83 protein-coding genes, 2 tRNA genes and 1 pseudogene are annotated in these 115343 nt (G+C 72.8%); 46 read left to right on the top strand and 40 right to left on the bottom strand.

Features of this window, described 5'->3' with window-relative positions; translation table 11 throughout:
* The first annotated feature begins 547 nt into the window (after positions 1-547).
* Positions 548-700: a hypothetical protein gene (locus ACIQU6_RS17885; protein ID WP_403482572.1), complete on the top strand. Its 153-nt coding sequence runs from the start codon at positions 548-550 to the stop codon at positions 698-700.
* 109 nt (positions 701-809) lie between these two features.
* Here the strand turns inward: ACIQU6_RS17885 and ACIQU6_RS17890 are convergent, their stop codons facing one another.
* Complete coding sequence (locus ACIQU6_RS17890) at positions 810-2177, bottom strand: FAD-dependent monooxygenase (RefSeq protein WP_403482651.1); 1368 nt, start codon at positions 2175-2177, stop codon at positions 810-812.
* A gap of 236 nt (positions 2178-2413) precedes the next feature.
* On the opposite strand from ACIQU6_RS17890, the gene ACIQU6_RS17895 reads away from it, so the two are divergent.
* Positions 2414-3184 (top strand): TetR/AcrR family transcriptional regulator, encoded by a 771-nt coding sequence (locus ACIQU6_RS17895; protein WP_403482573.1) that lies wholly within the window; start codon positions 2414-2416, stop codon positions 3182-3184.
* Positions 3185-3309: 125 nt separating this feature from the next.
* On the opposite strand, the gene ACIQU6_RS17900 is transcribed toward ACIQU6_RS17895, so the two are convergent.
* Positions 3310-4482, bottom strand: coding sequence for a rod shape-determining protein (locus ACIQU6_RS17900; RefSeq protein ID WP_403482574.1), 1173 nt, complete (start codon positions 4480-4482; stop codon positions 3310-3312).
* Between the two features lie 165 nt (positions 4483-4647).
* The gene (locus ACIQU6_RS17905) at positions 4648-6714 is read right to left on the bottom strand and encodes an FUSC family protein (RefSeq protein WP_403482575.1); all 2067 of its coding nucleotides are present in this window, start codon (positions 6712-6714) and stop codon (positions 4648-4650) included.
* A gap of 369 nt (positions 6715-7083) precedes the next feature.
* Here ACIQU6_RS17905 and ACIQU6_RS17910 point away from each other — a divergent pair, with 369 nt between their 5' ends.
* Positions 7084-8103: an alpha/beta hydrolase gene (locus tag ACIQU6_RS17910; RefSeq protein ID WP_403482576.1), complete on the top strand. Its 1020-nt coding sequence runs from the start codon at positions 7084-7086 to the stop codon at positions 8101-8103.
* Between the two features lie 109 nt (positions 8104-8212).
* Here ACIQU6_RS17910 and ACIQU6_RS17915 read toward each other — a convergent pair whose 3' ends face one another.
* From ACIQU6_RS17915 to iolC, 8 genes are all read right to left on the bottom strand, one after another.
* Positions 8213-9073: an ABC transporter permease gene (locus tag ACIQU6_RS17915; protein WP_403482577.1), complete on the bottom strand. Its 861-nt coding sequence runs from the start codon at positions 9071-9073 to the stop codon at positions 8213-8215.
* Positions 9070-11793 carry an alpha/beta fold hydrolase gene (locus ACIQU6_RS17920; RefSeq protein ID WP_403482578.1) on the bottom strand — a complete coding sequence of 908 codons (2724 nt, stop codon included), beginning with the start codon at positions 11791-11793 and terminating at the stop codon, positions 9070-9072. Before ACIQU6_RS17920 ends, ACIQU6_RS17915 begins: the two co-directional genes overlap by 4 nt.
* 148 nt (positions 11794-11941) lie before the next feature.
* Positions 11942-13075, bottom strand: coding sequence for a hypothetical protein (locus ACIQU6_RS17925; RefSeq protein ID WP_403482579.1), 1134 nt, complete (start codon positions 13073-13075; stop codon positions 11942-11944).
* A 220-nt stretch (positions 13076-13295) separates the two neighbouring features.
* On the bottom strand, positions 13296-14789 hold the full coding sequence (locus ACIQU6_RS17930; RefSeq protein ID WP_403482580.1) for a CoA-acylating methylmalonate-semialdehyde dehydrogenase: 1494 nt from the start codon (positions 14787-14789) through the stop codon (positions 13296-13298).
* A 37-nt stretch (positions 14790-14826) separates the two neighbouring features.
* On the bottom strand, positions 14827-16842 hold the full coding sequence (gene iolD, locus ACIQU6_RS17935) for a 3D-(3,5/4)-trihydroxycyclohexane-1,2-dione acylhydrolase (decyclizing) (RefSeq protein WP_403482581.1): 2016 nt from the start codon (positions 16840-16842) through the stop codon (positions 14827-14829).
* Entirely contained in the window at positions 16839-17849 is a 1011-nt protein-coding gene (gene iolB / locus ACIQU6_RS17940; RefSeq protein ID WP_403482582.1) for a 5-deoxy-glucuronate isomerase, read from the bottom strand. Before iolB ends, iolD begins: the two co-directional genes overlap by 4 nt.
* A gap of 81 nt (positions 17850-17930) precedes the next feature.
* A complete protein-coding gene (locus ACIQU6_RS17945; RefSeq protein ID WP_403482583.1) occupies positions 17931-18818 on the bottom strand; it encodes a deoxyribose-phosphate aldolase in 888 nt (295 codons plus the stop codon).
* 322 nt (positions 18819-19140) lie between these two features.
* On the bottom strand, positions 19141-20139 hold the full coding sequence (gene iolC / locus ACIQU6_RS17950; protein ID WP_403482584.1) for a 5-dehydro-2-deoxygluconokinase: 999 nt from the start codon (positions 20137-20139) through the stop codon (positions 19141-19143).
* A gap of 636 nt (positions 20140-20775) precedes the next feature.
* Here iolC and ACIQU6_RS17955 point away from each other — a divergent pair.
* The 5 genes from ACIQU6_RS17955 (at position 20776) to ACIQU6_RS17975 (ending at position 26547) form a co-directional block, all read left to right on the top strand.
* Complete coding sequence (locus ACIQU6_RS17955) at positions 20776-21696, top strand: sugar phosphate isomerase/epimerase family protein (RefSeq protein ID WP_403482585.1); 921 nt, start codon at positions 20776-20778, stop codon at positions 21694-21696.
* A gap of 460 nt (positions 21697-22156) precedes the next feature.
* On the top strand, positions 22157-23185 hold the full coding sequence (locus ACIQU6_RS17960) for a Gfo/Idh/MocA family protein (RefSeq protein ID WP_403482652.1): 1029 nt from the start codon (positions 22157-22159) through the stop codon (positions 23183-23185).
* A gap of 770 nt (positions 23186-23955) precedes the next feature.
* On the top strand, positions 23956-25485 hold the full coding sequence (locus ACIQU6_RS17965) for a sugar porter family MFS transporter (protein WP_403482586.1): 1530 nt from the start codon (positions 23956-23958) through the stop codon (positions 25483-25485).
* A 148-nt stretch (positions 25486-25633) separates the two neighbouring features.
* The gene (locus ACIQU6_RS17970; RefSeq protein WP_403482587.1) at positions 25634-26023 is read left to right on the top strand and encodes a peptidoglycan-binding protein; all 390 of its coding nucleotides are present in this window, start codon (positions 25634-25636) and stop codon (positions 26021-26023) included.
* Positions 26024-26355: 332 nt separating this feature from the next.
* Positions 26356-26547 (top strand): helix-turn-helix transcriptional regulator, encoded by a 192-nt coding sequence (locus ACIQU6_RS17975; RefSeq protein ID WP_403482588.1) that lies wholly within the window; start codon positions 26356-26358, stop codon positions 26545-26547.
* Between the two features lie 95 nt (positions 26548-26642).
* On the opposite strand, the gene ACIQU6_RS17980 is transcribed toward ACIQU6_RS17975, so the two are convergent.
* The gene (locus tag ACIQU6_RS17980) at positions 26643-27722 is read right to left on the bottom strand and encodes a LacI family DNA-binding transcriptional regulator (protein WP_403482589.1); all 1080 of its coding nucleotides are present in this window, start codon (positions 27720-27722) and stop codon (positions 26643-26645) included.
* 396 nt (positions 27723-28118) lie between these two features.
* Here ACIQU6_RS17980 and ACIQU6_RS17985 point away from each other — a divergent pair, with 396 nt between their 5' ends.
* Both ACIQU6_RS17985 and ACIQU6_RS17990 read left to right on the top strand, forming a co-directional pair.
* A complete protein-coding gene (locus ACIQU6_RS17985; protein ID WP_403482590.1) occupies positions 28119-29153 on the top strand; it encodes a Gfo/Idh/MocA family oxidoreductase in 1035 nt (344 codons plus the stop codon).
* A 53-nt stretch (positions 29154-29206) separates the two neighbouring features.
* Positions 29207-29983 carry a sulfite exporter TauE/SafE family protein gene (locus ACIQU6_RS17990; protein WP_403482653.1) on the top strand — a complete coding sequence of 259 codons (777 nt, stop codon included), beginning with the start codon at positions 29207-29209 and terminating at the stop codon, positions 29981-29983.
* Between the two features lie 96 nt (positions 29984-30079).
* On the opposite strand, the gene ACIQU6_RS17995 is transcribed toward ACIQU6_RS17990, so the two are convergent.
* On the bottom strand, positions 30080-30730 hold the full coding sequence (locus ACIQU6_RS17995; RefSeq protein ID WP_403482591.1) for a GNAT family N-acetyltransferase: 651 nt from the start codon (positions 30728-30730) through the stop codon (positions 30080-30082).
* A gap of 52 nt (positions 30731-30782) precedes the next feature.
* Positions 30783-31451, bottom strand: coding sequence for a DedA family protein (locus tag ACIQU6_RS18000; protein ID WP_403482592.1), 669 nt, complete (start codon positions 31449-31451; stop codon positions 30783-30785).
* A 255-nt stretch (positions 31452-31706) separates the two neighbouring features.
* Here ACIQU6_RS18000 and ACIQU6_RS18005 point away from each other — a divergent pair, with 255 nt between their 5' ends.
* Positions 31707-31994 carry a heavy-metal-associated domain-containing protein gene (locus ACIQU6_RS18005; protein WP_403482593.1) on the top strand — a complete coding sequence of 96 codons (288 nt, stop codon included), beginning with the start codon at positions 31707-31709 and terminating at the stop codon, positions 31992-31994.
* Between the two features lie 700 nt (positions 31995-32694).
* Here ACIQU6_RS18005 and ACIQU6_RS18010 read toward each other — a convergent pair.
* The 5 genes from ACIQU6_RS18010 to ACIQU6_RS18030 all read right to left on the bottom strand — a co-directional run bounded on the left by ACIQU6_RS18010 (position 32695) and on the right by ACIQU6_RS18030 (position 39661).
* Complete coding sequence (locus tag ACIQU6_RS18010; protein WP_376566471.1) at positions 32695-33984, bottom strand: citrate synthase; 1290 nt, start codon at positions 33982-33984, stop codon at positions 32695-32697.
* A 176-nt stretch (positions 33985-34160) separates the two neighbouring features.
* A complete protein-coding gene (locus tag ACIQU6_RS18015; RefSeq protein ID WP_403482594.1) occupies positions 34161-36371 on the bottom strand; it encodes an ATP-dependent RecD-like DNA helicase in 2211 nt (736 codons plus the stop codon).
* Positions 36372-36492: 121 nt separating this feature from the next.
* Positions 36493-37392 carry a sugar phosphate isomerase/epimerase family protein gene (locus ACIQU6_RS18020; protein WP_403482595.1) on the bottom strand — a complete coding sequence of 300 codons (900 nt, stop codon included), beginning with the start codon at positions 37390-37392 and terminating at the stop codon, positions 36493-36495.
* Positions 37389-38516: a dihydrodipicolinate synthase family protein gene (locus ACIQU6_RS18025; protein ID WP_403482596.1), complete on the bottom strand. Its 1128-nt coding sequence runs from the start codon at positions 38514-38516 to the stop codon at positions 37389-37391. Before ACIQU6_RS18025 ends, ACIQU6_RS18020 begins: the two co-directional genes overlap by 4 nt.
* Positions 38513-39661, bottom strand: coding sequence for a Gfo/Idh/MocA family protein (locus ACIQU6_RS18030; RefSeq protein WP_403482597.1), 1149 nt, complete (start codon positions 39659-39661; stop codon positions 38513-38515). The genes ACIQU6_RS18025 and ACIQU6_RS18030 overlap by 4 nt, the downstream gene beginning before the upstream one ends.
* A gap of 239 nt (positions 39662-39900) precedes the next feature.
* Between ACIQU6_RS18030 and ACIQU6_RS18035 the strand changes: the two genes are divergently transcribed.
* Together ACIQU6_RS18035 and ACIQU6_RS18040 are read left to right on the top strand one after the other, a co-directional pair.
* A complete protein-coding gene (locus ACIQU6_RS18035; RefSeq protein ID WP_403482654.1) occupies positions 39901-40746 on the top strand; it encodes a sugar phosphate isomerase/epimerase family protein in 846 nt (281 codons plus the stop codon).
* Positions 40747-40942: 196 nt separating this feature from the next.
* A complete protein-coding gene (locus ACIQU6_RS18040) occupies positions 40943-42763 on the top strand; it encodes a glycoside hydrolase family 3 protein (protein WP_403482598.1) in 1821 nt (606 codons plus the stop codon).
* Positions 42764-42870: 107 nt separating this feature from the next.
* Here the strand turns inward: ACIQU6_RS18040 and ACIQU6_RS18045 are convergent, their stop codons facing one another.
* The 3 genes from ACIQU6_RS18045 to ACIQU6_RS18055 form a co-directional block, all read right to left on the bottom strand.
* On the bottom strand, positions 42871-44289 hold the full coding sequence (locus ACIQU6_RS18045) for a S28 family serine protease (protein WP_403482599.1): 1419 nt from the start codon (positions 44287-44289) through the stop codon (positions 42871-42873).
* Positions 44290-44372: 83 nt separating this feature from the next.
* Entirely contained in the window at positions 44373-48347 is a 3975-nt protein-coding gene (locus tag ACIQU6_RS18050; RefSeq protein WP_403482600.1) for an ABC transporter ATP-binding protein, read from the bottom strand.
* Positions 48348-48468: 121 nt separating this feature from the next.
* Positions 48469-51333: a discoidin domain-containing protein gene (locus ACIQU6_RS18055; RefSeq protein WP_403482601.1), complete on the bottom strand. Its 2865-nt coding sequence runs from the start codon at positions 51331-51333 to the stop codon at positions 48469-48471.
* Positions 51334-51568: 235 nt separating this feature from the next.
* On the opposite strand from ACIQU6_RS18055, the gene ACIQU6_RS18060 reads away from it, so the two are divergent.
* Genes ACIQU6_RS18060 through ACIQU6_RS18070 form a run of 3 tightly spaced genes read left to right on the top strand, consistent with a single transcriptional unit; the run spans position 51569 to position 55150 of the window.
* The gene (locus ACIQU6_RS18060) at positions 51569-52327 is read left to right on the top strand and encodes an ATP-binding cassette domain-containing protein (protein WP_403482602.1); all 759 of its coding nucleotides are present in this window, start codon (positions 51569-51571) and stop codon (positions 52325-52327) included.
* On the top strand, positions 52299-54506 hold the full coding sequence (locus tag ACIQU6_RS18065; protein WP_403482603.1) for a YhgE/Pip family protein: 2208 nt from the start codon (positions 52299-52301) through the stop codon (positions 54504-54506). The genes ACIQU6_RS18060 and ACIQU6_RS18065 overlap by 29 nt, the downstream gene beginning before the upstream one ends.
* On the top strand, positions 54503-55150 hold the full coding sequence (locus ACIQU6_RS18070; protein WP_403482604.1) for a TetR/AcrR family transcriptional regulator: 648 nt from the start codon (positions 54503-54505) through the stop codon (positions 55148-55150). The genes ACIQU6_RS18065 and ACIQU6_RS18070 overlap by 4 nt, the downstream gene beginning before the upstream one ends.
* A gap of 100 nt (positions 55151-55250) precedes the next feature.
* On the opposite strand, the gene ACIQU6_RS18075 is transcribed toward ACIQU6_RS18070, so the two are convergent.
* Positions 55251-56990 (bottom strand): thiamine pyrophosphate-binding protein, encoded by a 1740-nt coding sequence (locus tag ACIQU6_RS18075; protein WP_403482605.1) that lies wholly within the window; start codon positions 56988-56990, stop codon positions 55251-55253.
* Between the two features lie 26 nt (positions 56991-57016).
* Complete coding sequence (locus tag ACIQU6_RS18080) at positions 57017-58555, bottom strand: sodium:solute symporter (RefSeq protein ID WP_403482606.1); 1539 nt, start codon at positions 58553-58555, stop codon at positions 57017-57019.
* Positions 58556-58759: 204 nt separating this feature from the next.
* Between ACIQU6_RS18080 and ACIQU6_RS18085 the strand changes: the two genes are divergently transcribed.
* The 5 genes from ACIQU6_RS18085 (at position 58760) to ACIQU6_RS18105 (ending at position 71198) form a co-directional block, all read left to right on the top strand.
* Entirely contained in the window at positions 58760-60613 is a 1854-nt protein-coding gene (locus tag ACIQU6_RS18085) for a PucR family transcriptional regulator (RefSeq protein WP_403482607.1), read from the top strand.
* Between the two features lie 255 nt (positions 60614-60868).
* Positions 60869-61330, top strand: coding sequence for a hypothetical protein (locus ACIQU6_RS18090; protein ID WP_403482608.1), 462 nt, complete (start codon positions 60869-60871; stop codon positions 61328-61330).
* Positions 61331-61582: 252 nt separating this feature from the next.
* Positions 61583-61972 carry a hypothetical protein gene (locus tag ACIQU6_RS18095; protein ID WP_403482609.1) on the top strand — a complete coding sequence of 130 codons (390 nt, stop codon included), beginning with the start codon at positions 61583-61585 and terminating at the stop codon, positions 61970-61972.
* Between the two features lie 257 nt (positions 61973-62229).
* Positions 62230-68967, top strand: coding sequence for a toxin glutamine deamidase domain-containing protein (locus ACIQU6_RS18100; RefSeq protein WP_403482610.1), 6738 nt, complete (start codon positions 62230-62232; stop codon positions 68965-68967).
* Positions 68964-71198, top strand: a complete 2235-nt coding sequence (locus ACIQU6_RS18105) for an SUKH-4 family immunity protein (RefSeq protein WP_403482611.1) — start codon at positions 68964-68966, stop codon at positions 71196-71198. The genes ACIQU6_RS18100 and ACIQU6_RS18105 overlap by 4 nt, the downstream gene beginning before the upstream one ends.
* An 84-nt stretch (positions 71199-71282) precedes the next feature.
* Here the strand turns inward: ACIQU6_RS18105 and speB are convergent, their stop codons facing one another.
* Positions 71283-72254 carry an agmatinase gene (gene speB / locus ACIQU6_RS18110; RefSeq protein ID WP_403482612.1) on the bottom strand — a complete coding sequence of 324 codons (972 nt, stop codon included), beginning with the start codon at positions 72252-72254 and terminating at the stop codon, positions 71283-71285.
* A gap of 145 nt (positions 72255-72399) precedes the next feature.
* Between speB and ACIQU6_RS18115 the strand changes: the two genes are divergently transcribed.
* Positions 72400-73185 carry a phosphatase gene (locus ACIQU6_RS18115; RefSeq protein ID WP_403482613.1) on the top strand — a complete coding sequence of 262 codons (786 nt, stop codon included), beginning with the start codon at positions 72400-72402 and terminating at the stop codon, positions 73183-73185.
* Positions 73186-73643: 458 nt separating this feature from the next.
* On the opposite strand, the gene ACIQU6_RS18120 is transcribed toward ACIQU6_RS18115, so the two are convergent.
* The 3 genes from ACIQU6_RS18120 to ACIQU6_RS18130 form a co-directional block, all read right to left on the bottom strand.
* Positions 73644-74534, bottom strand: a complete 891-nt coding sequence (locus ACIQU6_RS18120; protein ID WP_403482614.1) for an acyl-CoA thioesterase — start codon at positions 74532-74534, stop codon at positions 73644-73646.
* 16 nt (positions 74535-74550) lie between these two features.
* Entirely contained in the window at positions 74551-75708 is a 1158-nt protein-coding gene (locus ACIQU6_RS18125; protein ID WP_403482615.1) for an acyl-CoA dehydrogenase family protein, read from the bottom strand.
* Between the two features lie 201 nt (positions 75709-75909).
* The gene (locus ACIQU6_RS18130; RefSeq protein WP_403482616.1) at positions 75910-76563 is read right to left on the bottom strand and encodes a TetR/AcrR family transcriptional regulator; all 654 of its coding nucleotides are present in this window, start codon (positions 76561-76563) and stop codon (positions 75910-75912) included.
* Positions 76564-76709: 146 nt separating this feature from the next.
* Between ACIQU6_RS18130 and ACIQU6_RS18135 the strand changes: the two genes are divergently transcribed.
* The 4 genes from ACIQU6_RS18135 to ACIQU6_RS18150 are packed head-to-tail and all read left to right on the top strand — an operon-like array spanning position 76710 to position 82497.
* Positions 76710-78326 carry a carboxyl transferase domain-containing protein gene (locus tag ACIQU6_RS18135; RefSeq protein ID WP_403482655.1) on the top strand — a complete coding sequence of 539 codons (1617 nt, stop codon included), beginning with the start codon at positions 76710-76712 and terminating at the stop codon, positions 78324-78326.
* A gap of 8 nt (positions 78327-78334) precedes the next feature.
* Positions 78335-80380 (top strand): biotin carboxylase N-terminal domain-containing protein, encoded by a 2046-nt coding sequence (locus ACIQU6_RS18140; protein ID WP_403482617.1) that lies wholly within the window; start codon positions 78335-78337, stop codon positions 80378-80380.
* Entirely contained in the window at positions 80377-81336 is a 960-nt protein-coding gene (locus tag ACIQU6_RS18145; RefSeq protein WP_403482618.1) for a hydroxymethylglutaryl-CoA lyase, read from the top strand. Before ACIQU6_RS18140 ends, ACIQU6_RS18145 begins: the two co-directional genes overlap by 4 nt.
* Before the next feature lie 6 nt (positions 81337-81342).
* Positions 81343-82497 carry an acyl-CoA dehydrogenase family protein gene (locus tag ACIQU6_RS18150; RefSeq protein ID WP_403482619.1) on the top strand — a complete coding sequence of 385 codons (1155 nt, stop codon included), beginning with the start codon at positions 81343-81345 and terminating at the stop codon, positions 82495-82497.
* A gap of 108 nt (positions 82498-82605) precedes the next feature.
* On the opposite strand, the gene ACIQU6_RS18155 is transcribed toward ACIQU6_RS18150, so the two are convergent.
* Positions 82606-83946, bottom strand: coding sequence for a hypothetical protein (locus ACIQU6_RS18155; RefSeq protein WP_403482620.1), 1341 nt, complete (start codon positions 83944-83946; stop codon positions 82606-82608).
* Between the two features lie 238 nt (positions 83947-84184).
* On the opposite strand from ACIQU6_RS18155, the gene ACIQU6_RS18160 reads away from it, so the two are divergent.
* Together ACIQU6_RS18160 and ACIQU6_RS18165 are read left to right on the top strand one after the other, a co-directional pair.
* A complete protein-coding gene (locus tag ACIQU6_RS18160) occupies positions 84185-84448 on the top strand; it encodes a hypothetical protein (protein WP_403482621.1) in 264 nt (87 codons plus the stop codon).
* A complete protein-coding gene (locus tag ACIQU6_RS18165; protein ID WP_403482622.1) occupies positions 84445-84663 on the top strand; it encodes a hypothetical protein in 219 nt (72 codons plus the stop codon). Before ACIQU6_RS18160 ends, ACIQU6_RS18165 begins: the two co-directional genes overlap by 4 nt.
* 69 nt (positions 84664-84732) lie before the next feature.
* On the opposite strand, the gene ACIQU6_RS18170 is transcribed toward ACIQU6_RS18165, so the two are convergent.
* Complete coding sequence (locus tag ACIQU6_RS18170; protein ID WP_403482623.1) at positions 84733-86328, bottom strand: beta-N-acetylhexosaminidase; 1596 nt, start codon at positions 86326-86328, stop codon at positions 84733-84735.
* Between the two features lie 206 nt (positions 86329-86534).
* Between ACIQU6_RS18170 and ACIQU6_RS18175 the strand changes: the two genes are divergently transcribed.
* Positions 86535-86810, top strand: a complete 276-nt coding sequence (locus ACIQU6_RS18175; RefSeq protein ID WP_274915591.1) for a hypothetical protein — start codon at positions 86535-86537, stop codon at positions 86808-86810.
* Positions 86811-86894: 84 nt separating this feature from the next.
* Positions 86895-88721 carry a glutamine--fructose-6-phosphate transaminase (isomerizing) gene (gene glmS / locus ACIQU6_RS18180; RefSeq protein ID WP_403482624.1) on the top strand — a complete coding sequence of 609 codons (1827 nt, stop codon included), beginning with the start codon at positions 86895-86897 and terminating at the stop codon, positions 88719-88721.
* 349 nt (positions 88722-89070) lie between these two features.
* On the opposite strand, the gene ACIQU6_RS18185 is transcribed toward glmS, so the two are convergent.
* Positions 89071-89592, bottom strand: a complete 522-nt coding sequence (locus ACIQU6_RS18185; RefSeq protein WP_274915589.1) for a universal stress protein — start codon at positions 89590-89592, stop codon at positions 89071-89073.
* A 987-nt stretch (positions 89593-90579) separates the two neighbouring features.
* Here ACIQU6_RS18185 and ACIQU6_RS18190 point away from each other — a divergent pair.
* From ACIQU6_RS18190 to ACIQU6_RS18200, 3 genes are all read left to right on the top strand, one after another.
* Positions 90580-91851 carry a helix-turn-helix domain-containing protein gene (locus ACIQU6_RS18190; RefSeq protein ID WP_376569048.1) on the top strand — a complete coding sequence of 424 codons (1272 nt, stop codon included), beginning with the start codon at positions 90580-90582 and terminating at the stop codon, positions 91849-91851.
* A 5-nt stretch (positions 91852-91856) separates the two neighbouring features.
* On the top strand, positions 91857-92477 hold the full coding sequence (gene orn / locus ACIQU6_RS18195; RefSeq protein WP_403482625.1) for an oligoribonuclease: 621 nt from the start codon (positions 91857-91859) through the stop codon (positions 92475-92477).
* Positions 92478-92583: 106 nt separating this feature from the next.
* Positions 92584-92659: transfer RNA gene (locus ACIQU6_RS18200), tRNA-His, on the top strand.
* A 95-nt stretch (positions 92660-92754) separates the two neighbouring features.
* On the opposite strand, the gene ACIQU6_RS18205 is transcribed toward ACIQU6_RS18200, so the two are convergent.
* Complete coding sequence (locus tag ACIQU6_RS18205; RefSeq protein WP_403482626.1) at positions 92755-93405, bottom strand: NAD(P)-dependent oxidoreductase; 651 nt, start codon at positions 93403-93405, stop codon at positions 92755-92757.
* A 164-nt stretch (positions 93406-93569) separates the two neighbouring features.
* Here ACIQU6_RS18205 and ACIQU6_RS18210 point away from each other — a divergent pair, with 164 nt between their 5' ends.
* Complete coding sequence (locus tag ACIQU6_RS18210; protein WP_403482627.1) at positions 93570-94478, top strand: helix-turn-helix domain-containing protein; 909 nt, start codon at positions 93570-93572, stop codon at positions 94476-94478.
* Between the two features lie 114 nt (positions 94479-94592).
* Here the strand turns inward: ACIQU6_RS18210 and ACIQU6_RS18215 are convergent.
* The 3 genes and pseudogenes from ACIQU6_RS18215 to ACIQU6_RS18225 all read right to left on the bottom strand — a co-directional run.
* Positions 94593-95510 (bottom strand): annotated as a pseudogene (locus ACIQU6_RS18215) (chitinase); the annotation flags it as partial.
* 295 nt (positions 95511-95805) lie between these two features.
* Positions 95806-97230 (bottom strand): ATP-binding protein, encoded by a 1425-nt coding sequence (locus ACIQU6_RS18220; RefSeq protein WP_403482628.1) that lies wholly within the window; start codon positions 97228-97230, stop codon positions 95806-95808.
* Positions 97227-97937: a response regulator transcription factor gene (locus ACIQU6_RS18225; protein WP_403482629.1), complete on the bottom strand. Its 711-nt coding sequence runs from the start codon at positions 97935-97937 to the stop codon at positions 97227-97229. Before ACIQU6_RS18225 ends, ACIQU6_RS18220 begins: the two co-directional genes overlap by 4 nt.
* Positions 97938-98055: 118 nt before the next feature.
* Here ACIQU6_RS18225 and ACIQU6_RS18230 point away from each other — a divergent pair, with 118 nt between their 5' ends.
* A complete protein-coding gene (locus tag ACIQU6_RS18230; protein WP_403482630.1) occupies positions 98056-98607 on the top strand; it encodes a hypothetical protein in 552 nt (183 codons plus the stop codon).
* 30 nt (positions 98608-98637) lie between these two features.
* On the opposite strand, the gene ACIQU6_RS18235 is transcribed toward ACIQU6_RS18230, so the two are convergent.
* Complete coding sequence (locus ACIQU6_RS18235) at positions 98638-99498, bottom strand: spermidine synthase (RefSeq protein ID WP_403482631.1); 861 nt, start codon at positions 99496-99498, stop codon at positions 98638-98640.
* A gap of 159 nt (positions 99499-99657) precedes the next feature.
* Positions 99658-99957 carry a chaplin gene (locus ACIQU6_RS18240; protein WP_403482632.1) on the bottom strand — a complete coding sequence of 100 codons (300 nt, stop codon included), beginning with the start codon at positions 99955-99957 and terminating at the stop codon, positions 99658-99660.
* 229 nt (positions 99958-100186) lie between these two features.
* Between ACIQU6_RS18240 and ACIQU6_RS18245 the strand changes: the two genes are divergently transcribed.
* From ACIQU6_RS18245 to ACIQU6_RS18260, 4 genes are all read left to right on the top strand, one after another.
* Positions 100187-100771 (top strand): hypothetical protein, encoded by a 585-nt coding sequence (locus ACIQU6_RS18245; RefSeq protein ID WP_403482633.1) that lies wholly within the window; start codon positions 100187-100189, stop codon positions 100769-100771.
* A gap of 64 nt (positions 100772-100835) precedes the next feature.
* A complete protein-coding gene (locus ACIQU6_RS18250) occupies positions 100836-102014 on the top strand; it encodes a glycosyltransferase family 4 protein (RefSeq protein ID WP_403482634.1) in 1179 nt (392 codons plus the stop codon).
* The gene (locus ACIQU6_RS18255) at positions 102011-103456 is read left to right on the top strand and encodes a sugar transferase (RefSeq protein WP_403482635.1); all 1446 of its coding nucleotides are present in this window, start codon (positions 102011-102013) and stop codon (positions 103454-103456) included. The genes ACIQU6_RS18250 and ACIQU6_RS18255 overlap by 4 nt, the downstream gene beginning before the upstream one ends.
* A 133-nt stretch (positions 103457-103589) precedes the next feature.
* Positions 103590-104843 (top strand): glycosyltransferase, encoded by a 1254-nt coding sequence (locus ACIQU6_RS18260; protein WP_403482636.1) that lies wholly within the window; start codon positions 103590-103592, stop codon positions 104841-104843.
* Between the two features lie 72 nt (positions 104844-104915).
* Here ACIQU6_RS18260 and ACIQU6_RS18265 read toward each other — a convergent pair whose 3' ends face one another.
* Positions 104916-105401, bottom strand: a complete 486-nt coding sequence (locus ACIQU6_RS18265; RefSeq protein ID WP_403482637.1) for a hypothetical protein — start codon at positions 105399-105401, stop codon at positions 104916-104918.
* A gap of 213 nt (positions 105402-105614) precedes the next feature.
* Between ACIQU6_RS18265 and ACIQU6_RS18270 the strand changes: the two genes are divergently transcribed.
* Entirely contained in the window at positions 105615-107030 is a 1416-nt protein-coding gene (locus tag ACIQU6_RS18270; RefSeq protein ID WP_403482638.1) for a tetratricopeptide repeat protein, read from the top strand.
* Positions 107031-107044: 14 nt separating this feature from the next.
* Here the strand turns inward: ACIQU6_RS18270 and ACIQU6_RS18275 are convergent, their stop codons facing one another.
* Entirely contained in the window at positions 107045-107638 is a 594-nt protein-coding gene (locus ACIQU6_RS18275) for a histidine phosphatase family protein (RefSeq protein WP_274915572.1), read from the bottom strand.
* Between the two features lie 311 nt (positions 107639-107949).
* On the opposite strand from ACIQU6_RS18275, the gene ACIQU6_RS18280 reads away from it, so the two are divergent.
* The 6 genes from ACIQU6_RS18280 to ACIQU6_RS18305 all read left to right on the top strand — a co-directional run bounded on the left by ACIQU6_RS18280 (position 107950) and on the right by ACIQU6_RS18305 (position 113924).
* Complete coding sequence (locus ACIQU6_RS18280) at positions 107950-109152, top strand: hypothetical protein (RefSeq protein ID WP_403482639.1); 1203 nt, start codon at positions 107950-107952, stop codon at positions 109150-109152.
* Entirely contained in the window at positions 109143-110690 is a 1548-nt protein-coding gene (locus ACIQU6_RS18285; protein ID WP_403482640.1) for a hypothetical protein, read from the top strand. The genes ACIQU6_RS18280 and ACIQU6_RS18285 overlap by 10 nt, the downstream gene beginning before the upstream one ends.
* Before the next feature lie 52 nt (positions 110691-110742).
* Positions 110743-112101, top strand: coding sequence for an AAA domain-containing protein (locus ACIQU6_RS18290; protein ID WP_403482641.1), 1359 nt, complete (start codon positions 110743-110745; stop codon positions 112099-112101).
* Positions 112102-112596: 495 nt separating this feature from the next.
* Positions 112597-112980: a hypothetical protein gene (locus ACIQU6_RS18295; RefSeq protein WP_403482642.1), complete on the top strand. Its 384-nt coding sequence runs from the start codon at positions 112597-112599 to the stop codon at positions 112978-112980.
* A 172-nt stretch (positions 112981-113152) separates the two neighbouring features.
* Positions 113153-113794 (top strand): bifunctional DNA primase/polymerase, encoded by a 642-nt coding sequence (locus ACIQU6_RS18300; protein ID WP_403482643.1) that lies wholly within the window; start codon positions 113153-113155, stop codon positions 113792-113794.
* 56 nt (positions 113795-113850) lie between these two features.
* Positions 113851-113924: transfer RNA gene (locus tag ACIQU6_RS18305), tRNA-Lys, on the top strand.
* Between the two features lie 84 nt (positions 113925-114008).
* Here ACIQU6_RS18305 and ACIQU6_RS18310 read toward each other — a convergent pair.
* Complete coding sequence (locus tag ACIQU6_RS18310) at positions 114009-115214, bottom strand: M6 family metalloprotease domain-containing protein (RefSeq protein ID WP_403482644.1); 1206 nt, start codon at positions 115212-115214, stop codon at positions 114009-114011.
* Positions 115215-115343: the final 129 nt, after the last annotated feature.

The raw sequence follows: 115343 nt of genomic DNA on the forward strand, positions 1-115343 counted from the left end.
TTTCAAAGGAACCTCATCCCCCACGAATGCGGGAGACGGGGTATCAACATATCTGGCGTTGACTTTTGGCACGCTGTTGAGTTCTCAAGGAACGGACGCTTCCTTCGGCCTGCCCTCGCGGGCTTCCTCCGGGCGCTTCCCTTCGGTCTTGCGTCTCCGACTCTATCAGATCCTTTCGGCCCTGACTTTCGCCGGTGCGATTCGGCCTTTCGGCTTCTTCGCGGTTCCAACCTTACCAGATCCGTTTCCGTCTCCGGCCCCCTGTTGGAGCGGGGTTCGGCCGCTTCGCTTTCGCTTTTCGACCTTTCCGACTTTATCAGATCTTCTTTCGTTCCGGGCGGCTCCCGGAGGAGCTGCGGTCGGTTCGAATTTCGTTCCGATTCCCCGTCGGCGGGGTGATCACTACGTTAGCGGAATTCCCCGGTGACGCCTAATCAGACGCCCGGAACGAATTTCGACATGCGGAATTCAATCCCGTTGAGGAGCCGTGCAGTAGTGAGGTGCCGCTGAAGTGCGGCGTAGTGGCTGCGTGGAACCTGTCGGATCCGTGGCAACTCGAAGACTCTACATGACCCTGCGGGTGCGGAACGACTGGGGGACGCGTCCACGGTGGGTGGGGCTGGCTCGGATCGGTGGGTCGCCGGAGGGCCTGGACGTCGAGTTGCCGGTGAACGAGGGTGCCGTCTTCTCGGTCCGCTGATGGTTCGCTGCTGGCCGGGAGGTGCGCCGACCGTCGGCGACAGACGTTGCGGCAGGAGCGACCGGAGCGGTCCATGGTGCCTCCGTGCCCGTGCCTGGATGCCGGGCGTTCACGCGCCGTGGTGGGTTGCTTCGGGCGTCCGCCTGGCCGTGGAGGTGTGTCGCGCCACGGCTCGGGTGCGCTCGCCACGGGGATGTACTGCCAGGGCGTCTATGGCCGGCTGTGGGGAGGGTGGGGCCTTTCTTGGGTGGGGCTTTTGTTGTTGGGGGTGGGATGTGGGGGTGTTGAGGAGGGTGGGGTAGTTGAGGAGGGGGATGGCGGCGGAGGCTTGGTGGGCGGCTTGGAGCATGGTGGTGAGGGCAGTGGGGTTGTTGAGGGTGGCGTTGCGGGCGGTGAGGGCTTCTTCGGTGGGTGGGGCCAGGAAGGTGCCGGTGGTGCGGCCGCCTTCTTGGCAGCGGGTGACGTAGGGGCGGAGTTGCTGCTCGTAGCGGGCGAAGGCTTGGCGGTGGTCGCCGGCGGCCAGGGCCAGTTCGCCGGCGAGGACGTAGGCGCCGACGAGTGCCGAACCGGTGCCCATGCCGCCGACGGTGGCGCCGTAGGCGGCGTCGCCGAGCAGGGCTACGCGGCCCGTGGACCAGGTGGGTACGTCGACGCGGCTGAGGGAGTCGAAGTAGAGGTCGTCGGTGTTCCAGAGGGTTTCGATGAGTTCGGTGGTGCGCCAACCGGCGCCCTCGTATGCCTGGGCAATGGCCTTGCGTGAAGAGTGCGGGTCGCGGCGGTCGTAGGTCAGTGGATCGGAGGCGAAGACGCAGAAGGTCTCGCCGTTGTAGGACGCTTCGCTGGCGCGGCGGGGGACGCGGCCGACCGTTATCAGGCGGCCCGGCTCGTTGTAGCCGACGGCGCGGGCGGCGAGGTCCGGGGCCGCGCTCGTGGGGAGGTCCCAGCCGGCGACGTAGTAGCCGAGGTGGCTGACGAATGGGGATTCGGGGCCGAAGGCGAGGCGGCGGACGGTGGAGTGCAGGCCGTCGGCGCCGACGACCAGGTCGAAGGCGCGGGGCGCGGCGCGCTCGAAGGTGGCGTGGACGCCGTCGGTGGTTTCGGTGAGGGAGGTGAGGGAGTCGCCGAAGAGGTATTCGGTGGGGGTGGTCTGGGTGTGGGTGTGGGCGTAGAGGAGTTGGGAGAGGTCGGAGCGGAGGATTTCCATGTCGCCGGCGGCGAACTCGAGGGGTAGGGCGGCGACTTGACGGCCTTGGGCGTCTATGAAGGTCATCGGGGCGCCGTCGGTGCGGTGTTGCTTGAGCTTGTCCAGGAGGCCCATGCGGTGGAGCACCGTCAGGTGGGCCTCGCCGCGGAAGTCGACCGCGAAGCCGCCGCCCCGGAGGGCGGGGGCGAGCTCGACCACGGTGGGGCGGTAGCCGTAGCGGGCGAGCCAGTAGGCGAGCGCCGGGCCGGCGATGCTGGCGCCGGAGATCAACACGGTGCGGGCGGGCGGCCGAGTCGTCAGGGGTGTCGTTGAGGGCGTTGTGGCGTTGGCGTTGAAGTGGGAGTGGGAGTGGGAGTGGGAGTTCGAGCTGGAGTTGGACATAGGGGTCCCCCGTCTTGGTGCGCCGCGGAGTGGAGTTGGTGGTGCGGTGGTTCGGCGGCGCGGGCGAGTTAACTGTATCCACCGGACACAGATATGTATACCCCCGGACACAGTTTTAGGATGCGAGGGTGGCTGGAGATGGGAAGAGCAGTGTGTTCGGGGAGCAGGCGGGCAGCGTGGAGCTGTTGTGGGGCGGGCGCGGGCGGCCCAGTCGGGGGCCCAAGCCGGCACTGAGTCTGGAGCGCATCACGCGGACGGCCATCGGGCTCGCCGACGTCGGCGGGCTCGGCGCGGTCTCCATGCAGCGCGTGGCGGCGGAGTTGGACTTCACGAAGATGTCGCTCTACCGGTATGTGCCGGGCAAGTCGGAGCTGGTCGCGCTGATGATCGACGCGGCGATGGGGGAACCGCCTGAGCTGGCGGGCGCCGCGACCGGCGACTGGCGGGGCGCCTTGCAGCAGTGGGCGGAGCGGCTGGCGGAGGTCTACCGCCGACATCCGTGGCTGTTGACCGCCATGGTGGGCCCGCGGGTGATGGGCCCGCACGAACTGGGCTGGACGGAGCGGGCGTTGGCGGCGCTGTCCGGTACCGGGCTGGCGGGCGGCGAGCAGTTGGACGCCGTCGTGGTGGTGAGCGGGCACATCCGGGCGATCGCGCAGGTGTCGGCGTCGATGTCGACGTCGATGGGGGTGGGTAGCGCGCGGGCGAAGGGGCCGGAGGCGGTGATGAGCGCGGCGCTGAACGAGTTGCTCGTCGGGCGGTCCGAGCGGTTCCCGGCGCTGGCGGCGGCGGTCGCGGACGTGGCCGGGGGCGAATCCTCGGATCGGGCCGGGGAGTTCGGGTTGGAGCGAATTCTGGACGGGCTGGCGGCCTATATGGAGCGCGGGCGGCAGGGCTGAGGCCCGGGCCGGGGAGCGTAGCCGCGCGCCGGCTTCCCCACGTTCTTCGTCACGTCACGTCCTCGCGCCGTCGGCCTCCCGTGCCCGGTGGGCGGGAGGCCGACAGTGCGAGGACGGAGGCCGCGTTACAGCCGCACCGCCCTGCGGGGCTGTTCCTTCGCGCCCGTCAGCAGGCCGTGCAGGGTGGCGAATTCGTCGACGCACTTGGCGGTGCCGTTGACGACGCAGTCCAGGGGGGCGTCGGCGACCATGACGGGGACGCCCATCTCCTGGCGGAGGCGGCGGTCCAGGCCGTGGAGGAGGGCGCCGCCGCCGGTGAGGGCGATGCCGCGTTCGATGATGTCGCCGGAGAGCTCCGGCGGGCACTCGTCGAGGGTGCGGTGGACGGCGCGGACGATGGCCTCGACCGGTTCGGCGAGGGCAGTGCGGATCTCCTCGGCGGTGACCTCCAGGAGCCGGGGCAGGCCGCTGAGGTGGTCGCGGCCGCGGATGGTGTAGGAGGCGGGGAGGGGGGACCCGTGGGAGTGGGTGGCGGCGTCCGCCTCGGCGTCCCCGTCGGCGTCGGAGTCGGTGTCACCGACGGTCGTGGTGGCGCGGGTGAGGGAGCGCAGGAGGTCGGGGTCGATCGGGTCCGGTTCCCACGTGGCCGAGCCGATGGCGATCTTGATGTCCTCGGCGGTGCGCTCGCCGATGGCCAGGCCGTGTTCCTTCTTGATGTACGCGGCGATCGCGGTGTCCATGGCGTCGCCGGCGACCCGTACGGACTGGGCGGTGACCAGGCCGCCCATGGAGACGACGGCGACCTCCGTGGTGCCGCCGCCGATGTCGACGACCATGCAGCCGATCGGCTCGTCCACCGGGAGGCCGGCGCCGATCGCGGCGGCCATCGGCTCCTCGATCAGGTGCACCTCGCGGGCGCCGGCGCCACGGGCGGAGTCGATGACGGCGCGCCGCTCCACCCCCGTGATCCCGGAGGGGACGCAGATGACGACGCGGGGGCGGGAGAAGCGGCGGCTGGGCAGGGCCTTCTTCATCAGGGCGCGGAGCATCTGCTCGGCGGCGTCGAAGTCGGCGATGACGCCTTCCCGTAGGGGGCGCATCGCGGTGATCCCGGAGGGCGTGCGGCCGATGGTGCGTTTGGCTTCCAGGCCGACGGCGACCACGTCGCCGGTGGCGTTGACGGCGACCACGGACGGCTCGTTCAGCACCACGCCTTTGCCGCGGGCGTAGACGAGGGTGTTGGCCGTGCCGAGGTCGATGCCTATGTCGTACGTGCCGGACGAAGTGCTGGACGCCATGGGGAGTTCGCTTGCTCTCTCTCGGGAGGACATTGCGCCGCAGAGACCGTCATTGGCCGACCAATGACGGGAATTGCGGGCAATTATCTAGACTACTGGGGGTGCTGAATGGTTCCTGCGGGGGCCGATGCGCCGGCAAAATCCCGGGACGCGGGGCGGCGGGGGTCAGGGGTCGGGCGGCAGGGCCTCGGCGAGCTCGTCGAGGGCGTCGAGGAGGAGTTCGGCGACGTTGACGGGGAGCCCCTGCTGGGCCTCCTCGGCGCGCCAGCGCTCCCACGCGGCGCGCGGCGCGCTCCAGTCCAGGGGGTCGCCGTCGCGGACGGCCTGGGCCGCGCGGTCCAGGGCGGGGCGGAGCGCGGTGGTGAACGCGGCGGCGCCGGGCGAGGGTTGGGCGTCCTTGTCGGGCAGATGGGCCTCCAGGATCATCGTGACCCGGCCCATGGTGGCGAGCGCGGTGTTGGCGTTGCGGGCCGCGTGCAGGGAGAGGCCGTGGTGGCGGACCGGCTCCTTCTCGGCGCGGGCCTCGGTGACCTCCCAGGCGGCGCGGGCCGCGCGGCCGTCCAGCAGGGTCTCGCGGACCTGGCGGGGGCGACGCTCGGCGGGCCGGGCGTGGGCGTCGAAGACGGCCAGGGCGTAGCGGCCGTTGGCGGCGAGCCAGTCGGCGAGGCGGTCGCGGAGCCGGGGCGTCTCCCAGGCGGGGAAGAGCGCGTAGGAGAGCATCGCCAGCACCCCGCCGATGAGGGTGAGCACGAGGCGTTCCTCGACGGTCTGCTCCCAGCCGGCGCCGGCGATGCCGAGCAGGAAGACGACGTAGGCGGCGACGCAGGCCGAGGTGACCGAGAAGCCCGTGCGCATCAGCAGGTACATCAGGAACACGCAGAGCAGGGCGAGCGCGGCGCTGGTGTAGACGCCGGGGTGGGCCAGCGCCATCAGGGCACCGGCGACGGTGACGCCGACGAGGGTGCCGGCGAAGCGGGCGACGCCGCGGGAGTAGGTCTGCGCGAAGTCGGGGCGCATCACCATGACGGAGGCGAGCGGCGCCCAGTAGCCGTGGCCGAAGTGCAGGGCGGCGCCCAGGAGGTAGCCGACGGCGGCGACCGCGGCGACCCGCAGCGCGTGCCGCAGGATCCGCGAGGACCAGCAGGCCTCGCGGCGCAGGGCGCGCAGGGCGACCGGCACCAGCCTGGGGACACTGGGGCGCAGCAGGTGGCCGCGCTCGGCCGCGGTGGTGGGGCGGGTGGCCTCGACGGGCTCGTCGGTGAGCTCGACGGCGTCAGCGAGGAGGGAGATCAGCCGGTAGGCGGCGCGGCGGCCCGGGCCGGTGAGCATCGGCCCGGTGGGCGGGACTTCGAGGGTGGCCATGGCTTCCGGGGGCAGCCGCACCGGCCTGGCGTGCCGTACGGCGTGTGCGACGGCGTCCAGGACGGTGGCGGCGGCGCCCAGCAGGTCCCGGACGCGGTCGCGTTCGGGGCCTTCCAAGGGGGCGCCGACGACCGGGTCGGCCAGGGAGGCGAGGACCGGACGGACGCGTTCGGCGAGGCCGCGGGGGCCGTGCAGTTGGACGGGGCGGCGGCGGGCCTGGCGGGGCGTCACGGCGGAGGCGAGACGGGCGTCCATCAGGGGCGCGGGGTCGAAGGGGGCGACCGGATCGTGCCGCAGCCGCCGGGCGTAGTCGGCCTCGGCGGCCAACGCGTCGGCGAGGGCGTCGCGCTGGATGCCCCAGGGGCGCACCGGGAACAGGACGATCAAGGCGGCCTGGACGAGGCCGCCGAAGGCGATCAGCGCGGCGTGTTCCAGGGCGCCGACGACGGACGTCGGGAGGGTGACGGTGATCAGCATGATCGCCACGGTCTGGGTGCCGGCGAGCCCGGAGACCGGGCCGATCGCCCAGGCCATGCCCGCCAGGAACGTCCAGCCGACGAGCAGCGCGACGAACGCGACGTCATGGGCGGCGGCGAGGTAGCCGAGGAAGGTGGAGACCGCCAGCGCACCGGCGACGGCCAGCGCCAGGACCGGGCGGGGGCGCATGCTGCGTTGGAAGGTGACGATGCCGGAGGCGAAGGCGCCGAAGGCCGAGGAGACCGCGAGGGCCGGACTGCCGCGCCAGAGGCACAGGCCGATGACGACGGCCACGCCGACCGTCCCGCGGACCGCGATCACCGGGGTGAGCTTGGCCCGCTCGATGCTCAGCCCGGAGCGGGCGGCGTCCCTCAGCGCGCGCGACCAGGTCATAGCCAGAGGATACGGGCCGGGAGCTGGGGTGACGGGGTGTCGGACCCGGGGTGCCCCGGGGCGTGCGCCGGTGGTCCGGGCGGCGGGTCGGGGGCGCGCGAACGAGCCTGCGCGCGGCGGGATATCGGATGCGGCGGACGAGCGGCGCGGAGGGTCCGTCTGGCATCAGCGGCGCGCCCCCACCGGGAAAATCACGGTAAACCGGATCTCCGTTGAGCGTAAACACCACAGGTCAGAGCGGGGTGCGGACTTTGGGGAGCGGGCGGTGCGAGGAAGCAGACACGCCCGGAGGGAAACCTGTGCCCGCCCCGTCCCCTCTTGCTGGCCGGTCGGGACGTCTCCCGGCCCGTTCGCCAAGGAGAAGGTCCCGTGCGCAAAACCCTTTTCAAACCGGTGGTCGCGTTGATCGCCCTGACCGTCATCGGCACCGCGGCAGGCTGCGGCACGAGCGACTCCCAGAACACCCCCGTCCGCTTCAGCGGCCCCAAGACGGGCGCCGCCATGCAGACCGCGCCGACCAGCAAGAACTCGCTGGTGCAGATGCCCACCCACCCGATCAGCTTCCAGGAAACGAGCAAGGTCGGCGGGGCCGGCGGGAACACCCCCATAGCCGTGACCAACTACCACGGGAAGAAGTCCGGCTTCACGGGGAAGGTCTGGGTCTGGGCGCCGCCGGAGTACTACGAGAAGAAGAACGCGAACAAGGGCTTCCCGGTCATGGAGGCGCTGCCCGGCGCCTACGGTTACCCGGTCAACTACTGGATCGGCGCCGACCTCAAGCTGGAGGAGAGCCTCGCCTCCTGGTCGAAGGCCGGCAAGAGCCTGCCGTTCATCGTGGTGATGCCGGTGCTCAACCCCAACGACAAGCAGTACTACGACGGCAGCGACATCCCGGGCCAGCCGAAGATCGGCACCTGGTTGAGCAAGGACGTCCCGGATCTCGTCCGGGAGAACTTCCGCACCCTGAAGACCCGCAACGCCTGGTGCATCATGGGCTCCTCGTCGGGCGGCTTCTCGGCGCTGAAGAACGTGCTGCAGAACCCCAACGACTTCAAGGTCGCGATCCCCAACGGGCCGGACATCGTGCCGGACTCGCCGCTGTGGCGCGGGCACCTGTCGGCGATGCGGGAGAACAACCCCGAGGTGCTGGCGCACCGGCTGATCGCCCGCGGCGGACCGGACGTCTACCTGGCCTTCCAGGACGGCTCCCGGGAGAACACCGTGCTGCCGAAGGTACGGAAGTTCATCGCCCAGTACGGCCACGGGCCGGTGAAGACGCGACTGCAGATCGTGCCGAACGGCACGCACAGCGGCGCCACCTACGTCCAGGGCCTGGGCATGGGCACGATGCAGTGGGTCAGCGCCCAGATGCAGGGGCCGACCGGCTGAGCACGGACCGGTCTCAGGACGGTCGCGGCGGACAACAGCTCCGCCGCGGCCGTCTTTTGTGTGCCGGCCCGCTCCGGGGTCTGTCCGACGGGTCAGGGTCGGACAGGCCCTAGGACACCACGTCCTTGCGGGCGAAGCCGCGGAAGGCCAGGGCTATCAGCACCAGTGCGTAGGACACCGAGACCGAGGCGCCCTGGAGCATGCCGGACCACTCCAACTGGGGCTGGAGGGCGTCCACCCAGGAGAACTGCCAGTGCGCCGGCAGCACATCGCGCCAGCCGCCGAGCGCGGTGACCTGGTCGAGGACGTTGCCGACGATGGTCAGGCCGACGGCGCCGCCGACCGCGCCCAGCGGGGCGTCGGTCACCGTGGACAGCCAGAACGCCAGTGCTGCGGTGACCAGTTGGCCGACGAAGACATAGCCGGTCACGATCGCCAGCCGCACCACGGCCTCGCCCGCGGGAAGGGTGCCCCCGGTGGGCAACTGCAGCGGCCCCCAGCCGTACGCGGCGGTGCCGACCGCCAGCGCGACCACCGGCAGCAGCAGCATCGCGGCGGCGCTGAACGCCAGCCCCACCGTCAACTTGCTGAGCAGCAAGCGGGCGCGCGGCACCGGCGCGGCCAACAGATAGCGCAGCGAGGACCAGCTCGCCTCCGAGGCGACGGTGTCCCCGCAGAACAGCGCGACGGGCACCACCAGCAGGAAGCCGGCGGAGACGAACAGCGCGGTGGCGGTGAAGTTGGCGCCGGAGGCGGTGGCGGTGGCCATCAGGCTGATCCGGCCGCTGCCGCGGGCGCTGGGGTCGCCGCCGATCGCGAACGCCACGACGAGGACGAACGGCAGCAGCGTCAGGACCGCGGCGATCACCAGGGTGCGGCGGCGCAGCAGTTGGCGGCGGGCCTCGACGCGCAGCGGGAGGGTGCGCCGGGCGCGGTAGCCGGGCGCCGCCACCGGGGTCGTCGCGGTCATCGTCGGTCTCCTTGGATCAGGGTGAGGAAGGCGTCCTCCAGGCGGCCCTGCGGGCCGACACGGTGCACCGGGACCTCCAGCCGCACCAGCTCGGCCAACAGCCGTGGGACGCCGGCCGGTTCGGCGAGCCGGACCAGCAGGCCCTCGTCGGCGCGGACCGCCGAGACCACGCCGGGCAGTGCGCCGACCTTCTCCACCACCGCGTCCGGCAGCGGCGCGGCGGCGCCGACGCCGATCAGCACGGTGTCGCCGGCGCCCACGATGTCGGCGACCGGTCCGGCCTGCACCAGTTGGCCGCGGTCCATCACGACCAGGTGGGTGCAGCTCTGCTCGACCTCGGACAGCAGGTGGCTGGAGACGATGACGGTGCGCCCGGCCGCGGCGTAACGGATCATCACCTCGCGCATCTCGCGGATCTGCGGCGGGTCCAGGCCGTTGGTCGGCTCGTCGAGGATCAGCAGGTCCGGCAGGCCGAGCATGGCCTGGGCGAGGGCGAGGCGCTGCCGCATGCCCTGCGAGTAGGTGCGGACCGCGCGGTCCAGGGCGGCGCCCAACCCGGCGATCTCAAGGGCCTCCTCGGCGTGCGCGTCGGCCGCCGGCCGGCCCGTCGCCCGCCAGTACAGGTCGAGGTTGGCCCGGCCGGACAGGTGTGGCAGGAAGCCGGGGCCCTCGACGAACGCGCCGACCCGGGACAGCACCGGCGCGCCCGGCCGGATCGCCCGCCCGAACACCCGGACCTCGCCGCCGTCCGGGCGGATCAGGCCCATCAGCATCCGCAGGGTGGTGGTCTTGCCCGCACCGTTGGGCCCCAACAGGCCCAGCACCTGGCCGCGTTCGACGCGGAACGTCAGGTCGCGTACGGCGTACCGCTCCGCGGACTTGGCGTAGCGCTTGGTCAGGCCGGTGATCTGGAGCGGGACGTCGGCCAGGGCCGGGTCGGGGGCGGGCGCCGCGGTCCGCCGGCGGGCGGTGAGCAGCAGCGCGCCGGCGGCGGCCGCGGCCGCCGCGGGCAGTATCCACGTCCAGGTGGGCAGCGGGGCTGCGGCGCTGCGCAGCTCCGGCACGGTGGGCACGTCGAGCTCGCCGGAGGCCAGGGAGGCGGTGTAGGTGGCGGGCTCGGCCGGGGTGGCGTAGCCCAGGTCGGTGGCGGACAGGACCAGGCGCAGTCGGTGGCCGGCGGCGAAGTCGTGGTCGACGGCGGGAAGTTGGAGCCGCACCGTGCGGCCGTCCCGGGCGCCCTCGACGCGGTAGGGCGTGACCAGTTGGGACGGCAGCAGCTGGCGGCGGCCGTCGGGGGCGACGTCGTAGAGCTTGGCGAAGACCACCGCGTCCGGGGAGCTGGAGCGGATCCGCACGGTGGCGGTGGGGCTGCCGGTGAGGTGCACGGGGGCGCGCAGCGGGGCGGAATCGAAGTGGGCGTACTGGCCGGGGAAGTCCAGGGAGAGGCCGCCGGCGCCGAGGGCGGAGAGGTTGCCGAGGGCGCCGGCACCGGGGACGGCGGAGATCGCGGGCGGTGCGGCGCCGGCCGGGTTGGCGAAGCGCTGCTCCCGGCCGGTCAGGGCCAGGCGGCGGGGGTCGTGGTCCAGGCCCGGATAGCGGTCGGCGCTCGCGCCGCGCAGCCGGACGGTGCCGGCGGTGGTGTCCACCGCCCCGCCGCGGCTGACCCGGAACGCCGGCCCGGTGGCGGCGTGTTCGTCGCCCTTGAGGTAGCGGTCGAACCAGGCGGCGGTGCGCGCGGTGAGCCGGGCGGTCTCCCGGTCGCCGCCGTCGTGCCCGCCGGCGCTCCAGTCGACGGCTACGGGGGCGCCGTTGTGGCGGAGCGCCCGCGCCATGGCGTCGGCCTGGCCGAGCGGGAACAGTGAATCGGTCTGGCCCTGCATGAGCAGGGCGGGCACCTTGATGCGGTCGGCGACGGCGGACGGGCTGCGGGCCGCGAGGAGTGCGCGGGCCGCGGCGTCCGGCTTCCCGCTGACCGCGACCCGTTGGTACATCGCGCACAGGGCGGGCTGGAAGCGGCCGCAGCCCCCGGAGCCGGCGGGGCCGGGGGCGGACGGGGCGGGGGCGCCGCCCGGGGCGCCGGTGGGCGAGCCGGCCGACCCGGTGGTGAAGAAGATCCCGGCCCACAGCTTCTTGAACACCCCGTTGGGGAACAGGGCGTCGGCGAGGTTCCAGTAGGTGATCTGCGGGGCGATGGCGTCGACCCGCGGATCGTGGCCGGCGGCCAGCAGCGCGACCGCGCCGCCGTACGAGGCCCCGGCGATGCCCACGCGCGGGTCGCCGGGCTTGTCGAGCCGCACCTCGGGGCGCTTGGCGAGCCAGTCGATCAGCCGGCTGACGTCGGCGACCTCGGCGGCCGGGTCGTTCAGCCCGATCGCCCCGGTGGACCTGCCGAAGCCGCGCGCCGACCAGGTCAGCACCGCATAGCCCCTACGGGCCAACTGCTCGGCCTCGGGCCGGACATCGGCCTTGCTGCCGCCGAAGCCGTGGGCGAGCAGGACCGCGGGACGCCGCCCGGCACTGCCGCCCGCGGTGAAGAAGGAGGTGTCGATCCGCACCGACGCCCGACCGCCGGGCGACGCGGGCATCGCCAGGACACGGTCCTCGCGGTGCACGGCGGGCGGCACGTCGGAAGCGGCGGCGGCCCAGGTGCCGCCTCCTACGAGGAGCGCGAGCGCGCCCACGATGGCGTAGAGCCGGCGTCCGCGCAGTCGGAGATCCATGACTGAATCCTAGGTACCGGCACTGACAACCGCCCCGTCCCGCGGGCCGAACCGGGCGCCCTCCCACCGCAGTAGCCCGCCCCGGGCCCGTACCGCGTCCGTCGTACGGGCCCGACCAGGCGAGCGGGGCGGGCCTCCGCCCGTCGGCTCAGTACCGCGGCGGGCCGTAACCGCCCTGCGGGTGCTGCCCGTTGCCCGGCGGCATGGGCGGGCCGCCGACCGGGGGCATGGGCGGCGGGCCGGGCTGCTGCCAGCCGGCCGGCGGCGGCGCGACGGGGCCCGGGACGAAACCGGGGGCGGCGAACGCGGGCGCCGGGACGGGCTGTTGCCAGGCCGGCGCGACCGGCTCGCCACGGGCCATCAGCGCTACCAGGACCAGCGAGCCGAACAGGTCGAGCGCCAACTGGGCGTCGCCGATGATGTTCATGCCCGGCAGCACGTCGCTGATCTTGAACAGGGTGCCGGTGCCGATGCCCTCGACGACCGTCAGCACGGCGTTCGGCAGCAGCGCGAGGGCCAGGCCGAAGGAGAGCCCCCGGGCCGCGCAGCCGCGGGCCAGGCAGTTGATCCCGGCGATCGCGGTCAGCAGGAAGAACACCACCGCGTACCAACCGGGCGCCAGCGACAGCAGGGTGGACAGCACCCCCTTGCCCAGGTAGAGCATCTGGAACGACTCGCCGCCGACCTGGACCAGCAGGTAGACCTGCCAGACGACGTAGCCCAGCGCCATCGCGCCGAGGATCAGCCCGCCGAGCACACCGCCGGCCGTGGCCGGCCGGGCCGGCGGGCCGCTGGGCGCCGGGCGCGGCCAGGACCGCATCCCGGCCAGCAGCACCACGCCGGCGACCAGCGTCAGCAGGAACAGCGCCAGGCTGGAGAGGAAGACCCCGTCGAAGGTCGCGGTGCCGGCCTTGGCGCTGCGGAACCAGCGGTCGTCGTCGGTGTGGCTGCCGACGCTCACCAGGGCCTGGAGGGCGGTGGCGAACGTGGCGGTGGTGGCCACGGCCAGCAGCCCGCCGGCCGAGCGGCGACCCGCGAACGCCGCCACGGCGGCGGTCGCCTGGAGCAGGCAGAAGCCCAACTGGACGGGATTGGTGACCTCGTTGGGGCCCGGCCCGTGCGCGCTGGTCCAGCCCTCCCAGACGCCGACGATGCCGAACTCCCCTATGTCGACGACGAACCAGCACGCCGTCCACAGGAAGAACAGTAGGCAGAGAATTCCGCCGGTGATCCGCGCGCCCTTGGCCAGCGCCATGCCTCGTGCCATGTCGTCCCCCGTCATGTCGATACCGCACCGCCCGCGCACGCAGGCGACCCGTCACCGTAGCAACGGAGTTGGCCGCGGTCTCCCCCAGGGTCACGGTCCGCTGCCGCCCGGACGCCGGGGGTGACGGCCGGGCGGCAGCGCGGACCCGCGGGTGCCCCGCCGGCGGCGGCCGGCAGGGCACCGGGACGGGGCGCCCGCGAGGGGGCGCCCCGTCGGCCGGGAAGGCGGGCGGGCGTCAGTGGTTGCTCGGGAAGCCCAAGTTGATGCCGCCGTCGGACGGGTCGGGCCAGCGGGTGGTGACGACCTTGCCGCGGGTGTAGAAGTGCACGCCGTCGTTGCCGTAGATGTGGTGGTCGCCGAAGAGCGAGTCCTTCCAGCCGCCGAAGGAGTGGTAGCCCACCGGCACCGGGATCGGCACGTTCACCCCGACCATGCCGGCCTCGACCTCCAGTTGGAAGCGGCGGGCCGCGCCGCCGTCCCGGGTGAAGATCGCGGTGCCGTTGCCCCACGGGGAGCTGTTCATCAGCTCGATGGCCTGCTCGTACGTCTCGACGCGGACGACCGAGAGCACCGGGCCGAAGATCTCGTCACGGTAGGCGTCCATCTCCGGCGTGACGTTGTCCAGCAGCGAGACGCCGATCCAGTGGCCGTCCTCGTGGCCCTCGACGGTGTAGCCGGTGCCGTCGAGGACGACGTCGGCGCCCTGCGCGGCGGCGCCGTTGACGTACGAGGCGACCTTGTCGCGGTGCGCCTTGGTGATCAACGGGCCCATCTCGGAGGCCGGGTCGTCGCCGGGGCCGATGCGCAGCCGGTCGGCGCGCTCCTTGATCTTGCCGATCAGCGGGTCGGCGGTGTCGCCGACGGCGACGACCACGGAGATCGCCATGCAGCGCTCGCCGGCCGAACCGTACGCGGCGTTGATCGCGGCGTCGGCGGCCAGTTCGAGGTCGGCGTCCGGGAGGACCAGCATGTGGTTCTTGGCGCCGCCCAGGGCCTGGACGCGCTTGCCGTTGGCGGTGCCGGTGGTGTGGATGTAGCGCGCGATGGGGGTGGAGCCCACGAAGGACACCGCGGCCACGTCCGGGTGCTCCAGCAGGGCGTCGACGGCCACCTTGTCGCCGTTGACGACGTTCAGCACGCCGTCGGGCAGGCCCGCCTCTGCGGCCAGCTCGGCCAGCTTGAACGCGGCGCTGGGGACCTTCTCGCTCGGCTTCAGCACGAAGGTGTTGCCGCAGGCGACGGCGAGCGGGAACATCCACATCGGCACCATGGCCGGGAAGTTGAACGGCGTGATACCGGCGACCACGCCCAGCGACTGGCGGATCGCGGCCACGTCCACCCGCGTCGACACCTGGGTGGACAGCTCGCCCTTGAGCTTCTCCGGGATGCCACAGGCCAGTTCGATGATCTCCAGGCCGCGGGCGACCTCGCCCAGCGCGTCGGAGTGCACCTTGCCGTGCTCGGCCGTGATCAGCCGGGCCAGCTCCTCACGGTGCGCGTCGACCAGCTCGCGGTACTTGAAGAGCACCGAGGTGCGCTTGGCCAACGAGCTGTCGCGCCAGGTGCGGTACGCCTCCTTGGCGGTGCGGACGGCGGCGTCCACCTCCTCGACGGAGGCGAAGGCGACCTGCTTCTCCTGGGCGCCGGTGGCCGGGTTGTAGACCGGCCCGAAGTTGCCGGAGACGCCCTCCACGGGCTTCCCGCCGATCCAGTGGTTGATGGTCTTCATGCGAGGGGCCTTTCCGTACGGTGCGGCAGAGCGGATGTCAGAGGTGGCGGCGGCGCGCGGCGGCACGCTCGTCGTACGCCTTGCGGGCGGCGACGGCCGCCGGACGCGTCGCGGTCTCGGCAACGGGTACATCCCACCAGGCCGCGGCGGGTGGCGCGCCCGGCACTGTGTCAGATGTTTCCGTCTCCACATAGACACATGTGGGTGTTTTTGCGCCACGGGCCTCGGCGAGGGCGGTGCGCAGCTCGGCGACCGTCGAGGCGCGCAACACCCGCATCCCCAGGGAGGCGGCGTTGGCGGCGAGATCCACGGGCAGCGGCTCGCCGGTGTACGTGCCGTCCGCGGCGCGGAAGCGGTAGTCGGTACCGAAGCGCTCGCCGCCGGTCTCCTGGGAGAGACCGCCGATGGACGCGTAGCCGTGGTTCTGGATGAGGACGAGGGTGATGTTGATGCCCTCCTGGACCGCGGTGACGATTTCGGTGGGGTTCATCAGGTATGTACCGTCACCGACGAGCGCCCACACCGGGCGGTCCGGAGCGGCCATCTTCACCCCGATCGCGGCCGGGATCTCATAGCCCATGCAGGAGTAGCCGTATTCGAGGTGGTACTGCCTGCGGGACCGGGCACGCCAGAGTTTGTGCAGGTCACCGGGGAGGGAACCGGCCGCGTTGAGAACGATGTCGGTCCCGTCGACGAGCCCGTCCAGCGCCCCGAGGACCTGGGTCTGCGACGGCCGCGCGGCGGGGTCGTCGGCCGCGTAGGCGGCGTCCACCCGCCGCTCCCACTCCGCCTTGGCCGCGGCGTACCCGGCCTCGTAGGCGGCATCGACCCGGTGGCCGGCGAGGGCCTCCCCGAGCGCCGCCAGCCCGGCGCGGGCGTCGGCGACCAGGGCCAGGGCGCCCAGCTTGTGGGAGTCGAAGGAGGCGATGTTGAGGTTGACGAAGCGGACGCCCGGCTCGGCGAAGAGGGTGGCGGAGGCGGTGGTGAAGTCGGTGTAGCGGGTGCCGACCCCGATGACCAGATCGGCCCGCCGGGCCAGCCCGTCGGCGGTCGCCGTGCCGGTGTGGCCGATCCCGCCGACGTCCGCCGGGTGGTCGAAGGCCAACGAGCCCTTGCCCGCCTGGGTGGACGCCACCGGGATGCCCGTCGCCTCGACGAACTCCCGCAGCGCCTCCTCCGCCTCGCTGTGGTGCACCCCGCCGCCCGCGACGATCAGCGGCCGGCGGGCCGCCCGCACGGCCCGCACCGCCTCCGCCAGCGCCTCGGCGTCCGGCGCCGGGCGGGGAACCCGCCACACCCGGTCGGCGAAGAACTCCTCCGGCCAGTCGTACGCCTCGGCCTGCACGTCCTGCGGCAGGGCGAGGGTGACGGCACCGGTCTCCACCGGATCGGCGAGCACCCGCATCGCCTGGAGGGCGGCCGGGATCAGCGCCTCGGGACGGGTGACCCGGTCGAAGTACCGGGAGACCGGACGCAGCGCGTCGTTCACCGACACATCGCCCGCGGTGGGGACTTCGAGCTGCTGGAGCACCGGATCGGCGGGCCGGGTGGCGAACACGTCACCGGGCAGCAGCAGCACCGGGAGGCGGTTGACGGTGGCGAGCGCGGCACCGGTGACGAGGTTGGTGGCGCCGGGCCCGACGGACGTCGTCACCGCCTGCGCCGACAGCCGGTCGCACTGCCGCGCGTACCCCACCGCCGCGTGCACCATGGCCTGCTCGTTCCGCCCCTGGAGGTACGGCAGCCTCGGCGGCCCGCCGGCCGCCTCCCCCAGGGGCGCGGCACTGCCGGACTCCAACAGCGCCTGCCCGATCCCGGCGACGTTGCCATGGCCGAAGATGCCCCAACAGGCCGCGATCAGCCGGTGCCGGCGACCGTCCCGCTCGGTGTACTGGTGCGCCAGGAACTCGACCAGGGCCTGGGCCACGGTCAGCCGGCGGGTGCGCGGAGCAGTCGGGTGCGCGGGGGTGTCGGTGAGGGGCGCGGCGGCGTGGTTCGACTGCTCCGTCGGGGAGTTGGTCGGATTCGTCGGGGGGTTGGTCGGCGCGGTCATCGCGGGTCTCCTGCCGGGGCCGGTGCTGCGTACAGAGGGAGTCGGGGGTCGACCGGCTGCTCCGGCCATGTCGTGCGGATCCAGCCGTGGTCGGGGTGGTCGCAGATCAACCACTCGCGCTCCTCGCCCGGACCCGCCATGACGTTGAGGTAGTACATGTCGTGCCCGGGGGCGGCGATCGACGGGCCGTGCCACCCGTCCGGGATCAACACCGCATCGCCCGTACGGACCTCGGCGAGGATCTCCGTACCGCGCCCGTGCCCGGACGGCGTCACCCGCTGGTAGCCCAGGCCGGCCGTCCCGTGGGCGGCCGCGATCTCGAAGTAGTAGATCTCCTCCAGCTCGGACTCCTCCCCGGGACGGCACTCGTCGTGCTTGTGCGGCGGATACGACGACCAGTTGCCCCCCGGGGTGAGCACCTCCACCGCGATCAGCCGGTCGCACGCGAACACCCCGGCCGCGCCGAAGTTGTTGACCTGCCGGGAACAGGCCCCGGTCCCGCGCAACTCCACGGGCACGTCGGACGCGGCGCCGTACCGGGCCGGCAGCCGACGCTCGCAACGCGCCCCGGTGAGCGCGAACCGCCCACCGGCCCCGCTTCCGATGTGGACCTGGGCGTCCCGCGGTACGTAGGCGAAGTCCGTCACACCACTGAACACGCCCTCCCGTCCGGCCAGTTCGAAGCTCACCCCCTCGGGCCCGTCCGTCCGGACCGTGCAGCCACCGGAGAGCGGCAACACGATCCACTCGCTGTCTCCGGTGGCGAAGGAGTGCTCACCGCCCGGCGGCAGTTCGAGGATCCGCAGCGAGGAGTACCCCCAACCGGCCTTCTCGGGCGAGACGTCGAGGACGTAGGGTCCGGCGGCGCCACGGCCGGCCGCGACGTGGAACCCGGCGGAGGGAGCGGCGGGGTGGGCGGGGGTGTCGGCGTTTCCGCGGGTCGCGGGGGTTGCTGTGGACTTGGGGGTCTCGGGGGTCTCGGGGATATCCGCAAACTCAGCACTCATGACTACAAGTCTCCTACTCACCACTGACAGTGACACTGACGGCGACGCGGCGGTGCCGCAACGCGGCTGCGGGCCGCGGGCCTAGAGCAGCCCCACGGCCGTGTCGACCGCGGCCGCCACATCGCCGTCCGCCGGGTAGAGCAACGAACGGCCGACGACGAGCCCGTGCACGGTCGGCAACCGGAGCGCCTTGCGCCACTTCTCATAGGCGGCTTCCTGATCCCGCACGGTCCCACCGACGTTGCCGCCGAGGAGCACGGTGGGCAGGGTGGAGGTCTCGCAGACCCGGGCCATCGCCTCGGGATCGTCGGTCACCGGCAGCTTCAACCAGGTGTACGCGGACGTGCCGCCGAGGCCGGAGGCGATGGCGACGGAACGGGTGACGGCCTCCGGACTGAGGTCGTTGCGGACCGCACCGTCGACCCGACGGGAGAGGAACGGCTCGACGAACGTGGGCAGTTCGCGTTCCGCCATCGCGTCGATGGCGCGGGCCGTGGCCTCCAGGGTGGTCAGCGAGCCGGGGTCGTCGTAATCGATGCGCAGCAGGAGCTTGCCCGCGTCGAAGCGGAGCCGGGCGATGTCCTGGGGACGGTGGCCGGTGAACCGGTCGTCCATCTCGAAGGAGGCGCCCGCGATGCCGCCCCGGTTCATGGAGCCCATGACGACCTTGCCTTCGAGGGCGCCGAGCAGCAGCAGGTCCTCCAGGATGTCGGCGGTGGCCAGCACCCCGTCGACGCCGGGCCGGGACAGCGCGAGGACCAGCCGCTCCAGGAGGTCGAGGCGGTTGGCCATGGCCAGTTGGCGGTCACCGACGGCGAGCGCGCCCCGGGCCGGATGGTCGGCGGCCACGATCATCAGCCGGCCGTTGTCGCCGAGCAGCGGGCGACGGGTACGGCGGGCGGCGGCCTCCGCGACGGCTTCGGGATGCCGGGCGCGTAGCGCCGGGAGGTCACTGATCCGAGGAGTCAAGGCTCAACTCACCTTCTTGAGGGCGGGGGTGGGGGTGAAACAGGGACGGAGGGGGGAGGGAGGAAGGGGGAAGGTCCATTCAGGAGCGCGGGGCGAGTCGACCTCCCTCCGCTCCGGGGCGTCGTAGGCCACTCGGCTCGTCACGAGTCGCTCCGAGTCGTCATGAGTCGCCGTGAGTCGCTGCGGGTCGCTGCGGGTCGCTGCGGGTCGCCATGAACCGCCATGAGTCGCTGCGGGTCGCCATGCGCCACTTCGAATCGTCACGAGTCGCCGCGAACCGCTCTGCCGCGTCGCCAAGAGCCGGAGTGCCACGAGGTCGCGCTCACCTCCCCGCCAGGAACTCCTCGACCTCCGCGGCCGTCGGCATCGCGGACGAGCACGCCAACCGGGAGGCCACGATCGCCCCGGCGGCATTGGCGTAGCGCATCATCGGCTCCAACTCCCAGCCGGCCAACAGCCCGTGGCACAGCGCCCCGCCGAACGAGTCCCCGGCGCCGAGCCCGTTGACGACCTCGACGGGGGTGGGCGGCACCTCGGCACTCCGCCCGTCCCGGTGGACGGCGAGCACCCCCTTGGGGCCCTGCTTGATGACGGCCAGTTCCACGCCCTTGGCCAACAGCGCCTCGGCGCACGCCTTCGGGTCCCTGAGGCCGGTGGCGACCTCGGCCTCGTCGACGTTGCCGACGGCGACGGTGGCGTGCCGCAGTGCCGCCTCGTAGTACGGCCGGGCGGCGGCCATGGCCACGGCACCGGACTCCCCGCCGTCCCCGGAGGCGCCGCCCTCCCCGCCCCAGAACATCGGCCGCCAGTCCAGGTCGAAGACCGTGGTACCGCCGCCCCTCTGGGCACGCGCCTCCAGCGCGGCCAGTGTGGCGCCGCGGCTCGGCTCCTCGCACAGTCCGGTACCGGTGATCCAGAAGATCCGGGCCGCGGAGACCGCCTCCAGGTCCAACTCCTCGGGGTGGATGACCAGGTCGGGGGCCTTGGGGCGGCGGTAGAAGTAGAGCGGGAAGTCGTCCGGCGGGAAGATCTCGCAGAAGGTCACGGGGGTGGGGAGGCCCTCCACCGGCGTCACCCAACGGTCGTCGACGCCGAAGTCCCGCAGCGCCTGGTGGACGTACTCCCCGAACGGGTCGCGCCCGGTACGGCTGATGACGGCGCTACGGCGCCCCAACCGGGCGACGGCCACCGCCACGTTGGTGGCGGACCCGCCGAGGAACTTCCCGAACGTCTCCACCTGGGCGAGCGACACCCCGGTCTGCAACGGGTAGATGTCCACCCCGATGCGCCCCATGGTGATCAGGTCGTGCGGCTCGGTCATAGACACCCCTTCGGGTCGCCCGGTGCGACGACGGAGCCCCCTTGCCCAGGTGTCCAAGCCCTCAAGAGCACAACTCACGCCCTCAAGAGCGCGATCGAGGGCCCGGGGAGGCCGGCACAGCATCGGGTCGAGTCGGTCGATCGGAACCGACTCTCCCCGCCGGTTCCAGCTCCGACCAAAGGTCTAACCGCCACCCCCAAACCCTGTCAACACTTTGTCCTTACATTATGACGTCAACCACTCCCCTCCAGCCTCGACTCCACCCCACAACGCCCCAGCCCCCTCGCACCCCGAAAACCCCATCCCACGCCCCGCCACCTCACCCCCCATGCCTCCCTCCCCTTCACTCCTCCCCCTCGCCCCTCTCCTGTCGCACCACACCCCCACATCTCACGCCCCCACGCCCCGAACTCCGTTCGCCCAGACGGCTCCAGACACCTTGCACCGCAACACACCCGCACCACCACCAGGCGCGCACCCCATCACCCCCTCCCCTCCCACCCTCACTCTCAAAGTCCTTAAGTCCTTATGTCAGGACGAAGTCTTGACACTCCCCAGGCCGACAGAGAGGCTGTGCCCCACAACCCACCTCAGCGCCTCCCGGTCACCGCCGACCGGCGAGAGGAGAGCCGCAGCATGTCCGTACCCCCTGCCGCCTCGTCCGTTCTGGACCGCCTCCGCATCGGTTCCGCCCCCGACTCCTGGGGCGTCTGGTTCCCCGACGACGAGCAGCAAGTCCCCTGGCAGCGCTTCCTGGACGAGGTCGCCGAGGCCGGCTACGAGTGGATCGAGCTCGGCCCGTACGGCTACCTGCCCACCGACCCCGCCGTCCTGCGCGAGGAGACCGGCCGGCGCGCCCTCACCGTCTCGGCCGGCACCATCTTCACGTCGATGCACCACGGCCCGTCCACCTGGGACAAGACCTGGGCCCACGTCTCCGAAGTCGCCTCGCTCACCCAGGCGATGGGCGCGAAGCACCTCGTCGTCATCCCCTCCTTCTGGCGGGACGACAAGACCGCCGAGATGATCGAGCCCGCAGAGCTGACCGTCGAGCAGTGGAAGCACCTGACCACCGGCACGGAACGGCTGGCGAAGCGGGTGCGCGACGAGTTCGGCCTGGACATCGTGGTCCACCCGCACGCCGACACCCACATCGACACCGAGGAGCACGTCGAGCGCTTCCTCGACGCCACCGACTCCGACCTGGTCAACCTCTGCCTGGACACCGGCCACTACGCCTACTGCGGCGGCGACAGCGTCAAGTTGATCCGCACCTACGGCGAGCGGATCGGGTACCTCCACCTCAAGCAGGTGGACCCGGAAATCCTCAGCGACGTCGTCGCCAAGGGCACGCCGTTCGGCCCGGCCGTGCAGCAGGGCGTGATGTGCGAGCCGCCGCTCGGCATCCCGGCGCTGCCGCCCGTCCTGGAAGCCGCCCAGGAGTTGGGCGTCGACCTCTTCGCCATCGTCGAGCAGGACATGTACCCGTGCCCGCCCGACCAGCCGCTCCCGATCGCCCAGCGGACGCGCCGCTTCCTGCGGTCCTGCGGAGCCTGAGCACTGAGCTCGGCCTCATGCGCCCCGCCCTCTCAACTCCCCTGGATGCGCACCCCCTCCCGAGTGTGAGCGTGTTGCGTGCCACGCGCTGAGCCTGATGCCCGGTGCGTGCTTGCGCTTGCCTCGTGCCGCCTCCTCATACCCCGGCAACGATTACGGAGCGTGATTTGTTCCTGCGGTTTGCGTTACCGGCGCGGCGTTCTGCCCGTGCGTGCGCTGACGAGGCGTTCTGCCCATGCGGAGGCCGCTTGGAACGCGGAGTCGCTCGGAACATCGAGTCGGGGACGCGGCCCGAACACGGAGTCCGGGGCATGCCCCGGAGCCAGGAAGACGGATACGGACGGGCCGGATCGGCCGAATGGGCCGGAGCCAGAGATACGGCGCGATGGAGATGCGCGGGCGAGATCTAGCGGCGCGGTAGATGAAGGAGAACAACGAAGTGGAAGACGGGATGGGTGAGATGGGTTCGCAGGGTTCGCGTGGGTCGTTGGGCGTGGCGGTCATTGGGACCGGGCGGATGGGGGCCGACCACGTGCGTCGCATCAACGATGTGATCAGTGGGGCCAGGGTTGCGGCAGTGGCGGATATCGACGCCGATCGGGCCGCGCGGTTGGCCGAGGGCATCGACGGGGCCACCGCGTACAGCGATCCGGCCGCGGCCATGGACGACCCCGGCGTCGACGCCGTACTGATCGCCTCGCCGGGTCCGGCCCACGAGGCGACGCTGCTCGACGCCTTCGCCCGCGACCTCCCGGTGCTGTGCGAGAAGCCGCTGACCCCGGACGCCGCCTCCGCCCTGCGGGTCCTGGAAGCCGAGCAGAAGCTGGGCCACCGGCGCGTGCAGGTCGGCTTCATGCGCCGCTACGACGCCGGGTACCGCACCCTCAAGTCCCTTCTGGACAAGGGCACGTACGGCCGCCCGCTGATGTTGCACAACAAGCACCGCAACGCCGACACCCCGCCGGGTTTCACCAACGCGATGATGATCAACGACTCGGTGGTGCACGAGATCGATGTGACCCGCTGGCTGCTGGACGAGGAGATCACGGCCGTCCGCGTGCTGCGACCGGCGCCCACCGGCAACGCGCCGGAGCGGCTCAGCGACCCGCAGCTCATCCTCTTCGAGACGGCCGGCGGCCAGGTCGTGGACACCGAGTTGTTCGTCAACTGCGGTTTCGGCTACCAGGTCACCTGCGAGGCGGTCTGCGAGAACGGCACCGCACGGATCGGCGACGACCACGGCGTCTTCGTCAACACCGCGGGCCAGTGGGGCGGCACCATCACCCCCGGCTTCGTGGAGCGCTTCGAGGACGCGTACGACCGGCAGGTGCAGCGTTGGGTGGACGCCACCCGGCGCGGCGAGGTCGAGGGCCCCAGTTGTTGGGACGGGTACGCGGCGGCCGCGGTATGCGAGGCGGGAGTCCTGGCACAGGCCACCGGGGACCGGGTCGTCGTCGAATTGATCGAGCGGCCGGATCTCTATCGGTGAGCGGAAGAGCCGACGAGCCGGCGCAAGCGAGGTGCCCGCATAGTCAACACCTCTAGCTGAACCGTTCCGGTGGCTGGCGACGGACGTTGTCCGTCCAGCCCCGGACCGTGATCCGTTTCTCGGATCCGTTTCTCGGGTCTATATCTCGGGTCTATTTTTCGAGGGCTGCTTTCAGACCCGTTCCTCAGGTCTGCTCCCCCTCTCCCCTCGGCGCTGCTTGTTGCGGCACCGGCTACCGCGCCTGGTCGATACCCGTTGCGGCACGGCAACCAGCCGGTCTACGCCGCCAGTTACGTGAGCCACCTCAGTCACGTCACCTCGGCGCGCAGCGCTCAATCGCGCCGGCGCCCGTCGTTCCAGCGGCCTGACGACCTAACGTCGTGGCGACCGGCCCCTCGCCGATCCGACGCTTCGTCGATCCGGTATGCGTCGACGGGTAATTCGCCGGTCGCTATTCATCCCACTCGACTCGGCGTTTCTTCCGCCTTCTTGCACTCCAACGGGAAACCAGGCCAACCACCGAAAGGCCACATCATGCGTACTGCGCACGCTCCACGCCCGCCCTACGGGGCATTGTTTTCACTTACGACGCTCACCGCGACGTTGTCGGCGCATGACGTTCCAGCGAACGGGAGCTGAGAATGGCGGCGCCCAGTAGTCAGCCCGCGCCCACCGCCGGGCCCAACTCTGCTCCGAACTCCCCCACTTCCCCCGCCTCCCCCTCTTCGCGCGGCGGTACGGCCCCCTCCCGCAATGCCCGGCGGTTCATCGTGGCCATCGCCGCGATCGCTGCGCTCGGCGGTGCCCTGTTCGGATACGACACCGGGGTGGTGTCCGGCGCGCTCCCCTTTATGGAGCAGCACTTCGGCCTCACGTCCTTCGGTGAGGGCGTCATCACGAGCGCGCTCCTGATAGGCGCGGCGTTCGGCTCGTTGGCCGGCGGCCGGATGTCCGACGCGCTGGGGCGGCGCAACTCCCTGTTGTGGGCCGGCGCGGTGTTCATCGGCGGGGCGGTGGCGGTCGCGTTGGCGCCGACCGTGGCGTTCATGACGGTCGCGCGCTTCGTGTTGGGCCTGGCCGTGGGCAGCGCCTCCGTCATCACCCCGCTCTATCTCTCCGAGATCGCGCCCGCGCACATCCGCGGCCGACTGGTCTCGTTCAACTCCCTGATGATCGTCAGCGGCCAGTTGCTGGCATATCTCGTCAATGCCGTGCTGGCCCATTGGGAGGCGTGGCGCTGGATGTTGGGACTGGCCGCGCTGCCTGCTGTGGCGCTGTTCCTCGGCGTCCTCTTCCTGCCCGACACGCCGCGCTGGTACATCAGCCGGGGGCGGCGGGACGAGGCTGCCGCGGTGCTGCGCCGTACGCTGCCCGCCGACGACGTCCCGGACGAGCTCCACCGCATCGAGCAGGCCCGCAACCTGGAGTCCGACGCACAGCGCGGGGCCTGGCAGGAGCTGCAACTCCCCTGGGTGCGGCGGTTGCTGCTGGTCGGCATCGGGCTCGCGATCGTCCAACAGATCACCGGGGTCAACGCGGTCATCTACTTCGCCCCCAAGATCCTTGCGACGACCGGCCTGGGTACCAACGCCGCGATCACCGCCACCATCGCGGTCGGCGCCGTCTCCGTCGTCGCCACGGCGATCGGCATGTCCTTGATCGACCGGGTGGGTCGACGCCCGATGCTCCTCTGGGGGCTCTCCGGGATGACGGTGTCACTGGCCCTCCTGGGGGCGGCGTTCCACCTGCCGCACTCGACCGCCGTCAGCTACCTGGTCCTCGCGCTGATGGTCCTCTACATGGGCTTCATGCAGGCAACGCTCAATACGGGCGTGTGGCTCCTGCTCGCCGAGATGTTCCCGCTGAAGGTCCGTGGACTCGCCATGGGCGCGGCGGTGTTCGTGATGTGGCTGGTCAACTTCGGGGTCGCGCTGTGCTTCCCGATGTTGCTCGACGCGGTGGGCGCCGCGGTCACGTTCTGGCTGTTCAGCGCGATGTGCGTGCTGTCGCTGGTCTTCTGCAAGCGGTACGCGCCGGAGACGAAGGGGCTGGCGCTGGAGGACCTGGAACACGAACTGCGCCGCTCCGCCGAGGGAGCCGCCCCGTCAACGGCCGTGGCCGATACGGCAGCCACGCGTACGGGCACGGACACGGGTACCGGCACTGTCACGGACGCGGCCTCCACCACAGGCGGTCATGCAGTCGGTGGCACCGTCGGTGGCACGGCCGGCGATACGACCGGTGAAACAACCGGCAACACGGCCGGAAGCGGAGGCCGCGGCCGTACCGGCGGGAACTGAGGCGAGGGAGAGGAGAGCGAGAGGGGGAGGAGGGCAAAGGCAAAGGGCAGGCGGCGCGGCGGACGCGGTGGCCAGCACATTCCCCGTACCAGCGCATCGGGTGTATCCCAGGGTTTCGAAGCGTCCGGGGCATCCAACGGGGGAAGCAATGGATTCCGTGAAAGCCACAAGAACGGGCCTCGGGGCATCCATCGCGGGACTGCTGCTGGCCGCGGGGCTGCTCGCCGGCCCGGCGTCCGCCGCCACACCACCGCCGGCCGCCGAGCGGACCGGGCAGGACGGCGCCCCCCGTCGACCCGCCACCCTCGTCGCCTGCGCCTTCGCCAACGGGGACGCACTCACCGTCTACGGTCAACGCGGCGCCCGCGTCAAGCAGGTGCAGTGCCTCCTGGCCAACCGCCGCTACCTGGCCTGGAAGGACGTGACCGGCCGCTTCGACGCGAAGACCGTAAGCGCCGTGCGACAGTTCCAGTCCAAGCACCACCTCCCCGCCGACGGCAAGGTCGACAAGAAGACCTGGCGCGCGCTGTATTCGTGATCTCCGCCCTCCGCCGGCCTGCACCCGCCACACCCAAGAACAGGCGCGTCTCAACCCAGGCGCATCTGCAGGGGACATCTCGCTCATGGCGGACGGTACCTGACCGCGAATCATTCGCTATGTAGGCGTCTGTCCCATCTCTGTCACGACTGTCGCCCCTCCGTCACGGCTGTCACCGTGGGGCAGGTCTTTCGTCACGGCCCCTCAACAGGCCCACGCTGACGGTCACTCACCGTCGTTGTCCGGGCACAGGGTGAGTGATCACCACGCCGTACGCAGCCCTCGCCGGCTCGCCGGTCGACCCTGCGGGGGCGCCAAGGAGGTGCGCAGAGATGACTGACCGAAGGCTCTGGTCGTACAAGGAAATCGCCGCCCATATCCAGGTGCAGACGGACACCGTGCGGTCTTACCGCAAGCACGGCCTGCTACCGGAGCCCGACGTGGTGGAGGGCGGCAAACCGTACTGGTACGCCGACACCGTCAGAGCCTGGGTGGCGCAACGCCCGGGCCATCGCGGACGCTAGGCGGCGCATCAGCCGGTGGCCACGGGCCGACGCCGACCTGAACCCGGCCCGGCCCGGCCCGTGGCCACCGTGCACAGCGCTCGCCCCGTTTCCCGTTACGGCGCTTCGCGGCCCTCCCCGGGTGGCGCCGTCGAGCCCCTCACCTCTAGTGCCGGGGCGACGAGGTGGTGGTCGGCGGGTGCGTCGGGGTGCGTCATCCGGTCCAACAGGCAACGGGCGGCGCGGCGACCCACCTCGTGGCTGGCGTTGTTGACCGAGTTGAGCCAGAGGTGGCGGATGCGGGCGAGGTAGGTGTTGTCGTAGCCGACAAGGGAGAGGTCGGCGGGGACGTCGAGGCCCAGTTCTCCGGCGGCGGACAGCGCGCCGATGCCGGAGAGGTCGTTGAACGCGAAGACGGCGGAGGGGCGGTGGCCGTCGCGGGCCGGGCCGAGCAGCCGCACGGCGGCGCGGTAGCCGCCCTCCTCCGTCCCGTCGCCGTCCACCGCGACGGCGTGCGCGGCCAGCCCGTGGTCGCGCATCGCGGCCTCGAAACCGCGCCGGCGCAACGCGCCGACCACTCCCAGCCCGGCGATGTGGGCGATCCTGCGGTGCCCGAGACCGATGAGGTGCTCGGTGGCGAGGCGGGCGCCGCGTTCGTCGTCGTTGGCGACGATGTCGACGCGCGGCAAACGGGGTTCGTGGTTGCCGGCGACGACGGTCGGCAGCCGCTCGGCGACCTCGGCCAGCCCCTCGGTGTCCGGGAGCGTGCCGACGACGACCAGGCCGTCGACCCGGAGTTCCTGGAAGGTACGGGCGAACTCCCGGTCCGTGCGCCGGTCCAGACGCCCGTCGGCCATCAACATCCGCAGGCCGTGCGCGTGCAGCAGCGAGTTGAGGCCGTCGAGGACGTCCACGAACCACGGGTTGCGCATGTCGTTCAGCAGCACGCCGACGGTGTGGGTGCGCCGGGCGACCAGGCTGCGGGCGGCGGCGTTGGGCCGGTAGCCCAACTCGTCGATGGCGTCCAGGACGGCCCGCCGCTTGGCCTCGCTGACCCGCGGCGAATCCTGGAGAACGAGCGACACCAGCGACTTGGAGACGCCGGCACGCTCGGCGACTCCGCGGATCGTCGGGGGCCGGTCTGCGCCGGGCGCCTGCTTGACGATGTCGCCCGGCGAGTCATTGGACCGTTCCATGAAGGCGGATCCTTTCATCGGGCCAGGTCAGCGTCAATGTGGGGACGGGCGGGGCCGGTACGAGCCGATGACGGGCGCCAACCCTCACCCCATCCGCCCGCCCATGCAGCTCTCATCCGCCCCCTCCGCCACTGCACGTTCAACTCCTCACGGCGCCACCAGCGCACCACCGCAAGGGGGTTGACATCCAGACATACGGACATGCAGGGTGCCGAGTGAGGAACGAGTTGGACCGTTCCAACGCTTTCGCCGTTCCAACGCTTTCGCCTCTCCCCCTTCTCCGCTGCACATCCCGGTCGGGGGCTCGGCCCGGCCCGGGCGATCCCCCCTTCCAGCCCCCAGCAGTGAGCTCCTCCCCCCTCCCTCCCACCCACCCCCTCCCCCGAAGGGACCCCCATGAAGATCGGTCTGATCGGCACCGGGCGCATCGGCGCGTTCCATGCCGCTACCCTCCAGAACGTCCCCGGCGTCACCGGCCTCGTGGTCGCCGACGCGGACTCGGCGCGAGCCGCCGCGCTCGCGGACACCCTGGACGTGACGGCCGCCGACAGCATCGAGGCGATGTACGCGGCGGGGGTGGACGCCGTGGTGATCACCGCCGCGACCAGCGCGCACGCCACGCTGATCCATCAGGCCCTGGACGCCGGCGTGCCGGTGTTCTGCGAGAAGCCGGTGGCCCTGGACGTACCGGGCACCCTCGCCGTCGTAGCGCGCGCCGAGGCCGGCACCGTGCCCGTACAGATCGGTTTCCAGCGCCGGTTCGACGCCGGGTACCGCGCGGCCCGGGAGGCGCTGCGCTCCGGTGAACTGGGCTGGCTGCACACCCTGCGCGCCTGCACCAGCGACCAGTCGCCGCCACCGGCGGCCTTCATCCCGACCTCCGGCGGGCTGTTCCGGGACTGCAGCATCCACGACTTCGACATCATGCGCTGGCTGACGGGCCGCGAGGTGGTCTCCGTCTACGCCCAAGGGGCCAACCGCGGCGCGGACTTCTTCGCCGAGGGCGATGACGTCGACACCTGCGCCGCACTGCTCCGCTTCGACGACGACACCCTGGCCACGGTCACCGCGACCCGCTACAACGGGGCGGGCCATGACGTCCGGCTGGAGGTCTGCGGCTCCGAGGGTGCCCGGTTCGTCGGGTTGGACGACCGGGCACCGATGCCGTCCGCCGAGACGAAGCTGTCCTGGCAGCGGGCGGACGCCCCGTACGCCACGTTCATGGAGCGGTTCCACGACGCGTACGTGACCGAGTTGGGCGTCTTCGTCGAGGTGGCCGCGGGCCGGGCGCCCAGCCCTTGCACCCCCGCCGAGGCATTGGAGGCGCTGTACGTCGCGGAGGCGTGCGACCTCTCGCGACGGACCGGTCAGCCGGTGGCCGTCGCGGACGTGCGGGCCGCCGCGGGCGGCCGGGCGGCGCCCGGCGCGTGACCGACAGCGGCGCCGTAGTCGGCCTCGCGGCCGGGCAGTTGGCCGTCGGTCCCGTGGCACAGTTGGGCGTCGCGCCGTTCGCCGTGCTGGTGGTCGCCGCGCTGCTGGTGGGGGTCTCCAAGACCGCCGTCAGCGGCGTGGGCACGCTGAGCGTGGCGCTCTTCGCCGCCGTGCTCCCGGCCAGGGAATCCACCGGGGTCCTCCTTCCGCTCCTCCTCGTGGGCGATGTGTTGGCCGTCCGCGCCTATCGCGGGCACGCCGACCGGGCCGTGCTGCTCCGGCTGCTGCCGTCGGTGGCGGCCGGGGTGTTGCTGGGCGTGGCATTCATCGCGTGGACCGACGACACCGTCATGCGACGCACGATCGGCGGGCTGCTGCTCGCCGTCGCGCTGCACCACGTGTGGCAACAGGTCCGCTCCCGCGCGGCGGTGCGCGACGTGCGGCAACCCGCCCCCGCCCGAGGCTCAACGGGGCATCAACACCGCCTACGGACAGCGGTGTTCGGGCTGCTGGCCGGGTTTGCCACCATGGTCGCGAACGCCGGCGGGCCGGCGATGTCGCTGTACCTCCTCTCGTCGGGCTTCGCGGTGCTGGGATTCCTGGGTACCGGTGCGTGGTTCTTCCTGCTCGTCAATCTCGTGAAGGTGCCGTTCAGCGTGGGGCTGGGGCTGATCACGGCGAACGGGCTCGTGTTGGACGGGCTGTTGGCGCTCGCCGTGGTGGCCGGTGCGTTCGCCGGGCGGGCGCTGGTGCACCGCATCGACCAGAGGGTCTTCACCTGGCTGGTGCTCGCCTTCACGGCGCTCGCCAGTCTCGCCCTGCTGCGCTGAGGCGGAGGCAGCGACGCGGGCCGAGACGCGGGCCGGGAAGCCGACGGCATCCCCAAGTGGGGCCGTCGGCGCTCCCCCTAGGGAATCGCCCCTGCCCTACCGCAGCGTCGCCCGCCACTCGTTGGCCCGTATCAGATGCCCCTTGGGGTATTCGACGTCGCACGCCCCTATGAAGGCGAAACCGGTCTTGCGGCATACCGCGTTGGATGCGGCGTTGGCCGCGGAGGGGAAGGCGTGGGCGATGGGGTGGCGACCTTCGGTAGCGGCCGCGGCGAGGACCTGGTGCACCGCGGCCGCCGCGATGCCACGGCCCTGGAAGTCGGGGAGCACACCCCAACCCGCCTCGTAGACGGGCTTTCCCCTCCACTCCCACTCCCAGAAGCCGACGGTGCCCACAGGCTCGCCGTCCGGGAAGAGCACGATGCGGTACATCCGACCGGGGACGTCGCCGTCGAGGGAGCCGAGGTATCTGAGGTGGCGCCGGGCGAGCCGTTCCGCGGTCTCGGGGCCGCCCAAGTGTCGTGTCATCTCGGGGGTGTTGGCCTTGCGCAGCAGGTCGAGGCCGTCCGCCGGCCACGCCTCGATCCGCACGTCGGGCGGGATGCGCGGCACGTGCGGCCCGACCGGCTGCGCACCTTTCGCCAACCCCTGCGCCTCGGCCTTCCCCGCTCCAACTCCCCTTGTCTCAGCTTCTCGTTCCGTCGCTTCGACTTTTCGTTCCGCCGCTTCGGCTTTTCGTTCCGTCATGACACCAACGGTACGGACGACCACTGACAGTCACGCCGCGCCCGACCCGCGATCACGCTGCGGCGGTGGAGGACGCCTGGTCGTCACCCTCTTCGCGATCGGATTGCGGGCCGGATCGCGGGTCGAGTCGCGTGGATTCGCCGGGAGTTCGCCGGTCGGGCCGGGCGCGCAGGGCGCGTCGGCGGGTGACCCATTGGACGGCGGTGCCGGCGGTGGCGACGAGGGCGGAGACGCCGATGCCGATGGCGGCGGCGTAGAGGCGGTTTCCGGCGGCGGCGGTGCCGAGGTAGCCGAGGCCGACGGAGTAGGTCGCCCAGAGGGATTCGGCGAGGCCGGCGCCGAGCAGGTACTTGCGCGACGGGTAGCGCAGCGCGCCGGAGGCCAGGGCGCCGGCGATCCGCCCGCTGGGCAGGAACCGCACGGCGACGACGAAGGGCACGCCGTGGCGCCGGATGCGGCGGGCGGTCCATTCGAGGGCGGCGCGGCGGCGCGGGCGGCGCAGCAGCCAGGCGCGTACGGGGCCGCCGAAGCGGCGCGCGCCGAGGTGCATCAGCGTGTCGCCGAGCAGGGCGCTGCCCGCGACGATCACGAGGACGAGCGGGAGGACCGCGTGGCCTTCGGAGGCGAGGACGCCGGCGGAGACCAGGACCGCGGAGTTGGGGACCAGTGGCGGCAGGGTGGTGAGCGCCAGCAGGCCGTAGAGGGCGAGTATGCCGTCCATCCGGCCGCCTCCTCGGATCCGCACCCCGAGTCCGTATCCCCAGGCTGACGCGCGGGCGGGCGGGCGGCAACGCGTGCGGGCGCGGAGAGCCAGGGCTGGTTTCATACCCCTAGGGGGTATACAGTGGCGGAAGTCGGGGCCGACATCGACCGCCACTGCGTTCCCTCACGCCACTTGGGCACCACACTGAGCGCAACGGCCGTATCGGCCCACACCGACACATGTCGGCACACACGGCACCACGAGGAGAAACCCATGACTGAGAACAGCTCCTGCTGCACCCCTGGCGGCCCCTGCCAGGGCGGTGGCGACACCGCCGTCGAGGTCGGCGCGGTGACCAGCACCTACAAGGTCACGGGCATGACCTGCGGGCACTGCGAGGGCGCGGTGTCGTCCGAGATCGGCGAGATCGCCGGGGTGAGCGCGGTGCAGGCGGTCGCGGCGTCGGGCCTGGTGACCGTCACGTCGAAGGCGCCGCTGGACGAGGCCGCGGTGCGCGCGGCGGTCGACGAGGCGGGCTACGAACTCGTGGGTCAGGTCTGATCCACGACGCTCCACGACGACGAGGCGCAGGACGCACCCGATTCCGGCGGGGCGGCCTGCGCCTCGCGCGTACGCGCTTCCGGCGGGCGAGAGTCGCCCCCGGATCGGGCACCCACGGTAATCACGGCAGACCGGGACGATCAGCTACGAACGGTCACAATGTCAGGGCGAGGGCACGAAAATTCACATCACCCTTACAACTGGCACAACACCCATACCTCCGGGCTTCGATCTCCCAAAAGAAGCCCTTGACCAGATTCGCCCCTATATGGCATGAGACTCAGATCACACTCTTCGGAACGTAACCATTGAGGGGGGTCGCGAGTCTAACCGGGCAAGTGCAAGCACCCCGGCGGGGCTTGCACTGCGAAAGCCGTGTCGGTCTTGGGGGACCGTCTCGGCTCTGCGTTGGCCGGGGCGACGCGCCCGGGGAGCTTTGAGCGGCCCTCCCGTATGTGCGCGTCCCGGCAGAGCGCGGTGCAACCCGGAACGCCCGGCCGGATCCCGTGGGGGGAATCCGCACCGGGACATGGGAAGCGCCCCGCACTCTGGACCCGTGGGGGGATCCGGAGGCGGGGCGCTTTCGCATATGTGCGCCCGCTTCACGGCGCCGGAGGGGGCACCAGGATCGCGTTTGCGCGATTATCGATCACCAGTGCGTAACGGCCGGTGCCGTCCGGCCGTTACGCAGCGGCCGGACTCAGCGCTCCTGGACGGGCACGAAGTCGCGCTCGACGACGCCGGTGTAGACCTGGCGCGGGCGACCGATGCGGGAGCCGGGCTCCGTGATCATCTCGTGCCACTGGGCGATCCAGCCGGGCAGCCGGCCGAGCGCGAAGAGCACGGTGAACATCTCGGTCGGGAAGCCCATCGCCCGGTAGATCAGGCCGGTGTAGAAGTCGACGTTCGGGTAGAGCTTGCGCTCGACGAAGTAGTCGTCGGCCAGCGCGTGCTCTTCCAGCTTCAGGGCGATGTCGAGGAGCTCGTCCTCCTTGCCCAGCGCCGAGAGGACGTCGTGCGCCGCCGCCTTGATGATCTTCGCCCGGGGGTCGAAGTTCTTGTAGACGCGGTGCCCGAAGCCCATGAGCTTCACGCCGTCTTCCTTGTTCTTCACCTTGCGGATGAAGGTGTCGACGTCGCCACCGGCGTCGCGGATGCCCTCCAGCATCTCCAGCACCGACTGGTTGGCGCCGCCGTGCAGCGGGCCCCAGAGGGCGTTGATGCCGGCCGAGATCGAGGCGAAGAGGTTCGCCTGCGAGGAGCCGACCAGGCGCACGGTGGACGTCGAGCAGTTCTGCTCGTGGTCCGCGTGCAGGATCAGCAGCTTGTCGAGCGCGCTGACCACGACCGGGTCCAGCTCGTACTCGGCGGCGGGGACCGAGAAGGTCATCCGCAGGAAGTTCTCGACGTAGCCGAGGTCGTTGCTCGGGTAGACGACCGGGTGGCCGACCGACTTCTTGTACGCGTAGGCCGCGATGGTCGGCAGCTTGGCCAGCAGGCGGATCGTGGAGATGTACCGCTGCTGCTCGTCGAACGGGTTGTGGCTGTCCTGGTAGAACGTCGACAGCGCGCTGACCACCGAGGACAGCATGGCCATCGGGTGGGCGTCCCGCGGGAAGCCGTCGAAGAAGCGCTTGACGTCCTCGTGGAGCAGGGTGTGGTAGGTGATGTCCTGCTTGAAGGTCGCCAGCTCGTCGACGGTCGGCAGCTCACCGTTGATGAGGAGGTAGGCGGTCTCCACGAACGTGCTGCGCTCCGCGAGCTGCTCGATCGGGTAACCGCGGTACCGCAGGATGCCCTTCTCACCGTCGAGATAGGTGACCGCGGATTTATACGCCGCGGTGTTGCCGTAACCGGAATCCAGGGTCACCAGACCGGTCTGGGCGCGCAGCTTCGAGATGTCGAAGCCCTTGTCGCCGACCGTGCTCTCGACGACCGGGTAGCTGTATTCGCCGTCCCCGTAACGCAGTACTACAGAGTTGTCGCTCACGTCATCCCTCACCGACGTTGTGCCTCTTCTTCGAGGTGCCCTGACTGCCTATACCTTCCCCCATTTGGACCTTGGATGTGCACTCGGGGTCGGCCATAGGGCCTCATCGCGGCACTCAGTGCCGCGTCGGAGTCCATCCTGCTCCCGTTCGCCCCGATTACGAAAGGGGGGAGACCTCAGATCGCTCCGGAGAGTCGGTGGGCGAGCGCGGTGTGCCTCCGACCGGCGGATACCGTCCGCACCGCCTGCCCGAGGGCCCGTCGCGAGCCGACCAGCACCACCAGGCGTTTCGCCCGGGTGACGGCGGTATAGAGCAGATTGCGCTGGAGCATCATCCAGGCGCTGGTGGTGACCGGAATCACCACCGCCGGATACTCGCTCCCCTGGGAGCGATGGATCGTCACCGCGTAGGCGTGGGCCAGTTCGTCCAGTTCGTCGAAGTCGTAGGGGACCTCCTCGTCCTCGTCGGTGAGGACCGTCAGTTGCTGCTCGACGGTGTCGAGGGCGGTGACCACGCCCACCGTGCCGTTGAAGACGCCGTTGCGGCCCTTCTCGTAGTTGTTCCGGATCTGGGTGACCTTGTCGCCGACGCGGAAGACCCGGCCGCCGAAGCGGCGCTCCGGCAGATCGGGGCGGGCCGGGGTGACCGCCTGCTGGAGCAGGCCGTTGAGCGAGCCCGCGCCGGCCGGGCCGCGGTGCATCGGGGCCAGCACCTGGATGTCCCGACGGGGGTCGAGGTCGAACTTGGCCGGGATGCGGCGCGCCACCACGTCGACCGTCAGCCGGGCCGCCTCCTCGGCGTCCTCCTCGGGGAACAGGAAGAAGTCCGGAAGGCCGCTGGTCAGCGGGGGGACACCGGAGTTGATGCGGTGCGCGTTGGTGACCACGCCGGACTGCTGGGCCTGGCGGAAGATCCTCGTCAGACGGACCGCCGGCACCGGGCCCGGTTCAGCCAGCAGGTCGCGCAGCACCTCGCCGGCGCCGACCGACGGGAGCTGGTCCACGTCCCCGACCAGCAGCAGATGGGCGCCCGGCGGCACCGCCTTGACGAGCTTGTTCGCCAACAGCAGATCGAGCATCGACGCCTCGTCGACCACCACCAGATCGGCGTCCAACGGGCGGTCGGCGTCGTAGGCGGCGTCCCCGCCCGGCTTGAGCTCCAACAGGCGGTGGACGGTGGACGCTTCCGCGCCGGTCAGCTCCGCCAGCCGCTTGGCCGCCCGGCCCGTGGGGGCCGCGAGCACCACCGTGGCCTTTTTGGCGCGCGCCAACTCGACCACCGAACGGACCGTGAACGACTTGCCGCAGCCCGGCCCGCCGGTGAGCACCGCGACCTTGCTCGTCAGCGCCAGCCGGACCGCGTCCCGCTGCTCCGGCGCCAACTGCGCGCCCGTACGCCGCGAAAGCCAGGCCAGCGCCTTGTCCCAGTCCACGCCCTGGAAGACGGGCATCCGGTCGTCGTCGGTGCGCAGCAACCGGGACAGCCGGCCGGCCAGGGAGATCTCGGCGCGGTGGAACGGCACCAGATACACCGCGGTGACCGGCTCGCCGCCCTCCGGTCCTGGCACCTTCTCGCGGACCACGCCCTCCGGGTCCTCGGCCAGCTCGGCCAGGCAGTCGATGACCAGGCCGGTGTCCACCTGGAGCAACTTCACCGCGTCCGCGATCAGTTGCTCCTCGGGCAGGAAGCAGTGCCCCTGGTCCGTGGACTGCGAAAGGGCGTACTGGAGGCCGGACTTGACCCGGTCCGGGCTGTCGTGCGGGATGCCCACCGACTGGGCGATCTTGTCGGCGGTCAGGAAGCCGATGCCCCAGACGTCGGCGGCCAGGCGGTAGGGCTGGTTCTTCACCACCGAGATCGACGCGTCGCCGTACTTCTTGTAGATGCGCACGGCGATGGAGGTGGAGACACCGACGCCCTGGAGGAAGACCATGACCTCCTTGATGGCCTTCTGCTCCTCCCAGGCGGCGCCGATCAGTTTGGTGCGCTTGGGGCCCAGGCCGGGCACCTCGATCAGGCGCCCGGGGTCGGCCTCGATCACGTCCAGGGTGTCGATGCCGAAGTGCTCGGTGATGCGGTCGGCGATCCGGGGGCCGATGCCCTTGATGAGGCCCGAGCCGAGATAGCGGCGGATGCCCTGGACGGTGGCGGGCAGGACGGTGGTGTAGTTCTCCACCGTGAACTGCTTGCCGTACTGGGGGTGGGAGCCCCAACGGCCCTCCAGGCGGAGCGACTCCCCCGGCTGCGCCCCCAACAGCGCCCCGACGACGGTCAACAGCTCGCCGGAGCCTCGGCCGGTGTCGACGCGGGCGACCGTGTAGCCGTTCTCCTCGTTCGCGTAGGTGATCCGCTCCAGGACCCCCTCCACCACAGCTCCGTTGACCATGCCTCGACGGTACCGCCGAGGGGTGACAGCGGGGGCGGGGAGGGAGGCCCGGGGCGGGGGCGGCGCGTCCCCGCCCCCCTCTCCCCCTTTGGGGAGGGCGTTCGGGCGGGCCCGGTGGAGGTCACGTGACGTGGTGGGTGAAGCGGGTGATGATCTCCGTGAGGACCTCGGTGCCGTTGCGGGACCACAGGGACGGGTTGAAGATCTCGACCTCGATGGGGCCCTCGTAACCGGTCGCGTCGACGCGTTCGCGGAACCAGCGCAGGTCCACCGAACCGTCGCCCAACTGCCCGCGCCCCAGGAGGACGCCCTCGGGAAGTGGCGTGATCCAGTCGGCGAGTTGGAAGGCGGCGACGCGGGAGGGGGGTGCCGGCCGCCGTTCCTGGTCGGCCACCGCCCCGGCCGCTCCCCCGCTCGCGCGGGCCAGTTGGGCGGCGAGGGTGTCGTCCCACCACAGGTGGTAGGTGTCCACGACGACGCCCACCTGGGCGGCGGGGAGGCGTTCGGCCAGGTCGAGGGCCTGGGCGAGGGTGGAGACCACGCAGCGGTCCGCCGCGTACATCGGGTGCAGGGGTTCCAGGGCCAGTCGTACGCCGTGTGCGGCGGCGTACGGGGCGAGGGCGGCGAGGGCGTCGGCGACCCGTTCGCGGGCGCCGGGGAGGTCCCGGCTGCCGGGCGGCAGGCCGCCGGAGACCAGGACCAGGGTGTCGGTCCCGAGCGTCGCGGCCTCCTCGATGGCGGCCCGGTTGTCCGCCAGGGCGGCCGCGCGCTCGGCGGGGTCCTCGGCGGTGAAGAAGCCGCCGCGGCAGAGGGTGCTGACGGTGAGGCCGGCGTCCCGTAGGAGGCGGGCGGCGGCGCTCGCCCCGTAGGCGTGCACCGGCGCGCGCCACAGGCCGACGGCCCGCAGGCCGGCCCGGGCGCAGCCGTCGGCCAGTTCGGGCAGCGACCACTGCCTCAGGGTCTCCTGGTTGAGGCTCAGGCGGGACAGGAGCCGGGCGCGGGAGGGGTTCGGGTCCGTCATGGGGTGCCCGGCTCCTCGATGCCGTGGACGGCCAGGAGGGCGCGCATTCTGGCGGCGGCCAGGTCGGGGTCGGGGAACAGGCCGAGCGCGGCGGCGAGTTGGTGGGCGCGGCGCAGGTGGGCGAGCGAGCGGGCGGACTGGAGGCCGCCGACCATGGTGAAGTGGGACTGGTGTCCGGCCAGCCAGGCGAGCAGGACCACGCCGGTCTTGTAGTAGCGGGTGGGTGGCTGGAAGAGATGGCGGGCCAACGGGACGGTCGGGTCCAGGGCGGCGTGGAAACCGGCCGGGTCGCCGGCGTCCAGGCGACGGACGGCCGCGGCGGCCAACGGGGCGAGCGGGTCGAAGACGCCCAGGAGGGCGTCGCTGAAGCCGTGGGCGTCGCCGGCGATCAGTTCCGGGTAGTGGAGGTCGTCGCCCGTGTAGCAGCGCACTCCCTCGGGGAGTCGGCGGCGCAGCGCGACCTCCCGGCCGGCGTCCAGGAGGGAGACCTTGACGCCTTCCACCGCGCGGGAGTTGTCGGTGACGATGTCGAGAAGGGTCTCGGTGGCGGTGTCGAGGTGCGGGCTGCCCCAGTAGCCGGCCAGCTCCGGGTCGAACATCGGGCCGAGCCAGTGCAGGATCACCGGACGGGTGGTCTGGCGCAGCAGGTGCCCGTAGAGGTCTCGGTAGGCGTCGGGGCCGGCCCCGAGGGCGGCGAGTTGGCGGGAGGCCATCAGGACGGGCTGGGCGCCGGCGTCCTCGATGACGGCGAGTTGCTCCTCGTAGGCGGCCCGGACGTCCGCCAACGTGGCGCCGGTCGGCGGGAGTTGGTCGGTGCCGGTGCCGCAGGCGAGGCGGCCGCCGACGGTGCGGGCCTCGGCGGCCGAGCGGCGGATCAGCTCGGCGGCACCGGCCCAGTCCAGGCCCATGCCGCGCTGCGCGGTGTCCATCGCCTCGGCGACGCCCAGCCCGTGCGCCCAGAGGTGGTGGCGGAAGGCGAGGGTGGCGTCCCAGTCGAGGGCGGGCGGGCCGTCCGGGGTGGCGTCGGCGTGCGGGTCGGCGACCACGTGGGCGGCGGCGAGGACCATACGGGAGCGCGGCTGTGGGGGCCGCCCGTTGGGGGGCGCGGCCGGCGGGCCGGTCAACGGGACAGCTCCGGTACGGGGAGCCGGCGGCCCTCGGCCGAGGAGCGCAGGCCCAGTTCGGCGAGTTGGACGCCGCGGGCGCCCGCCCAGAGGTCCCAGTGCCAGGGCCCGTCGGCCGCCACGTGGCGCAGGAAGAGCTCCCACTGGGCCTTGAAGGCGTTGTCGAACGCGGCGTTGTCGGGGACCTCCTGCCACTGGTCGCGGAACGGCTCGGTGGACGGGAGGTCGGGGTTCCAGACCGGTTTGGGGGTGGTGGCGCGGTGTTGGACGCGGCAGCGGCGCAGCCCGGCGACGGCGGAGCCCTCGGTGCCGTCGACCTGGAACTCCAGCAGTTCGTCGCGGTGGACCCGGACCGCCCAGGAGGAGTTGATCTGGGCGAGGACGCCGCCGTCGAGTTCGAAGAGGGCGTAGGCGGCGTCGTCCGCGGTCGCCTCGTACGGGGCGCCGGACTCGTCCCAGCGGCGCGGGAGGTGGGTGGCGACCCGGGCCTGGACGGTGCGGACCGGCCCGAACAGCTCGCGCAGGACGTACTCCCAGTGCGGGAACATGTCGGAGGCGATCCCGCCGCCGTCCGCTGTGCGGTAGTTCCAGGAGGGGCGCTGGGCCTCCTGCCAGTCGCCCTCGAAGACCCAGTAGCCGAACTCGCCTCGTACGGACAGGACTCGGCCGAAGAAGCCGCCGTCCAGGAGGCGGCGGAGTTTGCGCAGCCCCGGGAGGAACAGCTTGTCCTGGACGACGCCGTGTTTGACGCCGGCCTCCTGGGCGAGCCGGGCGAGTTCCACGGCGCCGGCGAGGCCGGTGGCGGTGGGCTTCTCCACGTAGAGGTGTTTCCCGGCGGCGATCGCCTGCTTCACCGCCCCTTCGCGGGCGGCGGTGATCTGGGCGTCGAAGTAGATCTCGACGCTGTCGTCGGCCAGGACGGTGTCGAGGTCGCGGCTCCAGGCGAGGCCGTGGCGGTCGGCCAGCGCCCGCACGCGCGGTGCGGAGCGGCCGAGCAGGACCGGCTCCGGCCAGAGCACCGTGCCGTCGTCCAGGGGGAGTCCGCCCTGGTCGCGCAGGGCGAGGAGGGAGCGGACCAGGTGCTGGTGGTGGCCCATGCGCCCGGTCACGCCGTTCATGGCGATGCGTACGGTCCGGCGTGTCACGGCCCGGCCTCTCTCCCGCGTGCGGCGGGGACGGAGTGGGGACAGGGGTGCGCGGAGTGGTGCCTGTGGACAGTCGGCGAGGGGCGCCTGTGGATGGTGGGCGCTTGCGTCGTGAGGGACGCTAGCCTGCGGAGCAGATCGCCAACAAGGGTGCGTAACAGGCGTTGGTCCGCGGGCGGTTGTGACGGTGGGAGGCCGGTATGAGAGGCGGCGTGGCCGGGGGCGGTGGCCCGGTGGGGGTGCGGGCGGCGTTCTCCACGCTCGGGGTGCCGGGGTTGCCGGTGGCCGAGGTGGTGCGATTGGCCGTGGCGTGCGGCTATCAGGGGGTGGAGTTGCGGGCGCACCCCGAGGAGCCGGTGCATCCGGGTCTGGGGGTGCGCGAACGGGCGGCGGTGCGGGGGCGGTTCGCGGCGGCGGGGGTGGCGGTGCTGGCCGTCGCCGGGTACGCGCGGGTCGCGGCGGAGTGCGCCGAGGGGGCGGCGGAGGCGGCGCTGGCACACGAGGTGGCCGAACTGGTGCACCTGGCGGCCGACTTGGGGGCGCGGTACGTCCGGGTCTTCCCCGGGGGCGGGGGCCGTCCGGTGGAGCGGGCGGAGGCGGACGCGGTCCGTCGGCTGTCCGCGGTGGCGCCGCTGGCCGCGGAGCGCGGGGTGCGGGTCCTGTTGGAGACCCATGACTCGCACCGCACCGGCGCGGCGGTGGCCCGGATCCTCGCGGCGGTGGACCACCCGCACGTGGGGGCGGTGTGGGACGTGCTGCACGGCTGGCTCGGTGGGGAGGCGCCGGCCGCGACCCGGGCCGCGTTGGCTCACCACCTGGGGTACGTGCAGGTCAAGGACGTGGCGTCGGCGCGGGACCTGACGCCGCTTCCGTTGGGGGCGGGGGTGCTGCCGCTGGCGGAAGTGGCGGCGGCGCTCGGGCCGTTGGACGGGGGATGGCTGTGCTGGGAGTACGAGAAGCGGTGGTATCCGGGGGCGGCGGAGCTCCCGGGGTTGTTGGCGGAGGGCCGGGCCTGTCTGGAGCGGCTGATCGACGGGGCGGCCGAGGGCGGGGGTGGTGGCCGGGGTCGGGAAGGCGGCGGCTGACGGTCGGCCGCGCGGGCCGCTCGCCAGCCGTCGGCAGGGGCGCGGCGGGCCCCCACCACACCCCCGCGCCGCCCGCAATCCCTGGGCGGCGCCGGCCCTCGTCGTCGTTGACCGGCCCTGGTTTTCCGGTTATCCGTGACTCCTCGGACGTTTTCCTTCCTTCATGCGTTCGAGGAAGCCCCCGGAAGGAGCGCAGATGCACTCCAGACGTACCGTCCTGACCACCGCCGCCGCGGCCGCCGCGGTCGCCGCCCTGAGCACCGGCCCGGCGGACGCCGCCCCCTCCCCCGTCCCGTCGACCCCGCGCGCCACCCGTGAGCGGCTGCGCCGGCTCATCGCCCGGATGACGCCGGAGGAGAAGGCCGGGCAGCTCTTCGTGATGCGGGTGTACGGGCACTCCGCGACCGACCTCGACCCGGCCGACGTCGCCGCCAACCGCAAGGAGATCGGCGTCGCCAACGCCGCCGAGCTGATCGCCGCGTACCACGTCGGCGGCATCATCTACTTCGGCTGGGCGCACAACACCCGCGATCCGCACCAGATCGCCGCGCTCTCCAACGGCATCCAGAAGGCCGCCGCCGCCCAGCGCGTCCCCGTGCCGGTGCTGATCTCGACCGACCAGGAGCACGGCACAGTGGCCCGGATCGGGGCGCCGGCGACGCTGCTGCCCGGGGCGATGGCGCTGGGCGCCGCCGGATCCGTCGACAACGCCCGGGAGGCGGGGCGGATCTCCGGGCGGGAGCTGCTGGCGATGGGGATCCGGCAGGACTACGCGCCGGACGCCGACGTCAACGTCAACCCCGCCAACCCCATCATCGGCGTGCGGTCCTTCGGTGCCGATCCGCAGGCCGTGGCCCGTATGGTCGCCGCCCAGGTGCACGGCTACCAGGGCGCGGGGGTGGCGGCCTGCGCCAAGCACTTCCCCGGGCACGGCGACACCGACACCGACAGCCACGTCGGGCTGCCGTACATCCACCACTCCGCCCAGGAGTGGGAGCGGCTGGACGCGCCGCCCTTCAAGGCGGCGATCGCGGCCGGGATCGACTCGTTGATGACCGCGCACATCGTGGTGCCGGCCCTCGATCCCAGCGGCGATCCGGCGACGCTGTCCCATCCGATCGTCACCGGCGTGCTGCGGCGGCGGCTCGGCTACGACGGGGTGGTGGTGACGGACTCGCTGGGCATGCAGGGCGTCCGGGTGAAGTACGGGGACGCCCAGGTGCCGGTGCTGGCGCTGAAGGCCGGCGTGGACCAGTTGCTGAACCCGCCGGACCTGTCCGTCGCGCACACCGCGGTCGTCCGGGCGCTGCGCGACGGGGAGTTGAGCGAGCGGGAGATCGACGCCAAGCTGCTGCGGATCCTGCTGCTGAAGGAGCGCCGGGGACTGTTCGCCGATCCGTACACCTCGCGGCAGCAGGTGGACCGGGTGGTCGGGGTGCGCGCGCACCGGGCCGCCGCGGACCGGATCGCGGACCGCACCACCACGCTGCTGCGCAACGACGGCGGGCTGCTGCCGCTGTCCCGGCGGCGGACCGGCCGGCTGCTGGTGGCCGGGGCGGATCCGGACGCGCCGTCGGGCACCGGCGGGCCGCCGACGAAGGTGCTGGCCGAGGAGTTGACCGGGCTGGGCTTCGCGGCGACCGCGCTGTCCACGGGGACGGCACCGTCCCGGAAGCTGATCGCCCGGGCGCGGGCGGCGCTGGCCGAGCGGGACGCGGCGGTGGTGGCGACGTACGACGTCACCGCGTCGTCGGCGCAGCGCGCGCTGGTCGCGGAGCTGTTGGCGACGGGGAAGCCGGTGGTGCAGTTGGCGATCCGGAATCCTTACGACATCGCGGTGTTGGACGGGGTGCGGGCGGCGCTGGCGAGTTATTCGTGGACGGACGTGGAGCTGCGGGCGGCGGCCCGGGTGATCGCCGGGCGGCAGGATCCGGCGGGCCGGCTGCCGGTGCCGATACTGCGCGCGGACGCGCCGCACCGGGCGCTGTACCACATCGGGCACGGGCTGCGGTACTAGCCGCGCAGTCCGCTGGGTGCACTCCCGTCTCCCGTCGTGCGGCGGGAGACGGGAGCGCACCCTCGTGTCTGCGGGCCGCGTGTGCGGGCCCGCCGGCGTGGCGGCCGCTACGGGCGCAGGGTCAACTCCTGGTGGTCCTGCGGGCGGTCCAGGGTGGCGTTGTAGGGGGCCTGGACGAGGGACCGGCCGCTCACGGGCGCCGGCAGGCCGGCCCAGGTGAGGAGCGAGGCGGTGGCCTTGGTGCGGTCGGCGTCCTTGAGCTGGGCGATGTTGGAGCCGTGGTTGCCGCCGGGGACGGTGTAGAGGTACGAGTCCCGCGCGCCGCGGCCGAGTTGGAAGTGCTTGGCGCTCCAGGGGTCGAACTGCCCGTTGACGAACATCATGCGGGTGGCGTGCTGCCGCACCCAGCGGTCGACGTCGGGCATCGCGCGCCGGTCGAAGGGCATGGGGACCGACCGGGGCACGAAGCTGCGGGAGTTGTTGATGCCCGGGTAGCGCAACAGGCCGCGGAGGTTGGGGTAGTGGTACCTGGGCTCACCGAGCTGGGTGCCGGCCTGGTAGTAGTACGGCTGGTACTTCTCCAGGCCCTGGTCGGTGTAGGAGTCGAAGCCGCCGACCTTGTCGATCCAGGCCCACAGGGTGTCGGTGGAGGCGGTGGGGGCGGGCAGCTCGGCGCAGGCGGTCTTGGCCGGCTGGTACTGCCAGAAGCCGAAGACCAGGTCGGTGACGAGGACTTCGTAGGCCCGGTCGGCGTTGCCGATGAGGCGGAAGGTGCGCTTGTTGTCGCCGGCCCACTTCTCGTAGCGGTTCACCATCTCGTCGCGGCGGAGCAGCGCCTCGCGCTCGACCTTGCCGACGGCGGTGCGGCAGGCGGGGGTGCCGACGGTGGCGAAGAAGCGGTCGTAGGGGCGGGTGTCGGCGCGGTCGGTGTTGTTGGGTGCGACGTAGGCGACGGTGCCGTTCATGTCGTGCGGGAAGAAGCGGCGGTAGTAGGTGGCCGTCATGCCGCCCTTGCTGCCGCCGGTGGCGATCCAGTTCTTGGGATAGACGGCGTGCAGGGCCTCAAAGATGCGGTGCTGGTCGGTGGCGGCCTGCTTGATGTCCAGTTTCTTCCAGTCGGTGGGCACGGGACGGGAGGGGGTGAAGTAGCGGTACTCCAGGGAGACCTGGTTACCGTCGATGATCTTGGTGGGTTCGCTGCGGGACGGCGTGGTGCTGACGTTGTAGCCGGAGGTGTAGAAGACCGTCGGGCGGTCCACGGACTTGTGGAGCACGGTCAGTCGCTGCTGGAAGGTGCCCCGGTCCGGGTGCTGGTGGTCGATCGGCTGGGTGTAGGTGAGGACGAAGTAGCGGTAGCCGTCGACCGGCTGCTCCTCGATGAGGTGCATGCCGGGGATCGCCTGGAGGCGGTCCTTGATGTCGGTGCCGTCCCGACCGGCGGCGGAGGCGACCGTCGTCGGTGCGCTGACGCTCACCGCGCTTATCAGTGCGGCGAGCGTCAGCAACCATCTCTTGCGTGTGCGCATGGGCCCTCCCGAGGGTGACGTCAGGTCGGGCCGAACCTATCTGCGCATCCGGGGCGCCACCAGCCCCCACCTACGCGCCGCGCTCACACCCGCAGGGCCTCCCCTTCGCCGGTGAAGGTCCGCCACAGCTCCGCGTACCGGCCGCCGTGGGCGAGGAGTTGGGCGTGGGTGCCGTCCTCGGCGATCCGGCCGCGGTCGAGGACCACCACCCGGTCGGCGCGGGCGGCGGTGGTGAGCCGGTGGGCGACGATCAGGGTGGTGCGCGCGCCGGTGTCGGCGCGGCGGGCGGAGAGCCGGTCAGTGGCCTGGTTGACGACGGCCTCGGTGGCCAGGTCCAGGGCGGCGGTGGCCTCGTCGAGCAACAGGACGTCGGGGCCGGTGAGTTCGGCGCGGGCCAGGGCGAGGAGCTGGCGCTGACCGGCGGAGAGGTTGCGGCCGCGCTCGGCGACCTCGTGGAGGTAGCCGCCGTCGAGGGTGGCGATCATGGCGTGGGCGCCGACGGCCCTGGCGGCGGCCTCCACTTCGGCGTCGGTGGCGTCCGGGCGGCCGTAGGCGATGGCGTCGCGGACCGTGCCGGCGAAGAGGTAGGACTCCTGGGGGACGACGCCGAGCCGGCGGCGGTAGCCGGTCAGGTCCAGCTCGCGCAGGTCGGTGCCGTCGACGCGGACCGCGCCGGAGGTCGGGTCGTAGAAGCGGGCGACCAGCTTGACGAGGGTGGACTTGCCGGCGCCGGTCTCGCCGACGAAGGCGACGGTCTGGCCGGCGGGGATGGTCAAGTCGACGCCGGTCAGGGCCGGTTCGTCGTGGTCGCCGTAGTGGAAGTGGACGCCGTCGAAGGTGATCTCGCCGCGCAGCGCGGGGACCGGGCGGGGGTCCGCGGCGGGCGGGGTGGAGGTGGACTGGGCGAGGAGCTCGCGGATCCGGCCGAGCGAGACGGACGCCTGTTGGTAGCCGTCGAAGACCTGGGAGAGCTGCTGCACGGGGGCGAAGAACAGGTCGATGTAGAGGAGGTAGGCGACCAGGGCGCCGACGCTGAGGGTGTGCCCGGCGATCCGGTCGGCGCCGACGATCAGCACCAGGGCGGACGCCACCGACGACAGCAGTTGGACGAAGGGGAAGTAGACGGATATCAGGAACTGGCCGCGCACCCGGGCCCGGCGGTAGGCGTCGCTGTGCGCGGCGTACCGCTGCGAACCGTGGCCCTCGCGGCGGAACGCCTGGACGATCCGCAGCCCGGCGACGTTCTCCTGGAGGTCGCCGTTGACGGTGCTGATCCGCTCGCGGGCGAGCTCGTACGCCCTGACGCTGCGCTTGCGGAAGACGTAGGTGCCGAGGATCAGCGGGGGGAGGGTGACGAAGACGACCAGGGCGAGCTGGACGTCGATGACGAGCAGGGCGACGAGTATGCCGAGGAAGGTGAGGACCGAGACGACGGCGGTGACCAGGCCGGTCTGGAGGAACGTGGAAAGGGCGTCGACGTCGGTGGTCATCCGCGTCATGATCCGGCCGGTCAGCTCGCGCTCGTAGTAGTCCAGGCCGAGGCGCTGGAGCTGGGCGAAGATCTTCAACCGGAGGGAGTACAGCACGCGTTCACCGGTGCGGCCGGTCATGCGGTTGGCACCGATCTGGGCGGCCCATTGCGCGACGACCACGGCCAGGGCGAGGGCGGCGGCGGTCCACACACCGGCGAGGACGCCGCGCCGGACGCCGTCGTCGATGCCCTGCCGGATGAGGACCGGCAGCAGCAGCGAGGCGAGGGCGTCCACCGCGACCAGCAGGAAGGCCACCAGCAGCGGCCCGCCGAAGCCGTGCAGCAGGCGGCGCAGGCCGTAGGAGCGCTCGGGGCGGACGGCGGCGGCCTCGTCGATGTCGGGGGTGTCGGTGGCCGGGGGCAACGCGGCGACCCGGGCGAGGAGTTCGGGGGTGGCGGGGGCACCGGCCATGGCGGCGGCGATGCCGGGGCCGGCGGCCGCGGTGGCCGCGCGGGGCGCGGTGCCGGCGGCGCCCTCCTCGGCCTCCTGCTCGCGGCGGACCCACAGCTCGGGGGTGATGCCGCCGGTGGCGGCCGCGGCGGCGGGGTCCTCGGCGGGCCCGTCCGGATCGGCGTCGACCAGGGCCTCGGTGCGGAAGCGGCGGGGGTCGTCGGGGGCCGGCTCCAGCAGGGCGGTGGTGCCGGATGCCGCGTACTCGCCGCCGAAAGAGCCGGCCACGGCGCCGGCGGGGTCGTGCGGGACGCCGCCCAGCTCCTCGGGGTCGGTCAGCAGCCGGCGGTAGAGGGGGCAGCGCTCGGCGAGCTCCTCCTGGGTGCCGATGTCGACCAGCCGGCCGCCGTCGAGGACCGCGACCCGGTCGGCGAGGGCGAGGGTGGAGGCGCGGTGGGCGATCAGCAGCGTGGTCCGGCCGGCCATGACGCCGCGCAGCGCCTCGTGGATCTCGTGCTCGACGCGGGCGTCGACGGCGGAGGTGGCGTCGTCGAGGACCAGCAGCCGGGGGTCGGTGAGGATGGCGCGGGCCAGCGCTATCCGCTGCCGCTGGCCGCCGGAGAGGGTCAGGCCCTGCTCGCCGACCTCGGTGTCGTAGCCCTGGGGCAGTTCGCTGATGAAGCCGTCGGCCTGGGCGGCGCGGGCGGCGGCGCGGATCTGCTCGTCGGTGGCCTCGGGGTGGCCGTAGGCGATGTTGTCCCGTAGGGAGTCGGAGAACAGGAAGCTGCTCTCGGGGACCAGGCCGATGGCGGCGCGCAGCGACTCCAGGGTGAGGTCGCGGACGTCGTGGCCGCCGACCAGGACGCGGCCGGCCGTGACGTCGTAGAAGCGGGGCAGCAGCAGGGAGACGGTGGACTTGCCGCTTCCGGAGGCGCCGATGACGGCGACGGTCTCGCCGGCGTCGATGCGCAGCGAGAAGGCGTCCAGGACGGGGCGGGGCGCGGACGCGGCGTCGGTGTCGGCGTCGGTGTCGGTGTCGGGCCGGCCGTCCGCGGCGGGGGCGGCGGCCGGGTCGTGGTGCGGGCCGTAGCCGAAGGTCACCTCGTCGAAGACCACGGTGGCCGGGGCGTCGGCGGGCAGCGCGTGGGCGTCCGGGCGCTCGGTGATGGTCGGCTCGGTGTCGATGAGCTCGTAGACCCGCTCCACGCCGGCCCGGGCCTGCTGGGCGACGGTCAGCATCATCGCCAGCATGCGGACCGGGCCGACCAACTGCGCGAGGTAGGTGGAGAAGGCGACGAAGGTGCCGAGGGTGATGTGGCCCTGGGTGGCCATCCAGCCGCCGAGCGCCAGCATCGCGACCTGGCCGAGGGCCGGGACGGACTGGAGGGCGGGGGTGTAGCGGGAGTTGAGGCGAACGGTGCGCAGCCGGGCGGCGAACAGCCGGCGGCTGACCGCACGGAGCTTGCCGGTCTCCTGGTCCTCCTGGCCGAAGCCCTTGACGACCCGGACGCCGGAGACCGCGCCGTCCACGACGGTGGCGACCGCGGCGGCCTGCCCCTGGGCGTACCAGGTGGCGGGGAAGAGGCGGGTGCGGCTGCGCCGGGCGATGAGCCACAGGGCCGGGGCCACGGCCAGCGCGACGACGGTCAGCAGCGGGGAGAGGACGGCCATCACGACCAGGGAGACGGCGAAGAGCAGGACGTTCCCGATCATCATCGGGAGCATGAACAGCAGGCTCTGGATGAGCTGGAGGTCGCTGGTGGCACGGCCCACGACCTGGCCGGTGCTGAGCTCGTCCTGCCGCCGGCCGTCGAGCCGGGCTATCGCGTCGAACATGCGGGTGCGCAGGTCGTGCTGGACGTCCAGGGCGAGCCGGCCGCCGTAGAAGCGGCGGAGGTAGGTGAGGACGTAGACCACGACGGCGGCGGCGATCAGGAGCGTCGCCCAGGGGGCGAGGGACCGCTCGTGCCGCACGATCACGTCGTCGATGATCAGCTTCGGGATGAGCGGGACGAGGGCGGTGACGGCCATCCCCGCGAGCGAGGCGAGGAGCGCCAGCAGGGCGTCCCTGCGATACCGCCAACAGTCCCGGCTCAGCCGCCGAGCCCAGCCTTTGTGTGTGTCCGTCCCCGCCACCCGATGCCTCCCGTGCGTCGTCTGTTCGCACGGGCCAACGCCCGGGGCCCGGGATTTCATCCCGCCGTCATCATCCGGCGCGCGAAATCCGGGACATCCCGCAGGGCGGGCCGAAGATCCCCTACGGGATGCCCCGAACCAGGTCACCGGGGTGCGGACACCGGACCCGGGTCACCTCCAGCTCCGCCAGGCCCGGGTGCGGGGCGGGCTTGCCGCCGGGCGCGGGCCGGGTGTCGCCGTGGACCACGACGCGGACGTACCGGGCCGGGCTGCGGCCCGCGTAGCCGGTGCCGGTCCAGTGGGTGCCGTCCCGGGAGACCTGGACGGTGGAGGAGCGGGGGCGGGTGGCGGTCCAGTGCGGGGTGATCTGCCCGACGGTGACGGTGCGGCCGAGGTCGACGGTGAGGGTGCCGTCGGCGGCGTTCGGGACCCAGGCGGTGGTGGCGTTGCCGTCGACCGCGGCGGCGGCGTAGGAGCCGGGCTCCTCCGAGGTCGCGGTGGCGGTGGCGCAGCGGGCGACGTCGGTGGTCGGGGCGAGGTCGGGGCGGCGGGTCTTGAGGACGGCGGGGACACCGCGGCTGACCAGCTTGTCGCCCTCGGGGGTGGCCAGCGGTAGGGCCGGGCCGGAGCTCAGGGTGACGGTGGTGTGGTGGGCGCCGAGCGCGACGTCGAAGGTGCGGCCCTGCCAGTGCAGGCCGCGCAGCGTGACGCCGGCGGCCAGTTGGGGCGGCAGCAGCGGGTCCAGGTGGACCCGGTCCTCGGCCATCCGCAGGCCGGTCAGGCCGTGGGTGAAGACCTGGAGGAAGCCGCCCTTTCCGGTGAGGAAGTCCTGGGCGGGGCGGCCGGCGTGCGGGTCGCCGGCGCCGGCCTTGGCGCCGCGGGCCTCGGAGAACTCCGCGAACGGGCCGCGGACGAACGGCCGGATGGCGCGCTGGAGATAGGTGTACGTGGCGCAGCCGGGCTCCCCCAGGGCGGCGGAGTCGATGGCGTGCACGGAGTCGGTCATGGCCGGGCCGTCGGGGTCGGTGTGGGCCGCGTAGTAGTCGAGGGTGGCCGCGGCCTGCTGCCGGGTCATCGGCCACTGCAGGGGATACATCAGCAGGACCGTGTCGGCCTGCTTGATGGTCGTCCCCTTGTAGCCGGCGTACTGCTCGAAGACCTTCTTGTCCCGGTCGTAGGGGATGCGCAGCTTGTCGGCGACGGTCTTCCAGGCGGCGGGGACCGGCCGGCCCAGGAGGGCGGCGGCGCGGGCGGCGTGGCGCAGGGCGGTGGCGGCGCCGGCGTTGGTGAAGACCCCGTCGTCGACGCCGTTGCTGTACTCGTCGGGGCCGGCGACGTTCCTGATCGAGTAGCTGCCGTCGGCGTTGCGGGTGGCACGGGAGACCCAGAAGTCGGCGATGCCCGCCAGAACGGGCCAGCCGCGGGACGTGAGCCAGGCGGTGTCCTTGGTGGCGAGGTAGTACTGCCAGGCGGCGAGCGAGATGTCGCCCATGAGGTGGTTCTGGGTCCTGCAGTGCGGCGGGTCCCAACTGTGGCACTCGGTCCACAGGTCGCCGGTGCTGCCGCTGGTCCAGGAGTAGAACAGGCCGCGGTAGCCGAGGCGGCGGGCGTTGGCGCGGGCGGCGTCCCGGGTGCGGTAGCGGTAGTCGACGATCGAGCGGGCGAGGTCGGGGTGGGTGGCCAGCAGCCCCGGGTACATCCAGGTCTCGGCGTCCCAGAAGATCTCGCCGGCGTAGTTGTCGCTGGTCAGGCCGGTGGGGCCGATGCTGTTGGCGCTGCCGCGGCGGGTGGCGGACAGCAGGCCGTACTCGGCGGAGCGGATCCAGGACTGGAGGGCGGGCTGCCCGGGCACCTCGATGTCGCTGCGCCACAACGCCCGCCAGGCGGCCCGGTGTTGGGCGGTCAGGGCGGCCCACCCGCGGTCGGCGGCCCGGCGGGAGGCGGTCTCGGCGGCGGTGCGGGGCGTACGGGAGGTGAGCGCGGTGTCCACGCCGACGTACTTGGTGAGCTCGTAGGTGTGGTTGCTGCGGACCGGGAAGGTCAGCCGCTGGTGGGCGGTGAGGCTCTCGGCGGTGGCCGCGGCGCCGGAGCGGGCGGTTCCGGTACGCGGCCCGGGGCGGGGCCGGCCAGCGCGGACGCCGTCCCCGGCGCGGAGGGTGGCGGCGACGGCGCCCGCGGTGTCGGTGCCGTCGGTGCGGAAGCCGACCGCGACGGTGCCGTCGCGCCCGCCCGGCGCCGGCCCCGCGGGGTGTATCCGGCGGGCGCCGCGGCCGTCCAGGGTGTCGGTGACGGTCGCCTCGCCGCTCCAGTGGGGCGTCATCCGCAGCCGGACCGCGGCGGTGTGCGGGTCGGCCCGGTCGGCGAGCACCTCGTAGACCAGGTCGGTGGCCCGGCCGTCGGCGGCGGTCCAGGTCAGCGAGGTGCGGACGGTGCCGCAGCGCAGCGAGACGGTCTGGCGGTAGTGGGTGAGGCGGACCGGGGCGGTGGCCGAGGAGAAGGTCTCGGGGCGCGGGCCCCCGGTGGTGACGTCGAGGGTGCTCCAGGTGGGGAGCGCGGCGATGGCCTCGCGGCCCTTGAGGTCGGCAGGGCCCTTGGCGTAGAGGCCGGAGACGAACGAGCCGTCGTACGCGGGGGTCTTGAGCGGCCAGCCGGTGGTGCCTCCGGGGGCGGCGTAGCCCGTCCCGTTGGGCGGTACCCGTCCGCCGAGGTAGCCGTTGCCGACGTAGGCGTGGTAGTCGCCCGTGGCTTCGGGGGAGGTGGCGGTGGCGGCCCAACCGGGGGCGGTGCAGGAGCGCTGGGCGCCGTCGGCGGCGGGCGGGCCGTCCGCGGCGACGGCCGGGGCGGCGGGGGCAAGGGCCGCGACCAGCGTGCCGGCGAGCAGTGCGGCGAGCGGGCCGCGCGGGCGGCGGGGCCCGGTGCGACGAACCGGCGGTGTCCGTCCGGCGGCGGCGTGGTCGTGGTGCGGCGTCCGCTCCGTGTGGTCCATGGCTCTCCGTCCCCGCGCGCCCGGGCCGCGTCTGCGGCCCGGACCCAGCCTCGGCTCTGACCGACGTCTGCGCACCCTATGGCCCGACCGTCCCTGCGGTCACCCGTTTCCCCGCGGATGCGTCGACTTCCGGCCGGGGCCGTCGATTTCCGGCCGTGCGCCGCCCCCGATTGGTCAACGAGGGCCCGCGTACGGCACACTTTTAGACTGACCAGTCAGACTAAAAGGAGGGGTTGTGGAGACCACCCGTCAGGGGGCGGCCATCAACGCCAGGGGAATCGGAGTGAAGGGCCCACGCGGGTGGGCCTTCAGAGGCGTCGACATCACCGCGGACCCCGGGTCGCTGATCGCCGTGCAGGGACCGTCCGGCTCCGGCCGCACCTGCCTGCTGCTCGCGCTCACCGGACGGATGCGGCTCACCGCGGGCGCCGCGGCGGTCGCCGGCTTCCCGCTGCCCAAGCGGATGGGAGCGGTCCGCAGCCGCACCGCGGTCGCGCACGTGCCCGGCATCGCCGACCTCGAACCGGCCCTCACCGTCGCCGAACACCTCCAGGAACAGGCCCTGTTGGGCCACCGCGGCACGCCCCTGTGGGGCCGCCGCCGCAAGGAGGCCACCCGGGCCCTGGTCGACGCCGCGCTGGCGACCGCCGGCCTCGACCCGGACACCCTGCCCAAGGGCCTGCGGACCTGCGTCCGCGACCTGGAGCGGCTGGAGGCGCTGCGGCTGTCGGTGGCGCTCGCGGCGATGCACCAGCCGCGCCTGCTGGCCGTCGACGACCTCGACCTGAAGCTGTCGTCCGAAGAGCGCGCCGCCGCCTGGCAGTTGCTGCGGGACGTGGCGCTGACCGGCACCACCGTGGTCGCCGTCGCCTCCGACGCCCCGGCGGACGCCCTGGTCGTGTCGACCGCCGCGGCCGCCACCCCCGAGACCCACCAGCCCGAAACCCACGAGGAGGAAGCGGCGCATGCGTTCGCCGAAACTGGCCGCGCTTGAGCTCAGGCGCTTCGGCAGGGGCAAGCTCCCCCGCCTCGGCCTCGTCGCCCTGATGCTGATCCCGCTGCTGTACGGAGCGCTCTACCTCTGCTCCTTCTGGGACCCGTACGCGCGGCTGGACAAGATCCCGGTCGCGCTGGTCAACGAGGACCAGGGCGCCACCTCCGACGGCAAGAAGCTGACCGCCGGCGCCGACCTGGCGTCGAACGTCAAGGACAGCAAGACGTTCGACTGGAAGGAGGTCAGCTCCAAGGACGCCGCCAAGGGCCTGGAGCAGGGCAAGTACTACCTGTCGCTGACCGTCCCCAAGGACTTCAGCCAGAAGATCGCCTCCAGCGGCGGCAACGACCCGCAGACCGGCGCGCTCCAGGTGCGCACCAACGACGCCAACAACTACATCGTCGGCTCCATCTCCAAGACGGTGTTCTCGGAGATCCGCGCCAAGACGTCGGCGAAGTCCACCCGGGCCTTCTTCGACAAGATCTTCGTGTCGTTCTCGGACCTGCACGACGAGACCGCCAAGGCCGCCGACGGGGCGGGCAAGGTGGACGACGGGCTCGGCACCGCCAGCCAGAAGTCCGGCGAACTCGCCGACGGCCTGGACAAGTTGAACGACGGCGCCGGCAAGCTGGACAAGGGCGCCGGCGACCTCAGCAACGGCGCCGGCAAGCTGGGCAAGGGCGCGGGGGACCTGAGCAACGGCGCCAGCCAGGCCGCCGCCAAGGCCAAGGAACTCAGCAAGGGCGCCGGCCAGATCGCGGACGGCACCCAGCAACTTGCCGACAAGGTCCAGGGCATCGCCAAGAAGGACCTGCCCTTCCTGCGGGAACACGGCAAGGACATCGGCGAGAAGGCCCAGGTCGTCGCCGACCTCAGCCAGAAGCTGGACGACGACCTCAGCAAGCTGCCCGGCAACTCCGCCAAGAGCGCGGCCAAGGCTCGTAAGAACGCCGACGACGCCGCGGCCCTCTACCAAGAGCGCTGTGGCGGGCTGACCTCCTCCGGCGACCTCGACTGCGCCAAGCTGAAGGGCATCGCGGACGGTTCCGCGGCCGGCGCCGACCTGGCCGAGAAGGTCAACGACGCCATCGCGCACACCGACTTCGGCACGTGGCACAGCAAGCTGCAGGAACTGCACCAGGGCGCCACGATGGTCGCCCAGCAGGCGCCCGGCATCGCGGACCGTGCGGACACCGCCATCGGCCAGATCAACACGCTCAACGCGGGCGCCCACAAGGTCGCCACGGGCGCCGGCCAGTTCGCGAACGGCATCGGGGCCCTGGCCAACGGCGCCGGCGACCTCGCCAACGGCGCCGGCCAGCTCCACAAGGGCGCCGGCGACCTCGCCAACGGCGCCGGTCAGTTGCACGACGGCCTCGGCACCGCGCACGACGGCGCCGAGAAGCTCAGCGGTGGGCTCTACCAGCTCAAGGACGGCGCCAACCAGCTCGCCAGCGGCCTGCACAGCGGCGTCGCCAAGATCCCGGACTACGACAAGAAGGACCGCGACGACCGGACCGACGTGATGTCCGACCCGGTCAAGCTGGCCGCCAAGTCCATGCACAAGGCGCCCAACTACGGCACCGGCCTCGCCCCGTACTTCATCCCGCTGTCCCTCTGGGTCGGCGCGATGGTCGCGTACATGCTGCTGGCGCCGCTCGGCAAGCGGGCGTTGGCCGCGGGCGCGCCCGGCTGGCGGATCGCGCTCGGCTCCTGGCTGCCGGCGTTCGCCATCGGCGTCGTCCAGGTGCTGGCCCTGATGGCCGTGCTGCACTGGGCCCTCGGCCTGGAGATGGAGCGCGCGGGCGCCACCATCGGCTTCCTGATGCTGGCGACGGCCTGCTTCACCGCCGTCATCCAGTTGCTGAGCGCCTTCTTCGGCCCGGCGGGCCGGGTGCTGACGCTGGTCATCCTGATGCTCCAGCTCACCTCGGCGGGCGGCACCTACCCGGTGCAGACCAGCCCGGGCTTCTTCTCCTTCATCCACCCGTTCCTGCCGATGAGTTACGTCGTCGACGGCCTCCGACGGCTGATCACCGGCGGCGACCTGGACATCGTCTGGCAGGGCAGCATCGTGCTCGCCGCGTTCACGCTCGGCGCGCTGGCCCTGACCGCCCTCGCGGCCCGCAGCCGCCAGGTGGTCCGGATGAAGGACCTGCACCCGGAGCTCAGCCTGTGAGCACCCGCTCCGGGAACGGGGGCGGCGCCGTCACCGGCGTCGCCCCCGCGGCCTCCCGCCGTGCCTCGACCCGGCGCCGGCTCTTCGACGCCGCCGTCACCCTCATCGCCGAACAGGGCTTCTCCGCCACCACCGTCGACGAGATCGCGGACCGCGCCGGCGTCGCCAAGGGCACCGTCTACTACAACTTCAGCAGCAAGAACGTCCTCTACGAGGAACTCCTGCGGGACGGCGTCGACCTGCTCGCCGCCTCCCTGCGCACCGCCGCCGACCGCACCGTCGCCGGCGGCGGCACCCGGGTCGACGCCCTCGACGCGATGATCCGCGCCGGCCTGGACTTCATCGCCGGCTCCCCCGCCCTCACCCAGCTCTACGTCGCCGAGCTCTGGCGCACCAACCGCACCTGGCGCGCCACCCTCACCTCCGTACGGGGCCGCGCCCTGGCGGTGGTCGAGTCGGTCCTCCAGGACGCCGTGCGCACGGGTGAGTTGAGCGACGAACTCGACGTCCCGCTCACCGCGTCCGCCCTGTTGGGCATGGTGCTGGTCGCCGCGCTGGACTGGCAGTCGTTCCAGCCACAGCGGTCGGTCGACGAGGTGCACGCCGCGCTCTCCCAACTGGTGCAGGGGCGCGTGGGGGCGTAGGCGCGCCACGCCTCCGGGCCCGGTAGACCTCGTCTCCGGGCCCGGTTTCTTCTTGTCCCTTCAGTGCCCCGCGCTTGGCGCCCGATGGTGCCCGTTGGCGTCAGTCCGGCAGGTGCGTGGGGGCGAACATCCGCAGCCGGGCCGGCAGGACCACGACCGACGGGCCGGGGGCGGCCAGCGCCGCCGCCAGGTCCGCGCCGAGCCGCTCCGGGTCCGTCCGGACCGCCGGCACCCCGAACGACTCCGCCAGCGCCACGAAGTCCGGCCGGGTCAGCTCGGTGGCCTCGGCCGCGGTCGCGCCGAACGCGTCGGTCATGTACTCCCGCAGGATGCCGTAGCCGCCGTCGTCCACGATGAGCCAGGTCACCGGGAGGTCGTACTGGCGCGCGGTGGCCAGTTCGGCGAGCGAGTACATCGCGCCGCCGTCGCCGGAGACCGCCAACACCGGGCGGTCCGGGGCGGCCAGGGCCGCGCCCAGCGCCGCCGGGAAGCCGTAGCCGAGGCCGCCGGCGCCCTGCGCGGAGTGGAACGCGTTGCTCCGCCGCGGATCGAAGGCCGACCAGGCCCAGTACGCCAGGATCGTCATGTCCCAGCAGCTCACCGCGTCGTCGGGCAGCGCCGCGCGCACCGCGGCGAGGGCCTCCCGCTCCAGGTCGAGCCGCTGCCCGTCCAGCCGGCCGCGCACCCGCTCCAACAGATCGGCGACGGCGGCTTCGGGGGACGGCCCGTCGGGGCTCGGGTCCTGGAGTCGCTGCGGGGGCTGTTGCGGGAGTCGCTCCGGGAACTGCCCGTGGTCCGGCTCCGGGAGCGCCGTCAGCAGTGCGGCCAGTGCCGCGCGGGCGTCCGCGTGGATGCCGAGCGCGGCGTGGTTGGACTCCAGCTTCCCGAGGTCGGCCTCGATCTGGAGGACGCGGCCGCGCGGCCGGAACGTGTGGTAGTTCGAGGAGAGTTCGCCGAGCCCCGAACCGACCACCAGGAGGACGTCCGCCTCCTCCAGGAAGTCGGTGGTGTACCGGTCCTCCAACCAGGACTGGAGGGAGAGCGGATGCTCCCACGGGAAGGCGCCCTTGCCCCCGAAGGTGGTCGCCACCGGCGCCCGCAACCGCTCGGCCAGCGCCAGCAGTTCACCCTCCGCGCCGGCGCGCACCACCCCGCCGCCGGCCAGCACCACCGGCCGCCGGGCCGCGCCCAGCCGCCGGGCCGCCTCGGCGATCACCTCCGGGCGCGGCGCCGATGTCCGTGGGGAGGCGGTCAGTTCGGCGACCACCGGGACGTCGACCGGCGCCAGGAGGACGTCCTGCGGGATCTCCAGCCACACCGGCCCGTGCGGGGCGCTCAGCGCCGACTCCCACGCCGCGGCCACCGCGGACGGGATCTGGGACGCGGTGCGCACCGTGTGCACGGACTTGACCACGGACCGGAACGCGGCCGACTGGTCGACGAGTTCGTGCAGATAGCCGTGGCGACCGCCGCCGAGCCCGGCCACCGGCACCTGGCTGCCGACGGCCAGGACGGCGGCCGAGCCGGCGGCCGCCTCCTGGAGCGCGGGCAGCGTCAGCAGCGCGCCGGGGCCGGTGGAGACCAGCAGCGGCGCGACCCCGCGGGTGGTCCGCGCGTAGGCGTCGGCGGCGAAGCCCGCGTTGTTCTCCACCCGCAGCCCCACGTACCGCACGCCGGGCGCGCGTCGGAGCGCGTCGAACAGGCCGAGCGCGTGCTGGCCGGGCAGCCCGAAGACGGTGTCGGCGCCGAGCGCGGTGAGCGACTCGATCACCAGGTCGCCACCCGTACGGGACGTTCGGGGCGGCACGGTCGCGGGGGCGGGGGTCGGGGCGGTGCTCATGGGGTGCTCTCTCCGTGTCGTTGTGGTCAGTTGCCGGACGGGCCCGGGGCGCTCGACACCGCGGTGGCCGACGGCCTCAGCCGCTCCCGCCAGGCCGCCAGGATCGCCGGGTCCGTGGGACGGGTGGCCAGGCTGACCGCCACGTAGGCCACGAGGGAGGCGATCAGCCCGTAGTAGATGGGCTCGTCGGCGAGCACCCCGAGGGCGACCATCAGGCCGACGACGGTCAGTCCGCCGGCCGCCACCGCGGCCAGCGCCCCGGCGGCGTTGCCGCGCCGCCACAGCAGCCCGCCGAGAATGGGCACCAACAGCCCGCCCACCAGGAGGTTGTAGGCGAGGGTGAGCGCCTCGACGACGTCGTTCAGCGCGATCGCGATGACGATCACCGCGACGCCCATGAGGAGGATGAACAGCCGGTTGCCGCGCACCTCGTCGTGGGGTCGGGCGGCTTGGTGGAGCTGCCCGGCTTCATGGCCGTCAGGCGCTGCGTGGGGGTCGGGGGCTTCCTGGCGCGGGCGCGGTGGCCCCGGCGACCGCAGCCGTCGCACCCGCGCCCAGATGTCGTTGTTGGCCACCGTGGCGCAGGCGATCAGCGCCCCCGACGACGTCGACATCACCGCCGACAGCGCGGCCGCCAGCACCAGCCCGCGCACCCCCACCGGCAGCGCGTCCTTCACGATCGTCGCGAACGCGTCGTCCGGGCTGCCCAGTTGGGGGTAGAGGACCTTGGCCGCGGTGCCGATGACCGCCCCCGCCAGCGCGTACACCAGGCAGTACGTACCGGCCGCGGTGCCACCCAGGCGCGCCACCCGGTCGCTGCGCGCGGTGAACACCCGCTGCCAGATGTCCTGCCCGATCAGCATCCCGAAGGAGTAGATCAGCACGTAGGTGAAGACGGTGCGGCCGCCGATGCCCAACGGGGCGAAGTAGTCGGCCGGCAACCGGGACGCGAGCTCCGCGAAGCCGCCCGCCTTGATGACGGCGAGCGGCAGCAGGAGCAGCAGCACCCCGATCGTCTTGACGACGAACTGCACCATGTCGGTCAGGGTGATCGACCACATCCCGCCGAGCGTCGAGTAGGCCACCACGATCGCCCCGCCGAGGACGATCGCCAGCGTGCGGTCCAGCCCGAAGAGGACGTCGAAGATGGTCGCGTAGGCGATGGTCGAGGTCACCGCGAGCATCAGGGTGTACGCCCACATGACCACGCCGGAGATGATCCCGGCGGCGCCGCCGTAGCGCAGGTCCAGCATCTCGGAGACGGTGTAGACCTTCAGCCGGGCGATCCGGGCCGAGAAGAAGATGCTCAGGGCCAGCAGCCCGAGGCCGATGGTGAAGACCATCCAAGCCCCGGACAGCCCGTACTGGTAACCGAGGCCGACGCCGCCGATGGTGGAGGCGCCGCCGAGCACGATCGCGGCCATGGTCCCGGAGTACATCGCGGGGCCGAGGCGGCGTCCGGCGACCAGGAAGTCGCTCTTGGAGGTGGCGCGCCGCATGCCCCACCAGCCCATGCCGAGCATGCCGGCCAAGTAGAGAACGATCACCGCGTAGTCGACAGCCATAGGCCGTCCCTTCCAGTTGCCTGCGCGCTGCGCCGAGGGGAGAGGGGGAGGGCGGAGGTGTTGCACCTGTGGACGTGAGGGAGGGGAGTTACGAGCGGGGCGGTGGGGGCGTCCCGTCTTGGGCGTTGACCCTAGGAGGCGCGCGGGCGACGCTGAAGTGTACGTTTCCTCCACTCCGACGCCCCCTACGTGGAGGATCCGCACATGTCGCGCCCGCTCCCCCCGCCCTCCACCCCACCGGTCCCCCTGGCGAGCCTGCTGGCCCGTGGGGACCTGGGTCTGCGCCAACTGGCCGGCCCCCGCGAGGGCGTGACGCTCCACTGGGTGCACACCTCGGAGATGGCCGACCCGGTGCCGTATCTCCTGGGCGGCGAGCTGCTGTTGACCGCCGGCGTCCACCTGGCCGAGGCGGTGGCCGCCGGGGACGGCGACGCCCTCGACGCCTACCTGGACGGCTATGCCGCCCGTACGGTCGCGGCCGGAGCCGCCGCCCTCGGTTTCGGGATCGCGCCGGTGCACCGGACCGTCCCGCGTGCCCTGGTGGACGCCTGCGAACGGCACGGGCTGCCGCTCGTCGAGGTCCCGGAGGGGACGCCGTTCACGGCCGTGGAGAGCGCCGTCTGGCAGGCCGTCACCGAGGCCCGGCACCGCGAACTGACCCGGATCGGCGAGGCCCAGCGCGCCCTGGCCGCGGCCGCCGCCCGCCCGGAGCCGGCGACCGCGGTGCTCCGCGCGCTGGCCCGCCACGCGCACGGCTGGGCCGCGCTGCTCGCCCCCGACGGCACCGAACACGGCTCGGCCGGGACACGCCCCGCAGCCGCCTGCCGGGCCGCCGCCGTCCGCCTGGCCGGCGTGGTCGCCGCCGACGGCCCCGCCTCGGCCGCCGACTCCCTCCCGGGCACCCACCTGACCGCCTACGCCCTTACGGGAGGCCAGGGTTCGCCGAAGAGGAGAGCAGCGGCCGAGGGGAGCAGGGCAGCGAACGGGAGCGGTGCGGCCAACGGGGAAGGAGCCGCGGCGAACGGGAGCGGGGCAGCGAACGAGCGAGGGGTGGCGGGGCGGGTACCTGGCCAGCAGGGGCTCGCCCTGGTGGTCGCCACCGGCCCCGACGACCCACCCGCGCACACCATCGCCGGCGTCGCCGCCGTCCTCCTCTCCCTGATCACCGGCCCCTCCACCACCACCCGCACCGGCGCCGACACCCCCGGCGGCCCACCCGGCGCCGACCTCGCCGCGGCCCTGGCCCAGCTCCTCCTCGGCGCCCGCCCGGCCGACGTCGCCCCGCTCCTCGGCCATCCCCTCTGGACCGTCGTCCACGCCATGCCCCGTCGGGACGCCCCCGGTACACCGGCCACCCTGGCCGCCGCCCTCAACACCCCGTTGGTGGCCGCCGCTCCGCACCCGGGCGGCGCCGTACGCGCCCTCGTCCCGGCCGACCACGCATCCGCCGACCGCGTGCCAGCCGCCCTCCCCGGTTGGACGCTGGGCATCAGCGCCCCCGCCCCGGTGGCCGAACTGCCCACCGCCGACCGGCACGCCGCGACCGCCCTGCGCCGCGCCCTCGCCCGCCGCACCGGCACCGTACGCCATCACACCGCCGCCCCGCCCGGTGTCCGCGCCCTCATCGACCCCACGGACGCCCACCACCACGCCCGGTCCCTCCTCTCCCCCCTCCTCGACTCGCCTCCCCTCCTCACCACGCTCCACAACTGGCTCGCGCTCCACGGAAGTTGGGACCGCACGGCCACCACCCTGGGCATCCACCGCAACACCGTCCGCCAACGCATCACCCGCATCGCCGCCCTCCTGGACACCGACCTGGACGCCCCCGACGTCCGTATGGAGCTGTGGTTCGCCCTCCGCACCCTGGAGGAGCCCACGGACACTCCCGGATCCCCCGGACGTCCATCGGACCTGGGACGCCCACCGCGCCTCCCCCTACAACACCCACCCGGGGGACGCACCCTTCGAGCACCACTGGAGGAAGCCAGCGACAGTCACCGACAGGAAGGGGCAGGAAGGGGCAAGAGGGGGCGGCCGGCGACAGGAAGGGAGTAAAGCCACCGAATCAACTGAACCGACTGAACCGGTCGAACCGCCCAAGTCGCCACAACGACCCACTCTTTCCCCACCATCACCATCACCCCCACCCCTCCCCCGTACCATCCGCGCAGGTGAACCACGTACGCTCGCAGAGCGTCGACTAAGTTGACCGGGGATCCGGAGCCGGGGCCCTGACCTGACCTTGACTCCGGTGTGACCCCACGTCAGGACAGTCGACGTGACCAAGCAGGCAACACGGGAGGGACCTCCATGACGGACTCCGCATCCGGCACCCCGGCCGGCGGCGCGGGCGCCAGCCACGGCGGCAACGCGAGCGGCAACGCGGGAGCCCCCGAGGGAGCCACCGGCGGCCAGCCGCCCGTGCCGCCGCCGTACCCACCGAGCGCCGTACCCGGCCAACAGCCCGGCGCCACCCCGCCCAAGGTGATCCCGACCTCCGCCGAGCACGCCCGGGAGATCGGCAGCGCCTACTTCCCGCCGGTCGGCTCGCCTGGCGGCCCGATCTCCCTCTTCGTCCACGAATTCGACGAGGGCTACCTCATCCACGCCGGCTGGCCCGCCCCCGAGGACCCCACCGCCCCGCCCGCCAACCCCGGCGGCACCAACATCGTGCTCACCAAGGCCAACGGCGACGTGACCACCGTGCCCAACTTCCCCCCGGAATCGGCCATTGCGGTCTACCGCCAGTGGTACCGCCCCGGAACGGCGTGACGGGCACGACGCGAGACAACGCCCGCCACCCGTCACCTGTCACCCGTCACTCGTCGTACGCGGGCACGACACGAGCGGCACAACGGACACAACAGACGTGTGCGTGACATGACGGTCATGGATGCAGCCGGCACGACGACTCAACGGTGACGGCCCTGTGACACAAGCGCCTTGATGGATAGTTGAACGGCGCGACTAGAATTTACCCACGACCCAACGGTATGTAACGAGCTCTGAGCGGGGGGAACGGCAATGGCCGGCGACGGTCTGCAAGCAGACGTACCGTCACTGAAGTCGGGCGGCAGCGCCTTCACCAACATCGGCGAGCGCTATCAGAACGCCGTCGAGAAACTGAAGAACGGCCTGACCGACCTCGAAGGCAAGGACGTGCCCCCCTGGGGCGACGACGACATCGGCTCCAAGTTCGGCGTCGTCTACGAGGGCCTGCGCGACGGCATGTACGAGTCCATGGGCCACCTCGCCGCCAAACTCCAGGAGATCGGCGGCGGGTTGAACACCATGGCCAACAACCATGAGGGCAACGAGGACTTCACCCACGCCCTGATGCAGCAGCACGTCGCCAACGAGGAAGCCGAGAGCAAGGAAATCAGCGCCCTCAAGCGCCCCAACGTCGGGGCCTGAGCCGGCCACCGCGCCCCTCCTGCCTCACCACCCCATCGGGCGCGACCTTCCCGTTCATCCCGTCCGCCCCAGCCGTCCCGCTGAGTGGCGGCCGGTGAACGGGACGCCGCTCATCGGCCCGAGCGGCCATCACCACCTGCACCACCCACCTGCCCAACTGCCCACGGCACCCGTGCACTTCGCCCCCGGCGGGGCGCGCGACCGCCGTCCGCACCTCACCCACCGCTTCGCCGTCCTACGGGGGATTCCCAATGTCAATGATGCTGCCGGATTGGCTGGAGTGGGTCCTCCAAATGCTCGGCTACGACTGGCCGACGGGCGACGAGGACAAGATGAACGAGTCCGCCAGCCAGTGGCGGGAGTTCGCGAACGCGGTGGAACAACTCCAGTCGGAGGGCGTCACCGCCGCCGGCAACGTCCTGTCGGCGAACAGCGGCGACAGCATCGACGGGTTCAGCAAGACCTGGGACAAGTTCTCCGACGGCGGCAACGGTTACCTCAACGACGCCCGTGACGCGGCCGAGTTGATCGCCGTCGCGATGGACGGCGGGTCGGTGATCATCGTCGGGATGAAAGTCGCGGTGATCGCCCAGTTGGCGATCCTCGCGGCGGAGATCATCGCGGCCCAGGCGGCCGCACCGTTCACCTTCGGGCTATCCGAAGTCGCAGCGGCCGGCGCCACACAAGCCACACGCCTCATCGTCCGTCGCATCCTCAAGGAAGCGCGCGACGCCCTGGTCGAGGCGATCGTGAACACCGTCAAGCAGCCGGCCATGGACGCGCTCCAGGCGATGATCTCCGACGCCATCGCCCAGGGCGTCAACATGTCGTTCGGCGCCCAGAACGGGTTCGACGTCAACCGCAGCCTGAAGACGGGCACCGACTCCGCCACGGACTCCCTCAAGAACACCGGCGAGAACCTCGGCACCAACTTCCGCGACGCCCTGGGCGGCAAGGCCGGCCAGCACGCCCGCGGCGGCCTGGACCACGCGGCGGGCCGCGGCGGCGAACACGGCGGTGACGGCGAACACGGCGGCAGCGGCGGCGAGCACGGCGACGGCAGCGGCAGCGGCAGCGGCAGCGGCAGCGGGGAACACGGCGGTTCGGGTTCGGGGGCCGGGTCAGGCTCCGGATCGGGGGCCGGCTCCGGTGGGGGAGAGCACGGCGGTTCCGGCGGCGGGAGCGGCTCGGGTGCGGGGTCTGGGTCCGGCTCCGGATCGGGCTCCGGTGCCGGTTCCGGTTCCGGTTCCGGTTCCGGCGAGCACTCCGGCTCGGGCGGCGGCTCCGGCTCCGGCACGGGCAATCACGGCGGCTCCGGTTCGGGCTCGGGCTCGGGCAATCACGGCGGCTCGGGCTCGGGCTCGGGCTCCGACAACCCGTCCCATGCTCCGCGCCCGGGCGACAGCCCGTCCACCACCCCCGAACACAACAACTCGGGCGCCGGTTCAGGCTCTGGTTCCGGTTCGGGCTCCGGTTCAGGCTCCGGTGGCGACCACGCCAGGCCCGCGCCCCAGCCCCTGCCTGACGCGGCACACCGCACCCCGTTCGACGAGGGCTTCCAGGGCGGCGGCAACCACGACCCGTACTCCGGGGCCCACGCCCCCGACACGGGCGCGACGCCCGAATCCGGCCACGGTGGCTCCCCCTCCGACTCGGGCCACAATCCCAACTCCGGCCACCCCGACGGCGTCAGCACGCACCCCACCCCGGACAACGCCCCCCACTCGGCGCACCCGGACCCGATCAGCACCCAGCCGACCCCGGAGCACACTCCGGACGCACAGGGCAACCACCCACCGCAGGACCACACCCCCGACGCCCAGGGCAACCACCCCACCCCGGACCAGAGCCCGAGCCCGCACAACGTCGGCCCCGTCGGCACACACCCCACCCCCGAGCACGCCCCGGACACGGTCAGCACCCACCCCACCCCTGACTCCACCGGGAACCACCCCACCCCGGACCACGCTCCGGACTCCGGCGCCTCTCACCCCACGCCCGACCACACCCCGCAGTCGACGCACCCGGACGGCGTGAGCACCCACCCGACCCCGAACACGCCCCACCCCGACTCGGTCACCACCCACCCCACGCCCGACCACGCCCCGGACGCGCAGGGCAACCACTCCACCCCGGACCAGAGCCCGAGCCCACATAACGTCGGCCCCGTCGGCACACACCCCACACCGGAGCAGGGGCCAACTCCCCACCACGTCGGCCCCAACCACCCGACCCCAGAGCAGAGCCCGAGCCCGCACCACGTCGGCCCCGTCAGCAACCACCCCACCTCGGGGCACAACGCCCCCACCCCCTCCAACTCCCCCAGCCACGACGGGCCTTCGCACGGCGCCCAAGGCTCCAGCTCCGAGCCATCGCCGTCCCCCGCTCCCCATTCGCCCCCGTCCCACGACGGCGGTTCCGGCAGCGGCAGCGGCCACGACACCACCAGCGGCAACGCCAACGGCAACGGCAGCCACAGCAACGGCAACGGGGACTCGTCCAACTCCTCCTCCGGTGGAGCCGGCGTGGGCAGCCGCCCCTCCATGCCGAACATGGGCATACCCTCCCAGGGCGCGCCCGTTCAGCACACCACGAGCCATCAGCCCACCCAGCACCGCGATCCCGCGCCGGGCGACCCCATGCCCCACGCCGGCGACGACCACGACACCACCGTGCGCACCCAGTCCGCCGACACCATGACCGCGCCGCCGCCCACCCAGCACGCCGACACCGCGACCGGCGGCCCGAACACTGCGCATTCCACGACCAGTTCACCCCAGTCGTCGCAGGGCTCTGGGCCCACCTCCGGCCCGATGATGGGCATGCCCACCTCCGTCCCCAACCACGGCGGCGGCGGCGGTGCGTCGGGGTCTGGCGCTCCCCACTCCTCGTCCGCTCGCCCGACGGCCGACGGTCCCAGCCAGCCCAACCGCCGCCCGGACGGCTCCCAGCCGACCCGCGACGTTCCCCAGCAGCGCACGCCGGAACGTTCGGCCAACACCCCGCGCCCGGAGAACTCCCGCACCAGCACCCCCACCGCTCCGGGCCCCAACCGCCGTCCCGACGGCTCCCAGTCCGGCCACGACGGCTCCCGGCAGCAACGCCCCGAGCCCACCCCGAACCGGCCCACCCCCCAGCCCCACCCGAACCAGCCCCACGCGGACGCGAACCAGCACCACGCGGACACCAAGCACCCCCAGCCCAACCAGCACCCGGAATCCCAGCAGCCGCACCCGGACGCGAACCAGCACCACCCGGAGACCAAGCAGCCGCATCCGGACTCACCCCGCCCGGATTCCCCGCGCCCGGACGCCAACGGCGCCAAGCCGGAGCACCCCAACACCCCGCACCCGGACGCCCCCAAGGCCCAACACCCCGACGCTTCGCACCCGGACGCACAGAACAACCACCCCAAGGACGACCACCCCACCCAGCGTCCGCAGGACCACCAGCCCGAGCGCCGCCCCGACCAGTCAGAGCACCACCCTGATCAGTCGGAGCACCGGCCCAACCAGCCGGAACACCGTCCCGAGCAGCCTGAGCACCACCCCGACGCCAAGCGCCCGGAAACGCCCCGGCCCGAGGACCACCACCCGAAGCCCGACCCCCAGCAACACCCGCAAAACCACCAGGGCCAAGGCCAGCACCAGCCCCAACACCCCCAGCAACACCAGAACCAGCACCACCAGCCACAGCAGCCGCACCCCCAGCAGAACCCTCAACACCAGCAGCAACCGCACCAACAGCATCAGGCTCAGCACCCCCAGCAGCCCACCCCACAGAGCCACCACCCCCAACAGGGAAACCAGCACCACCCCCAGCAACAACACCCCAACCAGCACCAGCAGCCGCACGACCAACAGCAAGCCCCGCAGCAGCAGCACAACCAACACCAACAGCAGCCGCAGGACCACCAGCAGCAGCCGCACCACCCCCAGGATCAGAATCAGCACCAGCAGCAGGAGCAGCAGCACCCCAAGCCGAGCCTGAACGACGTCCGGGCGAGCCTCAACCACCACCCGGGCGGCCTGTATTCGCCGTACCCGCACGACCAGCAGGCGCTGGAGCACAACTTCCCGCGGAACCCGGACGGCACCCCGCAGGTGCACGCCGACCCGTTCCAGCCGTGGGCCAAGTACCAGAACGACGGCGGCCCGACCGTGCCCGGCCGGTCCAACAACTGTGCCGACTGCACCCGTTCGTTCATCGAGTCCTGGTACGGCAACCCCCAGGTCTCGGCGGTACGCACCTACGACAGCGACGCGCACGGCAACCTGGACCGCGCCAGCGGTGAACGGGACGGCACCAACAACATCCAGAAGTGGGCGGGCACCAACTTCCGCCACTCGGGCCAGAACGCCCACGAGAGCTACAACAACATCGCCCACGAGCTGGAGAAGTCGGGCCACGGCTCGGCCTCGGCCGTCCTGGTGACGTGGCCGAAGAACGCGGACGGCTCGGGCGGCGGCGCCCACGTCTTCAACGCGGTCAACCACAACGGCAAGGTCGTGTGGGTCGACAGCCAGACCGGCGAGATCAGCCACAAGCCCATCCACTCCAACGCCGAGGGCGTCTGGCACCTCACCCTCGACGGCAACCGCCAGCCCTTCGACCCCACCGCCGCCCAACACAACAACCAGGGCCAGGGCCAACAGCACCACCCTCAGCAACAACACCCCCAACAGCAACAACAGCACCCCCAGTACGGCCAACAGCCCCACCAACAGCAGCCACAGCCGCAGCACCAACAGCAGCAGCCGTACCTCCAGCACCAGCAACAACACCCGCAGCAACAGCAGTACGGACAGCACCAGCCCCACAACCCGTACCAGCAGCACAACCCGTACCAGCAGCCCCAGCCCCACGCGCAACAGCCTCAGCCGCAGCCGCACGCCCAGCAGCCGCAGCACCACCAGCCGTACCCGCAGCAGCAACACCAGCAGCCCCAGTACGCCCAGCACCAACCACAGCAGCAGCACCAACAGCAGCACCCCCAAAACCCGTACCAGCAGCACCAGGGCCAGCAGCCGCACAACCCGTACCAACAGCCGCACCAGAACCAGCAGCACCAGCCCTACCCCCAACAGCACACCCCGGGCCCAAACCAGCACCACCAGTCGCAGCACCCCAACGTGCAACACCCGCAGCAACCGCACGTGCAGCACCCACAACAGCCGCACGCCCAACAGCCCCAGCACCACCAGCCGTACCCGCAGCAACAACACCAGGGCCAGCAGCCGCACGTACAGCAACCGCACCCGCAACACCAGCCGCAGCAACACGTCCCGAACCAGCAGCAGCACGGCGGCGGCCACCACCCGGCGGGGGCCCCGGAACCCCACTCCAACCCCGAGCACCAGCACGGCGCTACACCCCCGCCCAGGAACCCGGGCATGGACCCGTCGCACCAACCGCAGTCGGGCGAGCGGGGCCACCTCAAGCGCGAGCGGTCGACGGAAGACATGGACTGGGAGCGCCAGCACCCGGAGCCCAAGCGCAACAAGCAGGACGAGCAACACCACGACGGCGACGGCGACACACATATGTCGAACGCCGAGTCCCACCACGACAACAACCACCCGACGCAGAACAACGAAAACCACCACGAAAACCACGGCCAAAACCACGATCAAAACCACGGCCAACACGACGACCGGCACCCCCTGCCGGACCCGGAAGACGCTGGCAAGCAGCATCTCGGCGTCGCGCCGGACGCATCGCAGGCGGCCCTGCGCAACGAGACGGACGTTCACCGCATCCCCCTGGCCCCGGTCCACGAACAGATGCACAAGTGGGCCGAAGAAGGGAAGTTGAACAAGCTCCTTGAGGACTCTCACAAGCGTCTCGATGCGGAGCGCGAGGCACTCAAGGAACGCAAGGACGCGAGCGAAGAAAGCCGCAACTCGGCGACCGACAGCGAAGTGGAACATGTCGGTGAAAAGTTCCTGCAGATGCACATCAGGGACGTCCCGAGGACCGCGTTCACCCAGCACGAGTTGGAACATGCACTCGGCGACGATTTCCGGAAGATGAACACCGGCGAGCGCATGACCGTCGTCGCCACCCTCGCCCGTATGAGCGGCAATTACCACGAGAGCCAGGGCGTCGGCCACAATCCTCAGCACGACCCCGAGCCTTACGCGAACGCCAAGGACGGGGACAAGGCCAAGGAGATGGACCGTTCGGTGAGCTCCTTCGCACGGGAGAAGGCCAAGGCGAAATTCCCGAAGGAGTACCGCGACGAGCAGGAGACCAAGGACAAACTCTCGACCTTGCACGAGCGGCTCACCGGAAAAAAGACAAAACCGACGCCGACCAACCCGGAAGTCGGCCGCATCATGAAGGCCGTTTCACCGCACAAGCCGGACTTCTCCGGGAAGAACTACGCGGTGATCGAGGTCACCGACCACAAGGGCAACACCACTTACGTAGTCGACTCCTCAGCTCCCGCCGGCTCCAACTTGCCCGGGGTGACCCCGCGGCACTCCGAGAGGCATCTGCTGGACTGGATGGAACGACAGAACTCACAACGGAGCGATGGGGAGAAGTACAAGGTCGAAAGCCTCTACACTGAACGAGAACCGTGCGGCCTAAATAAAAACCAGAGTGGGCACCGGGATTGCGCGGCGTTGCTCAAGGATCACGAGTACATGAAGCACAAGCCCGTGTACTACAGCACCACGTACCGCGCTGACCATGCGGGCCTGGCCGAGGCGAGAGCGGCGAAAGCCGAGGAGCTGCGCGAAAACCAATACGCGGAAGAGATCAGGAAAGCGGAGACGCCGAAGGACAACGAAACACCGGAGCAGGCCAAGGCGCGAGAGAAGGAGCTCGCGAAGATCAACAAGAAGATTGAAAGTGAGGCCGGAAAGATACAGTTGTCCCCTGTGCCGAAAATGGCGGCCGAGGCCGAGATGGACGTGCATCTGGCGGCCGTCGGTAAGATCTGGACCGCGTCGATGATGCACGCCATTCCACAGAAGAGTTCCTCATGACCGAACTGCCCCCCGAACAGCAGCCGCTCGCCCCCGAGCAGGCCACCGCCCGCGTCCTCGACTGGTGGGCGAACCACCGCGACGACGCGGGCCGGGTCGACCTCTCCGTGGAGCGGGACGCCCCGGCCGCCGACGCCGTCCTACGGGAGGTGCACCGCCAGGTCCCCGGCAGCGTGCTGCTCGACGCCACCGGGAAGACGGCCCAGGGGCTGTTCGACGAGTTGCTCGACGGGTTCGGTGTGGGGCAGCCCCGCTTCGGCACCACGTGGCGCCGGGCGCTGCGGGGCCTGGATCAGGAATGCCTGGTCCTCCTCGGTCATGCCGAAGCGGCCGGTGGCACCCGCCGTTCCGCCCAACCCGAGCTGGTGGCCCAGCGGTTGGCCGAGACCCTGGCCCTGGCCGACGGCGTCGCCCCCGTCGTCGGCGTGCTGGCGGATCGCCACGCGCCGTCCCGGTCGAGCCTCACCCTCGCGCTCGCACCCGATCCGACGGGCGCCGCCGCCGACCCGACCACCCTCCCCCTCCCCCTCCAGGCCCTCGCCTTCTCCGAGCCCCGGCGGGTCCCGCTGCCCGTATGGCGCGAGTTGATCACCGCGGCCCTCGCCGCCGGCCTCACCGCACCGGCAGGCAACGACCCCACCCCGCCCCCCACCGACGCCGAACTGGCAGCCCTGGCCGACCGGTTCCCGGACCACCTCCGCCACGCCGACGGCCACGTCTCCTTCCTCGACGAGCACACCGCCGACGCCATCCGCCGGGCGCACGGCCCGGAGGTCCCGGCCGCCATCGGCCGCCACGTGGTCACCTGGCTACGCCAGCAGGCTCCCGATTTCCGCCACCCCGACGGCTGGGCCGCCTCCGGTCCCCTGGGCCGCTACGCCGCCGACGGCCTCGCCATGCACGCCGTACAGGCCGGCCTCTTCGACGAGTTGATCACCGACGGCACCGTCGTCGCCCAGCTCCCGCCCGACGCCCTGATCGACGCCGCGCACTGCGCCCACGACGGCTCCCTCCCCGGCAACAACGCCGCCGCCGACGCCGTCCACCTCCAGATGAACGGCCTGGGCAGCCCCGCCCAACCCACCTGGGCGGCCTGGCTGCACCTCATGGCGACCACCCGCGGCGACACCGCGCTCGCCGACGGCATCGCCCACTCGGGCATCCACCTCCCCTGGCAGGCCCTCTGGACCCGCTGGTGCCCCCCGGGCGGCTACCACCCCAGCTACCTCCGCCCCGGACCGATCGACGACCTGTACCCCGTCCGCTGGGAAGGCCGCCCGGCCGTCCTCTCCGACGGCGAGGGCGGCACCCACATCTGGGACCCGGCCTCCGGCGAACTCCTCGCCGGCCCCTGGCCGTCGGGCGAGGACTTCCCCACCACCGCCCGCCCCGCCCTCACGTGGGCCGCCGACGGTCAGCCCACCCCCGGACCGGACTCGGCCCGCGCGCTCAGCGACACCGTGGGCGACGCCGAAGGCTGGGCCGGCGCCCTCGAAGGCCCGCTCTACGTCTACCTGGTAACCGACCACGGCAACGCCGACACCCCCGCCCCCGTCGTGATCGCCGGCCCCGGCGGCCTCTTCGCCGTGCAGCCGCAGCCCGGCGTGGACGTCGACGCCCTCCAACAGCCGTGGATCGAAGCGTCGTTGGGCAACCTCACGCCCACCGGCCCGACCACCCCCGCCGGCGCCCCCGCCCCCTCCCCCCATGACCTCGCCGCCCTCTTCGGCGCCGACGCCTACGTCACCACACCCCCCGAACGACTCCCCGAGGACCTCACCAACCCCACCGCCCGCCGCGTCCTCACCGAGACCGGTCTCCCCGACTTCGACGACCAGGGACTCGCCCTCGAAACCTCCGCCTCCGATTTCCTCGGCGAGGTCTCCTGGCCGGAGGACTTCCCCGAAGAACCGGACGAGACCGGCCCGTTCTTCCGGATCGGCATCTGGATGGGCGGCGACGTCGTCGTCGACGGCCCGACCGGGCACGTCCTGCGCTGCCCCGGCTACTCCGACGACACCATCGCCGAGGACGGCGCCCTGGTCGCCACCGACCTGGAGAACTTCCTCACCATGGCCGCCCTCTTCGTCTCCGGCCGCCGCATCCTGATGAGCCTCGACAACCGCGACGAGGCCCACCTGCTGCGCCAACACATCGAAGACGCGCTGTTCGAGGTCGACTGGGAGTGCTCCGACGCCGGCGCGTGGGTCTACCCCCTCCACAACGAGTAGCCGATAGCCGCAGCCAGCCCACAACAACGACCGCCGGTGGGCCCGTTGGCCCACCGGCGGTCGTCTGCCGTCCGCGCTGCTCCGTCAGCCGCGTGCGTCCGCGATCTGGCGGGACATGATCGTGGTCAGCTCGTAGGCGGTGTGCGAGGCGGCCACCGCGGTGATCTCCGCGTGGTCGTAGGCGGGGGCGACCTCCACCACGTCCGCGGAGACCAGGTTGCAGGACGCCAACCCGCGCAGGATCTCCAGCAGTTCACGGGAGGTCATGCCGCCGGCCTCGGGGGTGCCGGTGCCGGGGGCGTGCGCCGGGTCCAGGCAGTCGATGTCGATGGAGATGTACAGCGGGCGGGCGCCGATGCGCTGGCGCAACTGGTCGGCGACCTCGTCGGCGCCGCGGCGGTAGACGTCCGCGGAGGTGACGATGCCGAAGCCCATCTTCTCGTCGTCGGTGAGGTCCTTCTTGCCGTAGAGCGGACCGCGGGTGCCGACGTGGGAGAGGGCGGAGGTGTCGAGGATGCCCTCCTCGACGGCCCGGCGGAACGGCGTCCCGTGGGTGTACTCGGCGCCGAAGTAGGTGTCCCAGGTGTCCAGGTGCGCATCGAAGTGCAGCAGCGCCACCGGCCCGTGCTTCTTGGCGACCGAGCGCAGCAGCGGCAGCGCGATGGTGTGGTCGCCACCGAGCGTCATCATCCGGGCACCGGAGGCCAGCAGGTCGTCCGCGGCGGCCTCGATGGTCTCCACGGCCTCGTTGATGTTGAACGGGTTGGCCGCGATGTCCCCCGCGTCCGCGACCTGCGCCAGCGCGAACGGCGAGGCGTCCTGCGCCGGGTTGTACGGCCGCAGCAGCCGCGACGCCTCGCGGATCGCGTTGCCGCCGAAGCGGGCACCCGGCCGGTAGGAGACGCCGGTGTCGAAGGGGACACCGACGACGGCGACATCGGTGCGGCCGCCGACCTCGTCGAGGCGGGGCAGCCGGGCGAAGGTCGCGGGCCCTGCGTAGCGCGGAACACGGGAGGAGTCGACGGGGCCCACGGGCTCGTTCGATGCGGTGGTCATGGGGGTCAGGCTAGGGATCACCACGCACCCACTCCATGGACATTTACGGCCGACGGGCCCTCTGCATTCGACATTCTGTCCACCCTCCCGCGTCCGGCACGCGGAACGCCCCGCCCCTATAAATCCGGCCGGGCACAATGACGCTATGCCGATAGCCGCTGCTGCCCCCTCGCGTGCCGAACTCGTCGACCACCTCGTACGGACCCGGATCGCGGGCGAGGTCGCCACCCCCCGCGAGAACAACCTCCTCCACTACCGCCGGCTCGCGAACGGCGACCGCCACTACTGGTTCGGCCTGGAACTGGGCGACCGCTGGACGGACGAGCAGGACGTGCTGGCCGTGATGGCGGAGCGCTGCGGCGTCAGCGACGACCCGAACCACCGGCAGGGCCAGGACACCATCGACCCCGAGCTGACCGTCGACGCCCTGGACCGCGCGGCCGCCGTGCTGCGCAAGGCCGCCGCCGACCGCCAGCGGGTCCTGTTCGCCACCGGCCACCCCGGCGGCCTGCTGGACGTCCACCGCGCCACGGCCCAGGCACTGCGCACCCACGGCTGCGAGATCATGGTGATCCCCGACGGGCTCCAGGCCGACGACGGCATGGTCTTCCAGTTCGGCGACGTGGCGATGCTGGAGCGCGGCGCCACCTTGTGGCACACCCACTCCCCCGAACCGATGGCCGCCATCCTCGACGCCCTGGCCCCCGCGGACCACCCCGACCTGGTCATGGCCGACCACGGCTGGGCGGGCTGCGCGGCCCAACGCGCCCTCCCCGCCATCGGCTTCGCCGACTGCAACGACCCGGCCCTCTTCCTCGCCGAGTCCGAGGGCACCCTCCAGGTGGCCATCCCCCTCGACGACCACGTCCTGAGCCCCCGCCACTACGACCCGCTGACCACCTACCTGCTCAAGGCAGCGGACTTGCTCTGACCCCACCCCCAACAGACAACCGCCAACGGGACATCACCCCCGGGCACTTCCGCGACGGACGAGCCCACCAAGGGCTCTCGTAGGGGACGCAGTGTCGTCCCGGGCGTTCCCGCGACGGGCGGACCCACCGGCGGAGAGTCGGCGACGGCGCGGGCCGGCGGGGCCGTCCCGGGGTGCGCCCGCAGGATCCGGAGCGAAGCCCCGGGCATTCCTCAACCGACTGACCAGAGGCGCCCGCACCGCGGGGGCACCTCCCGGCCGAAGGCTGGGGGAGAACCCCGGGACAGCCCCTCCGGCCCCACCCACCGAACAGAACCCGCGAAGCGGAAGCCCCCACCGGGCCGCGGGCGACAATCAACTGCCCCCCAACCCACCTCCCGCCGCCACGGCGAGCAACCACCAACCGCCAGGGCCCGGCGGAAGACCCGCGCCCACCCCCACCCCCACGCGGAAAGCCCTCACCTCGGCACCCGCACAACCCCCTCCTGCATCACCGTCACCACCAACTGCCCCTCGGCGGTGAAGATGCGCCCCTGGCCGAGGCCGCGGCCGGACTGGGAGGTCGGGGACTCCTGGTCGTAGAGGAGCCACTCGTCGGCGCGCAGCGGCCGGTGGAACCACATCGCGTGGTCGAGGCTCGCGCCGACCACGTCGCCCACCGCCCATCCGCCGCGCCCGTGCGCCAGCAGGATCGAGTCCAGCAGCGTCATGTCGGAGACGTAGGTGACCAGGCAGACGTCGAGGAGCGGGCGGGGGATCACGCAGTCGTCGTCCAGCTTGCCCTGGGTGCGGAACCAGACCTGGGAGCGGGGCTCGCGCGGCCGGCCGACGGTGGCGTAGGGCGGCTCGTCGACGTACCGCAGGTCGATCGCGGCGCGGGCCTCCAGCAGCCGTTCGGCGACCTCCGGCGAGAGGTAGCGCTCGGCGTGGCGGGGCAACAGCTCGGTGGCGGTGGGCAGTTCCAGCGGGTCGGGCGCCGCCGGCATCGGCTGCTGGTGCTCCAGCGCCGCCTCCTCCACCACGTGGAAGGACGCGGTGAGGTGGAAGATCGGCTTGCCGTGCTGGACGGCGACGACCCGGCGGGTGGTGAAGGACCGGCCGTCGCGGATCCGGTCGACGGTGTAGACGATGGGGGCGCCGGGGTCGCCAGGGCGGAGGAAGTAGGCGTGGAGGGAGTGGGGCGGGCGGTCGGGCGGGACCGTGCGGCCGGCCGCCACCAGAGCCTGCGCGGCGACCTGGCCGCCGAAGACCCGGGGCACGACCGAGGCCCGGCTCCACCCGCGGAAGATGTCCTGCTCGATCCGCTCCAGGTCGAGCAGGTCGAGCAGCGACCGGAGTGCGTCGTTCACGTGCGGGACCCGCGCCCTACAGGCCCATGGACTTGGCGATGATGGACTTCATGACCTCGCTGGTGCCGCCGTAGATGCGGTTGACGCGGTTGTCGGCGTAGAGGCGGGCGATCGGGTACTCGTTCATGAAGCCGTAGCCGCCGTGCAGTTGGAGGCAGCGGTCGATGACGCGGTGGGCGACCTCGGTGCAGAAGAGCTTGGCGGAGGCGGCCTCGGCCGCCGTCAGCTCGCCGGCGTCGAGGGCCTCCAGGGCGCGGTCGGCGACGGCCTCGGCGGCGTCCACCTCGGCCTGGCAGGCCGCCAGTTCGAACTTGGTGTTCTGGAAGGAGGCGACGGTCTTGCCGAAGACGGTCCGCTCCTGGACGTACTCCTGGGCGAACCGGACGGCGGCCTTGGCCTGCGCGTAGGCGCCGAAGGCGATGCCCCAGCGCTCGGAGGGGAGGTTCCGGCCGAGGTAGGAGAAGCCCTTGTTCTCCTCGCCGAGCAGGTCCTCGACGGGGACCTTGACGTCGACGAACGCCAACTCCGCGGTGTCGGAGACCTTCAGGCCCAGCTTGTCCAGCTTGCGGCCGACGGAGTAGCCGGCGGACGTGGTGTCGACGGCGAAGAGGGAGATGCCGTGGCGGCGGTCGTCCTCGCGGGGCGGGGAGGTGCGGGCGCAGACGATGACGCGGTCGGCGTGCACGCCGCCGGTGATGAAGGTCTTGGCTCCGTTGAGGACGTAGTGGGTGCCGTCCGCGGAGAGCTTGGCGGTGGTCTTCATGCCGGCGAGGTCGGAGCCGGTGCCCGGCTCGGTCATCGCCAGCGCCCACATCTCCTCGCCGGAGACGAACTTGGGCAGGTAGCGCTTCTTCTGCTCGTCGGTGGCGAGCATCTGGAGGTAGGGCAGGCCGAGCAGGACGTGGACGCCGGAACCGCCGAAGGAGACGCCGGCGCGGGCGGTCTCCTCGTACATCACGGCCTCGAACTTGTGCGAGTCGATGCCGGCGCCGCCGTACTCCTCGGGGACGCGGATGCCGAAGATGCCCAGCTCGGCGAGCTTGTAGTAGAAGTCCCGGGGGACCTGGCCCGCGGCGTACCAGTCGTCGTGGACGGGCACCACCTCGGCCTCGACGAAGGCGCGTATGGTCGCGCGGAACGCCTCGTGGTCCTCGTTGAACACCGTGCGACGCATGCTCCGGGCCTCCCTCACCATGCACTCGGCTAAGCGTTTGCTCAGCCGAAAGCTACCCGGCGGTCACCTCGCTGTCCAGGGGTCGTCCGGCGGGCGGGAGAGCAGGCGGGAGCAGGCGGGAGCAGGCGGGAGGGAGGGCGGACGGGAGGGGGCGACGGGCCCGCCGAGCGGCGCGGGCGCCGCCCAGCCGAGGGCCGCCGCTCAGCCGGCCCGCCGGGCCGCCGCGGCGGCCGTCCGCCCCGCGCCCGGCCCCGCCCCGTCGCCGTCCACCGCCCCGAACGCCCCCAGCGCCAGCCGGTGCAGCAGCCGGGCCATCTCCGTACGGCCCGGGAGGGAGCCGGGCCGCCCCAGGTGCGGGGTGGAGTTCAACAGCCCGAAGACCGCGTGCACCGCCGCCCGCACCTCGGACTCCGACGACTCGGGGTGGACCTGCCGGACGACCGCCACCCACAGCTCGACGTACTGCCGCTGGAGCTGCCGCACCCGCTTGCGGTCGGCGTCCCGCAGCCGGTCCAACTCGCGGTCATGCAGGGTGATCAGGGGCCGGTCGTCGAGCGCGAAGTCGATATGGCCGTCGATCAGCGCGTCGAGCACCGCGGCGGGGGTCTCGCCGCCCTCCTCGATCCGCATCCGCCCGCCGGCCAGCAGCCGCTCGCTGATCCCGACCAGGAGCTCGGCGAGCATCGCGTCCTTGCCGGCGAAGTGCCGGTAGAGGCCGGGCCCCGAGATACCCACGGCCGCCCCTATCTCGTCCACGCCGACGCCGTGGAAGCCGCGCTCCGCGAAGAGGCGGGCGGCCTCCTTGAGGATCTGCTCGCGGCGGCTGGAGGGGGCGGGGACGTGCGCATTGCTCATGACGTCGATTGTAGACAGCCGGGTTAGTGGTCGTTAACCTGAAGGGGATGAGGTTAACGCCTATTAACCCGCCCGGCCCCGGGAGAACCCCCGTGGCACCGGGCGGGCAGCCGACCCAAGCGAGGGGGCCCATGGCGATGGAGGCCATCGAGCAGGCACCGGTGCTGGCCAGCACCGCCGACCCGGCGTCCGACGCCTGGCGGGCCAACGAGGCCGCGCACCGCGAACTGGCCGGGCAGCTGCACGCGAAGCTGGCCGCGGCCCGGCTGGGCGGCGGCGAGAAGGCCCGGGCCCGGCACACCGCCCGCGGCAAGCTGCTGCCCCGCGACCGGGTGGACGCCCTGCTGGACCCCGGCTCCCCGTTCCTGGAGCTGGCCCCGCTGGCCGCGGACGGGATGTACGACGGGGCCGCCCCGGCCGCCGGGGTGATCGCCGGCATCGGCCGGGTCAGCGGCCGGGAGACGGTGATCGTCGCCAACGACGCCACCGTCAAGGGCGGCACGTACTACCCGATGACGGTCAAGAAGCACCTGCGCGCCCAGGAGGTCGCGCTGGAGAACCGCCTGCCCTGCCTGTATCTGGTGGACTCCGGCGGCGCGTTCCTGCCGATGCAGGACGAGGTCTTCCCCGACCGCGAGCACTTCGGGCGGATCTTCTACAACCAGGCGCGGATGTCCGGCGCCGGCATCCCGCAGATCGCCGCGGTCCTCGGCTCCTGCACGGCCGGCGGCGCCTACGTCCCGGCGATGAGCGACGAGGCGGTGATCGTGCGGAACCAGGGCACGATCTTCCTCGGCGGCCCGCCGCTGGTGAAGGCCGCCACCGGAGAGGTCGTCAGCGCCGAGGAGTTGGGCGGCGGCGAGGTGCACTCCCGCACCTCCGGCGTCACCGACCACCTCGCCGAGGACGACGCGCACGCCCTGCGGATCGTCCGCACCATCGTCGCCACCCTCGGCGACCGCCCGCCGCTCCCCTGGACCGTCCGGCCCGTCGAGGAGCCCAAGGCCGACCCCGCCGGGCTCTACGGCGCGGTGCCGGTGGACTCCCGCACCCCCTACGACGTCCGCGAGGTGATCGCCCGGATCGTCGACGGCTCGCGCTTCGCCGAGTTCAAGGCCGAGTACGGCACCACCCTGGTCACCGGCTTCGCCCACCTCCACGGCCACCCGGTGGGCATCGTCGCCAACAGCGGCATCCTGTTCTCCGAATCCGCCCAGAAGGGCGCCCACTTCATCGAGCTGTGCGACCAGCGCGGCATCCCGCTGCTCTTCCTCCAGAACATCTCCGGCTTCATGGTCGGCCGCGACTACGAGGCCGGCGGCATCGCCAAGCACGGCGCGAAGATGGTCACCGCGGTCGCCTGCACCCGCGTCCCCAAGCTGACCGTCGTCATCGGCGGCTCCTACGGGGCGGGCAACTACTCGATGTGCGGCCGGGCCTACTCCCCCCGCCTGATGTGGATGTGGCCCAACGCCAAGATCTCGGTGATGGGCGGCGAACAGGCCGCCTCCGTCCTCGCCACCGTCAAGCGCGACCAGTTGGAGGCGCGCGGCGAGGAGTGGAGCGCCGAGGACGAGACCGCCTTCAAGGACCCGATCCGCGCCCAGTACGAGACCCAGGGCAGCGCCTACTACGCGACCGCCCGACTGTGGGACGACGGGGTCATCGACCCACTGGAGACCCGCCAGGTCCTCGGCCTGGCGCTGACCGCCTGCGCCAACGCCCCCCTGGGCGACCCCGGCTTCGGCGTCTTCCGGATGTGAGAGGACCTATGACCAGCTTCGCCACCGGCCTGTTCGACACCGTCCTGGTCGCCAACCGCGGGGAGATCGCGGTCCGCGTCATCCGGACGCTGCGCGCCCTCGGCATCCGCTCCGTCGCGGTCTACAGCGACGCGGACGCCGACGCCCGGCACATCCGCGAGGCCGACACCGCGGTCCGGATCGGCCCGGCCCCGGCTGCGGAGAGCTATCTCTCCGTCGAGCGCCTGCTGGACGCCGCCGCCCGCACCGGCGCCCAGGCCGTCCACCCCGGCTACGGCTTCCTCGCCGAGAACGCCGCCTTCGCCCGCGCCTGCACCGACGCCGGACTGGTCTTCATCGGGCCGCCGGCGGACGCCATCGACCTGATGGGCGACAAGATCCGGGCCAAGGAGACGGTCCGCGCCGCCGGCGTCCCGGTCGTCCCCGGCTCCTCCGGCAGCGGCCTGACCGACGACCAACTGGCCGCCGCGGCCCGGGAGATCGGCATGCCGGTGCTGCTCAAGCCGTCCGCGGGCGGCGGCGGCAAGGGCATGCGCCTGGTGCGGGACGCCGCCCTCCTGGCCGACGAGATCGCCGCCGCCCGCCGCGAGGCCCGCTCCTCCTTCGGGGACGACACCCTGCTGGTGGAGCGGTGGATCGACCGCCCCCGGCACATCGAGATCCAGGTGCTGGCCGACGGCCACGGCAACGTCCTCCACCTCGGCGAGCGCGAGTGCTCCCTCCAGCGCCGCCACCAGAAGATCGTCGAGGAGGCGCCCTCGCCCCTGCTGGACGAGGCCACCCGGGCCGCGATGGGCGCGGCGGCCGTCCAGGCGGCCCGCTCCTGCGGCTACCGCGGCGCCGGCACCGTCGAGTTCATCGTCCCCGGCAAGGACCCGGCCGGCTACTGCTTCATGGAGATGAACACCCGCCTCCAGGTGGAACACCCGGTCACCGAACTGGCCGTCTCCCTCGGCCCGGACGCCGGCCCGCTCGACCTCGTCGCCTGGCAGGTGCGGATCGCCGCCGGCGCCCGCCTGCCCCACACCCAGGAGGACGTCACCTTCACCGGGCACGCGATCGAGGCCCGGATCTGCGCCGAGGACCCGTCCCGCGACTTCCTGCCGACCGGCGGCACCGTGCTGACCCTGCGCGAGCCGGCCGGCCAGGAAGTGCGCACCGACTCCGGCCTCACCGAGGGCGTCGAGGTCGGCAGCCGTTACGACCCGATGCTCGCCAAGGTCATCGCGCACGGCCCCGACCGGGCCGGCGCCCTGCGCACGCTGCGGGCCGCGCTGGCCGCCACCGTCACCCTCGGCGTGCCCACCAACGCCGGCTTCCTGCGCCGGCTGCTGGCCCACCCGGACGTGGTCTCCGGCGAGTTGGACACCGGCCTGGTGGAGCGGGTGGCGGCCGACCTGGTGGCCGCCGGGGTGCCGGACGAGGTGTACGCGGCGGCCGCCGCGGTCCGGCAGGCCGCCCTGGAGCCGGCCGCCGACGAGGCCGGCTGGCGCGACCCGTTCGCCGCCCCCACCGGCTTCCGGCTCGGCGGCGAGCCCGCCCCGGTCCGCCACTGGCTGCGCGTCCCCGGCCACGACCCGGTCGCCTACGACGTCCGGCCCGGCACCGCCCCGGAGCGTTACGAGGTCACCGCGGACGAGGTGAGGGTCACCGTCGACGGCGTCCGGCACGCCTTCCACCGCGGCGGCGACTGGCTGGGCCGGGACGGCGACGCCTGGCACGTCACCGACCACGACCCGGTGGCCGAGGCGCTGCGCGCGGCGGCCCGCGGGCACGGCGTGGACACCCTCGCCGCCCCGATGCCGGGCACCGTCACCGTCGTCAAGGTCGCGGTCGGCGACGAAGTGACCGCCGGTCAGGGCCTGTTGGTGGTGGAGGCGATGAAGATGGAGCACGTGATCTCCGCCCCGCACGCCGGGACGGTCACCGAGTTGGACGTCACCCCCGGCAGCACGGTCGCCATGGACCAGGTCCTGGCCGTCGTCGCCCCGCACGAGGACGCCGCGCCCCAGGACGACACCGCACCGCGCGCCGACGAGGAGGCCACGGCATGACCGAGCCGACCGCGACCCCGACCACCGGGCTGCCGATGGAGGTGGCCGCCGAGGGCCTGCCCACCCGCGTGCGGATCCACGAGGTCGGCCCCCGCGACGGCCTCCAGAACGAGCAGACCGTCGTCCCCACCGAGATCAAGGCGGAGTTCATCCGCCGCCTGGCCGCCGCCGGGCTGCCGGTGATCGAGGCAACCAGCTTCGTGCACCCCAAGTGGGTGCCCCAACTCGCCGACGCCGAGCGGCTGTTCCCGATGCTGGACGGGCTGGACCCGCGGCAGCTCCCGGTGCTGGTGCCCAACGAGCGGGGCCTTTCCCGGGCCCTGGCGCTGGGCGCCCGCCGGATCGCGGTGTTCGGCAGCGCCACCGAGTCGTTCGCCAGGGCCAACCTCAACCGCACCGTCGACGAGGCGCTGGCCATGTTCGAACCGGTGGTCCGGCGCGCCCGGGACGAGAAGGTCCACGTCCGGGGCTACCTCTCGATGTGCTTCGGCGACCCGTGGGAGGGCCCGGTCCCGATCGCCCAGGTCGTGCGGGTCTGCCGGGCCCTGTTCGACCTGGGCTGCGACGAGTTGAGCCTGGGCGACACCATCGGCGTGGCCACCCCCGGCCACGTCCAGCACCTGCTCGCGGCGCTCAACGAGGCGGGCGTGCCGACCTCCGCGCTCGGCGTCCACTTCCACGACACCTACGGGCAGGCGCTCGCCAACACCTTCGCCGCGCTCCAGCACGGCGTCACCACCATCGACGCCTCGGCGGGCGGCCTGGGCGGCTGCCCGTACGCCAGGAGCGCCACCGGCAACCTCGCCACCGAAGACCTCGTGTGGATGCTGCACGGCCTCGGCATCGAGACCGGCGTCGACCTGGGGCGACTCACCGCGACCAGCGCCTGGCTGGCCGGGGTCCTGGGCCGCCCCAGCCCCTCGCGCACCGTCCGCGCCCTCTCCCACAAGGAGTGAGTGACCATGTCCCTGGACCACCGCCTGCCCGACGAGCTGGAGGAACTCCGGCGCACCGTCGAGGCGTTCGCGCACGACGTCGTCGCCCCGGAGATCGGCGCGTACTACGAGCAGCACGCCTTCCCCTACGACATCGTCCGCCAGATGGGACAGATGGGCCTGTTCGGCCTGCCGTTCCCCGAGGAGTACGGCGGGATGGGCGGCGACTACCTGGCGCTGGGCATCGCCCTGGAGGAGCTGGCCCGGGTCGACTCCTCGGTGGCCATCACCCTGGAGGCCGGCGTCTCGCTGGGCGCCATGCCGGTCTACCGCTTCGGCACCGAGGAGCAGAAGCGGGAGTGGCTGCCGAAGCTGTGCAGCGGCGAGGTGCTGGGCGCGTTCGGCCTCACCGAGCCCGACGGCGGCTCGGACGCCGGCGCCACCCGCACCACCGCGGTACGCGACGGCGAGGACTGGGTCATCAACGGCAGCAAGTGCTTCATCACCAACTCCGGTACGGACATCACCGGTCTGGTCACGGTCACCGCCGTCACCGGCCGCAAGCCCGACGGCGCCCCGAAGATCTCCGCGATCATCGTGCCGTCCGGCACCCCCGGCTTCACCGTCGCCGCCCCCTACTCCAAGGTCGGCTGGAACGCCTCCGACACCCGCGAGCTCTCCTTCGCGGACGTCCGCGTCCCGGCCGGCAACCTCCTGGGCGAGGAGGGCCGCGGCTACGCCCAGTTCCTGCGCACCCTCGACGAGGGCCGGGTCGCCATCGCCGCCCTGGCGACGGGCCTGGCCCAGGGCTGCGTCGACGAATCGGTCAGGTACGCCAAGGAGCGCCACGCCTTCGGCCGCCCGATCGGCGCCAACCAGGCCATCCAGTTCAAGCTGGCCGACATGGAGATGCGCGCCCACACCTCCCGACTGGCCTGGCGCGACGCCGCCTCCCGCCTCGTCCACGGCGAACCGTTCAAGAAGGAGGCGGCGCTCGCCAAGCTCTACTCCTCCGAGATCGCGGTGGACAACGCCCGCGAGGCCACCCAGATCCACGGCGGCTACGGCTTCATGAACGAGTACCCGGTCGCCCGCATGTGGCGCGACGCCAAGATCCTGGAAATCGGCGAGGGCACCAGCGAGGTCCAACGCATGCTGATCGCACGGGAGTTGGGGTTCTAAGGGGCGGGCCGTGGGGGCGGGCGACTCGCTGCGCCCCCAGGGCCGTCCCAGCCCACCACCAGCTTTCGCAGCACGAACCGCGCTGGCCTTCCTCGGTGTCTGCCGGTACTACGCCGCCTTCAGGCGGGACACCTCCCGAACCCGTCCGAAGAGTGCCTGGGCGACGGGCAGCTTGTTGAACGGGCGCAGTCCGCTCCGGAGGGTGTCGAAATGCTCGTCCCCTCGGGCGCTGGAGACGGCGGCGTAGTCGTCCAAGAAGTGGCCCCACTCCTCGCAGGCTTCTTCAACGTGGCGCATTTCCATGAGGCGTGCGGCGAGAAGCCCGTGGGCGTGGACTCGTCCCTGGCGTTCGTGGAGGGGTCGAACGTGATGGGAGCGGCGCAGGGCTCTGATCGATCCGGGGCGGTCGCCGAGTTCCCACAGCACGTGGGCGACGTGAAACTCGTAGGCCGCGCGGTCGTAGCCGCCCAGGGCCTCATTGCGTCCGTCTGCCCGGGACAGTGCCTGTTCCGTCTCGCGGAGTCGCGAGAACGCCTGCCTGCGGTCTTTGACCATGGCTGCTCCGTGGGCTTGTTGGCCTCGGAGGAAGGCAACTAGTCGGGGGCCGGCCACCGGTGCCGCTTCGGCGGCGGCATCGGCGAGTTCAAGTGCCTTGGGGCCGTGGCGGAGATGGGACGCCTGCAACGCCATTCCGCGAAGCGTACGGCAGTAGGTGATGTGGTCCTCGCCTTCGCCGGCGAGTTTGAGCGCGCTCACGTAGTACCGCTGCCCGAGCCCTTGCCGTCGCTCGTACATGGCCATCCAACCGGTGAGGTACACCAGATCGGCTGCGGCCGAACGCATCGCCCTTTGCGCCTCCGTGGTACCGGCTGCCCGCAGACAGGGCTCGACGGAGTTCACGAGGAACGAAGCAGCCATCGGACGAGCGTGGCCGCCGCCGAGTTCGTCCAGGATGCCGGCGATCTTCTCGGTCATGATGCGGACGGTGGCGACGTCGCTCATCCCGATACGGGTAGTTCGCCCGGCAGCCGTCTTCTCCAACCGGCCGGCGACGTCCTGGTAGGCGGGAGCCATCAGCGTCGCGGAATACAGAGCCGCGCTGAGGACGGCACGGCGTGAAGGGTCCATGTCTGCCTTCCCAAGTTCCATCAAACCGGATACCGCATCCGACGCCGGAAGCGGTTCGGTCGCCCCGCCCAGGCCAGCTTCTGCGGAACTCACCGTTCGGCCAAGGAGCCGGCATAGCGCCTCGGTAATCGCAGGCCGCACTTCGGGCTTCGGCTTCGAGCCCTTCAACCAGTGCGAGACGGAGGACTTGTCGTAGTGGAGGGCAAGGCCGACTTCTTGGCCGAGGCGGTTGACGGTACGCGCCAGTTGCGCGTTCTCGATGCGTCCTTCCCGCATCAAGGCCGCAAGCGCGGTGTTCGGTGTCCTCGATCGGCTTGCCATCACGTATCCCAGGTGCGTTCAACCGGTTCAACCGACTCTTCACTGTGCCCCCTTACTCCGCCCCGCGTAAGGGGGTTGGCTGGATGTCAGCCGCCCGGGTTCATCAACACCGGTAGGTGACCACCCTCGCGGTCGTCCGTCCCCCAAGGAACGGACACCGCCAGCCGAGTTGGGGCTGGTTCCCTCCCCGAGGTACCTGGGCGGCCGGCACTTCTCTCCCCAGCGAACCGAGGCCGCGATGACCCCACACAGCACCGTTCAGAGCCAGCCGGGCTTCAGCGCCTACCACCCGCCCGGCACCGTGGTCTACGACGTCGTCGCCGGTGCCGTCGGCAGAGTGGCGAATCCGGCGGCATATCCTCCCGGTTGCCCGGACCGTCCCTGCGTTCTGGTGGTGCCGCTCGTCGGGTCCGACCCGGCGTGGCAGGCCGAGCCGGGCGCGCTGCGCGAGGCGGCCGCCGAGGAGATCGAGGCCGTGCTCACCGAGGCGACGGCACGGTGAGCACTCCGCACCCCGAGGTCGGCGACCTCCTCGTCGCGATCACGACCGGCGCGAAGTGGGTGTGCACGGACATCGCCGGACTCAAGACCCGGCAACCGGTGTGGCTGCTGCGCCCGTTGTACGGCTCTGCCGGCCGGGATCGGCTACGCATCGGCCGGAACGACCTGGTGTCGTACCCGGTGGCAGCCCGCCGCGGCGAGTGGGTCCAACCATGAACGGGCGACGCGCCGCCGAGGCCGGGCATCACGTCGCCGTTCACGGCAGGGGTGTTGACGGGGTGGCCCTCACCGCCCCGGCCAGGGCACCTCCGGGGCCCGGTAGTAGTCGATGCCCTGGGCGTCCCAGCGGGGCCCCTGGGCGGCCAGGCGCGTCTTGTACGCGTCCCAGTCGTGTGTCCGCGCCGGCGACCAGCCCAGCTCCGCGATGCCGGCCAGCCGCGGGAAGGCCAGGTATTCGAGGTTGGCCGAACTCCCCAGCGTCTCCGCCCACATCGGCGCCTCGACGCCCAGCACCGCACCGGCCGGCACTCCCGCCAGATAGTCGCCCGGGTCCCAGTCGTAGGAGCGCCGGACGCTCACATAGCCGGCCCAGTCCAGGCCCAGCGGGGTGTCCTTGTCGTACTTCATGTCGAGGTAGGCGCGGTCGGCGGGCGACAGGACGAGCCGGGTGCCGTGCCTGGCCGCGTCGACGACCCGCTGCCGCTCCGCCGCGCCCGTCGTGTCCCGCCCCCAGTACTGGGCGATGGCGCCCTTGACGGGGTGCGCCCCGGTCAGCTCGTGCCAACCCACCACGGTCTTCCCGTACTTGGCGACCAGCGGCTGCACCGTGTCCATGAAGGTGACGTAGTCCGGGTGACTGGTGGAATGCGACTCGTCGCCGCCGATGTGCAGATAGCGGCCGGGGGTGAGCGCCGCGACCTCGCGGAGGACGTCGTCGACGAACTCGTAGGTGATCTTCTTGGAGACGCACAGCGAGCTGAAGCCGACCTTGGTGCCGGTGTAGAGCGGCGGCGCCTTCCCGTCGCAGTTGAGGTCGGCGTACGAGGCCAGCGCGGCGTTGGTGTGGCCGGGCATGTCGATCTCGGGGACCACGGTCAGATAGCGGCTGGCGGCGTAGCGGACGATCTCGCGGTAGTCGGCCTTGCTGTAGTGGCCGCCGCGGCCGCCGCCGACCTGGGTGGAGCCGCCGTAACTCGCCAGCCGCGGCCAGGAGTCGATCGCGATCCGCCAGCCCTGGTCGTCGGAGAGGTGCAGGTGCAGCGCGTTGACCTTGTACTGGGCGAGCTGGTCGATGTACCGCTTGACCTGCTCGACGGTGAAGAAGTGCCGGGAGACGTCCAGCATCGCGCCGCGGTAGGCGTAGCGCGGGGTGTCGAGGATGGTGCCGCCGGCGACCCGCCAGGGGCCCGGCTGCGGGCTGCGCTTCTCGACGGCGGCCGGCAGCAGTTGCCGGAGGGTCTGCACGCCGTGGAAGAGGCCGGCGGGGCGGGCGGCGCTGATGGTGACCCCGCGGCCGCCGGAGGTGAGCCGGTAGCCCTCCTCGCCCAGCCCGCGGGCGTCCCGGCCGCCGAGCCGGAAGACGATGCCGTCCGCGCCGCCGCGGGTGGTGACCGGCAACGGGAAGCCGGTGGCCGGCCGCAGCAGCCCGGCCAGATAGCCGGCGATCCGCCGGGCCTCGCCGGAGCCCGCGGGCACCCGGATCCGGGTGCCGCTGCCGAGCGTGAACGCGCCGCCGCCCGGGCGGACCGCGGCGGGCGCCGGGACGACCCGGTCCAGCGGGGTGGCGGCTGGGACAGCCGGCGCGGGGGTGGCGGACGCGCCCGCCGCGGTCCCCGCCGCCGCGACCAGCAACAGCGGAATCAGCAGTCTTGGTCGTCTCATGGACGTCCCTTCGGCGAGCTACGTCGGCGGCACGTTCTGTGGCGGCACGTTTCTGCATGGCGTGGAGCGACCGGGTGGCTACCATGCGTACCGCGCGCGCGAGGGCCGGTCAAGGTGCAGACCAACTTCCCCACGCGTTCCGCGCCCCCTGCCCGGAATCGGGCAGATTTCTTGCGATTCTCTCCGACGCCCCGCAGTATCGACGGGTGCTCGAACGCCGCCCGTCCCACGAGGACCTCATCGACCACCTGGTCCGCAGCACGCCGCTCCAGCGCGGCGAGGCGGCCCGGGTGGTGCTGGACGTGCTGGCGTACTTCGACGAGACGACGGAGGGCTTCGTCCGCCGCAGACACCGCGAACTGCAGTCCCAGGGGCTGCGGAACGAGGCGATCTTCGAGCGGATCTCCCACGAGCTGCCGCACCGCGCCGTGTCCCCACCGCCGCTCTCGCTCCGCCAGCTGCGCCGTCTCGTCTACGGCTGACGGCCGCGGCGGAACCGGACCGCAGCCCCGGACGGGTCGAAGTCGACCGGGCACCCACCGAACGCCAATGAGAAGGGTCACCGTATGTGCGGGATCGTCGGATACATCGGCAAGCGCGATGTCGCGCCGCTGCTCCTTGAGGGCCTCCAGCGCCTGGAGTACCGCGGTTACGACTCGGCCGGCATCGCCATCCACGCGAGCGGCACCGGCAAGGCCGGCGGGCTGAAGACCGCCAAGGCCAAGGGCCGGGTCCGCGAGCTGGAGTCCCGGCTGCCCAAGCGCTTCGCCGGCACCACGGGCATCGCGCACACCCGTTGGGCCACCCACGGCGCCCCCACCGACGAGAACGCCCACCCGCACCTCGACACCGAGGGCAAGGTCGCCGTCGTCCACAACGGCATCATCGACAACGCCGCCGACCTGCGCGCCCGCCTGACCGCCGACGGCGTGACCTTCGCCTCCGAGACCGACACCGAGGTCCTCGCCCACCTCATCGGCCGCTCCGCCGCCCCCACCCTGGAGGAGAAGGTCCGCGAGGCGCTCCGCCACGTCGAGGGCACCTACGGCATCGCCGTCCTGCACGCCGACTTCGCCGACCGCATCGTGGTCGCCCGCAACGGCTCCCCGGTCGTCCTGGGCATCGGCGAGCACGAGATGTTCGTCTCCTCCGACGTCGCCGCGCTGGTCTCGCACACCCGCCAGGTCGTCACCCTCGACGACGGCGAGATGGCCACCCTCAAGGCCGACGACTACCGCACCTACACCACCGAGGGCTCGCGGACGACGGCGACGCCGGAGACCGTCGAGTACGCGGCCGAGTCCTACGACCTGGGCGGCCACGACACCTACATGCACAAGGAGATCTCCGAGCAGGCGGAGGCGGTGGACCGGGCGCTGCGCGGCCGGATCGACGACCGCTTCTCCACCGTCCACCTCGGCGGCCTCAACCTCGACGCCCGCGAGGCGCGCGGGGTGCGCCGGGTGAAGATCCTGGGCTGCGGCACCTCGTACCACGCCGGCCAGATCGGCGCCCAGATGATCGAGGAGCTGGCCCGCATCCCCTCGGACGCCGAGCCGGCCTCCGAGTTCCGCTACCGCAACCCGGTCGTGGACCCCGACACCCTCTACGTCGCGGTCTCCCAGTCCGGTGAGACCTACGACGTGCTGGCCGCCGTCCAGGAGCTCAAGCGCAAGGGCGCCCGGGTGCTGGGCCTGGTCAACGTGGTGGGCTCGGCGATCGCCCGCGAGACCGACGGCGGCATCTACGTGCACGCCGGCCCGGAGGTCTGCGTGGTCTCCACCAAGTGCTTCACCAACATGGTGGTCTCCTTCGCGCTGCTCGCCCTGCACCTGGGCCGGATCCGGGACCTGTCGGTCGCGGACGGCAAGCGGATCATCGAGGGCCTGCGGAAGCTGCCCGGCCAGATCGACGAGATCCTCAAGGGCGAGGACGAGATCAAGCGGCTGTCGGCGCTGTACGCGGACGCCAAGTCGATGATGTTCATCGGCCGGGTGCGCGGCTACCCGGTGGCCCGCGAGGCGTCCCTGAAGCTCAAGGAGGTCTCGTACATCCACGCCGAGGCGTACCCGGCCTCGGAGCTCAAGCACGGCCCGCTGGCGCTCATCGAGCCGGCGATGCCGACGGTGGCGATCGTGCCGGACGACGACCTGCTGGAGAAGAACCGCGCCGCCCTGGAGGAGATCAAGGCCCGCAGCGGCCGGATCCTCGCCGTCGCGCACGACGAGCAGGAGAAGGCCGACCACACCATCGTGGTGCCGAAGAACGAGCCCGAGCTGGACCCGATCCTGATGGGCATCCCGCTCCAACTCCTCGCCTACCACACCGCGTTGGCCCTCGGCCGGGACATCGACAAGCCCCGCAACCTCGCCAAGTCCGTGACGGTGGAGTAGGACGCACCGCGCTGGCTCCGCGTGCGTGCCACCATACGCACGCGGAGCCGGCGCCTCCCCTTGCCGGCGTCGCCCATTACGCCGGCGGGATGCCGCCACCCCGGGATCCGTCACGTCCCGGTCGGCAGCACGCGGTTGCGACCGTTTTCTACCCGTCACAAGCGCACAACCAACCTCCGGACGGCAACCGGACGCCCGCTACCCACAATCCCCATGGCACCCCCTCAACTGTGGACGCACTGAGGAGAATCGATCAACCGGTCGGGCGCGCAAGGGAGTTGACCCCGCGCACCACCGAAGGGCGCACGGGGGCGCACCGGGGCGCACACGGCAACGCCCCTCGCGGGCCTCAGGGGATGACCATGACCGGCCGCTGCGCGCGGCGGGCGAGCCGGCCGGCGACCGAGCCGAAGATCCGGCCGACGATGCCGTGGGTCGAGCCCACCACGATCGCGTCGGCCTCGTACTCCCGGCCGACCTCCTCCAGCTCGTGGCAGATGTCGCCGCCGCGCTCGACGAGGATCCAGGGGACCTCGGCGAGGTGGTCGGCACAGGCGAGCTCCAGCCCCAGCACCTCGGTGCGGTGGTCGGGGACGTCGACGAAGACCGGTGGCTCGCAGCCCGCCCAGACCGTCGTCGGCAGCCGGTTGGCGACGTGGACGATGATCAGGCCGGAGCCGTGGCGGCGGGCCATACCGATTGCATACGCCAACGCGCGCTCGCTCGACATGGAGCCGTCGAAGCCGACCACGACGCCGTGCTGGAAGGCGGGATCGCAGGCGTGGCGCTTCTGTTCCGCTGCTTCGAGGTCCGCCGTCGGATCGGCGACCTGCTTGCGGTCCGCGGGTTCGGGGGATTCGTGACCGGCCATGGGTGTCTCGACGAGAACGTCCTCTTGCGGAGGGGCGAACGGGGAACGGCGATTGACTTGATCCGGCAGTTGACCTGGGCGGCTCGATCGAGGAGCCGGCGCCTTAGTTCAAAGAGGAACGATACGACTAGGAATCGTCTTCCCAAGCCGATACCCCAAGAGTACGGCGCTACTCCTCCACTGCCCAGAACGCACACGGTCCGGTGACGCCCTCCAGAGGCACCCGGGGCCGCAAGCGTTCCCCGGAGCATGCCGGAGCGTGGCGCGGATGGCAATGCCCCGTCATGCCCCCGTACGTACCCCGGCGACGCCTTGTGAGCGTCGCCGGCGGTGCGGTAGTGGCCGGACCGCGCCGAACGCCATGTCGCCGGCGCCGCCCAAGAGATCACTCAACTCGGTGAGCCCCGGCGCGACGACCCGACGCATCGGGTCGACCCCGGCGCCCGTCACCTTGATCACCCGCACCACCCCCCGAACAACGAAGGGTGCCGTCGCCTCCGACCCCCCACGAGCGAACGGTTGGTGTGCCGGTGGCACGTACCACGAGCGCAGAACAGCACCCGAATAAAAGTGGACGTAACGGGACGGAAGCGCAAGGGAGTGGACGGCACAACGAAAGGCGTACGTCGGTCGATTGAGGCGTTCGCAAGTCTGCACACGACCGTTTTCGGCCAACTTCGAGCCCTGGCTGAACCCTTGCCCCCGACCCCCCTCAACCCAGGTGTGAGCTGGGCGGAAAGGACCGGTGGGCATGGTTGTGCCCTACTGCGAACGGGCAGAGCCGAGACGCGCACTTTTCATGCAGGGCCGAGGAGTGGAACGCTTCGTGATCGAATGCTTCGCGCCAAGTTGCCATATCGACATACCAGTGGGTGGTGAACTTGGCGCTCCATCCTCACGGGGCACAGTAGATTCGATCTTGGTTGGGACGGCGGGGGAACTGTGCAGGACCGAGAGGGCGAGACGACCGAGGGGGGCTTAAGTGCCATGAGCCAGGACTCCGCTGCTGTACCAGACGCCGCACGCAAGCTCGCCGCCCGACGACGCCGCGAAATAGTCGCGGTGCTCCTCTTTAGTGGCGGCCCCATTTTCGAGAGCTCTATTCCGCTCTCGGTCTTCGGCATCGACCGACAGGATGCCGGTGTTCCGAGGTACCGACTACTTGTGTGCGCTGGCGAAGATGCGCCTTTGCGCACCACCGGGGGGCTCGAACTGTCCGCCCCCTACGGGCTGGAGGCGATCTCCCGTGCCGGGACGGTCGTCGTGCCGGCCTGGCGCTCCATCACCCAGGCCCCGCCGCCCGCGGCGCTCGACGCACTGCGCCGCGCGCACGAGGAGGGGGCCAGGATCGTCGGGCTGTGCACGGGGGCGTTCGTCCTCGCCGCGGCCGGACTGCTCGACGGCCGCCCGGCCACCACCCACTGGATGTACGCGCCGACGCTCGCCAAGCGTTATCCGTCCGTCCACGTGGACCCGCGCGAGCTGTTCGTCGACGACGGCGACGTGCTCACCTCCGCGGGCACCGCCGCCGGCATCGACCTCTGCCTGCACATCGTGCGCACCGACCACGGCGCCGACGCGGCCAACGCGCTCGCCCGCCGTCTGGTCGTCCCGCCCCGGCGGACCGCGTCCGACCTCGGGCACCAGCGCTACCTGGACAGGTCATTACCAGAGGAGATCGGCGCCGACCCGCTCGCCGAGGTCGTCGCCTGGGCGCTGGAGCACCTCCACGAGCAGTTCGACGTGGAGACGCTGGCCGCCCGCGCGTACATGAGCCGGCGCACCTTCGACCGGCGGTTCCGCTCCCTCACGGGCAGCGCACCGCTCCAGTGGCTGATCACCCAACGGGTCCTCCAGGCCCAGCGGCTGCTGGAGACCTCCGACTACTCGGTGGACGAGGTCGCCGGCCGCTGCGGGTTCCGCTCGCCGGTCGCGCTGCGCGGCCACTTCCGACGGCAGCTCGGCGCCTCGCCCGCGGCCTACCGGGCGGCCTACCGCGCCCGTCGGCCGCAGAACGGTGCGCCGGAGCCCGCACTGCGACCGGAGCGGGCCGACCGTCCGCCGGAGCGTGAGCGGGCGGCGCTGGCGGCCGAGCGGTTCTCGGCGGCCGCACTGGGCGGGCACGGGTTGGCCGCCGAGGCGGTCGACGCGGGCAGGCCGCAGCCGGAGGGGTATGCCGCACGTCTTCCGGAGACCCCGGTCGGCCGCGGGGCCGCTCGCCCCGTGCTCCCCGGCCAGCGGGAGCGCCCCGTAGGGTGAGACGTATGAACGATCGCATGGTGTGGATCGACTGCGAGATGACCGGACTCTCGCTGGCGAGTGACGCGCTTATCGAGGTGGCCGCCCTGGTCACCGACTCGGAACTGAACGTGCTGGGTGACGGAGTGGATGTGGTGATCCGTCCCCCGGCCGAGGCGCTGACCACCATGCCGGAGGTGGTGCGGCAGATGCACACCGCCTCCGGGCTGCTGGCCGAGCTGGACGCCGGGACGACGCTGGAAGCGGCCGAGGCACAGGTGCTGGAGTACATCAAGCAGCACGTGCCGGAGCCGAGGAAGGCGCCGTTGTGCGGTAACTCCGTCGGGACCGACCGCGGCTTCCTGCTGCGCGACATGCCCACCCTGGAGAGCTATCTGCACTACCGGATCGTCGATGTGTCGTCCGTGAAGGAACTGGCCCGGCGCTGGTTCCCGCGGGCGTACTTCAACAGTCCGGACAAGAACGGCAACCACCGGGCGCTGGCCGACATCCGTGAGTCCATCGCGGAGTTGCGCTACTACCGGGAGGCCGTGTTCGTGCCCCAGCCGGGGCCGGACTCGGAGACCGCGAAGGCCATTGCGGCCAAGCACAAGCTGCCCGCCGAACCGGAGTCGGCGAAGCAGTGACGCAGCTCGCTCCCGGGGACACGAAACCTGGGAGCGAGCACCCCTCCGGAGCCTGTACACTTTTTCTCAGCCGGTGGGGAAAAGGAACCACACAGCACCGGTCTTGGTGGGTATAGCTCAGCTGGTAGAGCACCTGGTTGTGGTCCAGGATGTCGCGGGTTCGAGTCCCGTTACTCACCCCAGCATCGAGGCCCCCGATCTTCGGATCGGGGGCCTCGGGTGTTTTCCGGTGTCAAGTGCCGCCGCGCACAAGGGCGGCGGGCCGCCGGACGGATGCTCAGTAGCCGACGGTGAAGCGCTCGCCGATGTGGCGCGGCTGCTCGATCTCGTCCAGGAGGGCGACGGCGTAGTCCTCGGCGGAGATCCGGCTGCTGCCGTCCTCGGCGACGATCAGGTCGTCGGTGGCGGTCCGGTAGGTGCCGGTGCGCTCGCCGGGCTCGATGGTGGCGGCCGGGCTGAGGTTGGTCCAACGGACGTCGGAGACGGTGCGGTAGAAGTCCAGCGCGTCGCCGTGCGCGTGCATGATCTGGAGCAGGAAGACCGGGAGGCCCTCGGCCTCCCAGACCTGGGTGCCGTCCGGCTTGCGGAGCGAGCCGGCACCGCCGACCGAGAGCAGCCGCGGGGCGTCCCCGCCCAGCGTCCGCACGCCGGCGACCAACGCCTCCGCGGCGGGCCGGATGGTGGCGATGTGACCGGGGCCGCCGCCGCCGCCGACCGCGCTGACCACCACGTCCTGGCCCTTGACGACCTCGGCGACGGACTCCGGGTCGAGGACGTCGCCGGTGACCACGGTGAGGTTGGGGTCGCTCTTGGTGAGCTTGGCGGGGTCGCGGACGACCGCGGTGACCTGGTGGCCGCGGCGCAGGGCCTCGTCGAGGATGCGGCTGCCGATGGTGCCGTTGGCCCCGAAGAGAGCGATCTTGGACATGGTTGGGTTCTCCCGGTGGTTCTTTGAGGAGGGCGAGGTATGCCCTACGGACCGCGGTGTTCCGGTCGCCGAGGTGTGGCTGCCGTTTTCCGCCATCAGCGGTGCTGACGTCTCCTACGCTAGGGGTACGAACGGGAGATTCCGGGGTAGCGAGGCGACGGGTCATGGTGAAAAAGCGACAGGATCCCCGAGAGGATGCAGGGGCGATCCGCGAGGTGCCGTTCTCCGCGCCGGTCGGGCGGCCCGCCGGGGTGGAGGTGCTGACCCTCGCCGAGCTGCGCGGGCGCGCGGAAGCCTGCCAACTGTCGACGCCGCACCGGCCCGGTTTCCACCACCTGCTGGCCCTGGACCGCGGGCGGCTGGTCCACTCCGTCGACTTCCGGGAGCACCTCCTCACCCCCGGGGACCTGCTGTGGTCGCGGCCCGGGCAGGTGCAGCACTTCGGCGATCTGACGGGCGCGGAGGGGCGGTTGGTGCTCTTCGAGTCCGATTTCCTGGACCCGGCGACCGCCACCGCGGCCCGGATCGAGGACTGGTACGGGCCCGCCGTGCGACGCCCCGAGGGCGCCGCCGCCCGCGCGCTGGACGGGGCGCTGGGGCATCTGCACCGCGAGTTCGGGGCGTTGGGCGGGCTGCCGCTGGAGGTGCATCTGGACGTGCTGCGGCACCTGTTGGCCGTCCTGGTGCTGCGGGCCGCGCACCCGGGCGGGCCGGCGGACGGGGCGGACGGCGGGACGTGCGAGGCGGGCGAGACGTATCTGCGGTTCCGGGACGCGGTGGAGCGCGGGTTCACCCGCAGCCGCCGGGTCGCCGACTACGCCCGGTCGTTGGGCTACGCGCCCCGCACGCTCTCCCGGGCCACCGAGACGGCGGCCGGCGTCGGGGCGAAGGAGTTCATCGACCGGCGGGTGGTGCTGGAGGCCAAGCGGCTGTTGGCACACGGCGACCAGCCGGCCTCGCGGATCGCGGACCGGCTGGGTTTCGCGGACGCCACCAACTTCAGCAAGTTCTTCCAACGGCAGGCCGGGATCACGCCGATCGCGTTCCGGGCCGCGGTGCGCGCCGGCGGCTGACCGGCGGCCGTCCGCCGTACCGAGAAGGGGGCGGGGCGCAGCGGGTGGGGGTGGGGGCCGCCGCGCCCCGCCGTAGGAGCGGTCCGGGACGTGGGGGCCCGGACCGGTGGGGGGTCAGCCGGTGTAGGCGGCGAACGCCTTGCTGAAGGCCAGCGGGGCCTGGGCGACGGAGCTGCAGGTCGGCTGGGCGGAGTGGGACGGTCCACCGGGGCAGGGCTTGTCGCGGGTGGCGGACCACATCGACAGCCGGGACAGGTGCTTGCTCCGGGCGAACTTCACCAGGGCGGCCGCGTCGTCGAGCGTGAAGACCTCGCCCTGGACGTCGTTGACGCCGATCATCGGGGTGACCGCGACGGCCTTCCAGGCGTCCGCGTCGCTCAGGCCGAGGGCCCTCTTCACCTGGCCCTGGGTGGCGGTGGCGGCCCGGGTGGCGTAGGTGCCCATGTTGCCGCCGTAGGAGGAGCCGTAGTCCATCGCCATGATGTTGACGGCGGAGGTCTTGACGCCGTTCTTCCTGGCGTCGGCGAGGAGGTTCACGCCGTCCTGGGTGAGCCCCTCGGGCATCACCGGGAGCGTGAACGAGACGTCCAGGCCCGGGTGTTGCTTCTGGAGCTGGGCGACGGCCTGCGCCCGGCGGGTGTTGGCGGCCGCGTTCGGCAGCGCGCCGCCCTCGATGTCGAAGTCGACCTTGGTGAGCTTGAACTGGTCGACGGCCTTGCCGTAGGCGGCGGCCAGTTGGGACGCGGAGGAGCAGGCGGCGGCCAGTTCGGTGCCGTTGGCGCCGCCGAAGGAGACCCGGACGTCGCCGCCGGCCTTGCGCAGCGCCGGTATCTGCTTGGCCATCGCGTCACCGCCGAGGTCGCCCGAGCCGCCCCACTTGGGGACGCAGCCGCCGCCGGAGGTGAGGAAGGCGAGGGTGAACTCCTTCACCCCGGCCTTCCGGGCGGTGTCGGTCAGGTCGTAGGCGGGGTAGAGGGAGGTGTCCACGTACGGGGAGAAGCCGGCGCGGGCGGCGGTGCCGGGCTGCGGGGCCTTGGTCGCCAGCGCGGAGCCGGCGACGGCGATCCCGCCGCCGACCGCCAGCGCGCCGGCCACCGCGGTCCCGATCAGCTTGGTGGTGCGGCTCGTACGGCGCCGGTGTGCCGAGGAACTCATGGCGTGCCTGCCTGTCATCGCATGGGGTGGGGGCACACCTCCCAGGGCCTGTCGGACGGCTCAGGGCCTGGGGGTGCGCCCCGCACGCTAGCGGCAGCGAAACGGACAAATGCCGGTTTCGGTACGGCGGTTGGGGGACTTATGGCCGCGTTAAGGAAGCCGAAGGGGGCGGTTAAGGCCGACGGTCCCCGGCGTCCGGCGCGGGGCGGGCACCCCGTCGGCGGCGGGCGCCGAGCCGGCGGCGCAGCCGGTGCCCGCGCCGGGTGCCGCCGGCGGCGCGCCGGCTGTCCAGGGCCAGCCAGACCCGGACCTCGGTGCCGCCGAGCACCGAGCGGCCGATCCGCACGTCGCCGCCGGTGGACTCCGCGAGCCGGCGGACGATGTCCAGGCCCAGCCCCGTGGAGCCCGCACCGCCGCCCCCGTGGCCGCGGCGCAGCGCGGCGGCCGGGTCGGCGATGCCCGGCCCGGCGTCGGAGACCAGCACGATCACCGCGTCGTCGGCGTTGTGGACGTCGACGGCGAACGCGGTGCCCTCGGGGGTGTGCCGGAAGACGTTGCCGAGCATGGCGTCCAGGGCCGCGGCGAGGTCGGGGCGGGCGGCCGGGACCCGCACCGGGCGGTCCGCGCCGGCGACCCGGACGGTGCGGCCCTCGTCCTCGGCCAACGCCGACCAGAAGTCCATCCGTTCGCGGATCACCTCGGCGGCGTCGCAGCCGGCCACCGCGGCGGCCTGGGCGCTCTGCTCCCGTTGGGCGCGGGCGGTGCGGATGATCTGGTCGACCTCGCGCTCCAACTGCTCGACGGCGGCCCGGGTCTGCTCGGCGGCCGGGCCGTCGCCGAGCGAGGCGGCGTTGAGCCGCAGCACGGTCAGCGGGGTGCGCAGGCGGTGCGAGAGGTCGGCGGCCAACTCCCGTTCGTTGGCCAGCAGTTGGACGACCTGGTCGGCCATGGAGTTGAACGCGCTGGCCGCCGAGCGCAGCTCCTTCGGGCCGTCCTCCCGGACGCGGACGCCGAGGTCGCCCCGGCCCAAGTCGTGGGCGGCGACGGCCAGTCGCCCGGCGGGGCGCACCATCCGGGTGCCGAGCCGGTCGGCGACCGCGACCGAGCCGATCACCAGCGCCAGGCCGACGCCGGCCAGGATCGCCCAGGAGGTGGCCACGCCGTTGGTGAGCGCGGCGTCGGGGACGTACACCTCGATGACGGCGATGCCGGAGGCGACCGCGGTGGGTTGGAGCAGCGCGGTGCCGCCGGGCACCTGGGCGATGGAGGCCCGGCCGAGCCGGACCGCGGCGGCGATGTCGGCGGGGGCGGCCCGGCGGGCGCCGATCTCGGCCGGCCCGCCGCCCTGGGCACCCGCCGGGACGTGGATGCCGATCCGCTCGCCGGGGCCGGTCTCGGCGCTGGCCAGGGCCCGTTCGAGCTGGGTGCGGTCGGTGGTGATGGCGAGCACCGGCCCGAGGGCGGCGGCCTGCCGCTCGGCGCCCCCGTAGGCACGGTCGGACGCCATCTCCTTGACCACCAGCCCCAACGGGACGGCGAACGCGACCACGACCATCGTGGTGACCGCCAGGGCCACCTTCACCAGCGCCCACCTCACGGCGCGGCGCCCCTCACCGCGGGGGGCTCCAGCTTCACGCCGACGCCGCGCAGGGTGTGCAGGTACCGCGGCCGGGCGGCGGTCTCCCCCAACTTCCGGCGCAGCCAGGACAGATGGACGTCGATGGTCTGGTCGTCCCCGTAGGACTGCCGCCACACCTCGGCCAGGATCTCCTTGCGAGGGACGACGACGCCGGGGCGCTCGGCGAGGAAGGCCAACAGGTCGAACTCGCGGCGGGTCAGGTCGAGCGCGGCGCCGTCCAACTCGGCCTGGCGGCGCAGCGGATCGATGGCCAGCCCGCCGACCCGGATCACTCGTGAGGGCGGTTCCGCCCCGGGGGCGGCGCCCCGGGACCTGCGCAACACGGCGGCCATCCGGGCCGAGAGGTGCTCGACCGAGAACGGCTTGGTGAGGTAGTCGTCGGCGCCGTCGTTCAACAGCCGGACGATCTCGGCCTCGTCGTCCCGCGCGGTGGCGATGATCACCGGGACGTCGGTGATGCCGCGCAGCATCTTCAGCGCCTCGCCGCCGTCCAGATCGGGCAGCCCGAGGTCGAGGACGACCAGGTCGAAGCCGACGTGCGCGACCTCGCGCAGCGCCTCCAGGGCGGTCGCGACGCTGCGCACCGCGTGCCCGGCCTCGGTCAGGTGCCGGATGAGCGCGGAGCGTACGAACGGGTCGTCCTCGACGACGAGCACTCGTGCCATGGGCCGCACCGTACGCCATACGAGCGGGTTTCCCGCCCCGAGGTTGACGACCGGACGCCGCCGCCCCCGGTGCCGGGCGGGCTGCGAGCGGCCCTACGGGTGCGGCAAGATGACGCAGATGCAACGAGGTCTGGTTCACGCGGCGGCCTGGACGCTGGCGACCGGCGCCGCGGTCGCCCTGTCGTGGTTCGGCGTGCACACCGTGCTGTCCGGCACGGCCTACGACGCGCCGCGCGCGCTGCCCCTGTCCGACCAGGTGGACTCCTCGGCCCTGCCGCAGGTCTCCTCCACGCACCGCCCCAAACCGTCCGCCCCGCCGTCCGCGAGCCCCACCCCGTCCTCCGACGACCGCCCGGCACGGACCACCGCCCCGTACCGCACCACCAGCCCCGCCGCCACCCCCACGAACCCCCCGGGCACCAACGCGCCCCCGGCCACCGGCGGCCGGGTCCACAACTACGCCACCCCCGGCGGCCGGGTGGTCCTCTCCCTCGGCAACGACTCCGCCGAGTTGGTCTCGGCGACCCCCAACCCGGGCTGGGAGATGCAGGTCTGGAAGCAGGACCAGTGGCTCCGCGTCGACTTCACCGGCAACGGCGCCCACACCTCGGTGATCTGCACCTGGAACGGCCACCCGCCGGTGGTCGAAACCCTCAACCGCACCACCTGACTGGGAAGCTGACGGTCCACCAGGCCACTGTCACCTGAAGGCGCCGGCGGGCGGAGCCGGGGAGAGAACCGCGGTGGCGTCGGTGACCGGGGCCGCGCCGCCGGTGAAGTCCAGCAGCGCCCGGCCGTGCTCGACCCGGCCGGCGTGCGGATCGCCGGCCGCCCGCCGGGTCAACTCCCCGACCGGCAGCGGCAGGTCCCCGGCGAGCAGCACGGCGTTGCCGAACCGCCTGCCGCGCAGCACGGCCGGCTCGGCGGTCAGCGCCAGCTCGGGGAAGACGGTGTGCACGGTGGCGATCTGTCCGCGCAGGAACGAGAGCGGCGGTCCGTCGGCGAGGTTGGCCGCGTAGAGCCCGCCGGACCGGAGCGCCCGCCGCACCTCCGCCACGAATTCGCCGCTGGTCAGATGCGCGGGCGTGCGGGCCCCGGCGAAGACGTCCGCGATGACCAGGTCCGCCCAGCCGTCCGGGATCTTGGCCAGTCCGGCGCGGGCGTCCGCGCCGCGCACCCGTATCCGCCAGGCGCTCTCCAACGGGAGCCGCTCGCGGACCAGTTGGACCAGCGGGGCGTCGATCTCCACGACCTGCTGGGTGGAGCGGGGCCGGGTCGCGGCGATGTACCGCGCCAACGTCAGTGCGCCACCGCCGAGATGGACGACGCGCAGCGGCGTGCCGGGCGGGGCGGCCAGGTCGGCGATGTGGCCGAGCCGCCGCTGGTAGGAGAATTCCAGATACGCCGGGTCGTCGAGGTCCACATGGGACTGCGGGGCGCCGTCGATCAACAGCGTCCATCCGCGCGGCCGGTCCTGGTCGGGCCGCAGTTCCGCGATGCCGCCACCGACCGTGCCGGTGACGGACTCCGGGCCGCCACGCCCGCGCCTGGTTCTTCCCATGTCACCAGTATGGCGTGCCACCCCGGTGGCGAATTCGCTGGTCAGGCGCTGTGCGGGGGCCGGGTGGTGGACCGCCCGGCGGCCTCGGGCCGTGGGCGGTCCACCCCTGTCATGCCAGGAGCCCCGGCCGGTCCGATGTCCCTTGGGACCGGCGTCGGATCACTTGTTGAGGCAGTGGTTGCCGAAGGCCGGGTTGAGCAGCCCGATCACGTCGATGCTGTTGCCACACACGTTGATCGGGATGTCGATCGGGATCTGGATGACGTTGCCGCTGAGGACGCCCGGCGAGTGCGCGGCGAAGCCCTTCGCGTGCGCGCCCCGGCCGTGGTGGCCGTGGTGGTGCCGGCCTTGACGCCCGTGGTGGCCACCGTCGTCGCCGGCGGTTGCGACACCCGCGCCCCCCAGCACCAGGGCTGACGAGACCGCGGCCATCGCGGCGGTCTTGATGAACCGCTTCATCCCATTCTCCTTTCAGTTCGCGAATGGGGCATCGGACACAACGAACAATATGGGTCACGGATACGGCCGTTACCTCTTGGGCTCATTCATTAGGCTGTCTGGCTGGTATTCCCCGGATCGGAAACCCGGACCGCAGCGCGGCGTGCCTGCCGCGATTTCCAACATGATTTCTGTCAGAGTGCTCTCCTGTTTGACTGATTGAAGTCGGAGAGAAGACATGCGGAAGTCGATGGACCGCACCGGGCGCGACGCCGTATGCGCGGTCGCGGCCCCGGCTTTGTCGGCCCCGCCGACTTCGGCAGTGGCCGCCCCGCCCCCGCGGGAATCCTCCCGAATTCCTTTCGCCGAGCGCTGCCCCGCGACCGGGCACGGCGGCGTCGCCCGGGCCGCCGATTCCTGGGTGCCCGGCCGCCGCGCCGTGCCGCGGCGGCCGGCGGCGGTGTGGGACGGAGGCGAGGCGCTGGGCGAGCGCCCCCTTCCCGCGCACGCCCGGGAGCGGGCCGGCGTCGTCGCGTACCACGGAACGCCCGGAATCGGGAGCGGAATCTCCGCCCGGGCCGACCGGATTACTCCAGTCGTGCCCCGGCATTCCGCCGAACCGGCGAATGCGGCGGCGACCCCACGCCATTCGGATTTCGACCGGAAGCGGCCCGGCACGCCCGCCTGCCGCAACGCTCCCGGCCTCGATTCCGAGGTCCTCGACACGACGACCGCGCCCTGGTCCGGGCGCGATCGGTCGGCATTCCGCTGCACCACCCGAAAGGCGGGTTATTTTCTCGGCGCGCTCTTCCTCCAGGCCGATCTGCGGCACTGAGCGAGAAGGCGCCGGAAATTCCCGTGAACGTTCTGACGGCTCGGTAATCAGGGGAGCAGTGCGCGTGTTGCCACCAGACCTGCCGCCCCAGGAGCGGCTCACGGTCCTGCATGTGTCCCGGTCGGTCGACGGCGGGCTCGCCCATGTCGTCGCCGGCCTGGTGCGGTCGCAGGTGGCGGCCGGGCTGCGGGTGGTGGTGGCCGCGCCGCCCGGCGGCACCCTGCACGCGGCGGCCGCCACCGCGGGTGCCGAGGTGGTGCTGTGGCCGGCCGGCGCCTTCGGGGCGGCGCTGTCCGGGGCCCGGCGGCTGGCCCGACTGGTCCGGCGCACCGGCCCGCACCTCGTCCACGTACACGGCGCACGGGCCGGGGCCGCCGCCCGGTTGGCGGTGCGCGGGCGGATCCCGACCGTGTACCAGCCGCACTGCTGGCCGTTCGAGGCGGCCGGCGCGCTGACCGTGCGGGCCGGGGAGGCCCGGGAGCGGCGGGTGGTGCGCTGCACCGACCGGGTGCTGTGCGCGAGCGAGGCCCAACGGGCACGCGGGACGGCCGCCCGGTTGGCGGGCCGGTGGGTGGTGATCACCAACGGCGTGGACCTGCGGCGGTTCTCCCCCGGGGACGACGACGCCCGGCAGGAACTGCGCGACTCCCTGCCCGCGCTGTGCGACGCCGTGCCGGCCGGGGCGCCGCTGGTGGTGTGCGTGGCGCGACTGTGCTCGCAGAAGGGCCAGTCGACGCTGTTGCGGGCCTGGCCCAAGGTGGTCGCGGCGGTGCCGGGCGCCCATCTGGTGCTGGTCGGCGACGGGCCGGACCGGGTGGCCTTGGAGCGGAGCGCGCCGCCCGGGGTGGTCTTCGCCGGCGCCGCCGAGACCACCGTCGGCTGGTACCGGGCCGCGGACCTGGTGGTGTTGCCGTCCCGTTGGGAGGGGACGGCGCTGGCCCCGTTGGAGGCGATGGCGTGCGGCCGGCCCGTGGTGCTGAGCGACGTCGGCGGGGCCCGGGAGTGCCTGCCGCCGGACGCCGTCGACGCCTGCCTGGTGCCGCCCGGCGACCCGGCCGCGCTGGCCGGGGCCCTGACCGCCCTGCTCACCGATCCCGAACGACGAAGCGCGCTCGGCGAGCGGCTGCGGGACCACGTACGGATGGCCCACGATGCCCAGCGGACGGCGGGCGCGGTGCTGAACGTCTACCGGGAGCTGCTCGCCGTGCCGCCCGTCCTGACCGCGGCGCGGGCCGGGCGATGACGGCCGGGCGCGCGCACACTCCCCCGGCCCGCGCCGGGCGGGACCCCAGGCCGCCGGCCGGGGCGCTGCCGCGGCCCGCCGCGCCGGTCCGTACGGGCCGGGGCGCGGCGCCCGCCCCGGTGTCCGCGGCGCGGGGCGGGCGAGCCGTGCCGCGGCGCGCCGTCCCCGTCCTGCTGGCCGCGGCCGATGCGCTGGCCGCCGCGGGCGCGGTCCTCCTCGTGGGCGCGGATCCGGCGCTGCTCGCCGGGCTGGTGCCGGTCCTGCTGCTGCTCACCGCGCGGGCCGGGCTCCACCGCCCCGGCCCGGCCCCGGCCGCGTTGGAGGAGTTGGCGCCGCTGCTCGGGCGGGCCGCGGCCGGCTGGTGCGCGGTGGCCGCGGCGCTGGCCGCGCTGCAACCGGGGCGGGCGCTGGGCCCGATGGCGCTGCCCGCCGGGGTGGTCCTCCAGGCGGTGCTGGCGGCCGCCGGGCGGGCCGTGGTGTACCGGGCGCGGCGCGCCGCCGCCCGGCGCCGGCCGCGGTCGACGCTGCTGGTCGGCCCGGAGCCGACCGCCAGGCAACTGGCCGCGGCCCTGGTGGCGCACCCGGAATACGGACTGCGCCCGGTGGGCGTGGTGCCCACCGGGCCGGCCGCGCCCGACGGGACCGGGGCGGGCGCCACGGTGCCCCTGCTCCGCTCGTCCGAGGCGCTGACCCGCGCGGTCATCCGGCACACCGTCCGCGACGCGGTGTTCCTCCTGCCGCCGGAGAGCGACCCGTACACCGCGGCGCTGCTGCACCGGTTCCTGCGGCAGGGCGCGGCCGTCTGGCTGGCCGGGGCCGCCGCGGGCCACGACGGGCAGCCGCCGGCGCCCGGCACCGGGCACCTGTGGGGGTTCGCCTGCCGGCCGCTGCGCACCGGCCGGGGCCGGCCCGGCGGCCCGGCCAAACGGGCCCTGGACCTCGTCCTGGCTTCCGCGGCGCTGCTGTTGACGGCGCCGCTGCTGGCCACCTGCGCGCTGGCGGTCCGGCTGGCGGACGGGCCCGGGGTGCTGTGCCGGCAGGACCGGGCCGGCCGGGACGGGCGCCGCTTCGCCCTGCTGCGGCTGCGCACCGCGCGCCCCGGGGCCCGGCCCGGCCGCCTCGGCCGGTGGTTGCGCGCCACCTCGTTGGACGGGCTGCCGCAGCTGTTCAACGTGCTGCGCGGCGAGCTGAGCCTGGTCGGTCCGCGCCCCGAACGCCCCTCGCGCGCCGCCGAGTTGGTCCGCCGCCACCCCGACCGGGCCACCGCGATGCCGCCCGGCCTCACCGGCCTGGCGCAGGTGCACGGGTTGCGCGAGGGCGCCAGCGCCGAGGACCGGGCGCGGTTCGACGCCCGCTACGCCGACGGCTGGTCGCCGGGCGCGGACCTGCGGATCCTGCTGCGGGCGACGGCCCGGCGGCTGCTCCGCAGGGAGGGCCGATGACCGCGGGCGCGCCGGCCCGCCCCGCGCCCGCCGGCCGCCGCCCCCGCCCGCCACACCGCCGTCCGTTGCCCCCCGACGCGGCCGATCCGGCCGCCGACCAGGCCACCCCGGCCGCTACCCCTGGAGGGATCCGGTGAAAGTCCTGCACGTCATCACCGGCCTCGAAGTGGGCGGCGCGGCGCAGCAGTTGCGGCTGCTGCTGCGCCGGCTGCCCGCCCACTGCGAGGTCGTCACCCTGACCGCCCCCGGCCCGCTCGCCGAGGCCATCGAGGCGGACGGCACCCCCGTCACCCACCTCGACATGACCGGCCACCGCGACCTGTCCGCACTCCCCCGCCTGGCCGGCCTGATCCGCGCCAGCGGCCCCGACCTCGTCCACACCCACCTCTACCGGGCCTGCGTCTACGGTCGGATCGCCGCCCGGCTGGCCGGCGTCCGCGCCGTGGTCGCCACCGAACACTCGCTGGGCGACGCGGTCATCGAGGGCCGGCGGCTGACCCGCGGCGTCCGCACCCTGTACCGGGCCACCGAGCGCCTGGGCTCGGCCACCGTCGCGGTCTCCGACACCGTCGCCGCCCGGCTGCGCCGCTGGGGCGTCCCCGAGTCGCGGCTCCACGTGGTGCCCAACGGCATCGAGGCGCACCGCTTCGCCCACGACCCCGCCGCCCGGGACGCGGTCCGAGCCCGACTCGGCCTGCCGCCCGACGCGTTCGTGGTCGGCGGCGCCGGCCGTCTGGTCCCCGGCAAACGGTTCGACGTGCTGGTCCGGGCGGTCACCCAACTCCCCGGCGTACACCTGATGTTGGCCGGCGACGGGCCGGAGCGGGAGATGCTGGGGCGGATGGCCGGGCAGTTCGGGTCCGGCGACCGGATCCACCTGCTCGGCGCCCGCGGTGGCGCGGACGGGCCGGCGGCCGGCGACGGGCCGGACATCCCCGGCCTGCTGTCGGCCATCGACGTCTTCGTCTCGCCGTCCCCGGACGAGGCGTTCGGGCTGGCGGCCCTGGAGGCCCTGGCGTCCGGGCTGCCCGTCCTCTACGGCAGTTGCCCGGCCGTCGACGACCTGCCCGCCGACCAGGCCCCCGGCGCCCGCCGGGTCAGCCCCGGCGTGCACGAACTGGCCACCGCGCTGCGGGAGTTGCGGCGCGACGGCGCGGACCGGCTGCCGGTGCCGCCGGTGGTGCGGCGGTACGACATCGACCGCAGCGCCCAGGAGCTGATGGCCGTCTACGACCGGGCGCTCGCCGCGACCCGTCGGTCCCGCCCGGCGGCCGATCACCCCGCCCCGCCCGCCGGACCCCCGGCCCAGGGCCTGCCCCCGGGCGTCTCGTTGCCCGATCCGTCCCCCGCGCCGGAGCCCGACGGACACTCGCTCTCGAAGCGCTGACGGCGAGGCGGTCGGAGCACAGAACGGTGGAGGGGCGGCCCGAGCCGCCCCTCCACCGTTCTGTGCGTCGCCTCACTGGCAGCGGTCGACCGCCTCGATCGTGCGGGCCGCCTCGCCCAACGCCGCCCGCAGCACCACCGGGTCGGTGGCGTCGGCGTACGCCCCCTCCGGCGGCACCAGCCAGCCGGTGCCCTTCACCGGGGGCTCCGCCACGGCCCCGTCGTCCGGCCCGCCGAAGCGGACCCCGCGTCCCGACGTCTGCGTACAGGCGCTGCCCGGCACGTCCCAGCCGTCGGCCGTCCCCGGCGGGACCAGGAAGCCGAGGGTGTCGCAGGCGCCGTCGTGCAGGACCGGGCCGACGCCGTCCCGCAGCCGCAGGATGTCCACCGCCTCCAGCCCCTGCCGGGTCGGCACCGTGACCAGGTCACAGGGCCGGGCGGCGCTCCCCACGGTCGCGCCGCACCCCTCGCGGTCCGCGACCCGTCCCGCGGACCCGCTGCCGCCCCTGCCGACGCCGGTCTCCCACACGGAGAACCCCTCCTCCTGCACGCGCCACACCCTTTACACCGTCTCCAACGGGAAAACGCGTCAACGGCTACGGCGGCGGAACGCTGCAAAGGATGGCGCTTCATGGCAGATCACGGGTGAGATATTCCGGTTTGTCGCCAAACCCAGGGTGGTGGACCCATCACAGCGGGTACGGTCGTCCCCGCCGCACCGCCAGGACGCGGCGAGGCCACGATGGCACAACAGGGCACGGAGAGGTCCGCCATGGCGTCGCAAGCTCCACGTTCAGCGTCGTCCCGCACCGCCCCCGCCCGCCCGAACACCGCCTTCAGGCAGTTGCGCGGCCGACTGTCGCCCGGCGAGTTCGCGGCGGCGGTCCGCCGGTCCGCCCGTGAGATCGGCGAACGGGTCTCGTGCGACGCCCGCTACGTGGGCCGCGTCGAGTCCGGGGAGATCCGGTGCCCGAACTACGCCTACGAGCGGGTGTTCCGGCACATGTTCCCGGGGCTGACGCTCCCCGACATGGGGTTCGCGCCGCGGGAGACGGTCCGCGGACGGGGGGCGCGGACGGGGGCCGCCACGCCCCTGGCAACCGACCACCGCGATACCCGTATCCAGAACTCCGAGGAGAGCGACGTGCTACGTCGCGCGTTCATCACCGGCGGCCCGGCGGCCGCCCTGGGCCTGGCCGGCCTCTGCCCGACCGGCCCCGACGACTTGGCCGGCGCCGCGACCGTGCCCGGACCCCGCACCGCCCCCGGCACCCAGGCCGGCGCCGCCGAGGCCACCGCCGTCGAGGAGGCCGTCCGCAAGATCCGGCTGCTCGACGACCGGCACGGCGCCGACGGCCTCTACCAGCGCGCCGTCCAACCGCTGCGCGCCGCCTACGAACTGCTCGACGCCGGCATCCAACGCCGCTCCGTCTACGACCGGTTGCACGCCGGGGCCGGCGAACTGGCCATCTCCGTGGGCTGGTTGGCGCACGACTCCGGCCGCCTCGACGACGCCCGCTCGCACTACGCGGAGGCGCTGTCCACCGCCCGGGTCTGCGGCGACGCCGCCCTGGAGGCGCACGCGTTCTGCAACACCGCCTTCCTGGCCCGCGACGCCGGCCGGCCGCGCGAGGCGGTGCGGGCCGCACAGGCCGCCCAACAGGCCGCCAAGCGGCTCGGATCACCCCGGCTGCGGTCGCTGCTGGCGCTGCGCGAGGCCGGCGGCTGGGCGGGGCTGGGCGACCGCACCGGCTGCGAGCAGACCCTGGTCCGGGCCGAGCGACTGTTCGCGACCGGGCCCGGCGAGCGCGACCCGGAGTGGATGAGCTTCTACGGGGAGGCCGAACTGGCGGGCCTCACGGCGCAGTGCTGGTCGGCGCTGGGCGAGAAGGGGCGCGCGGCGGAGCACGCGCGGCGGGCGGTGGCGCTCCAAGACCCCCATTTCACCCGGAACATCGCCCTGTTCACCGCCGAACTGGCCGGCAACCTCGCGGCCGGCGGCCTCGCCGAGGAGTCCGCCACGGCCGCCCTACGGGTCCTCACCCTGCTGACCCAGGTCCGCTCGGCCCGCATCCGGGCCATACTGAACGGCACCGCCCGGGTGCTCGGCCCGTACCGCGACCACGGCCCGGTCGCCGACTTCCTGGAGCGGTACGCGACGACACCGGTGGGGCGCGCCAGGGCCTAGCGCGCCCCGCCGCCTCACTCCAGGTGGCCGGTCTCGTTCCAACTCTCCACGGCCGGCTCGCCGTACGCCCAGCCCAGCACCGACAGGGACGTCGGCGCCAGGCGGAGCCGGGCCGCGAACGAGACGTCCAGTCCCAGCCAACGCGCCCCCAGGACGCGCAGGATGTGGCCGTGCGCGAAGACCAGCACGTCACGGTCGGCCGAGCGCGCCCAGGACACCACCTCGTCCGCGCGCGCGGCGACCTCGGCGAGCGTCTCGCCCTCGGGCACCCCGTCCCGCCAGATCAGCCAGCCCGGCCGCCCGGCCTTGATCTGCGCCGGCGTCAGCCCCTCGTACGCGCCGTAGTCGACCTCCAGCAGCGCGTCCCACTCCTGGGCCCGCGCGCCGAAACCGGCCAGTTCGCAGGTCTCCTTGGCGCGCACCAGGGGGCTGGTGCGGACCTCGACGTCCGGCAGGCCGTCCCAGGGGGCGCGGTGCAGCCGCTCGCCCAGGAGCTTGGCGCCCTGCCGCCCCTCGTCGAGCAGCGGGATGTCGGTCCGTCCGGTGTGCCGGCCGGAGACGGACCACTCCGTCTGCCCGTGCCTGGCCAGGAGAATGCGCGGTGCCATGGGTCGTACCTCTCGCCGGGTTCCCGGCTTGTCGTCGTGGGTCGCTGGGCGCGGGCGGCGCTGACCGCGGCCCTCCATCATCGCGCACCTGGCCGAAACCCGACCCGCGCTCCCTGGGGAGCGGCCCGGAGGCGGCCGTCGCGGCGGAGCCGGTTCCGGTGTGGCGGGCGCCAGGTGCCACACTTCGGCGGGTGAACGTTTCCCGCGAAAGCCGACCCGCGGCGGCCCCACCGGGGGCCCCGTCCTCAGGCGGCGCGGCGGCAGCCGCTCCAGTGGAGCCGGTGCTTGCACCGGGTGGCCCAGGGGAGCCGATGCGAGGGCACCCGGCGCCCGTTCCGAGCCTGCGCCAGCGCCTGACCGAACTGCGCGGCCCCGGCGTGCGCCCCCGGCCGCTGGACGCCCGCGCGCTCGCCGCGCTCGCCGCCAACCCCGGCTGCCGGCGCCGGGCCCTGCTGGACGGCGCGGGCGTCGACAAGGCCGGCCTGGCCCGCGCGCTGGGCGCCCCCGCGGCCTACGGCCAGTCCCAGTTCGCGCTGGTCCGCGGCAACTCCTTCGAGGCGCGGGTGAAGGCCGACGGCGGCGCGGAGCTGCTGCGGCTGGTCTGCGAGCGGCTGGCTCCGGGCGCCGCTCTCCCGGAGGACGACGCGGTGGCCCGCCCCGACCTGTCCGCGTCCGGGCCCGAGGGCCGGGCGGCGCGCACCGCCCTGGCGCTGCGCGAGACCACCGCGGCCGGCGGCTGGGCGCTGCTGGACCACCCGCTGCTGGCCATGGAGGTCGCCGGCTCCCCCGCCTACCTGGAGCCGGACGCCGTGGTGGTGCATCCGGACGGCACCTGGACCGTCGTCGAGATCAAGTCATTCCCGATGATCGACGGGGCCGCGGACGCCGCCAAGGTCGGCGCCGCCGCCCGGCAGTCGGCCGTCTACGTCCTCGCCCTGGAGGCGGTGGCGGAGCGCGTCGCGGCGCACACCGGCCGCCCCGCCCGCGTCCGCGACCGGGTGCTGCTGGTCTGCCCCAAGGACTTCTCCAACCTCCCCACCGCCGCCCCCGTCGACGTCCGCAAGCAACTGGCCACCACCCGCCGCCAGTTGGCCCGCCTCACCCGCGTCGAGGAGATCGCCGCCGCGCCCCCGGAGGGCACCACCTTCGACCTCGGGCTCGCCGACGACGGCCGGACCGCGACCCGTCCGGCGCCCGAGCTGACCGAGGCGGTGGAGGCGGTCTCCGCCGCCTACGCCCCCGAATGCCTGGCCGCCTGCGAACTCGCCTTCCACTGCCGCAAGCGCTCCCGTCAGGACGGCTCCGTCGAGTCCCTGGGGCGTGGCGCCCGCGGCGAGTTGGGCGGGCTGCGCACCATCGAGGAGGCACTGGCGGCCGCCGCCGGCGCCCCGGGCCCCGACCCCGACGACCCGGCCGTGCGGGCCCTGCGCACCGCCGCCGCCCTGCGCGCCGAGGCCCTGGCCGCCCCGAGGGCGCACACCGCGCCCCAGGAGGAGACGGACGCATGTCGCTGATCGAGACGCTGGCCCGGATGGAGGCGGTGGCCGCCGGCCGCGCCCAGCCGCTCGCCACGGTCCGCCACCGCCACCTCTCCGCCCGCCCGTTGGTCCTCGTCCCGTTGACCACCGCCGGTGAGGCCGGCGCTCCCCTGGGCGCCCTGGTCGGCACCGACTGGGAGAAGCCGCTGCTGCTGACCGTCCCCCAACCCCGCGACCGCGACCTGCGGTTCGCCTTCCTCGCCGACCTGGCCGAGGCGGTGCTGCCCTACGTGGACGGCTTCGCCGACGACGTCGAGTTCGAGGAGCGCAAGGAGACCGACGCCGAGACCGGCAAGAAGGTCCCCGTACAGGTCGAACTGTGCACGGACGCGCCCCAGTTGATCGTGCCCAGCGGGGCCGGCATCGACTACGTCCGCCTCCTGGGCCGCTCGATGCGGTTCCGGCGGACGACCGAACAGGACCCGGAGACCCCCTACCCCGCCCCGCCCCATGTCCCGTTGCTCGGCCGCTGGTTCACCCACCTCGGCGAGCGGGCCCGGGTACCGGGCTCCTGCCTCCTCCTGGCCATGACCGACCTGCTGACCCGCCACTGGGCGACCGGCCAGAGCGTCCTGGAGGACCAGCACCTGGGCGCGCTGCTCGCCTGGATCGCCCCGCCGCCCGGCGTACCGGCCCAACGGGCGGCCGAGTTCGCCGAGGCGGCCCGCGACGCGGACGGTCAACTGCGCTGCCCGCCCGCCGGCCCCGCCACCGACCCGGCGTTCGACAACCGGCTGCTGGCGCCCGCCATGGCCCGTTACGACGCCCGAACCCCCGGCGCCGAAGAGGACCTCCGCGCCCTCGTCGAGAGCCAGCTCCGCCCCACCTGGGACGCCGTCTGGCAGGGCCTGGACCTGCTCCGCACCCTCCCCGAGGGCACCCGGGCCCCCGACCGCTGGAAGCGCGACCGCTGGTCCTACACCGCCCACCGCGACCGCATCCGCGCCGGCGAGCCGCCGCAGCCCACCCGGGACGACGCGGTCACCGCCGCCCGGAAGCTGGCCTCCCGGGAAGCCGCCCAGGCCCAACTGGACGCCCAGGAAGCCCTGGACGACCCCTTGGTGATGGCCGCCCGCCGGCTGGCCGGCGAGGCGCTCCAGGGCACCGTCACCGCCGTCGAGACGGCGTTCTCCGAGGGCAAGCGGCCGATGCCGCGCCCCCTGGTGACGCTGCACACCGGCGACCGCCCCCAACTGGCGGACGGCACCAGGCTGTACCGCCCGCTCCCCGACGGCCGCGCCCAGACCGCCGAGTTCGTCGCCTACGCCGCCGACGCCGAGGACGCGCCGGTCATCCGGCTCACCGGCGGCATGGGCCGCGGCCGCACCCCCGAGGCGGGCACCGTCCCCGACCCCGGCGACACCCTGTGCTGGACGCTCTTCGAACACGCCCCGCGCGGCGGCCCCGGCCTCCCGGAGCCGGAGGACACCCCCTGGACGCACGGCGGCCCCCCGCCCACCCCGGAGGACACGCCCCCCACCACCGACCCGGTCACCCCAGAGGACTTCCTCTGACCCACCGGCCCCACCAACCACCCACCAACCGACTCCTCGGGAGCGCCCCGGCATGACGCCCCCTCCGCCCCTGCCCGCCCCGCCGCCGACCGACCCCGCCGCGGCGGCGGCCGCGGCGACCGACGCGATCCTCCACGACACCCTGCACAGCACCCGCCGCGGCGTCGTCGTCGACTCCCCGCCGGGCGCCGGGAAGTCCACCCTCGTCGTCCGCGCCGCCCGCGAACTGGCCGCCGCCGGCCGCCGGTTGATGATCGTCGCGCAGACCAACGCCCAGGTCGACGACCTCGTCCTGCGCCTCGCCGCGAAGGACCCCGACCTCCCCGTGGGCCGGCTCCACTCCAGCGAGCCCGGCGCCCACGACCCCGCCCTCGCCGAACTCCCCGCCGTCCGCACCTCCGCCAAGATCGCCGACCTGGTCACCCAGGACGTGGTCGTCTCCACCGCCGCCAAGTGGGCCTACACCAAGGTCGAGGAGCCCTGGCGGCACGCCATCGTCGACGAGGCGTACCAGATGCGGTCCGACGCGCTGCTGAGCGTCGCCGGCCTCTTCGAACGGGCCCTGTTCGTCGGCGACCCGGGCCAGCTCGACCCGTTCAGCGTCGTCGGCGCCGACCAGTGGGCCGGCCTCTCCTACGACCCCTCCGCCAGCGCGGTCGCCACGCTCCTGGCCCACAACCCGGACCTGCCGCAGCACCGCCTCCCCGTCTCCTGGCGCCTACCGGCCACCGCCGCGCCCCTGGTCTCCAGCGCCTTCTACCCCTACACCCCGTTCCGCAGCGGCACCGGGCCCGACGACCGGCACCTGGCCTTCGGCGTCCCCGGCGACGGCTCGCCCGTCGACCGCGTCCTGGACGAGGCCGCCGAGTCCGGCTGGGGCCTCCTGGAGCTCCCCGCCCGGCACACCCCGCGCACCGACCCGGAGGCGGTCCGCGCCCTCGCCCTGGTCGTCCGCCGCCTCCTGGACCGTGGCGGCGCCGCCACCAGCGAGCAGTCCGACGCGCCCGCGCCGCTGACCGCCGCCCGGATCGCGGTCGGCACCGCCCACCGCGACCAGGCCGCCGCGGTCCGCGCCGCCCTCACCGACCTCGGCGTGACCGGCGTCACCGTCGACACCGCCAACCGCCTCCAGGGCCGCGAGTTCGACGTCACCGTCGTCCTCCACCCGCTCTCCGGCCGCCCCGACGCAACCGCCTTCCACCTGGAGACCGGCCGCCTCTGCGTGCTCGCCTCCCGCCACCGCCACGCCTGCATCGTCGTCTGCCGCGCCGGCGTGGCCGACCTCCTCGACGAACACCCCGCCACGGAACCCGTCCAACTGGGCGTCACCGTCAAGTTCCCCGACGGCTGGGAAGCCAACCACGCCGTCCTGGCCCACCTCGCGGAACACCGAGTCCCCCTGCGCCCGTAAGTCCACCGGAAAGCCCCCACGACACCCACCGACGACCAGCAGCCCGCCGGGCCCACCACTGGAGGGCCGACAACAACGCCCGCCAACGGCCAGCGGACGGCCGGACCGGTCCCGCCGGCGGAGAGCCGGCGACGGCGCGGGCCGGAGGGGCCGTCCCGGGGTGCGCCCGCAGGATCCGAAGCGAAGCCCCGGGCATTCCTCAACTGACCGACCAGAGGCGCCCGCACCGCGGGGGCACCTACCGGCCGAAGGCTGGGGGAGTGCCCCGGGACAGCCCCTCCGGCCCCACCCACGACGAGAAGCCGAAAGGCGCAAGCCCCCACGACGGGAAGCCAACGACCAGCAACGCCCCCCAACCCACCTCCCGCCGCCACGGCGACCAGCCCAAAACCACCAGGGCCCGGCGGAAGAGCCAACCCACCCCCACGCGGGAAGCCGGCCCCCTTGCGCGAGGCGCGACAATGGATTGCGGCAGACAACCACGGAGGTAGGTACATGTCCGAGCCGCAGCCGGCTCCCGATCCACGCGGTACGGCACCCGCCCCCCGCCGCATGAGGCCCGCGCAGCTCCTGTTCGAGCCGCCCGAGGCCACCACCGACCCCGAGCACTTCTTCGGGCTGGAGTCGCTGGAGGACCCCGGCGCCCTGCTCGGCCGGGCGACCGAGCTGACGCTCGCCTTCCGCGCCGCGGCCGACCGCGCCACGGAGTTCCAGGCGATCGCCGCCGCCCAGCTCACCGACCCCGGCCGCTTCGACCGGCTGCCACTGGCGGCGGTCGCCGAACGGGCCGACTGGACCGAGGACTACGCGCAGAAGATGGTCGAGTTCGGCCACAGCCTGCTGCGCAGCGGCGGCACCCTCCCGCCCGACCGCGACTGAGCCGCGACCGCCCCCGCCTCATGCCCACGCCCACGCCCACGCCCACGCCCACGCCTCAAGATCATGAGCCGTTGGCATATGCGGGAAGGGGAAGATACTCCCCGGCCCGCCGAGCTGTCCCGGTTTCCGGCAATCAGGCATGGGGGGTCGCGGGAATCGGTAGACCTGTCCCATGAGCGACTGGCTGCCTGAGACTCCCCGGAACCTCGCCTTCCCCACCACGGCGTACGTGACGCTCGCCGGGGCCGACTGGCTCGCCTCCGCCAGCCCGCACCCCGAGGGCATGCACATGCTGTGGGCGGAGCGGCCGACCGCGCCGAGCGTGCTGCCGTGCGGGGTGGCCTTCGACGTGATCGACGCCCCCGCGCTCTTCGGGCGACGCATGGTGGACCGCCTGTGGTCGGCCGGCCCCGGGTCGGGCCCGGTGGCCGCGCACCGGGCCCGGATCCTGCTGTTCGCGGCCCCCGGCACCGCCCACCGGCTGCCCGCGCTGCTGGCGTGGGAGGAGTGGGGCAGTGCCGTTCCGCCGCTGCTGTGCCACGGCGGCGGGGACGCGGTGACGGTGCCGCCGCTGCACCCCCGCCCCCGTAAGGCCGCCCGCGGGGACGACGGGGATCCCGGGGAGCCCGCGGCCGCCGGATCGCGCTGGCTGGTGGCGCCGGACGTCCGCGAGCCCTGGCTGCCGGGGCCGGACGTCCTGCTGTGGGCCTGCGTACGGGCCGCCCGTAGCGCGCTCGGCGCGGACCGGGAGACCGCCCGCCCGCACCGCGAACCCGCTGCTCAGGGCGCGGATGCCGCGCTCGCGGGCGGCTGAGCGGAAGCGATTTTTGCCCTCCCCGGCCAGGATGCTAATGTTTTCCCCGTCAGCAGGCGCCGCTAGCTCAGTTGGTTAGAGCAGCTGACTCTTAATCAGCGGGTCCGGGGTTCGAGTCCCTGGCGGCGCACAGACAGTCGAAGGCCCCCACTCCGGTGGGGGCCTTCGGCGTATCCGGACGCCGTCGTGGCCGAGGAGGGACGCGGCCGGGACGTCAGGGAGTGCTGCGCGTGACCTTGACCGCCCATTCACCGGTGCCGGTCCGGCCCTCCACCTGGATGCGCACGCCGTCCTCGCGGTCGTTCATGCTCTCCCCGACGCCGAGCGGGGCGTCGGCGAGCGGCGGGTTGACCGAGGTGCCCCAGCAGGCGGAGGTGCCGGGGTGGCCGTCGAGCACCTTCACCGGTCCCGAACCGGAGGCCGTGGAGCTGCTGACGCGGTAGACGAGGACGCCCTCGGTGCAGAGGGTGCGGTCGTTGCCCTCGGCGCCGCGGGCCTCCATGGCCAGGGCACTGTCCGGGCCGGTGCGGACGACGAGGAGGCGGGGGCGGCGGTGTTCGCCGGGGGCCTCGGGGGCGGAGAGGGTGCGCAGGGTGTGCATCCGGGGGCGGTCGGGGTTGACGCAGTCGACCTGGCCGTCGGTGATCCAGCCCAGGCGCCACTTGTGCCAGGCGAACGGCTCGGGGGCCAGGCCGAATTGGCTGCCCATGAGGTCCCAGTCGCCCACGTGGGTGTCCCAGTCGCCGCGGCCGTTCTCCGGGCGGTGGTAGAGGTCGGGGAGGTCGAAGACGTGGCCGGTCTCGTGGGCGAGGACGTTGCGGTCGGGCGGGCTGTGCTCGAAGACGGTGACGAAGCGGCGGAGTTCGACGCCGTCGGCGTGCATCGGCTGGTCGAGGTTGACGACCTTGGTGGCGTCCGAGTCGACGCCGGGGGCGTTGGGGTCGGCGACGAGGTAGATGAGGTCGTAGCGGCTGAAGTCGACGGTGGGGTTGGCGGCGGCGACCGCCTCGCGGAGGTAGGTGGTCCGGCGCCCGGAGTCCCAGTCCCGCTGTATGCCGTACCAGGTGGAGGGGCGGGGCATGCGGACCCAGCGGTTCTGGACGTGGGCACGGAGGTGGAACCTGCCGTAGGAGGCGCGTTCGAAGAAGCGGGAGGTGGCCGGGAAGTAGTCGCCGGAGAGTTGCTGGGGACTGGTGGCGGGCTTCGCGTCCGGGAAGGACAGGAAGATCATCACCGCGTGGAGGGTGTGGTCCGGGCGGGGGTAGGCGGAGTTCCAGCTGTCGACGCCCTCGGAGTGGTGGGCGTCGGTGCGTCCCAACGCGCAGGAGAGGGCCGCCTCGGAGGCGGTGGCGGGGCCGGTCACGATGGAGGTGGCGATCAGCGCGCTCAGGGAAGTGGCCACGGCTGCGACGCGCCGCATGCGTCGGCGGTCCACCCCGTGGGGTGTCTGGGCGCGCGGCACGTGGACCTCCAGGGACGGATTCGGGACACCCATCTACCCTGAGGTGATTTCATGCTCTTCGTCCTGATATGGCAGCCCATATGGGTG

Origin of the sequence: Streptomyces sp. NPDC090442, from assembly GCF_044769405.1 — a bacterium.
Taxonomy (GTDB): domain Bacteria; phylum Actinomycetota; class Actinomycetes; order Streptomycetales; family Streptomycetaceae; genus Streptomyces.

Coding starts and splice junctions, on each gene's coding strand:
- ACIQU6_RS17900 (WP_403482574.1), bottom strand. CDS start 4,482: ATGGCGTCCAGCACTTCGTCCGGCACGTACGACATAGGCATCGACCTC.
- ACIQU6_RS17905 (WP_403482575.1), bottom strand. CDS start 6,714: ATGACCTGGTCGCGCGCGCTGAGGGACGCCGCCCGCTCCGGGCTGAGC.
- ACIQU6_RS17915 (WP_403482577.1), bottom strand. CDS start 9,073: ATGACCGCGACGACCCCGGTGGCGGCGCCCGGCTACCGCGCCCGGCGC.
- ACIQU6_RS17920 (WP_403482578.1), bottom strand. CDS start 11,793: ATGGATCTCCGACTGCGCGGACGCCGGCTCTACGCCATCGTGGGCGCG.
- ACIQU6_RS17925 (WP_403482579.1), bottom strand. CDS start 13,075: ATGACGGGGGACGACATGGCACGAGGCATGGCGCTGGCCAAGGGCGCG.
- ACIQU6_RS17930 (WP_403482580.1), bottom strand. CDS start 14,789: ATGAAGACCATCAACCACTGGATCGGCGGGAAGCCCGTGGAGGGCGTC.
- iolD (WP_403482581.1), bottom strand. CDS start 16,842: ATGACCGCGCCGACCAACCCCCCGACGAATCCGACCAACTCCCCGACG.
- iolB (WP_403482582.1), bottom strand. CDS start 17,849: ATGAGTGCTGAGTTTGCGGATATCCCCGAGACCCCCGAGACCCCCAAG.
- iolC (WP_403482584.1), bottom strand. CDS start 20,139: ATGACCGAGCCGCACGACCTGATCACCATGGGGCGCATCGGGGTGGAC.
- ACIQU6_RS17955 (WP_403482585.1), top strand. CDS start 20,776: ATGTCCGTACCCCCTGCCGCCTCGTCCGTTCTGGACCGCCTCCGCATC.
- ACIQU6_RS17960 (WP_403482652.1), top strand. CDS start 22,157: ATGGGTTCGCAGGGTTCGCGTGGGTCGTTGGGCGTGGCGGTCATTGGG.
- ACIQU6_RS17970 (WP_403482587.1), top strand. CDS start 25,634: ATGGATTCCGTGAAAGCCACAAGAACGGGCCTCGGGGCATCCATCGCG.
- ACIQU6_RS17975 (WP_403482588.1), top strand. CDS start 26,356: ATGACTGACCGAAGGCTCTGGTCGTACAAGGAAATCGCCGCCCATATC.
- ACIQU6_RS17980 (WP_403482589.1), bottom strand. CDS start 27,722: ATGGAACGGTCCAATGACTCGCCGGGCGACATCGTCAAGCAGGCGCCC.
- ACIQU6_RS17985 (WP_403482590.1), top strand. CDS start 28,119: ATGAAGATCGGTCTGATCGGCACCGGGCGCATCGGCGCGTTCCATGCC.
- ACIQU6_RS17995 (WP_403482591.1), bottom strand. CDS start 30,730: ATGACGGAACGAAAAGCCGAAGCGGCGGAACGAAAAGTCGAAGCGACG.
- ACIQU6_RS18000 (WP_403482592.1), bottom strand. CDS start 31,451: ATGGACGGCATACTCGCCCTCTACGGCCTGCTGGCGCTCACCACCCTG.
- ACIQU6_RS18005 (WP_403482593.1), top strand. CDS start 31,707: ATGACTGAGAACAGCTCCTGCTGCACCCCTGGCGGCCCCTGCCAGGGC.
- ACIQU6_RS18015 (WP_403482594.1), bottom strand. CDS start 36,371: ATGGTCAACGGAGCTGTGGTGGAGGGGGTCCTGGAGCGGATCACCTAC.
- ACIQU6_RS18020 (WP_403482595.1), bottom strand. CDS start 37,392: ATGACGGACCCGAACCCCTCCCGCGCCCGGCTCCTGTCCCGCCTGAGC.
- ACIQU6_RS18040 (WP_403482598.1), top strand. CDS start 40,943: ATGCACTCCAGACGTACCGTCCTGACCACCGCCGCCGCGGCCGCCGCG.
- ACIQU6_RS18045 (WP_403482599.1), bottom strand. CDS start 44,289: ATGCGCACACGCAAGAGATGGTTGCTGACGCTCGCCGCACTGATAAGC.
- ACIQU6_RS18055 (WP_403482601.1), bottom strand. CDS start 51,333: ATGGACCACACGGAGCGGACGCCGCACCACGACCACGCCGCCGCCGGA.
- ACIQU6_RS18065 (WP_403482603.1), top strand. CDS start 52,299: ATGCGTTCGCCGAAACTGGCCGCGCTTGAGCTCAGGCGCTTCGGCAGG.
- ACIQU6_RS18075 (WP_403482605.1), bottom strand. CDS start 56,990: ATGAGCACCGCCCCGACCCCCGCCCCCGCGACCGTGCCGCCCCGAACG.
- ACIQU6_RS18080 (WP_403482606.1), bottom strand. CDS start 58,555: ATGGCTGTCGACTACGCGGTGATCGTTCTCTACTTGGCCGGCATGCTC.
- ACIQU6_RS18085 (WP_403482607.1), top strand. CDS start 58,760: ATGTCGCGCCCGCTCCCCCCGCCCTCCACCCCACCGGTCCCCCTGGCG.
- ACIQU6_RS18090 (WP_403482608.1), top strand. CDS start 60,869: ATGACGGACTCCGCATCCGGCACCCCGGCCGGCGGCGCGGGCGCCAGC.
- ACIQU6_RS18095 (WP_403482609.1), top strand. CDS start 61,583: ATGGCCGGCGACGGTCTGCAAGCAGACGTACCGTCACTGAAGTCGGGC.
- ACIQU6_RS18100 (WP_403482610.1), top strand. CDS start 62,230: ATGATGCTGCCGGATTGGCTGGAGTGGGTCCTCCAAATGCTCGGCTAC.
- ACIQU6_RS18105 (WP_403482611.1), top strand. CDS start 68,964: ATGACCGAACTGCCCCCCGAACAGCAGCCGCTCGCCCCCGAGCAGGCC.
- speB (WP_403482612.1), bottom strand. CDS start 72,254: ATGACCACCGCATCGAACGAGCCCGTGGGCCCCGTCGACTCCTCCCGT.
- ACIQU6_RS18115 (WP_403482613.1), top strand. CDS start 72,400: ATGCCGATAGCCGCTGCTGCCCCCTCGCGTGCCGAACTCGTCGACCAC.
- ACIQU6_RS18125 (WP_403482615.1), bottom strand. CDS start 75,708: ATGCGTCGCACGGTGTTCAACGAGGACCACGAGGCGTTCCGCGCGACC.
- ACIQU6_RS18130 (WP_403482616.1), bottom strand. CDS start 76,563: ATGAGCAATGCGCACGTCCCCGCCCCCTCCAGCCGCCGCGAGCAGATC.
- ACIQU6_RS18140 (WP_403482617.1), top strand. CDS start 78,335: ATGACCAGCTTCGCCACCGGCCTGTTCGACACCGTCCTGGTCGCCAAC.
- ACIQU6_RS18145 (WP_403482618.1), top strand. CDS start 80,377: ATGACCGAGCCGACCGCGACCCCGACCACCGGGCTGCCGATGGAGGTG.
- ACIQU6_RS18150 (WP_403482619.1), top strand. CDS start 81,343: ATGTCCCTGGACCACCGCCTGCCCGACGAGCTGGAGGAACTCCGGCGC.
- ACIQU6_RS18155 (WP_403482620.1), bottom strand. CDS start 83,946: ATGGCAAGCCGATCGAGGACACCGAACACCGCGCTTGCGGCCTTGATG.
- ACIQU6_RS18160 (WP_403482621.1), top strand. CDS start 84,185: ATGACCCCACACAGCACCGTTCAGAGCCAGCCGGGCTTCAGCGCCTAC.
- ACIQU6_RS18170 (WP_403482623.1), bottom strand. CDS start 86,328: ATGAGACGACCAAGACTGCTGATTCCGCTGTTGCTGGTCGCGGCGGCG.
- glmS (WP_403482624.1), top strand. CDS start 86,895: ATGTGCGGGATCGTCGGATACATCGGCAAGCGCGATGTCGCGCCGCTG.
- ACIQU6_RS18185 (WP_274915589.1), bottom strand. CDS start 89,592: ATGGCCGGTCACGAATCCCCCGAACCCGCGGACCGCAAGCAGGTCGCC.
- ACIQU6_RS18190 (WP_376569048.1), top strand. CDS start 90,580: ATGAGCCAGGACTCCGCTGCTGTACCAGACGCCGCACGCAAGCTCGCC.
- orn (WP_403482625.1), top strand. CDS start 91,857: ATGAACGATCGCATGGTGTGGATCGACTGCGAGATGACCGGACTCTCG.
- ACIQU6_RS18205 (WP_403482626.1), bottom strand. CDS start 93,405: ATGTCCAAGATCGCTCTCTTCGGGGCCAACGGCACCATCGGCAGCCGC.
- ACIQU6_RS18210 (WP_403482627.1), top strand. CDS start 93,570: ATGGTGAAAAAGCGACAGGATCCCCGAGAGGATGCAGGGGCGATCCGC.
- ACIQU6_RS18225 (WP_403482629.1), bottom strand. CDS start 97,937: ATGGCACGAGTGCTCGTCGTCGAGGACGACCCGTTCGTACGCTCCGCG.
- ACIQU6_RS18230 (WP_403482630.1), top strand. CDS start 98,056: ATGCAACGAGGTCTGGTTCACGCGGCGGCCTGGACGCTGGCGACCGGC.
- ACIQU6_RS18235 (WP_403482631.1), bottom strand. CDS start 99,498: ATGGGAAGAACCAGGCGCGGGCGTGGCGGCCCGGAGTCCGTCACCGGC.
- ACIQU6_RS18240 (WP_403482632.1), bottom strand. CDS start 99,957: ATGAAGCGGTTCATCAAGACCGCCGCGATGGCCGCGGTCTCGTCAGCC.
- ACIQU6_RS18245 (WP_403482633.1), top strand. CDS start 100,187: ATGGACCGCACCGGGCGCGACGCCGTATGCGCGGTCGCGGCCCCGGCT.
- ACIQU6_RS18255 (WP_403482635.1), top strand. CDS start 102,011: ATGACGGCCGGGCGCGCGCACACTCCCCCGGCCCGCGCCGGGCGGGAC.
- ACIQU6_RS18270 (WP_403482638.1), top strand. CDS start 105,615: ATGGCGTCGCAAGCTCCACGTTCAGCGTCGTCCCGCACCGCCCCCGCC.
- ACIQU6_RS18275 (WP_274915572.1), bottom strand. CDS start 107,638: ATGGCACCGCGCATTCTCCTGGCCAGGCACGGGCAGACGGAGTGGTCC.
- ACIQU6_RS18280 (WP_403482639.1), top strand. CDS start 107,950: ATGCGAGGGCACCCGGCGCCCGTTCCGAGCCTGCGCCAGCGCCTGACC.
- ACIQU6_RS18285 (WP_403482640.1), top strand. CDS start 109,143: ATGTCGCTGATCGAGACGCTGGCCCGGATGGAGGCGGTGGCCGCCGGC.
- ACIQU6_RS18290 (WP_403482641.1), top strand. CDS start 110,743: ATGACGCCCCCTCCGCCCCTGCCCGCCCCGCCGCCGACCGACCCCGCC.
- ACIQU6_RS18295 (WP_403482642.1), top strand. CDS start 112,597: ATGTCCGAGCCGCAGCCGGCTCCCGATCCACGCGGTACGGCACCCGCC.
- ACIQU6_RS18300 (WP_403482643.1), top strand. CDS start 113,153: ATGAGCGACTGGCTGCCTGAGACTCCCCGGAACCTCGCCTTCCCCACC.
- ACIQU6_RS18310 (WP_403482644.1), bottom strand. CDS start 115,214: ATGCGGCGCGTCGCAGCCGTGGCCACTTCCCTGAGCGCGCTGATCGCC.